The organism is Pseudomonas sp. Marseille-Q0931 (assembly GCF_940789645.1).
Classification (GTDB): domain Bacteria; phylum Pseudomonadota; class Gammaproteobacteria; order Pseudomonadales; family Pseudomonadaceae; genus Aquipseudomonas.
On the sequence record NZ_CALNWT010000001.1, the window covers coordinates 54564 to 166365 of the forward strand.

The following is a 111802-nucleotide window of genomic DNA, read 5'->3' on the forward strand; positions in this document are numbered from 1 at the left end:
CGAGCCGCAGGTGCTGGTATCGCTCACCGTACATTTCGACGCCCAGCCTGCCCGATGAAAGTTGGAATTAGTGCCTGACGGCGCACTCTACCCTCTGCAGTCCATTCAACGAGGGTAGAACCATGTCCGTTTCAGCTTTTACCTTGATCTCCAGCGGGATTCGGGCTGGCGATATTCCGGGCCAGCCGCAGCCCGATGTTCCCGATCAGCCCGGCAAACCCGTGCCACCGCAGGAGCCGGGCGAGCCGACGGTGCCGGATCAGCCGCCACCTGCGCCGGTGGCCCAGTGTCGGCCGCGGGAGGTGTTCGAACGCTGTGCCTCACCGGCAGAACGCATCGCCGGCGAGTCGCATTGAGCCGCTGCACAGATGAAGAAGCCGGGCCGTGCCCGGCTTCTTTTTGCCTGCATGGATCAGGGCGCCAGCGGTAGCTCGCGTTTGTGACGCGAGGCGTCATAGGTGCGCACGATGGTGGCGTAGGCTTCGTCGCTGACCTTCTCGCCATGCAGGAAGGCGTCGATCTCGGCGTAGGTCACGCCGTGGGCTTCCTCGTCCGGTTTGCCGGGGCGCAGTTCTTCGAGGTCGGCGGTGGGCGTTTTCTTCACCAGATGCTCCGGCGCGCCCAGATGCGCTGCGATAGCGCGCACCTGGTGCTTGACCAGGCCCGACAGCGGGGCAAGGTCACAGGCGCCGTCGCCGAACTTGGTGAAGAAGCCCATCACCGCCTCGGCGGCGTGGTCGGTGCCGATCACCAGGCCGTTGCTGGCATTGGCGATGGTGAACTGGGCGACCATGCGAATACGTGCCTTGACGTTGCCGACCACGAAGTCGCGACGGGCTTCGCTCAGCTGTTGCAAGTGGCTGACCTGTTGGGCCAGGCCATTGACGCTGTCGGCAATGTTGACGGTGCTGACCTCATCGGCGCCGATGAAGTCCAGCGAGGCCTGAGCGTCGTGTTCGTCATGTTGGGTGTTGTGCGGCAGGCGCACGGCAATGAAGCGATAGTCGGCGTCGCCAGTCTCGGCACGCAGCTCTTCGACCGAAAGCTGAGCCAGGCGCCCGGCCGTGGTCGAGTCCACGCCACCGCTGATACCCAGCACCAGCACCTTGAGGCCGGACTGCTTGAGGGTGTTCTTGATGAAGGTCTTGCGCCTTTCGATTTCGGCGCTCAGCGCAGCGTCGTCGGCGAATGGCGGTACCACGTCGAGGGCGGCGGCGATTTCGGCTTGGCGGTTGCTCATGTCTGGCTCCTCACTGGTTCACGCGAAATACGTGTTTCAGGTAATGGACGAAGTTCTCGTCGCGGCATTGGGTCTTGCCGGGGGTATCGGAAATCTTCGCCACTGGCTGACCGTTGCAGGCGATCATCTTGATCACGATGTTCATCGGCTCGACGCCGGGGATGTCGCAGGTCAGGTTGGTTCCGACCCCGAAGCTTACGTGGATTCGCCCGGAAAGTGCACGGTAGAGCCGTAGCGACTTGGGTAGGTCGAGGCCGTCGGAGAACACCAGGGTCTTGCTCTTCGGGTCGATGCCCAGTTTCTCGTAGTGGGCGATGGCTTTTTCCGCCCACACCAGCGGGTCGCCGGAGTCGTGGCGCAGGCCGTCGAACAGCTTGGCGAAGTACAGGTCGAAGTCGGCCAGGAAGGCGTCCATGGTGATGCAGTCGGTCAGGGCGATACCCAGCAGGCCACGATACTCGCGCACCCAGCAGTCCAGCGCGGCGATCTGGCTGTCGATCAGGCGCGGGCCGAGCTGCTGGTGCGCCATCAGCCACTCGTGGGCCATGGTGCCGATGGGCTTGAGGTCGAATTCACGTGCCAGATGCACGTTGCTGGTACCGACGAAGCGCCCGGGGAAATCGCGTTTGAGGATGTGCACCGCCTGCTCCTGCACGCGGTAGGAGAAACGCCGGCGGGTGCCGAAGTCGGCCAGTTGAAAACCTGCCAGTTCGCTCGACGAAGCCTCGGCCTTGAGCCAGTCGAGCTTCTCGTACAGACGCTCGGCAGCCTGCTCCAGCAGCACCTCACGGTAGCGATAGCGGTTGCGCACCTCGCTGACGATGGCCAGCAATGGCACCTCGAAGAGGATCACGTGCAGCCAGGGGCCGCGCAGGCGGATGTTCAACTGGCCGTCTTCAATGCTGGTGTGCACATAGCGCAGATTGAAGCGGAACAGGCTGAGGAAGCGAATGAAGTCCGGCTTGATGAAGGGGATGCTTTCGAGGAAGGCGAGCTGATCGACGCTCAGGCTGAGCTCGCTCAGGCGTTCGATCTGGTAGCGAATCTCGGCCAGGTAAGGCGTCAGATCCTCACTGCTGCGGCAGCGGAACTCCCATTCCACCTCGGCGTTGGGGTAGTTGTGCAGCACCGCCTGCATCATGGTCAGCTTGTAGAAATCGGTATCCAGCAGGTTTTGCACGGTGCGGTCGGCGAAGATGCTCTCGCTCATCGCAGGTTCTCCTTGGCTATGACGCTGTCCAGCTGTTCCAGGCTGGCGGCAAGTGTGATGCCGTGCTCGCCCATGGCGATACAGGCAGTTTCGGCGGTTTCGCTGGCGATGGCTCGGCAGGCCGGCAGATACACGATCACCTCGAAGCCGGCGCGGCGCAGTTGCAGTGCGGTGGTCTTGACGCAGTAGTCCAGCGCCAGACCGCCGACCAATACAAGGTCGACGCCATTTTGCCGAAGAAATTCGATCACGCCCGTGCTGCGCTTCTCGGCCAGGTCGTGGTAGCAGGCGCCGTAAGGATGCAGGTCGGGTTCCACGCCCTTCCACACGAAGAAGTCATAGTCCAGCGGCGCCGGCAGGTCGTCGAGCAGTTCGAAGCCGGGAGTGCCGGGCACGCAGTGGCTGACCCAGGTCAGGTCGGCATTGGCCAGCGGCAGCGCTTGCAGCATCTGCGCGTGGTCCGGCACCACCCAGGCGGCTTGCGGGCTATGGGCGTCCTTGCTGCCGATGCGCAACTGAGCGCGCGCTGCCAGCTGGTTCAGTGCCGGGACGATGGCGTCGCCCTCGGGGACTGGCAGCTCATTGGGGCAAAGTGGGGTGAAGCCTTTCTGGGCGTCGACGTCGAAGCTGGCGATCTTCATGGTGCGCCTCCTTACTGCGCTTGGGTGACTACATATTTCATCTGATGAAATATGTAGTCAAGCGTTTTTACCAATTCTTGCGTGAAAGAAAGCGAATTATTGGTCAAGATGAAATAAGTCCATAACGGAGGCGAATGGAAGGATGAGTGCAGTGGAAGTACTGGCCGGGGTGGATATCGTCGCCCTGCGCCTGAGCGAAGAGGGGACGTTGCAGGTGCTGCTGCTGCGTCGCCAGCGCGAGCCCTATATGGGACAGTGGGCGCTGCCAGGCGTGCTGGTCAATGGTCGTTGCGCCGATGCCAGCCTGGATGCCGCCGCCGCTCGTGCCCTGGCGGACAAGGCGCGTCTGCAACCGCATTACCTGGAACAGGTGACGACGGTGGGCAACGGCGTGCGTGATCCGCGTGGCTGGTCGCTGAGCACCTGTTACCTGGCGCTGCTGGCGCCTGACGTCGTGCCGCAGGATGAGAATCTGCAGTTCGTCGAACTGGCCGCCGTCACTTCCGCGCAGCAGGCGTTGCCATTCGATCATTCGCAACTGGTGCGTCTGGCGGCCGAGCGTCTGCGCGGCAAGTCGGTTTACAGCTCGCTGCCGCTGTATCTGCTGGCGCCGCGCTTTACCGTGACCGAAGCGCTGGCGGCATTCCAGGCTTGCCTGGGCGAGCCGGTACAGCACACCACCTTGCGTGGACGGCTGGAGCGGATGAAGACCCAGGGTTGGATCGGTGAGACCGGCGAGAAGAACTACCCGAAGATGGGGCGACCGCAAAACCTGCTGGAGCATCGCCCGCTGGCGACCGAAGTGTTCGTCTTCGACCGCAACCTGCTGGCCTAGGAGCCTTCGTTTATCCGTAGCGACCAGGGTGGGAATAATGCGGGCAAAAAAATAGGCGCCAGAGGCGCCAGGGGAGCATTTCAACCGATGCATAGGTTCTGAGCCTGCTTCGGTGAGAAAGTTCAGTCAGTGATGCAAAAATGCCACCTTTTCTGCAGGCAAAAGAAAAGGCGCCAGGGGCGCCTTAAACGATGATCGATGGAGTAAGTCGATTACTCAGAGTCGAGCGCTGCGGGAATGGTTCAGCGCCGCCCGACGAACGGTCATCACTTGCCCGGCATCAGCAGCAGGCGCTGATTGCCGTAGACCTTGTCCAGATTTTCCGATTTGAACGGGAAGCTCATGTAGCCGCCCTTGAGCCATGACTCGATGCCGTCGGCATAGTGCGGGCTGGCCGGGTTACCGGATTGGCCCGAGCTGTTGACGCCGAGTAGCGGCTCGTCAGCGGCGAAATCCACCACGATACGCATTGCCGGGATCAGGAAGGTGTTGAAATCCTCGCCCCAGGCGTAGGCCGAGACGTTCAGCGTGCTGTGATCACCGCCTGCCGGATAGGGGCCGCGATCCAGATAACCCTTCAAGGCGTTGATGCTGGTGCGCTGGCTGGCGCTCATGTAGGGGGCCATGCGCGTGGTATCGGTCACCCACTCATAGCTGTGCAGCTTGCCCCATTGCCAGTTACGCCGCTCAGTGCCCAGGCGGCTTTCCAGCAGCTCGATGCTGGCGGCCAGGCTGCGCGCGAGGATGGACGGTTTATCTTCCTGCTCGGGGGTGCGGATGTCGTTCCAGAACGGGCTGTCGGCGCGGCCGAGCAGATGGTCGGCCTGCGCCGAATAGGAGGTGTTGGCGGTTTGTACCAGCGCCTGCCACGCCGGGCTGTCTTCCGGGCCCAGCTCGTCGAGGAAGATCTGCCGCGCGCTTTCATGCAGGAAGGCGCCGTAGATGGCGGCATCGGCGGAACTGGCGGTGAGTTTGCCGTCGAAGGCGAGCAGGCGTTTCAGTGCTTCATCGGCACGTGCGCGCTGACCAGCCGGCAGCGCCGCGATGGCCTGGCGCAGCGAGTCGTGCATAGCCGGGTCGTTGAACATGGCCTGCAGCTTAACGACGAAGGGGGACGTCTGATCGTACTGCATGGCGATCATGCTGCGGCCATCGTGACGGCCGTTGCCGGCCAGTTCGGCGATGCGCTCGGCACGCTCCGGGTAGTACCAGGAACTCGACAGCTGCATGCCATAGCCTGGCGGTACGCTGCGTTCGTTGGCGGTGCCCAGCCAGCCCTGCGGCGGGTCCTGATCGTAGGGGTGCAGCATCGGGTCGGCGAAGCCGTCCCAGGCGTAGCGCTCGTCCCAGCCCGGGGAGGGCAGCAGGCCGCGACCTTCACGGCGATTAGGGTAGCGACCGGTGACCTGCCAGCCGATGTGCTGGGCGTCGGCGAAAACGATATTGAGCGGCATGGCGCGGATCTCACGCGCGGCCTCGAAGGCCTGGTCCACCGACTGCGCACGCGACAGGTCGAAGAAGGCGTCGAGGCTCTTGTCACGCTCGAACTGCGTGGTCTTCAGCGCCAGACCGTAACCACTCTGCAGCGGCAGAGGTTGCAGCATGTGCTTGCGTTCGCCGAGCACCGAGTTGAGCAGCGGGCCATTGCGGGTCTCGTACAGCGTCTCGCGGATCGGCCGCTGGCCGCGGATGAAGAAGGTTTCCTGACGTTCGGCAACCGGCAGCCACTTGCCGTCTGCTTCGTACATCAGGCGGCTGCCTTCACGTTTGATGCGTTCCAGATAAATGTCCTGATTGTCGCCCATGACCATGGTCATGCCCCAGGCCAGCTTGCCGTTATAGCCGGCCACTACTGCCGGTACGCCCGCGAGTGACACGCCAGCAGCCTGGTACTTGGGTGAACGGATCTGCACGAAATTCCACAGCGACGGCATGCTCAGCGGCAGGTGGGTGTCGTTGGCCAGCAGGCTCTTGCCGCCGCGGGTTCGTTGCGGCGCGATGGCCCAGTTGTTCGAGGCGGCGACGCCGAGCATGTGTTGCTCGGCGATCTGCGCTGCCGTGCGGGAAATCGCCTGCAGACCGGGCAACTGTCCTTTGAGGTCGAGGCCGGCGAGCTTCTCCGCCTCGGCGAAGGGCAGCGGTTCGTCCGGGTAGATCGGCAGCAACCAGGGCAGCTTGTCGGCGCCCACCTGCTGGGCCATTGTCAGCGCCGCGATTTCTTCCTGCAGATTCACCGCCAGGCCGAAATTGAGCAGGCAGAACAGCAGCACCGAGTCCTCGGGCTTCCAGTATTCGGGGCGGTAGCCGGATTCGGCCAGGTCCATCGGCAGGCGATCACGGTAGCGGAACATGTAAGCGTTGACGCCGCGCGCATAGACCTCGAAGAAACGTTTCAGACGCGGCGAGGCGTCGGCATAGAGAATTTCCGCACTCTTCCTGAGGTCCACCGCACGCATGAAACGGTCCATTTCCAGCACGCCGGGGCCGGCCATTTCCGCCAGGCGGCCCTGGGCCAGCAGGCGCATGCCGACCATCTGGCTGAGGCGGTCACCGGCATGCACATAACCCAGGGCGAACAGGGCGTCGTGGAAGGTGCTCGACTCGATCAGCGGCATGCCAAGGGCGTTGCGTCGCACCGATGCGCTCTCGGCCACGCCCTGAATGCGCTCGACGCCGCGGGTGGGCGGCACGCTATCGGCATAACGGCTGTTGAGCAGGGACTGGCAGCCGGCAAGGCCGGTCAGGGAAGCAGCGAGAGTCAGGCAGGCCAGCGTGCGCATGGCGAATTTCCTTGGTGTGCGAACAGGCGAGGCCGATCGCATAGCAACCGGCCACAAAGGCGCCAAGGTAAAGAGGCTAATGGAGCCTGGCAAGAGGCCTCAGGCGTTTGCCTGAGACCCGTTGAGCCCCTCGTCCAGCAACCAGCGCGCGGCGATGCGTGCGGCGGCCTTGTGCTGCAGTTCCAGCTCGTTGAAGCGCTTCTCGAAGCGACGTCGCTCTGCCTTGTCCAGGGCTTTCCAGGCCGCGTGGGTGGGCACGTCGGCGGTGGCTTCGTAGAGCAGGTGGAACACCTGGCAGCGGCCGTCATTGCTCAGGCTGCTGTCGTAGTTGTCGAGCAGCACCTTGATGCGAATGGCGCCTTCTATCAGCGGCACTTGCTCGTCGAGCAGGCTGCTGGCGAGGATATTCAGATCGCCACCGAGGCGCTGCTGGCGCTCCTGCTGCGCTTCGTCGCGAGCGCGCTGGTTGGCCCATACACGGCGCCAAAGGTGCCAGGCATAGGCCGCCAGCGCTGCGATCAGCAGCAGGCCGGTCAATAGCAGGATGAGGGCCATGGCATCCATGCGCGGTTCAGGCGCCGTGGCACTTCTTGAATTTTTTCTGGCTGCCGCAAGGGCATGGGTCGTTGCGGCCGACATCCTTCAGCGCGTTGCGTACCGGCTCCTGATGGGCGTGGTTGCAGTGCGGACCGTGTACATGGCCGTGATCGTGATGATCGTGGTCATGGTTGCAGTCGGGACCGTGGATGTGGGGTTGGTTGCTCATGGTGTTACTCATGCTGGTTATTCGGAGATGAAATCGCCGGGAATTATCTCTCCATTGCGCGCCATGTGCACGCTGCGACCAAACAACATGCCGGTTTTCACTTGGCCCTTGAGGCTGTAGCGAATCGGTTCGTCGGGTTTTTCCAGCGCCTTGACGATCTGCCGCACGTGGCGCCAGAGGTTGGTGCGTACCGGCACATCGAAGGTGTGATGGCCATGGGCGGGCACGGTGAACCACTCATTGGAGTGGCCTTCGGCAAGCTGGATGCCATTGAGATGAACATTGTAGTTCAGCCCGCGCACCGGCAGGCTGACGCCATTGGGATTGTCGATTCGAAAGCGCAGGCTGAACTCCTGTTCGAGCAGCCTGGCCTTGATCACATCAACTTTGATGAGTTGGACGTCCGGGTCCTTGAAGTCACCTGTCATCCAGGTGGAGCATCCTGTCAGGCCTGAAAGCAGGCCGAAAAACATCAATAGGCTGATAATTCTTATCATTTGCGCCTGAGAAAACATTTCATACCCCCATTGCAGCCCAGTGTAACAAGCAAGCGCTCGGCTGCAACGGGTGAGCAAGTATTATTTTCAGGGTGATAACGTCGCAGTTTTGTGCAGTAGGTGTTCGTGATTGCATGGATGAGAAGCCTGCAGTGTCGGGGCAAGAGAACCTGCGCCATACTGAGCGGCGTATAGGACAGGAGTGTGACCATGAGTCGCTACGAGATCGCCTTCTCCGGGCAACTGGTGCCGGGAGCCCAGCCAGAACTGGTCAAGGCCAATCTGGCCAAGCTGTTCCAGGCCGATGCCCAGCGTATCACCCAGTTGTTCTCCGGGCGCCGCATCGTGATCAAGAACAACCTCGACGCCACTGCCGCAGAGAAATACCGTACGACCCTCGAACGGGCCGGTGCGCGTGTCGAGGTCGTCGATATGGACATGCTGATCGAGGAGGTCGAACTCGCGCCTCCGCCACCAGCCGAGCCGATGCCTGCTCCGGTGGCTGCGCCAGTTGCGACCAGGCCCGGGCGGCTGCAGGTCGCGCCGCGTGATGAATACATGGCGGCGTTCAGCGAGGTGGATGCGCCGGATTTCGGCATCGCTCCGGTAGGTAGTGATCTGCAGGACGCCAGACCCGACGCCGAAGCGCCGCGGGTCGACCTGTCGCAATTCAGCCTGGCGCCGGTGGGCAGCGATATGGGGCAGGCCAAGTCCGCGATTCCGGCACCCGCGCCGGACACCTCGCATCTGAAACTGCAGGAATGACCGCTGGCGGCGCCGTGAGCTGCACAGTCAGCCACGGCGTTTCTGCGTTGAGCGCGGCTAGCCCGCCTTGCACATGGCTTGCGCCTCCTCGGGTTTGAGATTGCGCACGCTGATGAAAAACAGTTCGCAGGTTTGCTGCGTCTCCGTCACCTGCCATTTCTGGCTGCAGCTACTGAGCATTTGCGCCGCATCGCGCGTCGGTTGCTGGCCCATGCCGGCCTGCCAGCAGGCCGCGCTCAGGTCCTGCCCCATGACCTTGATCCCCGCCGCGTCGGCCGCATCCTGGCTGCCTTTGTTGTTGCTCGGATCGGCGGCGTACCAGATATAGCTGGGATGGTTGGCGCCGAGTACGGAAACCTGCCGGCCGGCGCCTGCGTCGATCTGGCCCAGACCCAGCACCGGCAGGTTTACCCCGTATTGCTGCTTGATCCAGCTGCGCACCGGGCTGCCGAAAGCGACCATCGGCAGGCTGGCATTGTCCGAACCAGCACTGAGTTCGCTGACCATGCGCTGCTGATACTTGTTGAAGTAGCCATATACGCCTTCCAGAGCGCTGCCAGCACTGGCCGGAGCGGCGATGGGGGCGATGTCGACGATGGTCTGATAGGCCGGCGTCTGCTCGGGTGCGATGCCGTTGTAGCTGAGCAAGGCGGCCCAGCGGTCGGTGGTACTCGAACGCAGGTAATCCTGGGCCTGGGTCAGTGAATAATCCGGCGGGAAGTGCAGCAGCTCGACGCTCTTGCGGTTCTCCAGTGCCATGCCCAATGGCAGGAAGAAGTACCAGTTGTACTGCCACTTGCCGTCACGATTGAGTTGAGTGGCGCCCTGATAGGCCAGGTCGCCGGCATCGAGCAATTGCAGCAGGGGTTTGCCGTACTCGGCTGGCGTGCCCGTGAAGTGGGCGTGCACGCGATCCCCGTTGCGCGTGACCTGCACGCTGGCCTGAGGGTAGCCATCACGCGTCAGGCTCTGCTGCAGGTAATGTTCCACCGTCTGTTCCAGCGTCCAGTCGCGATAGCAGATCACGCTGCAGTTGTTCGGATAGGCGAACAAACGGCTGACGCGCTGGCTTTCCCCCAGATCCAGCGTTTCCCCTTGCAGCCCACCGGGCTGGTTGGCGCAGCCAATCAGCAGGCTGGCCAGGATAAGAGCGATACCACTTTTCTTGTGCATGACTTTCTCCTTGTTGAGCGTCCCCGCAGGACGATTCAACTCAAGCAGAAAGCGCGATTAACGCCAATCAGCCGTTCAGGTAAGGCGCGCAGCACTTCTTGAACTTCTGGCCGCCCTGGCAGGGACAGGGGTCATTGCGTCCGACCTTCAGCGGCACCGTCGGGTCGAGGAAATACCAACGTCCGTCCACCTGAACGAAGGCGGAGCATTCGCGGTGACGATGTTCGCCCTGCTCGTCGTGCCAGTGGGCGACGAAGGTGACCTGCGCATGTTCGGGCTGGCCGCCGAACACTTCACTGCCTTCCACTTCCAGGCCAAGCCAGGTGCTCTGCGCACTCCAGGCAGCCATGGCCTCGCGATCGAGCGCATGCTGCTGGTGGGGCAGGGTGGTGGCCACCAGATAGTCCACCAGGCCCAATACATAGGCGCTGTAGCGCGAGCGCATCAGTAGCTCCGCGCTGGGCGCGTGAGTGCCTGCGTGATAGTGGCCGCAGCACTGACTCAGCGGGTTGCCACTGCCGCAGGGGCAATTGGGATCGAGTGGATTCATCGCTCTACCACCAGTATTTGCCGAAATTTTGTGGATTGGCCCAGAACTTTGCGTTCAACCAGTCGGGAACTTGCTTGTAATCGAGCAGATCATAGGTGAACAGATGCAGGGTCTGTCCCTCGCGCTGGAACTGCTCACTGGCCTGCATGGCCAGGGCGAACAGGTCGGTTTCCTGCCAATCCGCTGCCTTGAGGTCGAGCAACACGGCGACCCGGCTGGCGTTGAGGTTGCGAATGCCACCCAGTAGCTGCAATCCATCGCGTTTGGGTAAGTGCTCCAGACAGTCGACCAGAATCGCCAGGTCGAAACGCTGTGCGGCCAGTTCGGGCGCCAGGGGTGCAGCAGGTGCAGTGGTGACCTGACACTGCGGATGGGCGCTATGAAAGGCGCTGACTGCGGGTAGTTCGCTAGCCCCGAGCAACAGCAGTTTCTCGGGTGTGTAACGGGCAAGCAGTGCCGCAATGGCCTGCTGTGGAGTACGGGTGCTAAGGCTGGCGGTCATCGAACTTCCTCGAAAAGTCTGCAAAGACTAACGTGGTGTCGGGATCAGGCCTAGAGTGAGAGAAAATTATCCGCAGAAGCGGCTATAGCTGGCGGATTGTACAACTCCTGTCTTTACTACTATTGAGTCGGTTATGGGCCGATGAACATTGGAGACCTAAAGTATGAGTATCACAAGGAACGCAGTACCCCTGATTCTGGCTAGTACCATGCTGACCGGCTGTGCCGGCCTGCAGAAAACCGACTGGCCCACCTGCGCAGCTGTAGGCGGTGTGGGTGGTGCAGCGTTAGGGGCGATCGAAAGCTCTACCTGGGCCGGTGGTGGTGCGCTGGTGGGTGCCGGTATGGCTGCCGCGTACTGCTGGGTACATGGTGCCGAAGCTCAGCAGGTTGCCGTTGTCGAAGAAGAAGTCGTGATGGTCGAGGAAGTCGCCGTGGCCGAGCCAGCCGAAGCCGTGCGCGTCGAGCTGGACGTCAAGTTCGATTTCGACAAGTCGCAGGTCAAGCAGGAAAGCTATGGTGATATCAAAGCCCTGGCTGACTTCATGAAACAGTACCCGCAGACCAGCACCGTGGTTGAAGGTCATACCGACTCCGTGGGTAGCGATGCCTACAACCAGGGCCTGTCCGAGCGCCGCGCCAGCGCTGTTCGTGACGTTCTGGTCAACCAGTACGGTGTCGAGTCCGGGCGTGTGCAGGCGGTGGGTTATGGCGAGAGCCGCCCGGTTGCCGACAACGCCAATGCCGATGGCCGTGCGATCAACCGTCGCGTAGAGGCCGAGGTCGAAGCTCAGCCGTAAGGCGCTTGGCTGCACGAAGGCGTCAACCGCAAAGGCCCGGCCGGTTCTCCATCGGTCGGGCCTTTTCTTGTGTGTAGCCCTGGTGCCGTCTTTACTCCTGTGATGCCGGCAACATGCCGGTATCACAGGAGACACCGCCATGAGAATTGCGCTTTCGAGGGTTTTACCCTTTCTCCTGGTCAGCAGTGTTCTTTCGGGTTGTGCCACGACTTCCAGTACGGGAGACGCGCCGCTCAACCAGGGGAACTGGCCCCTGTGCAGTGCGATTGGAGCCTTGGCTGGTGGCGGCCTCGGTGCAATCGAGAGTTCGGCCTGGGCAGCAGGCGGCGCGGTAGCCGGCGCTCTGCTGGGCACCATCATCTGTTATGCGCAGGACGGTGACGAGGATGGCGATGGTGTGTTCGACCGCCGTGATCGCTGCCCCGGCACGCCTGCAGGTACAGCGGTAGGTCATAACGGCTGTCCATTGCCGCAATATCCGGCCAGTGTAGCGGCCGAGCCGGCGATGGAGCCGCAGATAGAGGATGAGGTCATCGTCCTCAGCGAGCTGGGCAACGTGCTGTTCGCCTTCGACTCGGCCGAGCTGACTGCCGATGCTCAGCGCCTGCTCGCCGAAGTCAGCACACGTCTGGCTGGCACCAGCCTGGTCGCGGTCAGGGTCGTCGGGCATACCGATAGCGTCGGCTCCGATGCCTACAACCAGGGGTTGTCCGAGCGTCGCGCACGCAGTGTTGCCGACTTTCTCATCGCCCAGGGCGTGCCCGCCGGCAAGCTCAGTAGCGAAGGGCAGGGTGAGAGCCAGCCGGTGGCAGACAACGGCAGCGATGCCGGACGTGCGCAGAATCGCCGTGTGGAGTTGCACGTTTCCCGTTGAAGCAGGGCGGCGCAGTCCGGCTCATTCGGTTTGACTGCGCCGTTTTTCGCAAGGCGATACGTCCAAGTCATGGAAAATAATCCTTCGCTCTGGTGGTCCTCGCTGCGACCGGTTAACGTGCTGCGCTATTAGAAAAACCGAGCACGAGGGCGGGGATGAAAGCACTGTTGATCATGGGCAAGGCGCTGGCCTTGGTCTTCTGGCTGGTGTTCGGGGCAGCGTTGGCCAAACGTCTGGGAACTCCATTCGAGCAATTGGTCTACCTGCTCGCGGCCTTCCTTGCGCTGCTGCATGGCGCGCAGTTGTGGCTGTTCTCCGGCCTGTTGTCCGGTCGCGCCAGTCCCTGGCTGGACCGTATACAGGTGCTGCTATTCGGCATCTTCCACCTGTATCCGCTGAAGACGGTGCAACAGCCCGCTACTGTCACTACTGCGACTATCGAGGAGGCTGCGCATGCGTAATCTCGCGTTTTTGCTTTGTCTGTGCGCCGGTACCGCGCTGGCAGATGCCCAGGTCAAGGTGCCGTCCAATACGCTGATGCGCCTGCCCGTTGCCAGCAGCAGCCTGCAGCTCGAACGGCTGGAAGTGGCGGATCAGGCGACCCTGATGATTCCGGCGACGGTGACCGAGTTACGCATCGGCGAGCTGCTGATGGGGCGCGACGCCCGCATCGGCGTGGCACCGGGCGATCAGCCGCTGCGTCTCGTCGTCGAGGACGCCGATATCGGTGCCGGCGCCTGGATCAGCGCCAAGGGCGCCGCCGGTACCTATACCCGGCCAGCGACGCCGGGGCGTGAGATCAGCCTCAAGCTGCATAAGCTGACATTCGAATCGCTGACGCTGGATGTACGCGGCGGCCAGGGCGCGCCGGGTTATGCCGGGCTCGATGGCGCGCATGGCCAGCCGGGTGGCTGCACCTGGGGCCAGGCCAGCGCGGGCTACGATGGGCAGGATGGCACCGATGGCCACGACGGCGCTGCCGGCGGCCAGGTGACGCTGGAGGTGCCGCACTATGTCGAGGTCGAGCGTATGCAGGTGCTGCTCGACGGCGGCGCCGGCGGCGCTGCTGGTTCGGCGGGGCGCCCCGGCCGCGGCGGCGCGGCCAAGGGCTGCCTGCTCTACGGCGTGGACGGCGCTGCCGATGGCAAGCCTGGCCAGCCAGGGCGCGAAGGTGCCGCAGGTAGCAGCGGCGCCGTGCAGGTGTTCCGCTTCTAAAGGTTGCTGCCTTCGTTCGCTCACTGCAGGCGAAGGCAGCCTCGCCAATCAGAATGAAGGGCGCATGGCCACCAGCGTCATCAGCGCCAGACCGATCAGCAGGTTGCTGCCCACCACCCTGCGAATCCGTCCCAGAACCTCGCCGCCGGCTGGCCAGTTTTCAGCCTCCACGGCGCGCCGCAGCTCCGGCAGTTGCAGCGCCTGAATGCGCAGGAACAGGGCGAGCATCACCAGGTACAGCCCCATCATGATGTGCACATAGCGCGGTGCGGCGTCGAAGCCGCTATAGCTCATGTGCAGCATGCCGACGCCGGTCAGGGGCAGGACCAGCACCGCCAGCCACACCCAGACGAAAAAGCGCTTGAACACGCTCAGCCACAGGCGCAGGCGCGCGGGCGGTTCCAGCGTTTCGACCGTAGCTGGGCGCAAGATCATCCAGGCGAAGAACATGCCGCCGACCCAGGCGACAGCGGCCAGCAGGTGCAGTGCGTAAAGCGGTGCGTAGGGTGTCATGTAGCGTCTCCAGTGGGCCGTTTGGCAGTTCGCGGCATTCGATTGGCATGCGAGTCTGCGCCGGATCGATTGGCGCGTTATGATAGCGGCCGCTCCGCGAATACTGAAAATTTATCCAGCCTTTTTCGTTTCAGAATCCATGCTCAGTACCGAACTCAAGACCCAGATCCAGGGCGCCTACTCGCGCTTTCTCGAGGCCAAGTCGCTCAAGCCGCGTTACGGCCAGCGCCTGATGATCGCCGAGATTGCCAAGGTGCTCGGCACCATCAGCAGCGACGACGAGGGCAAGCGCGTGGGCGACCCCGCCGTGGTGGCGGTGGAAGCGGGCACCGGTACCGGCAAGACCGTGGCCTACAGCCTGGCCACCATCCCCACCGCCAAGGCGGCGGGCAAGCGCCTGGTGATCGCCACTGCCACGGTGGCGCTGCAGGAGCAGATCGTGCACAAGGATCTGCCGGATCTGCTGCGTAACAGCGGGCTGAATTTCAGCTTCGCCCTGGCCAAGGGCCGTGGCCGTTACCTGTGCCTGTCCAAGCTCGACCATCTGCTGCAGGACGGCGCCGCGCAGAGCGCCACCGCCCAGCTGTTCGAGGAAGAAGGCTTTCGCATCGACGTCGATGAGCAGGGCCAAAAACTGTTCACTGCGATGATCGAGAAGCTCGCTGGCAACAAGTGGGACGGTGATCGCGACAGCTGGCCACAGGAGCTGGAAGACAGCCGCTGGGCGCAACTGACCACCGACCACAGCCAGTGCACCAATCGCCACTGCCCGAATTTCCAGCAATGCGCCTTCTATAAGGCACGCGAAGGCATGGGTAAGGTCGACGTGATCGTCACCAACCACGACATGGTCCTGGCTGACCTGGCCCTGGGCGGTGGCGCAGTGCTGCCCGACCCGCGCGAGACCATCTATGTGTTCGACGAAGGCCACCACCTGCCGGACAAGGCCATTGGCCATTTCGCTCATTTCACCCGCCTGCGCTCGACCGCCGACTGGCTCACGCAGATCGACAAGAACCTGACCAAGTTGCTGGCGCAGAATCCCTTGCCTGGCGATCTCGGCCGCCTGATCGAACAGGTGCCGGAGCTGGCACGCGAGCTGAAGACCCAGCAGCAGTTCATGTTCAGCGCCTGCGAAGAGGTCGCCGACTTCAAGGCCGGCGAGGACATGGAAGGGCGCGAGCGCCCGCGCCATCGTTTCGTCGGTGGGGTGGTGCCGGAACATCTGACCGAACTCGGGCTGGAGCTGAAGAAAGGCTTCTCAAAACTCAACGACCTGTTCACCAGCGTTACCGAGTTGCTCAAGGAGGCCATGGATGGCGAGGGTGCCGTGGGCATCGCCAGTCACCAGGCCGAGGAGTGGTATCCGCTGTTCGGTAGCCTGATGGCACGCGCCAAGGGCAACTGGGAGCTGTGGCTGGCCTTCACCGCTGAAGACCCGGAAGAGAGCCCGCCGATGGCGCGCTGGCTGACCCTGGCCGAGAGCGGTGCGCTGTTTGACATCGAGGTCAATGCCAGCCCGATCCTCGCCGCCGAGACCCTGCGCCGCAATTTGTGGAACGTCGCCCATGGCTGCCTGGTGACGTCCGCCACGCTGACCGCGCTGGGCACCTTCGACCGCTATCGCATGCGCGCCGGGCTGCCCAGGGTGGCGGTCACCGCCATCGTGCCGAGCCCCTTCCATCATGCCGACGCCGGCCTGCTGCACGTGCCGGATCTGAAGGCCGATCCGCGCGAGGCCGCGGTGCACACCGCGGCGATCATCCGTGACCTGCCCGGCCTCGTCGCCGGCAGCCGCGGCTCGCTGGTGCTGTTTTCCTCGCGCAAGCAGATGCAGGACGTGTTCGATGGCCTCGACCGCGACTGGCGCAAGCGCGTGTTCATCCAGGGCAACCTGTCCAAGCAGGAGACTCTGAACAAGCATAAAGCGCGTGTCGACTCGGGCGAGGAGAGCGTGCTGTTCGGTCTCGCCAGTTTCGCGGAGGGCGTCGATCTACCCGGTGCCTATTGCGAGCACGTGGTGATCGCCAAGATTCCCTTCGCTGTTCCGGACGACCCGGTGGAGGCGGCGCTGGCCGAGTGGATCGAGGCGCGCGGCGGCAACCCGTTCATGGAAATCGCCGTGCCGGATGCCTCGCTGCGCCTGGTGCAGGCCTGTGGTCGTTTGCTGCGTACCGAGGCCGACCGCGGCACCATCACTCTGCTGGACCGGCGCGTGGTTACCCAGCGCTATGGCAAGGCGATTCTCAATGCTCTGCCGCCGTTTCGCCGGCAGATCGACTGAGGCCTATTCGCCGCCCTTGTTACGCTGCTCCAGCTGATCGCCCAAACGGCCCAGCGTTGGCCGAATGCCGGCGCGGTGAGCGGCGCGGGCGATGGCGTGCGCAGCCAGCGGGGCGCTGGCCAGCAGAATCAGCAGGCCGAGAAAGGCTTCCAGGGCGAGTTCGCCGCTGCTGGCCAGGGCTACTGCGCCAAGTAGCAGCACCGCGCCGAGAACCCCGGCCTTGCTCGCCGCATGCATGCGGCTGTAACTGTCGGGCAGGCGCAGCACGCCAATCGCGCCAAGCAGGGAAATCAGTGCGCCGCTCAGTACCAGCAGCGAGGCCAGCCAGGCCTGGATCTCGTTCATGGACGTTCCTCGCGTTTTTCCGGCATCTGGCTGTGAGCGTCATCGAACAGGAAGGCGAAAGCCGCCGTGCCGAGAAACGACACCAGCGCCAGCAAAACCGCGACGTCGACGAACAGTGCCTCGCCGCGCATCAGGCACAGCAGTGCCATGGCCGCGACAGCCAGCAGGGTCAGGGCATCGATCGCCACCGCACGATCCGGGCGGCTCGGCCCGCGCAGCAGGCGATACAGACTGATCAAACCGCTCAGCGCGAGCAAGACTGCAGCCAGGGGTAGTACCCAGGCGGCGCCGGCAAGATGCAGGGTCATGGCGTTACTCCTTCTGCTTGGCCTGCGTCGAACCAGGCCAGCAGGCGACGTTCCAGCTCGATGAGAATGTCGGTCACGTCCTCGCGGCGGCGCGCATCGAGGGCGTGGATATAGAGCAGGCCCTGCTCCGGGTCGTAATCCAGGGCCAGAGTGCCGGGGGTCAGGGTCAGCAGGGTACCGAGCAGCGTCACTTTGCCCACCTCGCGTCGCGTGACCGGGTAGGCCAGTATCGCCGGCTCTACGTCGACCCGACGCGCCAGCACCAGGGTGGCGACGTGATAGGTGGCAAGGAACACCTGGGCGATGAACCACAGGCAGAAGCTGATGCCATGCTCCAGGCTGCGTGCGTAACGGCGCAGGCGCGCGACCATCAGGCCCAGCAGGCGCACCAGCAGGTAGAGCAGGGCGAAGGCCAGCAGGCCGCCGCCCAAATGGCCGGCGCCGAGGCTCCAGGCCAGTACGGCGCTGGCCAGCAGATGGATGAGAAACAACATCAGGCATCTCCTGCGCTGGCGAAAGGTTGCAGATAGGCCTGCGGATCGGCGAGCTGCGCGGCGGCCGCCACGGCGTAGTCGATTAGCGGGCCGGCGCCCAGGCCGATCAGCACGGTCATCACCGCCAGGGCGCTCATGCCCAGCCAGGCCGGACGCATGCCGGTGACCACTTGCAGCGCCTCCTCACCCTGTGGATGAGGCTTGAGGAAAGCCTCGTTCCAGATCTTGTTCATCGACAGCAGTGTGAACACGCCGGTTAGCAGGGCGATGCCGGCCGCCCACCAGGCCGCGGCATCCAGGCTGGCCTTGACCAGCAGGAACTTGGCCCAGAAACCGGACAACGGCGGGATGCCCGCCAGCGAAAGGGCCGGAATGGCGAACAGCAGCGCCAGCCAGGGCATGCGTCGGTACAGCCCGCCCATGTCGGCCAGCCGTTCGGAGCCGCAGATGCGCGCCGCCAGGCCGCCGATGAAGAACAGGTTGGCCTTCACCACGATATGGTGGATCAGGTAGAACACCGCACCGGCTAGCGCCAACGGCGTGGCCAGCGCCAGGCCGAGGATCATGTAGCCGACCTGGCTGACGATATGGAACGACAGGATGCGTCGCACCTCGGTCTGCGCCGCCGCGCCGAGCACGCCCACCAGCATGGTGGCGCAGGCGACCCACAGCAGCAGTTGATGGGGTAGGCCGTATTCCGGCCAGAGCAGGGTCACCAGGCGGATCAGCGCATACACGCCGACCTTCGTCAGCAGCCCGGCGAACATTGCTGACACGGCGGTGAGGGCTACGTGGTAGGTGGCCGGCAGCCAGCCGAACACCGGGAACAGCGCCGCCTTGATGGAGAACGACAGCAACATCAGCAGCAGCGCCGGGGTGACGCCGGGCGGCGCTTCGCCGCTGCGCATGATCACCGCCAGTTCACCCATGTTCAGCGTGCCGCTGGCGCCGTAGACCAGGCCGGCGGCGAGCAGGAAGATCAGCGTGGCGAACAGGTTGAGCGCCACGTAGGTCATGCTGCCGGCTAGTCGGCGGCTGCCACCGCCGAGGGCCATCAGGGCGAAGCAGGCGATCAGCAGCACCTCGAACCAGACATACAGGTTGAAGATGTCGGCGGTGATAAAGGCGCCGCAGATGCCGGTCAGCAGGCCCTGGATGAACAGGTGGAAGTCACGGCCGACCTTGCTGTCGTTGTCCTTGGCAACGCCATAGAGCAAGGTCACCAAGGCGACCACGGCGCTGATGGCGATCATCACAGCCGACAGCCGGTCGATCACCAGGCTGATGCCGAACGGTGCCTGCCAACCGCCGACCTGACCAGTCAGCACCACGCCCTGCGCGGCCTGCCAGACCAGCGCCAGGCCCACTACCAGCAGCAGGGCGGCACCGCTCAGGCTGAGCACACGTACAGCTAGCAGGTGGCGACGCAGGATGATCGCCAGCAGCAGGCTGCACAGCGGAACGAGGATCGGTGCAACGAGTAACGCGTGGTTCATCGGCGAGCCTCCACACCGTCGCTTTCATGCTCGCTGTCGTGCCAGTCCGGCGCCGGTTGCTCGGTGATCGAGCTGACCGAGTCGGTGGTCTTGTCGCCATGCAATTCGCGGGTGCGCTTGAGCAGCGCCAGGGCGAAGATGAACAGACTGAAGCCGATGACGATCGCCGTCAGCACCAGCGCCTGCGGTAGTGGGTTGGCGGCGTCGACCGTATTGCCGGCCTCGACGAAGGCTGGACGCTCGCCGAAGAAGCGCCCGGCGGTGAGAACGCCCAGGTTGATTGCGTTACCCAATACCACCACACCCAGCACGACGCGCTTGAGGTTGCGGTCCAGAAGCATCCACAGGCCCAGACCTGCCAGGCCTCCGGTCGTGATTGCAGCGAGCCATTCCATCAGTGGCGAACTCCCGTGAGCTTGTCGATCATGTGCAGGGCGGAGCCGAACACGGTGAGGAAAACGCCGATATCGAAGAGCAAAGGCGTGCCCAGCGGCAGCCCGCCGGGGAAGGTCCAGAGACCGGTGAGAAACGCGCTGCCGGCGATCAGCCCGAGGATGCCGGCGCCTGCCGCGCAGCCCAGGCCGATGCCGATCAGTTGCGCGGGTGCCACCGGCAGCACACGGCGAATCTGCCCGTGGCCATAGGTCAGCACCAGCAGGATCAGGCCGCAGGCCGCCACCAGTCCGCCGATGAAACCGCCGCCCGGCAGGTTGTGGCCGCGCCACAGCAGCAGCAGCGAGGCCGCCAGCATCAGCCAGGCCAGCGGGCGCAGGCCCTGGCGCAGCAGCGGCGAGGTGAAGGCATCTTCACCGCCGTGCTCGTTGCCGAAGCGTCGGCCACTGCCAAGCAGGCTGGCCGCGGCAAGGGCGGAGAGCGCGACCACGAGAATTTCACCGAGGGTATCGAAGGCACGGAAGTCCACCAGAATCACGTTGACCACGTTGTGGCCATGACCACCCGGCAGGCTGTTGGCCTGATACCACTGGGCGATTTCGCCCGGCAGCGGCAGGCTCACCGCCAGCAGCAGGGCGCCGGTCACGCTGAGGCCGAAGAGAATCGCCACGCTGGCATGCAGGCGGCGCTTCCAGGGCGCGCGGGCGCCGCTGGCCGGTACCGTGGGCATCTTGCGAAATACCAGGGCAAGGAAAATCAGGGTGAGGGTTTCCACCATCAACTGCGTCATCGCCACGTCCGGCGCGTTGACCGAGACGAACACCAGTGCCAGGCCCAGGCCACAGGCGCCGAGCGCCGCCAGCAAGGTCAGGCGACCAGGCAGGAACGCAGCCGCCACGCCACCGGCCAGTGCCAGCAGGCAGCCGGCCAACCCCAGCGGTGATATCGGGCTGTAGCTGCCTTGCAGCAACTGGGGCAGCGCCGGCAACAGGCCGACCGCGAGCAGGCCGCCTACCGCCAGCGCCAACAGCACCAGATGCTGGCGCAGCGAGCCGTGCTGGAAGCGCGCGGCGAGCAGCCCGGCGAGGTGGAAGACGCGCTTGAGCAGGCGATCCCAGATCAGGTCACCGCTGACGTTCCAGGCCGCGTTGGCGCTGTCCAGCAGCTGCCGCACGCGGTCGCGCATCACATAGAACAGTACCCCCAGCGATACGGTCAGCAAGCTGGCCAGCAGTGCCGGGGTGATCCCGCCCCACAGATAAAGGTTCACATCCACCGGGCCGCGCGCCACGGCTTGCACCGCGTTGTTCACCAGCCAGGTTTCCGGCCAGGCGTTCCAGGCGCCTAGCAGGAAGCCTCCGACGGCCAGCAGCATCGGCCCCAGCCACATCGGCAGACCGACTTCATGAGGCGCGCGCGGATAGTCGCCACGCTTGCCAAGGAAGGTCTGCAAGAACACCAGACATGCCGCGGCGAACAGCAGGGCGTTGGTAAGGATCATCACCAGGGTCACAGCCCAGCCGATATGACCCATCTCGATCAGGCCGCTGTACTTGAACTCCTTGGCGATGAAGCCGAAGAACGGCGGCAGGCCGGCGTTGGAGAACGCCGCCAACGCCACCGCTGCACCGGTCAGCGGCATGAAGCGGATTAAACCGCCGAGGCGCGCCAACTCGCGGGTGCCGGTGGCGTGATCGATGGCGCCGACCGCCATGAACAGCGCACCTTTATACAGAGAGTGCGCCACCAGATAGAGCACGAACGCTTGTAGACCGTAGCTGGTGTTGGTGCCGATCAGCATGGTCAACTGACCGAGTACGGTGACCGTGGTGTAGGCCAGCAGGCGCTTGAGATCGGTCTGGCGGAAGGCGAGGAAGGCGCCGAGCACCGCCGTTGCAGCGCCAAAGGTGATCAGCAGGGTGCCCCAGCCGATGGAGCCGCCAAGCACCGGGTTCAGGCGGGCCAGCAGGTAGATGCCGGCTTTGACCATGGTCGCCGAGTGCAAATAGGCCGACACCGGCGTCGGTGCATTCATCGCGTTGGGCAGCCACAGGTGAAAGGGCACCTGTGCCGATTTGGTGAAGCAGCCGAGTAGCACCAGGGCAATGATCGCCGGTAGCAGCACATGGCCTTCGATCTGTTCGGCGCTGAGGCTGGAAAACTGCCAGTTACCCGTGGCGCCGCCGAGCAGGATCAGGCCTGCCAGCAGCGCCAGCCCACCGCCGCCGGTAATCAGCAGGGCCTGCAGTGCCGCCCTGCGCGATACCGCTTTTTCATGCTGGAAGCTGATCAACAGGAAGGAGGCGATGCTGGTGAGTTCCCAGAACACGAACATCGCCACCAGATCGTCGGCCAGCACCAGGCCGAGCATCGCCAGCATGAACACCAGCAAGTAGGCGTGAAAGCGACCGAGATGGACATGACTGGACAGGTAGCTGCCGGCGTACAGCACGATCAGGCTGCCGATGCCGCTGATCAACAGGGCGAACAGCAATGAGAGGCCATCCAGGCGCAGGCTGAGGTTGATACCCAGGGCCGGAATCCAGCTCATGCTCTGCACGATGGCCTCGCCGCCGGCAATCAGCGGGATTTGTTGAACGAACCAGATGAAGGTCACCAGCGGTGCCAGCATTAGCAGCCAGCCCGTACGAGCGCCCAGCAGGCGCGTCAGACCGGGCGCCGCAACTGCAGCCAGGGCGATCAGGGACAGTAGGTAGAGCACTCGTTTCTCCTGTTCCGAGCGTCGAAGCCAAGGCGGCCTGATAATCACGCACTTGCCTGTGGCCGGCCTTTACCGGCTGACAGGGCTGCAGGGCGTACCGGTCATATCAGGCCGCGCTTTTTTTCAGAATAGGAAAAACCAATCGAACATCGCTATTTTATGAAGTTTCAGAACATTGCATGATAGGCGGCTGCCATCATCGGCAGCTTTGGCCAGGTAGCGAAACGGGAGAACAGCGTGCAGATTCAGGGCTATTTCGACTTGCGCTTCGAGGCGGTGAGAGACGCATTCGCCGCGCTGTTCGACGACGCGCAGGAGCGGGGCGCGGCCCTGTGCGTCAAGGTCGGTGGTGAAACCGTGATCGACCTGTGGGCCGGGGTGATGGACAAGGACGGCCAGCAGACCTGGCACAGCGATACCATTGCCAACCTGTTCTCTTGCACCAAACCCTTCGCCGCGGTCGTGGCCCTGCAGCTGGTGGGCGAGGGCAAGCTCGATCTGGATGCCCCGGTGGCGCGTTACTGGCCCGAATTCGCCGCCGCCGGCAAGGAGCGCATCAAGGTGCGCCACCTGCTCTGTCATCAGGCCGGCTTGCCGGCGCTGCGTCAGCTGCTGCCCGCCGAGGCGCTGTACGACTGGCAGACCATGACCGACGCGCTGGCGGCCGAACAGCCCTGGTGGCCGCTGGGCGAGGGCCATGGCTACGCGCCCATCACCTACGGCTGGCTGATCGGTGAGCTGATTCGCCGGGTCGAAGGACATGGCCCGGGCGACAGCATCGCCGCGCGCATCGCCAGGCCGTTGGGCCTGGATTTCCATGTCGGCCTGGACGACAGCGAATTCGACCGCGTCGCCCATATCGCCCGCGGCAAGGGCAATCTCGGCGATGCCGCCGCGCAGCGCCTGCTCAAGGTGATGATGAGCGACGCCAGCGCCATGAGCACGCGCTCGTTCACGAACCCGCCGTCGATCATGACCAGCACCAACAAGCCGGAGTGGCGGCGCATGCAGCAACCAGCCGCCAACGGTCATGGCAACGCGCGCAGCCTGGCGGGCTTCTATGCCGGCCTGCTCGACGGCAGCCTGCTCGATGCCGAGCTGCTGGGCGAAATGACTCGCGAGCACAGTGTCGGTGACGACAAGACCCTGCTGACCCGCACGCGTTTTGGTCTGGGCTGCATGCTCGATCAGACCGATGTGGCCAACGCCACTTACGGCATGGGCGCGAAAGCCTTCGGCCACCCGGGGGCGGGAGGCTCCAGTGGCTTTGCCGATCCGCAAAGGGACGTGGCATTCGGCTTCGTAACCAACAATTTAGGACCGTTCGTCTTGATGGACCCCCGAGCACAGAAACTTGCACGTCAGGTTGCGGACTGTATCTGATTGAAACGGCTACACTTGCGCCAGCCGTTCAGTACCAACCATAACGAACTGACCATTAGATTTGCGTAATCACGGGGGCTACATGCGTGCCAACAAGATTTTTGCTTTTACCTGCTGCCTGCTGATCGCGGGCTGTGCCGGCTCGGAAAAGAAGGAAGTCGCCAAGCCGGCGGCAATGCCTGCGCCCCAGGTGACCCGCGCCTGGCTCGACGAATATGAGCCGAAGCTGCGCGAAGTGGTCAAGGACAGCAAGTTCGAGTTCGAGCGTCGGGAAAATCTGTTGGTGGTGACGGCGCCGGTGCAGGGTTCCTTCAACCCGGACCGTCCGCACATGCTCCTGCCTGCCAGCCTGGGTCCGATCACCCGCGTAGCCAAGCTGCTGGAAACCGACGAAGACATCGCCGTAGTTGTTCTTGGCCATGCCGATAGCAGTGGTGACGCTGCATTGAACCGTGACCTGAGCCAGCAGCGCGCACGTGCCGTGACCTCCATCTTCCGTCTCAGCGGCCTCAAGCAGACTCGCCTGCAGGTCATGGGCCTGGGCTCCGACATGCCGCGCGCCGCCAATGACAGCGCAGCCGGTCGAGCGCTCAACCGCCGCGTGGAAATCCTCCTGACCTCGCGTGACACCATGCAGGGCCTGATCGCCAAATACAGCCAGCCGGTCAAGGCAGAGCTGAAGGATGCGCCCAAGGTAGCTGCCGCAGATCAAGGAAAAGCGGGCAAGTAAGAGTAAGCTTGCAGGCATTTCCACACTGCTAGGGCTGGCGCTGGAGACCAGACGGATTGGTTTCTGGCCCTGTCCTGAGGAACTGCCATGACCCAAACCCTGGCCGATATGCGCCGCGACTACACCCGCGACGGCCTGAGCGAAGCCCAGGCCCCGCTGGAACCCTTTGCCCTGTTTCGTCAGTGGTTCGATGACGCGGTCAAGACCGAGCAACTGCCGGTTGAACCCAACGCCATGACCCTGGCTACTGTCGATGAACAGGGCCGCCCCCATTGCCGTGTACTGCTGCTCAAGGGCCTCGATGAACGAGGCTTCACTTTCTTCAGCAACTACGACAGCGCCAAGGGCCGTCAGCTGGCGGCCCATCCTTTTGCCGCCATGACCTTCTTCTGGCCCAGCCTGGAGCGCCAGGTGCGTATCGAAGGTCGTGTTGAGCGCGTCACCGCCGCCGAATCGGATGGTTACTACCAGGTACGCCCGCTGGGCAGCCGCATCGGCGCCTGGGCTTCGCCACAGAGCAGGGTGATTCGTGATCGCGCGGAACTGGAGAATCTGCTGGCCGAGACCGAAAAACGCTTCCAGGGTCAGGCGCCAAATTGCCCGCCGCACTGGGGCGGCTATCGCCTGCTGCCCGAGCGCATCGAGTTCTGGCAGGGCAGGCCAAGCCGCCTGCATGACCGGCTCAACTATCGCTTTGAGGGCGAGGCGTGGATTCGCGAGCGGCTGGCGCCTTGATGCAAAGACCGGCGTGGTGAGCACGCCGGTCTAGTGCAGGGTCCAAAGAGCGAAGCGAACGGCTTCGACGCGTTTGTCAGGCCGCGAGGTGCAGGATATTCGGCGGCGCCTTGCCGTAACGGGTCCGTATCGTTCGGTCAGTCAGGCTCACCGATGCCAACTCAGGCATCATCGGGACTTCTGAGCAAGAGGCTGCCTGCCGGGTCAAATAGGCAGTTGGTGGGAACTTCTTCCCGATCTTTCATGTGCAGCCTCTCGCAAACCTCGTTCTCGCCTATGGCCGGCATCAGCTTTCCATGCCGCGCATAGCCGGCGGCTACACAAATCCGTTCCGTACTGAGGGCTGCCTTTTCCCAAGCCGTCTATGTGGCCCGTTTAGCAGGCGACCCTTTGCCTGATTTGCTTGTCTATAAGGTACAAGCCGCTTATGGACTAATCGATGACAGCGTTCGACTGGCAGCGCATGCTACTGGATGATTTCCCCCTGCTTTTTCTGGGAGAAGTCGCGTTTCGTGCTCTCTTCGCATTCATAGTCGTTTTCGTTTTTCTCAAAGTCAGCGGTCGCCGTGGCATTCGCCAGTTGTCGCTGTTTGAACTGGTGGTCATCCTGACGCTTGGCTCGGCTGCAGGCGATGTCTCCTTTTACGAAGACGTGCCCCTTCTGCCGGTCGCAATGGTTTTCGCCTCTCTGCTGCTGCTTTATCGCCTGACCGTCCTGGCAATGAGTCGCTGCAGGAGGTTCTCGATCTGGATGGAGGGCGAGCCGGTCACGATCATCAGAGAAGGGCTCTACGATCTGGACAGCCTGAGGCGTTTGAAGATCTCGTCTGACGAGTTCTTCATGGAGCTTCGCCAACAAGGTGTCGAGCACCTCGGTCAAGTACGGCTGGCCATTCTTGAGACCGACGGCGAAGTCAGTCTTTATTTTTACCCAGCAGAGGCCGTCAAGTTCGGGCTGTCTGTATTACCTCAAGAATACCGCCCGGCCTACGTAAGGGTGCCATCAAGCACCGTTTACGCCTGCACCCGCTGTGGCAATACCCAAGTTATCGATGCTGAGAAGCAGGCGGCCTGCCCTCGCTGTGAAAATACTCAATGGACGCTCGCATCGAGTGAGCCACGCTTGCGCTGATTGCCAATAATCCGATGTAGCTGATTTGAGTTTCTCAGTTCTGTTGGCCAAATTCCGGAGTCAGCGGCAGCTGGCCTTGGCAGGCGTGTATTGGCAAAGACGGATTACTGCTTTCCGTCCGTCGATAGTTTTCGCACACGGCCGGCTGTTTCCGGCCATTAGCGGATGATGTTTCCAGCGCCGCGCCAATCCCTCAGGATCGCGCGCTTCAGGCAGCCATTGTGGCCGGCAGCGGCCTTTCACGCGTTCTCGGCAGACGGCCCGCCACCTACCGCCGAGCATGCCAATTGCCAATAAGGCTGTGCGAAACGAGCACATAAGATACCCTTGCGCCACGAATCAACCGGGATGCTGTGAATCGAAGATGGGTTTTGAACAACTAGCCGAGCTACGTGACCGCCTGCGGGCCGAGAAAAAGCAGGTAGAGCAGGTACAGCAGGCAAAGAGCGAAGGCGCCAAGCCGCAAAAGCGCAAGCAACCGCAAAAAGCCAAGGTGCGTGAGCAGGATCCGGCCGTCGAGGCGATCTGGCGGCTGCAGAAGCATTTCCCTCTGGCCTTCCCGGTCAATCCTGCGCCGAAGGTGCCGCTGAAAGAGGGCATTCTCAAGGATGCCGAGCAGCATCTGTCGTTGCTCGGCATCAGCCTCGAGCAGCTCAAGCTGGGCATTGCCGCCTGGTGCCGCGGCGGGCGCTATTGGTCTGCGATGACCGAGAACGCGCCGCGCCTGGACCTGCAAGGCCAGCCCGTGGGCGTGGTGACGGCAGGGCAGGCGTTGCATGCCCGGCAGCAGGCCAGGCGCCAGCGTATGGAGATGCGCCGCAACCAGGCCAAGGCGAAAGCGCCGGCGGACGACCAAGCCGCTGACAGCAGCGCGCAACCAGGCGCCGAGTAACCCACCTTCTGTTACAGCCCGAGGATTGCTCGGGCTTGCCAGCGCATCGTGCCGCCCAACGGCCTACAATGGCGGCCTCATTCGCGAGGCCGCTTCCGATGCTCGAACTCGACTCCACCCTGGCGCAGCATATCGTCGACCGCGCCATGGCCATCCTGCCGTACAACATCAATGTGATGGATGCGCAGGGCATGATCATCGGCAGCGGCGACCCCAGCCGCCTGCATACCCGCCACGAGGGCGCGCAGCTGGTGCTAGCCAACCGTCGCGTGGTGGAGATCGATGCGCAGGCAGCGGCCTGCCTGCGTGGCGTCAGGCCCGGGGTTAATCTGCCCCTGCTACATGCCGAGCGCCTGATCGGCGTGCTCGGTATCACCGGCGACCCCGAGACCGTGCGGCCCTATGCCGAACTGGTGCGCATGGCCGCGGAAATGCTGGTCGAGCATCGCATCCTGCAGGCCGAGCGGCACTGGCAGCGGCATCAGCAGGAGGCCTGGTTGCGCCAGTTGCTTGATCCGCAACTGCGCCTGTCCAGTCTCGAGGTCGATGTCGAACGCCTGGGGCTGCAGCTGACCTGGCCACGGCAGATGTGCCTGCTGCAACTCGATGGTGAGGGCGATCCTCTACCGCGCCAGGCGCGTCTGCTGGCGTCCCTGGGTGGCAAGAGCGAACACCTGGTGGCGCCGCTCGGCCGCCACGAGCTGCTCTGGTGCAGGCCCTACAGCGCCACGCGCGATGATCGCGCCTGGCTGCAGCAGGCCGACGAGCGTGAGTGGGGCGTACGCTCGCTGGCGCTCAGCGATCCCCTGCATGATCTTGCCGAGCTGCGTCAGGCCAGCCTGGTGCTGCGTGACCTGCAGGCCTACGGCCAGGCGCGTTTCCCCGAGCGTCGTCTGCTGCAGCTGGACGAGTTGCGCCTGCCGACGCTGCTCTATGCCCAGCGCCACAGCTGGTTGCTGCAGGGCTGGCTGGCGCCCCTGCGCCAGGTTCTCGCGCAGGATCCGCAGGGCACGTTGCGGGCGACTTTGGAGGCCTGGTGCGCGCATGACGGCCAGGTACAGACCTGCGCCCAGGAACTGGGCATTCACCGCAATACCCTTCGCTATCGCCTGGAGCGCATCGCCGAGCTCAGTGGCCTGGATCTCAACCGGCTGGATCAGCGTCTACAGCTATCCTTGGGGCTGGGGTTGCTGGAGTCGGAAGTGGCCGCTCAACCGAACACCCGGTAATTCCCCCAGGTAGCCAGCGAAGCCAGGTGGCCTTGTGCGATTGCACAGCCTGCTGCGCCTTGCTTCGTTTGATTTGGTGCTGATGCACAAGGCGAGGGCAGGGTGGCCTGAGCCACAATGTTGCGCCTGTCGGCACTTACATTCGGGCCACGTGCCCGCCATAACAACAACGAGGAGACTGGTCATGGGCCTGGTCCTGATTCTGGTAGCACTGATCGCGTTCATCGTGCTGTCCACTACCCGTTTGAAACTGCACCCCTTCCTGGCATTGCTGGCCGCTGCACTGATCGCCGGTTTTGCCTACCAACTGCCCAGCGGCGAAATCATCAAGACGATGACTGCCGGCTTCGGCGGTATTCTCGGTTACATCGGCATCGTCATCGTGCTCGGCACCATCATCGGGGTCATCCTCGAGCGTAGCGGCGCCGCGATCACCATGGCCGAGACGGTGATTCGCCTGCTGGGCCAGCGTTTTCCCACGCTGACCATGTCGATCATCGGCTACCTGGTATCGATTCCAGTGTTCTGCGACTCCGGCTACGTCATTCTCAATTCGCTGAAAAATGCCCTGGCCGCGCGCATGAAGGTTTCCGTGGTGGCCATGAGCGTGGCCCTGGCCACCGGTCTGTACGCCACCCACACCTTCGTACCGCCGACCCCCGGCCCGATCGCTGCGGCTGGTAATCTGGGCCTGGAAACTTCCCTGGGTCTGGTGATCCTGGTTGGCCTGCTGGTGGCAGCGGTCACCGCCGTGGCCGGTATGTTCTGGGCCAATCGTTTCCTCAAGCAGAACGACCAGGAACTGCTGGAAGAGGCGCCGAGCGAGCTACTCGCCGATAACGTCGACTTCGATGCGCTGCGTGCCCGCTACGGCAAACTGCCCAGCGCCTGGCAGGCCTTCTCGCCGATTTTCGTGCCTATCGCGCTGATCTGCCTGGGCTCGATCGCGGCGTTCCCCAGTAAGCCGTTTGGCGAAGGCGCGCTGTTCGAGGTGCTGAGCTTCCTCGGTCAGCCGGTCGCTGCGCTGTTGGTCGGTCTGGTGCTGGCCTGCTCGCTGCTCAAGGGCGAGGGCAAACGTCAGCAGTTCCATGATCATGTCGCCCACGGCCTGAAAGAGGCTGCGCCGATCCTGCTGATCACCGGTGCCGGTGGCGCCTTCGGTGCCATCCTCAAGGCCACCGCCTTGACCGGTTACCTGGGTGACACCCTGTCGGCGCTGGGTATCGGCCTGTTCATGCCGTTCCTGGTGGCTGCCGCGCTGAAGAGTGCGCAGGGTTCTTCCACTGTTGCCCTGGTGACCACCTCGGCGATGGTTGCGCCGCTGCTGAGCAACCTGGGCCTCGACAGCGAGATGGGCCGCGTGCTGACCGTGATGGCCATCGGTGCCGGTGCCATGACCGTATCCCACGCCAACGACAGCTTCTTCTGGGTGGTAACCCAGTTCAGCCGCATGAAGGTGGCCACCGCTTATCGTGCACAGACCATGGCGACGCTGGTTCAGGGTATCGCCGGTATGGCTGCCGTCTGGCTGCTGAGCCTGGTTCTGCTGTAATCCGCTATACCGACAGGCGACCAGAAGGTCGCCTGCCTCCTTTCGAGGTTCCTATCATGAAAATCGTCATCGCTCCCGACTCCTTCAAGGAGAGCCTCAGCGCGCCCGATGTGGCCGCTGCCATCGCACGCGGCTGGCAGCAGGTGTTTCCCGAAGCTGAATGTCTGCTGCGGCCAATGGCCGACGGCGGCGAGGGCACGGTCGATGCGCTGTTGGCGGCCGTCGGCGGCGAGCGTCGTGAGCACGAAGTGCGCGGCCCCATGGGCGCGCCGGTCAAGGCGCATTGGGGCTGGCTGGGGCAGGGCACCGCGGTGATCGAGATGGCGGCGGCCAGCGGCCTGCATTGGGTGCCGCGCGAGCAGCGCGACGCTCGCCTGGCCTGTAGCTTTGGCACAGGTGAGCTGATCCGCGAGGCGCTGGATGCCGGTGCCACGCGCATCATTCTTGGCCTGGGCGGCAGCGCCACCAACGATGCGGGCCTAGGCCTGCTGCAGGCGCTGGGCATGCGTTTTCTCGATGCCAACGGGAAGGAGCTGGCGCCAGGCGGCGCGGCATTGGCGAATCTCGATCAGCTCGATCTGAGCCGCCTCGATGCGCGCCTGCTCAAGGTGCAGATCGAGGTCGCCGCCGATGTCGATAATCCCTTGTGCGGGCCACGCGGTGCCTCTGCCGTGTTCGGCCCGCAAAAGGGCGCAACGCCCGAGCATGTCACCCAGCTCGACACGGCGCTCGGCCGTTTCGCCCGGGTCGCCGCCGCTACGCTGGGCGAGGATCACGCCGAGTTTCCAGGTGTCGGTGCCGCAGGCGGCCTCGGCTTCGCTGCGCGTGCTTTTCTCAAGGCGAGCTTCCGCCCTGGCATCGAACTGGTAGCCGAACTGTCCGGGCTTGCTGCTGCGATGGAGAATGCGGATCTGGTGATCACCGGGGAAGGGCGCATGGATGCCCAGACCCTGCACGGCAAGACGCCCGTCGGTGTGGCACGTGTGGCGGGTGCGGCCGGGGTGCCGGTCATTGCCTTGTCCGGTAGCCTGGGCGACAACTATCAGGCGTTGTACGAGGCCGGCATCGAGGCAGCGTTCAGCCTGGCACCAGGGCCGCTTTCGCTGGAGCAGGCGATCGCCGGCGCGGCAGGCGAGCTGCAGGCGCGCGCCACGGATATCGCAAGGCTGTGGCGCCTCGCCCGCTCCTGACTGGGCGAACCTAGCTGAACTCGGTCTGTCAGACATAACAATTGTTAATGCGCAGTCGTGACAGTTGCGCGCCCCCGGCGTCTAATGGATCAAGATACCTCTGGAGGAATTGCTATGCGTAAACCTACTCTGCTCATCACCTCGCTGGCCGCGCTGCTGGCCCTTGGTGGTTGCCAGTCCAGCCTGACCGGCGACACCTACAGCCGCGACGAGGCCCGGGCGGTGCAAACGGTACGCATGGGCACCATCGAGTCGTTGCGTCCGGTCAAGATCGAAGGCACCAAAACTCCGGTCGGCGCTGGCGCCGGTGCCGTGGTTGGCGGTATTGGCGGCAGCGGCCTGGGTGGCGGGCGCGGCAGCGCGGTGATGGCCGTGGTCGGTGCCGTCGCCGGTGGCCTGCTCGGCGCGGCAGCCGAGGAAGGCTTCACTCGCACCCAGGGTGTGGAGATCACCGTGCGGGAGGACGACGGCACCATGCGCGCCTACGTGCAGGAAGTCGAGCCGAATCAGGTGTTCCGTGTCGGCGAGCGCGTGCGCATCATGACCGTCAACGGTACCAGCCGCGTCACTCACTGATCGTTGTAGACAAGCCGGAGCAGTCAAGGCTGCTCCGGCTTTTTTGTGTCCGGCTATAGTGCTGAGCGGTCGTCGGCATCCTTGCATCGACATGCGTGTAACCAAGTGTGTTTAACGATAATTCAATACATGACGTTGCCTTGATAGTTATGGATAATCGGCCGTTATGCTTGTGCCGACAACGACTTAGCTGATCCGTTGTGGTGCATGGAATATCACCGTCAGGGAGTTGCGACTCCAGTTTTTTCTAATTGGGTCGCCCGACCTGACGTGCCTGCATAAAGGGGTTTTTTCGATGGCGCTTGCGCTGATTGTCGCCTTGCCATTTCTGGGCTTGTTTCTGCCGGTGCTTGCCGAGCGGCTTGGACGCTCGGCCTGCGCCGCGGCTGCGGCTCTTGCGCCCGTGGTGGCGCTGGTGCTGCTGTTCAATCATCAGTCAGCGGTGTTCGCCGGCGAGGTGCTGCGGGTCAAGCTGGAGTGGCTGCCGCATCTGGGCCTGAATCTCAGCCTGCGCCTCGATGGCCTCGGCTTCCTGTTCGCCTTGCTGATTCTTGGCATCGGCCTGCTGGTCATCCTCTACGCCCGCTATTACTTGGCCAAGACCGAGCCGATGGGGCGTTTCTTCGCCTTTCTGCTGCTGTTCATGGGCGCCATGCTCGGTGTGGTGTTGTCGGAAAACCTGCTGCTGATGCTGATGTTCTGGGAGCTGACCAGCCTGTCGTCGTTCCTGTTGATCGGCTTCTGGGGTTCGCGTTCCGAGGCGCGCAAAGGCGCGCGCATGGCGCTGGCGATCACCGGCGGCGGTGGCCTGGCACTGCTCGCTGGCATCCTCCTGATCGGCCATATCGCCGGTAGCTTCGAGCTGTCGCAGGTACTGGCCGCCGGCTATGCCATCCGTGCGCATGAACTGTATCCGGTGGCGCTGGTGCTGGTGCTGCTGGGCGTGTTCACCAAATCGGCGCAGTTCCCGTTCCACTTCTGGCTGCCGCACGCCATGGCTGCGCCAACGCCGGTATCGGCCTATCTGCACTCGGCGACTATGGTCAAGGCCGGGGTATTCCTGCTGGCGCGTCTGTACCCGGCACTGGCCGGTTCCGAGTGGTGGTTCTACATGGTCAGCCTGACTGGCCTGGCCACGCTGCTGGTGGGCGCGTGCATGGCGCTGTTCCAGCATGACCTCAAGGGCCTGCTGGCTTATTCGACCATCAGCCACCTGGGCCTGATCACCCTGCTGTTCGGCCTGGATACCCGCCTGGCCGCGGTGGCGGCGGTGTTCCATATCATCAACCACGCTACCTTCAAGGCCTCGCTGTTCATGGCCGCCGGCATCATCGACCACGAAACCGGCAGCCGCGACATGCGGCTCATTAACGGGCTGTGGAAGCACATGCCGCATACGGCGGTGCTGGCGATGGTGGCCGCGTCGGCCATGGCCGGTGTGCCGTTGCTCAACGGCTTCCTGAGCAAGGAAATGTTCTTCACCGAAACCCTGCACCAGCACCTGCTGGGCGGTTTCAACTGGGTGATTCCCGCAGCCGCGACCCTGGCCGGCGTGTTCTCGGTAGCCTATTCGCTGCGTTTCATCCACGACGTGTTCTTCAACGGCAAGCCGGTCGACCTGCCCAAGTACCCGCCGCACGAACCGCCGCGTTACATGAAGGTACCGGTGGAGGTGCTGGTGTTCCTCTGCCTGCTGGTGGGCGTGGTGCCGGCCTACACGGTGGCGCCGCTGCTGGCCGCCGCTGCCGCTTCGACGCTAGGCGGCGAATTGCCCGAGTACAGCCTGGCCATTTGGCACGGCTTCAATCTGCCACTGATGATGAGCTTCATCGCCCTGTTCGGCGGGATTCTCGTTTATGCCTGTCGCAAGCCGCTGTTCCGTTGGTATGAAGGTTTACCGAATCTGGATGCCAAGGACGCGTTCGATCAGGTGGTGCGTTACTCGACCCGCCTGGCTGTGCGCATCACCAAATTGCTGGAAAGTGGTTCGCTGCAGCGCTACCTGGCCTGGATGCTTGGCAGTGCCCTGACCTTGGTGGTAATCGCGCTGTCGCCGCTCGAGCAGTTGACCGGTAGTGTGCCAATGACGCCAATCGATCCGCTGACAACCATTGGCATGCTGATTCTGATGGTGACTGCGGTACTCACCGTGGTTTTCCACCGCCGCCGCCTCGTGGCTCTGATGATCCTCAGCGCTGCTGGTCTGATGGTGGCGCTGGCCTTCGCCCGCTTCTCCGCCCCGGACCTGGCGCTGACCCAGCTGTCGGTGGAGGTGGTGACCATCATCTTGCTGATACTTATCCTGTACTTCATGAACGACCGCACCCCGGCCGAGTCCAGCAGCCTGCGTGGCCTGCGTGATCTGGTCCTGGCGCTGGGCAGCGGCACCATGGTGGCGATGCTCACCTACGCGGTGCTGACCCGTCCTTACCAGAGCATTTCCTCGTTCTTCCTCGAGAACAGCGTCTCCGGGGGCGGCGGTACCAACGTGGTCAACGTGATCCTGGTGGACTTCCGCGGCTTCGATACGCTGGGTGAGATCACCGTGCTGGCGATTGCTGCCATCGGGATCTATGCACTGTTGCATGGCCTGCACCTGCCGCATCCGACCCACGACAAGAACGGTCGTCCGTGGTCGACCGATGCGCATCCGATGATCCTCGACAACCTGGCGCGGGCCATGCTGCCGATGGCGCTGCTGATTTCGGCGTTCATCTTCCTGCGCGGGCATAACCTGCCGGGCGGCGGCTTCATCGCTGGCCTGATCACCTCGGTGGCGTTGATCCTGCAGTACATCTCCCACGGTGTGACCTGGACCCAGGAGCGCCTGAAGTTCAGCTATCACGCCACCGCCGGCTGGGGCGTGCTGATCGCCGGGCTGACCGGCCTGGGCAGCTGGGCGTTCGGCTCGCCGTTCCTGACCTCGGCGTTCGGTCATTTCCATGTTCCGCTGATCGGCGAAATCGAGCTGGCGACCGCGATCCTTTTCGATCTCGGGGTATTCCTGGCGGTCGTCGGCGCGACCCTGCTGATCCTTTCCAATATCGGCCATGTCAGTCAGGACGAGTCGTGCAAGGAGGTCATCTGATATGGAGGCAGTATTCGCAATTACCCTCGGGGTGTTGGCTGCCAGCGGCGTCTACCTGCTGCTGCGGGCGCGTATTTTTCCGGTGGTGATGGGGCTGACCCTGATCTCCTATGCGGTCAACCTGTTCATCTTCGCCATGGGCCGGCTCGGCACGGGCGTGCCGGCGGTGATCGGCAAGAGCGCCGAGTATGGTGATCCGTTGCCACAGGCACTGGTACTGACTGCCATCGTCATTGGCTTCGCCATGACTGCGTTCGTCGTGGTGCTGGCCCTACGTGGCATGGGTGAGCTGAAAACCGATCACGTCGATGGCGAGGAGCCGCGCGCATGAGTCACGCCATCATCCTCCCCATTCTGCTGCCGATGTTTTTCGGCGCGTTGTTGCTGGTCGGCCACGGCTGGTCGCGTGAGGTGAAGCGGGGTGTTTCCCTGATCGGCTGCCTGGCGCTGCTGCCGGTGTGTCTGTATCTGGTGCTGTTGGCCGGTGCGGGGCAGTTGCAGGTTTATGCCTTGGGTAACTGGGTCGCGCCGTTCGGCATCATGCTGCTGCTCGACCGCTTCAACGCTGCGCTGCTGTTGCTTACCTCAGTGCTCGCCTGCTTCGCACTGATCTATGCCTGCCGTGGTGATGATGAGCGTGGGCCGAACTTCCATGCGCTGTTCCAGTTTCAACTGCTGGGCATCAATGGTGCGTTCCTAACCGCTGACCTGTTCAACCTGTTCGTGTTCTTCGAGATTCTGCTGATCTCGTCGTATGCACTGCTGCTGCATGGCAACCGTGCCAATCAGGTCAAGGCTGGCGTGCATTACGTGGTACTCAACCTGCTGGGCTCGTCGTTCTTCCTGATCGGCGTCAGTCTGTTGTACGGCCTGACCGGCACCCTGAACATGCCGGACCTGGCAGCGCGCGTAGCCAGCGCCGATGTCGCCGATGCACCGCTGATCAAGGCAGCGGCCTACCTGCTGCTGATCGTTTTCGGCCTCAAGGCTGCCGTGCTGCCGCTGTGTTTCTGGCTGCCACGCGCCTATGCCGCTGCGCCTGCTTCGGTGGCGGCGTTGTTCGCGATCATGACCAAGGTTGGCTTCTACGCCATCGTCCGCGTGTTCACCCTAGTGTTTGGCGAACAGGCCGGGCCGCTGGCCCATCTCGGCCATGAGTTGCTCTGGTGGCTGGCGTTGCCGACCATCGCCTTTGGCGTCATTGGTGCCCTGGGTGCACGTCAGCTGCAGGCGCTGCTGGCTTATCTGGTGGTGGTTTCGGTGGGCACTCTGTTGGCCGGCTTCGCCATGGGTAACGTAGCCGCATTGAGTGCTGCGCTTTATTACATGGTGCATAGCACACTGATCAGCGGTGCGCTGTTCCTGCTCGCCGGCCTGGTGGTCGCCCAGCGTGACAGCGCAGACGGTGATCTGCAGCAGGAGCGTGTGCTGCGTCAGCCGCTGTTGCTAGGCTGCATGTTCTTCTTCGCATCCATCTCCATCGCCGGGCTGCCGCCATTCTCTGGATTCCTCGGCAAAATGTTGCTGCTGCGCGCGGCCGAGCCGGGTTGGCAGGCCTGGAGCCTATGGCCGGTGGTGCTGATTGGCGGTCTGTTGACCCTGGTGGCGCTTAGCCGCGCCGGTACCAGCCTGTTCTGGCTGGGCCATGGCGCGGACGCTTCACCGTCCAAGGCCGAACCGGCGGATCGCATCAGCCTGTTGGCGGCGCTGGGCCTGTTGCTGGCCAGCCCGCTGCTGCTGATCGCGGCCAAGCCGATCCTGGCGTACCTGGAGGCGGCAGCGGCGCAATTGCTCGATCTGCAACCTTATCTGTCGATCATTGCCGGAGGTGCGGCATGAGGCGTTTCTTCCCCCACCCGCGGATGATGCTGGTGCTGGCGGTGCTCTGGCTGCTGCTGGTCAACACCCTCAACCTGGGGCATATCCTGCTCGGGCTGTTTCTGGGGTGGTCGATCGTGCACCTGTGCGGCGACTTCCTACTGACCGTGCCGAGGGTGCGCAAGCCCATCGGGCTGCTGATGTTCATCGGCAAGGTGTTCTACGACATCGTGGTGGCCAACCTGCAGGTTGTTAAGCTGGTGCTCGGCCCAAAGTCGCGCCTTGAGCCGGCATTCGTCGAGGTACCGGTGGAGATAGAAGACGAGTTCGTCCTGTCGACCCTGGCCTGCATCATTTCGCTGACGCCTGGCACCGTTTCCGCGGGACTCAGCTCCGACCACAAGACACTGCTGCTGCACGGGCTCGACGTGCCGGATCGCGACGAGCTGATCGCCGAGGTCAAGAGTCGCTACGAGAAGCCGCTGCTGGAGATTTTCGAATGCTCGAGAACGTAGTCTTTCTGTGCATGGGCATCCTCACGCTGGCCATGCTGCTCAATGTCGCGCGTCTGGTCGAAGGACCGAGCGTGGTGGATCGCGTTCTGGCCCTGGATACCCTGTACATCAACGCGCTAGCGCTGATCGTGCTGTTCGGTATCTGGCTGGCGTCGGATCTGTTCTTCGAGGCCGCACTGCTGATCGCAGTGATGGGCTTCGTCGGCACGGTCGCGGTGGGTAAACACCTGCTGCACGGCGATATCATCGATTAAGGGGAAATGACCATGCCGTTCTGGCTGGAACTGTTGATTTGCGCCTGCCTGATCCTGGGCAGCCTGTTCGCCCTGGTCGGTGCCATCGGGCTGTATCGCCTGCCGGATTTCTTTACCCGTCTGCATGGTCCGACCAAGGCCACCACGCTGGGAGTCGGCGGTACGCTGATCGCCTCGATGTTGTTCTTCGCTCACCACACCGGCAGCCTCAGCCTGCACGAGCTGTTGATCACGCTGTTTTTGTTCCTCACCGCTCCGGTCAGCGCACACATCCTGTCCAAGGCGGCAATGCAGAAGAAACTCGAACTGTTCGAGCGGACCCGTGGCCAGCCGTGGGACGATGATCACTGATCCACTGTCAGGCATTTCTCGCGCCTGGCTGTAACTGTCGCCAGGCAACTGCCCGCTCTAGACTGCGCTCTTGAATCAAACGCCGTTGCGTCAGGGGAGTCAGGAGCATGAGCGAGCTGGTCATCCGTCAGGCCGGTGCCGAGGATATCGAGGCGCTCTGCGCGCTGATTCTCGAACACGGGCTCAACCCCTGGAATCATCTGCCCGAAGTCGAGGTTCGCCAGCATCTGCAGGGTATTGCGACGAGCGCGACGCTGGCCGTGTTGGCCGAGGAGCAGGGGCGATTGCTGGGGTTCGTCAGCTATCGCCTGACCGAGGATTTCGCTGCTCACCAACCCGCTGCGCGTGCCGGGCAGCTGCACGGCTATATCTGTGAGGCGGTGGTGCATCGCGATTGCACCGGTCGCGGGCTGGGTGCTCAGCTGCTCACGGCGGCAGTGCAGGATCTCTGGCGACTGGGTGCACGCGATGTCTATATCGATCGCCACGAAGAAAATGCTGCTTCGGCGGGGATGATGCGCAAGGCCGGTTTCGCAGAGTTGCTGACCTATGCCGACCCGGCCCGGCGCCCCAATGGTTCGGGGCGCACGACGCTGTGTTGTATCCGCCGTGATGACGATTGACGGCGCGGCGGCTGCTTCAGGATCGCGAATGAATTCGCGCCTACAGAGGGCGCCCGGTGTTGCGGCACGCGCCTGACCGGTGGGAGCGGATTTATCTGCGAAAAAGGCGGGCACATTTACCCGAATCGCGAATAAATTCGCTCCTACAGAAAAGCTGCGTGTTGGCTGCGGACTGGTAGGAGCGGATTTATCCGCGAAGAAGGCTGGCACGCCCGCCAGCTTGGCGAATCAGGGGCCTGGAAGCCGGCCCCTGTGCGTGCAGGGGTTAGCGATTCAACCCAAGCATGTCCTTGGCCACCGCTTCCGCCACACGGATGCCGTCAACCCCGGCTGAAAGAATGCCGCCGGCGTAGCCCGCGCCTTCGCCGGCCGGGTACAGGCCCTTGAGGTTCAGGCTCTGCAGGTCGTCGCCACGGGTGATGCGCACCGGCGAGGAGGTGCGCGTTTCGATGCCAGTGAGCACCGCATCGGCCAGATCGAAGCCCTTGATCTGTTTGCCGAACGCCGGCAGCGCCTCGCGGATGGCTTCGATGGCGAAGTCCGGTAGCGATGGCGCCAGATCACCCAGTTTCACCCCCGGCTTGTAGGAAGGCTGCACTTCGCCGAGTGCTGTGGACGGCGTGCCCTTGATGAAGTCGCCGACCAGTTGCCCGGGCGCCTCGTAGTTGCGTCCGCCGAGTACATAGGCATGCGACTCCAGACGCTCCTGCAGTTCCACGCCGGCCAGCGGGCCGCCCGGATAATCCTGCTCGGGGGTGATGCCGACGACGATACCAGCGTTGGCGTTGCGCTCGTTGCGCGAGTACTGGCTCATGCCGTTGGTGACCACGCGCTCCGGTTCGGAGGTGGCGGCGACCACGGTGCCGCCCGGGCACATGCAGAAGCTGTAGACCGAGCGGCCGTTGCTGGCGTGGTGCACCAGCTTGTAGTCGGCGGCGCCGAGTTTCGGGTGCCCGGCGTACTTGCCCAGGCGCGCGCGGTCGATCAGCGATTGCGGATGCTCGATGCGGAAACCCACCGAGAAGGGCTTGGCTTCCAGGTACACGCCGCGGGCATGGAGCATGCGGAAGGTGTCGCGCGAGCTGTGGCCGAGGGCCAGCACCACATGGCGGCTATTGAGCTGCTCGCCGTTTTCCAGCACCACGCCGGTAAGCTGGCCGTCTTCCATCAGCAGGTCGCTGACGCGCTGCTGGAAGCGTACTTCGCCACCGAGGGCCTTGATCTCCTCGCGCATGGTGGCGACTACGCCGGTGAGGCGGAAGGTGCCGATGTGTGGCTTGCTGACGTAGAGGATCTCGTCCGGCGCGCCGGCCTTGACGAACTCTTCCAGTACCTTGCGCCCGTGGTGGTTCGGGTCCTTGATTTGGCTGTACAGCTTGCCGTCGGAGAAGGTGCCGGCGCCGCCCTCGCCGAACTGCACGTTGGAGGTCGGGTCGAGCACGTTCTTGCGCCACAGCCCCCAGGTGTCCTTGGTGCGCTGGCGCACTTCCTTGCCGCGCTCCAGCACGATGGGGCGCAGGCCGGCCTGCGCCAGGATCAGCGCGGCGAAGATGCCGCAGGGGCCGAAACCGACCACGATCGGGCGCTCGTCCAGCGGCGTCTCGGCCTTGCCCACCGGTTTGTAGGCAATATCCGGCGCCGGGCCTACATGCTTGTCGCCGCTCAGGCGCGCCAGCAGCGCCGCTTCGTCTTTCACTTCGCAATCGATGGTGTAGATGAACGGCATATCGCCGTACTTCTTGCGCGCATCGTAGCTGCGCTTGAACACGCTGAAATTCAGCAGGTCCGCGTCGGCGATACCCAGGCGCTGGACGATGGCCGGGCGCAAGGCCTCGTCGGCATGGTCTAGGGGAAGTTTCAGTTCAGTCAGACGAAGCATGGCGGTGTCCTGGTTGGCCGGTGGTGATCCGGCAAGGTGAAGAAGGGCGGCGATTGTACGGGATTCGCAGGGCGAAAGGGCGCTGCGTCAGTGGCTGTCCCGGTTCAGATTAGGCCAACCAGGCGCGGGCTGAACCGACGCGCGGTACTCAGCGTCTTTTCAGTGCGCGGCCGCGCGCGAACATCAGGGCGGCGCCGGCCAGGGTTGCCACAGCGGCATAGAGAATCACCGCCTGCGGGCCAAGGCCTTCGATGATCAGCCCGCCGAGTACCGCCCCTGCGGCAATGGCCACCTGAAAGGTCGAGGACAGCAGCGCGCCCGCGCTTTCGGCGTGGTCGGCAGCTGCCCGCGCATTCCAGACCGAGATCGATACCGGGAAGGCGCCGAAGGCGAAGCCCCACAGCGCGGTCGCCACGAGCGCGACATTCACTTCGGCACCGAATAGCACCAATGCAAGCGCCACTAGGGTGATCAGGAACGAGCAACTGGCCACCGCCCACGCCGGGCTGCGCGCGGCGACGATGCCTCCGATCAGGTTGCCGAAAAAACCGCAGACACCGAAAGCCAGCAGGGTCAAAGAGACGGTGGCGACGTCTAGACGCGGCACCTCTTCGAGAAAGGGGCGGATAAAGGTCAGCGCGGCGAAGTGCCCGGAAATGACCAGCAAACCGGTGACCAGGCCGATGACCACCGCGCGACGCGACAATGCGGCCTTGAACGAAGCCAGCCCCGGTGCAGCGGCCGCCGGCAGTCTGGGCAAAGTCAGCATCTGGATCGCCAGCGCCACCACGCCAATGCCGGATGCAGCGAGGAAGGTCATGCGCCAGCCCCACAGATCACCCAGGAAGGCACCTAGCGGAGCGGCGAATACCGTGGCGAAGGAAATGCCCATGAGGATGATCGAGATGGCTTTCGGCACCTTGTCGGGCGGCACCAGGCGCAGGGCCAATGCGGTCATCATGGCCCAGAAGCTGCCAAGGGCGAAGCCCAGCATGCCGCGTGCAATCAGCAGGACGGTGACGGTCTCGGCGTAGGCCGAAAGGACGCTGGAAAGCACCAGCACCACCATCAAGCCCCAGACGATCTTCTGGCGATCCAGTTGGCCGGAACCCAGCACCACGAGTGGGCCGGCAAATGCAGCGACCACCGCCGTAGCGGTAATGGCCTGGCCCACGACACCGTTGGAGGCGCCCAACTCGGTCGCCATCGGCGTGAGCAGGCTGATCGGCAGGAACTCCGCGGTCACCAGCCCGAAGGCGCCAAAGGCGAGCGACACGACGGCCCACCATGCGGCGGGCGGGGAGTCGGACTGGTCAGAGGCCGTTGAGGCGGGATGAGGCATGGAGAAAACCTTGGTGTTCGTCTCGCGCCAGGGCTCGGATGAGCGGCCCCGACGCGAGTGCCACTGCGGGTGTCAGACGGGAAAGGTGTTGCACCCATAGTTCGGCGGGGCCATTTGTCCGGCTTGCCGATGCTGTGCATCGGTATCGCGAGGTTCAGTTGCGCAGGGCACCGAAGTGCGCGCAGCCGCGCAGCACCTGGCCATCGAGACGCAGTTCGGCACTGAGGTGATTGACCGCGCCGCTCATGCCGTCGACGCAACGCTGCGGGGCGACCCACAGATCGAGGCGCTGGCCGTTGGCCTCGCTGCTGAAGTTGAGGCGGCCGTCCGGCATCTGTTCTTCCAGGTAGGGCAGGGCCAGCGGCTCGTGGTCGGGGCGGTTGAGGACCAGACCTTTGCTGCCGACTTCCAGTTGCCAGAACGGTTCGTTGCCACTGGCGCGCAGGGCCAGGCGCTTGAAGTTGAGGTCGTCACAGCCGTGCCCTTCACCTTGCAGGCGATAGATCTGGCTGACCTCGAAGCGACCGTCGTTGCCTTTGCCCTGGCTGCCACCCAGATGACCGCCGAGATCGGCGAACAGGCTGGCCTGGCCATCGCTGCCGAGTCGCGTCACTTCCCGCTCGATACCGGTACCGTCGCCATCTACAAGTACGAAGCGGCGCTGCTCCTGACAGGGCATGAAAACCAGCTGGCCATTGTCGAGCTGTACCTGACCCTGCAGGCGGGTGGCCGGAGGCGGCCCTTCCGGTTTGCCGGTGTAGACCTGGCAGGCGGCCAGAAGCGGGAGTAGGGCGACGCTGGTGAGCAGGGAGCGGGTGATGGACATGGGTCTCTCCAAATACGAGCGGCCACCATAGCCACAGCGCGCCCCTGGCTCAAGCCGTTTGCTTTGACTGAGCCTGGCGAGTGCGGCCTAATTCGCCCGTCCGGTCCGATCGAGCAGCCTCTGCAATGCCCAGCCCCCTCATGCGTCCCAGTACTCTTCATCTGCCACAGGGCGACTGGGCCACGGTCCTCGACTGCCTGTGCGATCACTTTCCCGCCATCGATCGCGCCACCTGGTTGCAGCGTATGGCGCGCGGTCGGGTGCTGGATGCCGGTGGTGCACCCATCGATGCCACGCACCCCTATCAGGTTGGGCTCAAGGTGCGCTATTTCCGTGAGGTGGCGAACGAGACGCCGATCCCCTTCGTCGAACAGGTGCTATGGCAGGACGAGCACCTGTTGGTCGCCGACAAGCCACATTTTCTGCCGGTAATGCCGGCAGGCGAATATGTCGAGCAGACCCTGCTGGCGCGCCTGATCAAGCGCACCGGCAATCCAGACCTGGTCCCGATCCATCGCATCGACAGGCTCACCGCCGGCCTGGTGTTGTTCTCGGTCAACCCGGCCAGTCGCGGCCAGTACCAGGCGCTGTTTCGCCAGCGTGCGGTGGAAAAGCGCTACGAGGCCATAGCCCCGGCGTTGCCGCAGTTGCAGTTTCCCTACCTGCACCGTTCGCGCATGGTCGATGGCGAGCCTTTCTTTCGCATGCAGGAAGTCGCGGGCGAGGCCAATAGCGAAACCCGAATCGAGGTGCTGGAGCGGCGCGGTGGCCTATGGCGTTACGGCCTGTCGCCAGTGACGGGGCGCAAGCATCAGCTGCGCGTGCACCTGGCCGGTCTCGGCGCGCCGATCGTCGGTGATGATTTCTACCCCGAGCTGCACGACAGCCGCGGCCAGCCGGACGACTATGACAAGCCACTCAAGCTGCTGGCGCATGGTCTGCGTTTCGTTGATCCAGTCAGCGGCCACCTGCGCGAGTTCGAGAGCGAACTGCAGTTGCAGTGGTAGCCCTTGTGCGCACGGCGCACCCTACGGCTGTGGGAGGGGCTTCAGCCGCGAGCTTTTTCCTTGCCACATAGCCAGGCGTGCAAAAAAAAGCCCGCACATGGCGGGCTAAGCGTGGCACTTGCACCAGAGCTTGAATAAGGGTTCGGCGAGGAACATCACCAGAAACAGCCGCAGCACCTGTAGGGCGGTGACCAGCGCCACCGACAGTTGCAACGCTTCGGCGGTCAGGCAGAGCTCGGTGATACCGCCGGGCATCATGCCCAGCATCAGCGACAGATGATCTTCGCCGGCCAGCCAGCCGAGCATCTCGCCGAGACCCGCAGCGGCGAGCATGGCCAGCAGGGTGAACACCAGCACGCGGGCGAGAAAACCCGGCGCGCTGCGGAAGAAGGCGCGGTCGAAGTGGCAGCCCAAGGCGCTGCCGATCAGCCACTGGCCGAGTTGGCCCATGCCCTGCGGCATACCCAGATGCAGGTCGAAGCTGGCGCTGGCCACGGCGCAGGCGATCAGCGGGCCGAGCATCCAGGGGTTGGGTTGTTTCAGGCGCCCCCACAGCGCTGCCAGCACGGCGCCGGCGGCGAGCAGGCCGATCAGCCAGATCCAGTCCACCGCTGCGCGCGGCGGTGCGCTGGCTTCGGGCAGGCCCCAGGTGAACAGCGCCGGAATCAGCAGCACCACCAGCAGCAGGCGCAGGCTGTGTGCCGCCGCCACGCGCGCGGGCTGCGCATCGTGGCGCAGGGCCAGGTTGACCATCTCGCTGGCGCCGCCAGGCATGCTGGCGAAAAAGGCGGTCGCGCGGTCGACGCCGGCGCGGCGCAGGATGGCGATACCGATCAGGCTGAGCAGGAGCGTGCCGAAGGCACCCATGAAGATGACCGGCAGATGGCTCAGCACCTGTTCCAGCACCTCGCTGGTGAAGTGCAGGCCGATACCGCTGGCCACCAGCCACTGGCCGGCCTTGCGCCCGCCCGGCAGTTCACTGAAGGGGCGGTCGGCCAGGCAGCGCACGGCGATCACCGCCAGCAGGGATCCGACCATCCACGGCAAAGGCCAGCCGGCGAGGCTGGCCAGGTAGCCGCCGACCACTCCGGCCAGCGGCGTCACCCAGAGATCACGCGGCAGCGGCATCGGCCCCGGCCTTGATCTGCTTGCGGCGGCGTATCCAGCGAATGCCCGGCAGGGCCAGCATCAGCACCACCAGTGCCCACAGCACCAGAGTGATCGGGCTGCCCCAGAGGATGCCCAGGTCACCGGCGGAAATCGACAGCGCGCGGCGCAGGTTGTCTTCCATCAGCTCGCCGAGCACGAAACCGAGGATCAGCGCCGACAGCGGGAAATCGAGCTTGCGCAGGATGTAGCCGAACACGCCGAGCACGATCATCAGTACCAGGTCGAAGGTGGTGCTGTGCACCGCATAGACGCCGACCATGCTGACCACGGTGATCGCCGGTACCAACACCCAGTTCGGCACGCTGAGCATGCGCGAGAACAGGCCGACCATCGGGATGTTCATCACCAGCAGGATGACGTTGCCGATGAACAGCGAGGCGATCAGGCCCCAGACCACGTCCGGTTGCTGTTCGAACAGCAACGGGCCGGGGGTGATGTTGTACAGCGTCAGCGCGCCGATCATCACCGCCGTGGTACCCGAACCCGGTACGCCGAGGGTCAGCATGGGGATCAGCGAGCCGCAGGCCGAGGCGTTGTTGGCCGCTTCCGGAGCGGCCAGGCCGCGCAGGTCGCCGTCACCGAAGCGGCCCTTGTTGCCGGCCAGGCGCTTCTCGGTCATGTAGGTCATGGCGCTGGCAATGGTTGCGCCGGCACCGGGCAGGGTGCCGATGACGAAGCCAGCCAGGGCGCTGCGGATCATGGTCCAGAAGCTCAGGCAGAACTCCTTGAAGTTGAACAGCAGGCGGCCGCTGGCCTTCACCGCTTTCTGGCCGCCGTGGGTCTTTTCCAGCATCAGGAGAATTTCGCTGACGCTGAAGAAGCCGATCACCACGATGACGAACTGGATGCCATCGGACAGGCTGACGCTGTCGAAGGTGAAGCGATACACCCCGGTGGTCGAATCCACCCCCACCGTGGCCAGGGCCAGGCCGATCAGCGCAGCCATCAGGGTCTTGACCGGCTTGTCGCCGACCATGCCGCCGAGGCAGGCGATGGCGAACACCATCAGCACGAAATATTCGGCAGGGCCGAAGGCCACCGCCCATTTCGCCAGCAGCGGGGCGAACAGCACCACGCCGCAGGTGGCGATGATGCTGCCGATGAAGGAGCTGACGGCGGACAGCGACAGGGCGATGCCGGCCTTGCCCTGACGGGCCAGCGGGTAGCCGTCGAGGGTGGTCATGATGGCCGCGGCGTCGCCCGGCACGTTGAGCAGGATGGCGGAGATACGGCCGCCGTACTCGCAGCCCAGGTACACGGCAGCGAGCAGAATCAGTGCGGTTTCCGGCGGCAGGCCGAGGGCGAACGCCAGCGGCAGCAGCAGCGCCACGCCGTTGATAGGGCCGAGGCCCGGCAGCAGGCCGACCACGGTGCCGACGAAGGCGCCGAACAGCGCCACCAGCAGGTTGGTCGGTCGGGTCGCGACGTCGAAGCCCTGCATGAGGAAGTTAAGGGTTTCCATTTCAGCTCTCCACGAAGGCTTCAAGCAGGCCGAGCGGCAGGGGCACGTCCAGCAGCAGATCGAACAATACGTACAGCAGCACACCCATCAGCACCGCGCTGATGGCGCAGGGCAGCAGGCGACCGGTGAACAGCAGGCCAAGGGCGAAGGTGGCCAGGGCGGTGCTGATGACGAAGCCCAGCGGCTCGAAGGTCAGCGCATAGGCCAGCAGAACCACCACGCACAGTGCGCTGCGCAGCGCAGCTGGAATGTCCAGGCGCTGCTCGAGCATGCCGGGCTTGTAGATCAGCCACAGGCTACCGCTGCCCATCAGCGCCAAAAGCAGCAGTGGGTAGGCGCGCGGGCCGACCGGGTCGTAGGCAAAGGGCGCCTGGAAACCCCAGGCAATGACAGCGAGCCAGGCGCACAGCAGCAGCCAGATCGCGGAGAACAGGCGAACGTACATGGAGATTTACCTCAGGAGCGCCGGCCACTGGATGGTGGCCGAGCGCGGATTACGCAGGAGTGTTACTGGACCAGGCCGAACTCGCCGGCCAGCGCCTTGTATTCCTGCACTTGCTTGAGGACGAAGGCGTTGAGCTCGTCGCCGGTGAGCGACAGGGGGAACAGGTCACGTTGCTCACGCAGCGCAGCGAAGTCGTCACGAGCCAGCATCTGCTCGAACTGCTGCTGCCACCAGGCGAACTGCTCGTCGCTGACCTGCGGGCCCATGTAGAAACCACGGATTACCGGCCAGCTGATGTCGAAACCCTGTTCCTTGGCGGTGGGGATATCGGCCAGCTTGCCCGGCAGGCGCTCGTCGGACAGTACGGCGAGGATGCGCACCTTGCCGGCGGCCAGTTGCGGGGTGACTTCGCCGAGGCCGCTGGAGGTGACCTGTACGTGGCCGCCGAGCATGGCAGTGAGGGTTTCGCCGCCGCCTTCGAAGGCCACGTAGCGCAGCGACTGCGGGTCGATACCGGCAGCGCGGGCGATCAGCGCGGTCTGCATCCAGTCCTGACCGCCAATGGTCGCGCCAGCGCCGAAGACCACGCTGGTCGGGTCCTTCTTCAGAGCCTCGACCAACTCGTTGAGGTTCTTCCAAGGGGCATCTTCACGCACGGTGATGGCGCCGTAGTCGGTGCCGATGGCGGCCAGCCAGCGCACGGCGTTCTCGTCGTAGCGGCCGAATTTGCCCTGGGCCAGGTTGAGCAGCGAGCCGGAGGAGAAGGCGGTGATGGTGCCCGGGTCCTTGGCGCGCTGGGCGACCACGGCGTTGTAGGCCACGGCGCCGACGCCGCCGGGCATGTAGGTGACGCGCATCGGCGCCTTGAGCAGGCCGGTATCCTTCAGGCCGCTCTGGGCCAGCTTGCAGGTCAGGTCGAAGCCGCCACCGGGTTTGGCCGGGGCGATGCATTCGGGGCGCTTGGGTTCGGCAGCCAGCAGTTGGCCGGCAAAGGCCAGGCAGGCGGTTGCCAGCGCGGCGCGGGTCAGGACGGATTTCATGACGGTGATTCCTCGCGAGTCTTGTTGTTGTTTACCAGATTGGCAGCGTGTAGCCGACGATGACGCGGTTCTCGTCCGCATCGCGGGCGAAGTCGGAGCGGAAACTGGCGTTGCGTACACGTACGTAAAGGTCCTTGAGCGGGCCGCTCTGCACCACGTACTTGAATTCGATATCGCGCTCCCATTCGCCGCCACGCTCGTCGGAGCCGGCGATGCGCGCGTCGTCACCGCGGATGTAGCGGGTCATGAAGGTCAGGCCGGGAACGCCGATGCCGGCGAAGTTGTAGTCGTAGCGAGCCTGCCAGGAACGTTCGTCGGCGTTGGCGAAATCGTTGATCTGCACGAAGTTGATCAGGAACGGATCGCTGCCGTCGATGTAGGCGAAGCCGGTGTCGCCGCTCATGTCCTGGAAGCCCAGGCCAACCTTGTGGTTGCCCAGGCCGTAGCTGACCATGGCGTTGATGGCGCGGTTATCGACCTTGCCGGCCTTGGCGGCGCCGCTGTCGCTGCTGTAGATCAGGCGCAGGTCGCTGCTCAGGGTGCCGGCACCAACCTTGTGGCTGCTCAGCAGGCCGAGAAAATGCTGGCGATAGATGTCGTCCAGATCGGCGAAATAGTAACGGCCGGTGAAACCGGGCGCGAATTTGTAGTCGACACCGGCCAGGTCAAGGTGGTCAGCGCTGACGCCACCGGCAAAGCGGCGGTTCTTGCTGTTGAGCACCATGTCTTCTTCGTTGGTGGAGGCGCGGTCGATGACCTTGTCCAGGCGGCCGCCGGTGAAGGTCAGGCCTTCGAGTTCGGAAGAGGTCAGCAGGCCGCCCTCGAACACCTGCGGCAGCAGGCGGCTGTCGCTGGCCTTGACCACCGGCAGTTCCGGCACGTGGGAGCCGTAGCGCAGTTCGGTGGCGGAGACCTTGACCTTGGCGGTCAGGCCCATGCGGCTAAACTCGTCGGCGGAGCGCCCGTCGTCGTGAACGGGCAACAGGTCGGTGCCGGTGCGGCCGCGACCCGAATCGAGCTTGATACCGAGCAGGCCCATGGCGTCGAGGCCGAAGCCCACGGTGCCTTCGGTGTAGCCCGATTGCAGGTCGAGGCGAAAACCCTGACCCCATTCTTCGCGCTTGTTCTGGCCGGAGCCTTCGCGGAAGTCACGGTTGAGGTAGATATTGGTGGCAGTGAGGCTGGCGGTGCTGTCTTCGATGAAGGCGGCGTTGGCGAGGGGGGCAGCACCGGTGGCGGCGATTGCCAGGCAGAGCAGGCGGACAGGCGGCAGGGCCTGGCGTGAGGCTGCGAGCATCATGTGGTCTCCATTTTTGTTCTTGTCGCCACCTGGCACCACTGCCAGGTCGCTTGAGCAGGTGGATCGAGCCACCTTTGATCGATGCTATGAGGGCAAGCTTTCGCTAGGCTTTCATGGTGAAAAGTTTTTCAGCGTTACCAGCGCAGGGCTGCGCGGATACCGTTTCGTTTGCCGCTTTGGCATTTGAGCAATTCACAGCAGGCGTAGCGGCGCTAAACTGCGCGCCTTTAACGATGCTGCAGTTGGAGGTAGCGGTGCGGATTCTGCTGGTCGAAGACCATCCGCAATTGGCGGAAAGCGTGGCCCAGGCGCTGAAAGGCGCCGGCTGGACGGTGGACGTGCTGCACGATGGCGTCACGGCTGATCTAGCGCTTTCCAGCGAGGATTATGCGCTGGCGATTCTCGATATCGGCCTGCCACGCCTGGACGGTTTCGCCGTGCTGGCGCGTCTGCGCGACCGTGGCCAGACCCTGCCGGTGCTGATGCTGACTGCACGTGGCGAGGTCAAGGACCGCGTGCACGGGCTTAACCTCGGCGCCGATGACTACCTGGCCAAGCCCTTCGAGCTGACCGAGCTGGAAGCGCGGGTCAAAGCGTTGCTGCGGCGCAGCGTGCTCGGCGGCGAGCAATTGCAGCGCTGTGGCGATCTGGTCTACGACCTCGGCGCTCGCCGTTTCAGCCTCGGTGGCGAGGCCCTTAGCCTCACCGCCCGTGAGCAGGCGGTGCTGGAGGCGATGATCGCCAGGCCTGGCCGGGTGATGAGCAAGGAGCAACTGGCGGCGCAGGTGTTCGGCCTGGACGAGGACGCCAGCCCGGATGCCATCGAGATCTACATTCATCGCCTGCGCAAGAAACTCGAAGGCAGCGCCGTGCGTATCGTCACCTTCCGCGGTCTCGGCTACTTGCTGGAGGCGGTCGAGGCATGAACCGTGGTGTCAGCCTGCGCGGGCGTCTGCTGCGGCGTCTGGCACTGCTGCTGTCGCTGATCCTGCTATTGAGCAGCTTCAGTGCCTACTGGAGTGCCCGCCGTGCAGCGGATACGGCCTATGACCGCACGCTGCTGGCGTCGGCGCGGGCCGTGGCCGATGGACTGTATACCGAGGATGGCCGGCTGCGCGCGAATATCCCTTACGTAGCGCTGGATACCTTCGCTTACGACAGCGCCGGGCGTATCTACTACCAGGTGCTCGATCTGCAGGGCAATCAGGTTTCCGGTTACGAGGACCTGCCGCCCTCGCCGCCGGGTACGCCGCGCACCGATGACTATCCGGCACTGGCGCATTTCTACGATGCCCAGTACCGCAATCAGGGTGTCCGCGTGGTCAGTCTGCTGCAGCCGGTCAGCGAGCCACAGCTCAATGGCATTGCTGAAATCCGCGTGGCGGAAACCCAGGGCGCGCGTGAGCGCATGGCCCGTGAGCTGCTGATCGGCACCCTATGGCGCATGGGTCTGCTTTCGGTCAGCGCATTGTTGCTGGTGTGGTTGGCGGTGAACCTGGCCTTGCGCCCGCTGGAAGCGCTGCGCCGGGAAGTGGCCGAACGGGCCAGCGATGACCTGCAGCCGCTGCCGGACGGGGGGCTGCCACGTGAGGTGCTGCCGCTGGTGGAAACGCTCAACCAGTTCAACGAGCGCTTGCAGGGGTTGTTCGAGCGTCAGTCGCAGTTCATTGCCGACGCGGCCCACGAGTTGCGTACGCCGCTGGCGGCGCTCAAGGCGCGCATTGCCCTGGGCTTGCGTGCCGAGCAACCCGAGGAGTGGCGCAGCACGCTGGAACAGACGGCGCAGCAGGGGGACCGCCTCACCTTGCTGGCCAACCAGCTGCTGTCGCTGGCGCGTATCGAGAGCGGTGCGCGGGCCATTACCGAGGGCGGCGCGCAGCGCATCGATCTCAGTCAGCTGGCGCGTGAGCTGGGCCTGGCCATGGCGCCCCTAGCTCACGCTCGTGGCGTTGCGCTGGCGCTGGAGGCTGAGCAGCCGGTGTGGATCGATGGCGAGCCAACGCTGCTCAATGAGCTGTTGAGCAATTTGTTGGATAACGCGCTGGCGCATACACCGGCCGGTGGCAATCTGATCATCCGCGCCTTGTCGCCAGCCGTGCTGGAGGTCGAGGATGACGGCCCGGGCATTCCCGAAGCCGAGCACGAGAAGGTTTTCGAGCGCTTCTATAGGCGCAGCAATCTGGGCAATGGTGCGGGCCTTGGCTTGGCCATCGTCGGTGAGATCTGCCGCGCCCATCAGGCCAGAATCAGCCTGCATCAGGCGCAGCCGCACGGCCTGCGGGTGCGCGTCGAATTTCCGCTGTCAGTGAGTGAGGCTTAGCGGCTGCTGAATCTCCATCAGGTACTGGGAAACCTTGCCGCTGTCGCGCAATTGCTTAAGGCCGAGGTTGAAGCGCTGCATCAGCTCGACATTGCCAGGCACGTTGCGCGATAGCAGCAGATACATGCTGGCGCTGTGCAGCGGCTTGGGGTGAAAGCTCAGGCGCTGGCGCTCGGTGGCAGTGAACTTTCGGTGCAGCAGGTCGAAGCCTACCACCTTGTCGACCGGAAACAGATCGATGCGCCCGGCGAGCAATTGACGTAGACCCTGTTCATCGCTGGTCAGGCGCACCACCTGGAGTTCACCGGCCGCTTCGGCGCGGCGAAAGGCGTCGCCGTGATCATAGCCACGTGTCACGGCGATGCGCAGGCCGCGCAGATCCTTGATGTTGCGCCAGTCGAAGGCGAAATCCTTGCGATAAAACAGGTGATAGCCGCTTTCGATTACCGCGTCGCTGATGAGAAAGTGCTCTGCGCGCTCAGGGCTGTAGAACCAGACGGCGCTGCCTGGGCGCAGGCCCTGCTCAGCAATTTTCAGAGAGCGCGCCCAAGGATGAAACTCCCAATGCACGTCGATGCCCTGCAGCGCGAATGCCTCGGCGATGATGCGTGACGCGACACCCTGGTGGGGCAGGCTTTCGCCCTGATAGGGTGGCCATTCGCCGTTGGTAAGGCGCACTTGCTCGGCAGCCTGGACGCTGCCGCACAACAGGACGAGCAGGACAAATGCATAACGCATGGCTCTACTTCCTCAGGCGATCGACTTGAGTGTAGAGGCATTTTGTCACCTACATCCCTGTAGATCACCCTTCGGGCCGTCGCGCAGCGACGTCAAAAATTGTTCCCGACAATTTTTTGCCATCCAGGGCGAGATGCATTTATTGCAGCATGCTCATTGCTGCTTCCATCGCAGCCGACATGTCTTCGTCGGCCTGCATATCGACCTGCGGGTCCAGGCCGAGCTTGGCGAACGCCGGCACTTTGCTCCAGTCGAGCTGGGTGTAGGGGTGCTCGCTGCCCAGGTAGCTCTGCAGGGTGGCGACCTGGACGATGTCGACGTAGTCGACCTTGGCCGAGTTGCGGCTGAAGTCCAGATATTGGCTGGGCACGACGGCGATGGGCTCTGGGAACTCCCAGGTACGCAGGATCTTGTCGCCGATGATCGGATGGATCTGCTCGATCACGTGGTTGAGGCTGATGGAGTCGGCCAGCAGCTCGTTGTGTTCTTCGGCATAGGTGAGAATCGGCAGCACGCCGATCTGGTGCACCAGGCCGGCGAGAGTGGCCTGGTCCGGCATCAGGCGCGTGTAGTGGCGGCACAGCACATGGCAGATACCGGCAATTTCGGTGCTCTTGTTCCACACTTCGCGCATCTTGCGGTCGACGACGTCGCTGGTGGCCTGGAACATCTGCTCCATGGCCAGGCCCGTGGCCAGGTTGCAGGTGTAGTTGATGCCCAGGCGGCTGACTGCCATCTGCAGGTCGGTGATCTCCTTGCTGCTGCGCAGCAGTGGGCTGTTGACCACCTTGATGATGCGCGCGGTGAGGGCAGCATCGTTGCCGATCACCTTGCTGATCTGTGGGATGCCCACGTTGGGGTCTTCCGCGGCTTCGCGAACCTTCAGCGCCACTTCGGGCAGGGTGGGCAGCACCAGCTCATCGTTCTCGATGGCATGGATCAGTTCCTGTTGGACTTTTTCAGCAAGCTTGCTCATTAAAGGCTCTCTATAGGCGGCCCGATGCGGCGGCGCCAGGACGTTAATCAGCGCTGGATTTCCTTGTCGGCATCCAGCTGGTAAGGCAGATCGAGCAGGGTCAGCGCCGGGCCATCACTGCTGCCGAGATGAATGCGACCGTCGTTCACGGCGTCTTCCTGAAGCACGGCGAGCAGTTCGATGGCATCCCCGGCCTGGGCCGCGAGCACCACTTCGCCGACGCTGGAGCCATGCACCGGGGAGAACAATTCATCGCCGACGGCCGGTAGTGCTTCGGCGACCAGGCGCAGGCGCTGCAGGCGGCGCTTGAGTTTGCCCAGGTACTGCATGCGCGCGACGATCTCCTGCCCGGTGTAGCAGCCCTTCTTGAAACTCACGCCGCCCAGGGCCTGCAGGTTGATCATCTGTGGGATGAACAGCTCACGCGTGGCGCCGAACACCTGGCCTACACCCGCGCGTACCTGAGCCAGCAGCCAGTCGTTCAGAGGTGCTTGCGGCAGCAGGGCGGCGAGGCGGTCTCGCAATTGCTCCGCCTCGGTGGCCGGAGCCCACAGCTCGGCACGACCATCGCTCAGGCGTACGGCAATCAACTGCCCCGCGCTGGTGATGGCGTCGCTGGCAGCTCCCAGTTGCAGGCCAAGTTCGCTGAGCACGGCGTCGCCGCCGGCCAGGCCAAAACGGACCCAGGCGGCGCTTTCATCGCCGAGCTTGGATTTGGAGAACACCGCATATTTCTGCAGGTCGGCCTGTTGCGACTCGATCAGCTCGCGGGCCATGGCCAGCAGGTAGCCGTCGTCCACCGGGACGATGCGAAAGCTCGACAGCATGCGGCCCTTGGGCGTGCAGCGAGCGCCGAGGCTCGATTGGCTGGCACTCAGGTAATTGAGGTTGCAGGTCACTTGGCCCTGCAGGAACTTGGCCGCGTCCGCGCCGCGCACGGCGAGCAGGCCTTCGTGATCGAGGAGGGTGAAGTAAGCGCTATCGGCCATGATCGGAATCGGTTTGGCTGGGAAAGACGACATGATAAGAGCGGCTACAGGCAGCAGGCTACAGGCGGCAGGCAAAAAGCGGAAAAGCGCCGGGTGTATCTGGTCATTGAGCCGGATACTGCCAGCAGCTGCTGTTATACTGCCGCCTCGTTCGAGGAGTCCGTTGCATGGTTGAGCAAAATGAACTGAATCGCTTGTTCTGGCATAGCCGTCGTGGCATGCTGGAGCTGGACGTACTGCTGGTGCCTTTCGTCCAGGAGGTATACCCGAACCTGGATGCCGAGAACCAGGCGCGCTACCGCAAGTTGCTGGAGTGCGAGGATCAGGACATGTTCGGCTGGTTCATGCAGCGCGGCGAGCCCGAAGATGCCGACCTGCGCCACATCGTGCGCATGATCCTGGATCGTGTCCAACCCAAGTGACGCCTTCGAGTGCCGCTGGCAGCCATCGCGCTGGCTGCTGAGGCTCTACCTGTCGGTACTGGCGCTGGCCCTGCTGGCGCCTTGGCTGGCCGACATTCCCCTCTGGTCGAAATTGCTTTCACCTCTGCCGTGCCTGGCGCACGCAGCCTGGGTGCTGCCGCGGCACGTTCTGCTGACGGCACCGCAGGCCATTACCGGTTTGCGTCGTGATGCGCTCGGCTGGCATCTCTACAGCGCTGCCAGCGGCTGGCAGGCGGTGCAGCTGCGTCCTGACAGCCTGGCGTTGCCGCTGGCGGTCGTGCTGCGCTATCGCGTGCCGGGCCAGCGCTTCAGTCGTGGGCTGTGTATCGCGCATGACGCGCTGGCGCCCGAGTTGCATCGGCGCCTGCGCTTGCGCTTGAAGTTCAGTCGGCGACGCTGGGCTGAGCCTGGGGCGTCGGCACCAGAATAGTGTCGCGGGCCTCGGTTTGTTGCTCGGGGTAATCGAGGGTGTAGTGCAGGCCGCGACTTTCATGGCGCTGCATGGCCGAGCGGATCATCAGTTCGGCGACCAGCGCGAGGTTGCGCAGCTCGATCAGGTCACGACTGACCTTGTAGTTCGAGTAGAACTCATCGATCTCGTCCAGCAGCAGGCGCACGCGATGCTGCGCGCGCTGCAGGCGCTTGTTGGTCCGTACGATGCCAACGTAGTCCCACATGAAGCGGCGCAACTCGTCCCAGTTGTGGGCGATGATCACGTCCTCGTCCGAGTCGGTCACCTGGCTGGCGTCCCAGCAGGGCAGGTTGGCGGGCATGCCGATGGCGCCGAGTTGTCGGACGATATCCGCGCAGGCCGAACGGGCGTAGACGAAGCATTCGAGCAGCGAATTGCTGGCCATGCGGTTGGCGCCATGCAGTCCGGTGAAGCTGGTCTCGCCGATGGCGTACAGCCCCGGCACGTCGGTGTGGCCATGCCGGTCGACCACCACGCCGCCACAGGTGTAATGCGCGGCCGGCACCACCGGGATGGCCTGTTTGGTGATGTCGATGCCAAAGCCCAGGCAGCGTTCGTAGACGGTGGGGAAGTGGCTCTTGATGAACTCCGCCGGCTTGTGACTGATATCCAGGTAGACGCAGTCGATCCCCAGGCGCTTCATTTCATGGTCGATGGCGCGGGCGACGATATCGCGCGGCGCCAGTTCGGCGCGTTCGTCGAAGCGCTGCATGAAGCGTTCGCCATTGGGCAGCTTGAGCAGGCCGCCTTCGCCGCGCACGGCTTCGGTGACCAGGAAGCTCTTGGCCTGCGGGTGATACAGGCACGTCGGGTGGAACTGGTTGAATTCCAGGTTGCCTACGCGGCAGCCGGCACGCCAGGCCATGGCAATGCCGTCGCCACAGGCGCCGTCCGGGTTGCTGGTATAGAGGTAGACTTTGGCAGCGCCGCCGGTGGCGAGCACCACGAAGCGCGCGCTGAAGGTGTCCACTTCGCCGCACGCGCGATCGAGCACGTACGCGCCCAGGCAGCGGTCGCCATCCAGGCCGAGCTTGCGCTCGGTGATCAGGTCGACGGCAACGCGCTGTTCCAGCAGCTCGATGTTCGGGCGCTGGCGTGCCTGTTTCAGCAACGTATTGAAGATCGCCGCGCCAGTGGCGTCGGCCGCGTGAATGATGCGCCGATGGCTGTGGCCACCCTCGCGGGTCAGGTGAAACTCGAAGCCGCCATCCTCGCGCGCCGTTTCATCGTCACGGGTAAAAGGGACGCCTTGATCGATCAGCCACTGGATGGCTTCGCGACTGTGTTCTACCGTGAAGCGCACGGCGTCTTCGCGGCACAGGCCGGCGCCGGCGTCTAGGGTGTCGGCGACGTGGGATTCGACCGTGTCAGTGTCGTCCAGTACGGCTGCCACGCCACCTTGCGCCCAGTAGGTCGAGCCATTGGCCAGGCTGCCTTTGCTCAAGACCGCGATGCGTAAGTGAGATGGCAGGGTGAGGGCGAGGGTCAAGCCGGCAGCGCCGCTGCCGATGACCAGAACGTCGTGCTGGAAGTGGTGGCTCATGTCCGAGTTCCGCGTGAAAGCGAGCCCTAGTATATAGAGAGGGGCATCGGCACAATAGCCAGCCAGAGCCACATCATTATCCGCTGCGTGTCGGGCCTGCTTAGTTGAAGCAATCTCGGACGGTGATTTACGTCCGAATGAAGGCTAGAAGGGCGAGCGAAACGAGTACTGCTCGTTTCTACTCGAAACTCGCTTCCTTCTGTCTTCACCTTGCAGTGCTCTAGCTCGCGAATATTGAGGCAGCTCTTATGTCCGACCTCAATGCTTTGGGAACTTTTTTAGTCTTTAAGGTTCCATAGAGGGTCGCCCATATAAGGGAGAGCGCTTGCGCGTGCCTGCATCTGAAGTCAGCGGAGGGTGTGGAAATGAGCGGCGATAAGATTATTTGCGCCAGCGGAGACGTTTCGCTGTCGCCATTCCAGCCAGAGAAAAGAAAACTCTGCGGGAAGCTTGCTTGGAGGGGAGAACTTTTGCGTAAGGCCCGAGTCTATCTTGGCAAGTTGATTTGCTTACGGGTGCAAGCCTCCTTCAAGCGTAACGAGGAGAGTGCATGCTAACCCAGGAAGATGATCAGCAGCTGGTCGAGCGAGTGCAGCGTGGTGACAAGCGTGCCTTCGATCTGTTGGTGCTGAAGTATCAGCACAAGATCCTCGGTTTGATCGTGCGATTCGTGCACGACACCCACGAGGCTCAGGATGTCGCTCAAGAGGCGTTCGTAAAAGCCTATCGAGCGCTTGGAAACTTTCGCGGTGACAGCGCGTTCTATACATGGCTGTACCGCATCGCCATCAACACGGCGAAGAATTATCTGGTATCCCGCGGTCGGCGGCCGCCAGATAGTGATGTCAGTAGCGATGACGCGGAGTTCTACGACGGCGACCACGCCCTCAAGGACATCGAGTCACCGGAACGGGCATTGCTGCGCGACGAGATCGAGGCCACCGTGCATCGAACCATCGCACAGCTGCCGGATGACCTGCGTACGGCATTGACCCTGCGTGAGTTCGAAGGCTTGAGTTACGAGGACATTGCCAGCGTCATGCAGTGTCCGGTGGGTACGGTACGTTCACGGATTTTCCGTGCTCGTGAGGCAATTGATAAGTCCCTGCAACCTTTGTTGCAGGAAGCCTAAGGCAGCGGCGACAGCCAAGAGAGGTACGCCATGAGTCGTGAAACCCTGCAGGAATCGCTGTCCGCGGTGATGGATAACGAAGCGGACGAACTGGAACTGCGGCGAGTGCTCGCAGCCAGCGAAGATGGTGAACTACGTGGTACCTGGTCGCGTTACCAGGTCGCCCGTGCAGCCATGCACCGTGAGTTGCTGGTACCGCAGCTGGACATCGCATCGGCGGTTTCCGCTGCATTGGCCGACGAAGCCATTCCGGCGCGTAAGGCGCCGATCTGGCGCAGCATCGGGCGAGTAGCCGTGGCGGCATCGGTGACCGTTGCTGTGCTGGCTGGGGTGCGCTTTTACAATCAGGATGACCTGACGGGCGCTCAACTGGCCCAACAGGATGCTTCTCCGGTACTCTCGGTACCGCAGGTGCAAGGTCCTGCGCTGCTCGCTGGCTACAACAGCAGCGAAGAGGCCGGCGAACCTGCCCAGGCCGGTACCGCCAGCTGGCACGAGCAGCGCCTGCCGAACTATCTGCGTCAACACGCACAGGAAGCGGTGATGGGTACCGGTGAAACCGCTCTGCCTTATGCTCGTGCTGCGAGTCTGGAAAACCGCTAAGCGCCTAAGTAAGGAGTCACATGCGCGCTATTCCCCTCTGCCTGCTCGGTGGTCTGCTGGCATTGCCGGTGCAGGCCGCCGAGGTACAGGACTTGCTCGGACGCCTTGCTGCGGCAGAGCGTGAGCAAAGCTTTCAGGGTACGTTCATCTACGAACGTAATGGTAGTTTCTCCACTCACGCCGTATGGCATCGAGTGGAGGAGGGGGGGCAAGTTCGCGAGCGCCTTCTGCAACTCGACGGCCCTGCGCAGGAAGTGCTCAAGGTCGATGGTCAGGCTCAGTGCGTCACCGGCGCACTGGCTGACCAGGTTAGCGAAGGGCAGGCCTGGCCTGCCCGTCAGCTGGATGCCGAGCAATTGAGCAACTGGTATGACATTCGTGTCGCCGGCCAGTCGCGCATTGCCAACCGTGCAGCGGATGTTCTGGTGCTGGAGCCCAAGGATCAGCACCGTTACGGCTTCGAGCTGTACCTCGACCGTGAAACCGGTCTGCCACTCAAGTCCCTGTTGCTTAACGAGCGTGGCCAGCTTCTGGAGCGCTTCCAGTTCGCCCAGTTGGACACTTCCGTGCCGGTGGAAAATGCCCTGCAGCCGAGTTCGGGTTGTCGGCCGGTGAGTTTCCGTGCTTCCGACAGCATGGCCGAGGGAAGCTGGCGTTCGGACTGGTTGCCACCGGGCTTTACCCTGACTACTGCGCAGTTGCGTCGTGATCCGGCCTCCGCTGATGCTGTCGCCTACCTGTTGTATGGCGATGGCTTGGCGCGTTTCTCGGTTTTCCTCGAGCGCCTCAATGGTGATGTGGTGGAAGACGCGCGCAGCCAGCTGGGCCCGACCGTTGCGGTATCGCGACGGATGAGCACGGATGCCGGTGACGTGATGGTTACCGTGGTCGGTGAGATTCCTTTAGGAACCGCCGAACGTATCGCTCTGTCCATGCGCGCCGGAGTGCCTGAACAGGCGAGCCAATGATTGAAGAGCAGGGGCGTGTAGTGGCGCTCGAGCCCGGCGCTGTCTGGGTCGAGACGCTGCGCAAGAGTACCTGCTCGAGTTGTTCGGCCAGTGCGGCCTGTGGCCAGGGGTTGATGGATCGCCTGGGTGTCGGCCGGCAACGTGGATATGTGCGTGCTCTCAGTCAAATGCCGCTGGCGATTGGCGACACCGTGATCATTGGTGTGCGCGAAGATCTGCTGGTGCGCAGTTCTCTTCTGGTTTATCTGCTTCCACTTCTGGGCTTGTTCGCCGCTGCGCTGTTGGCGGACGGCCTGGGCCTGTCCGAGCCTCTGGTGATTCTTGTCGGCCTGATCGGCCTGTCCGCCAGTTGGCTGTTGGTTCGCTGGCGCGCTGCTCGCGTTGCCGGGGACCCTTTATTGCAACCCGTTGTCCTGCGAACGCTGCTGGTGCCTGTGCCAGCGGCGGGTTGAGTGTGTTCGAGTTTTACATGGGGAGTCGTAGTTCGATGAGAAAACTCAAGTCCTTTGCGCCGCTGCTGGCGGTTGCCTTGCTCTGGGGGCAGAGCTTGTTGGCTCAGGCCAGCCTGCCTGACTTTACCGATCTGGTCGAGGAAGCTTCGCCTGCGGTGGTCAACATCAGTACTCGGCAGAAAATGCCGGAACGTGGCGTTGCCGGTCAGCCGGGGCTGCCTGATCTCGAAGGTTTGCCGCCGATGTTCCGCGAGTTCTTCGAGCGCAGCATCCCGCAGGTGCCGCGCAACCCTGGCGGTCGCCAGCGTGAGGCTCAGTCGCTGGGCTCCGGTTTCATCATTTCGCCGGACGGCTACATCATGACCAACAATCATGTGGTCGCCGATGCCGACGAGATCATCGTGCGTTTGTCCGATCGCAGCGAGCTCGAAGCCAAGCTGATTGGCGCCGATCCGCGCAGCGACGTCGCGTTGCTCAAGGTCGAAGGCAAGGATCTGCCTGTGGTGCGCCTGGGCAAGGCCGACGACCTGAAGGTCGGTGAGTGGGTGCTGGCCATCGGTTCGCCGTTCGGTTTCGACCATTCGGTAACGGCCGGTATCGTCAGCGCCAAGGGCCGCAACCTGCCGAGCGACAGTTACGTACCGTTCATCCAGACCGACGTGGCGATCAACCCGGGCAACTCCGGCGGTCCGCTGTTTAACCTGCAGGGCGAGGTGGTGGGTATCAACTCGCAGATTTTCACCCGCTCCGGCGGCTTCATGGGTCTGTCCTTCGCCATACCGATGGAAGTGGCCATGCAGGTCTCCGATCAGCTCAAGGCTGACGGCAAGGTCACGCGCGGCTGGCTCGGCGTGGTTATTCAGGAAGTCAATAAGGATCTGGCCGAATCCTTCGGTCTGGAAAAACCGGCCGGCGCGCTGGTCGCCCAGGTGCTCGAAGACGGCCCGGCAGACAAGGGTGGCCTGCAGGTGGGCGACGTGATTCTCAGCCTCAACGGCAAGGCGATCATTATGTCGGCCGACCTGCCGCATCTGGTCGGCGGGCTGAAGCCGGGCGAGAAGGCCGAGCTGGACGTGGTACGTGATGGTTCGCGCAAAAAGCTCAACGTCACGGTCGGTACGCTGCCGGAAGAAGGGCAGGAGCTGGCCTCGTCGGGTTCGGCGCAGGGTGGCGAGCGCAGCAACAATCGTCTGGGCGTGACCGTCGTCGAGCTGACTGCCGAGCAGAAGAAAGGCCTCGACCTCAAGGGCGGCGTAGTGGTCAGGGAGGTGCTCAACGGCCCGGCGGCCATGATCGGCCTGCGCCCGGGTGACGTGATCACGCACCTGAACAACCAGGCCATCGACTCCACCAGCACCTTCACCCAGGTGGCCCAGGAGCTGCCGAAGAATCGTTCGGTGTCCATGCGTGTGCTGCGCCAGGGGCGTGCCAGCTTCATTACCTTCAAGCTGGCCGAGTAATCCGGGCAATGCTTAAGAAGGGCGCTTTCGAGCGCCCTTCTTCGTGTCTGCACCGGTGTTGTGCAGACGTGACGCGGTCGCGCGGGATCAGGTACAATCCGCGGCTATTTTCGGCAAGCGTCTTGCCTGTGCCTTCTTCGAGTGTTGATCCGTGAGTGACCTGAGTCATATCCGCAATTTTTCCATCATCGCCCACATCGACCACGGCAAGTCGACCCTGGCTGACCGTTTCATCCAGCTGTGCGGCGGCCTCACCGCGCGTGAAATGGAGGCTCAGGTTCTGGACTCCATGGATCTGGAGCGTGAGCGCGGCATCACCATCAAGGCCCATAGCGTCACGCTTCATTACAAGGCGCAGGACGGCAAGATCTACCAGCTGAACTTCATCGATACGCCCGGCCATGTCGACTTCACTTATGAAGTCAGCCGCTCGCTGGCCGCGTGCGAGGGCGCGCTGCTGGTGGTCGATGCCGGCCAGGGCGTCGAGGCGCAGTCGGTCGCCAACTGCTACACCGCCATCGAGCAGGGCCTGGAAGTGATGCCCGTGCTAAACAAGATGGACCTGCCCCAGGCCGATCCGGATCGCGTCAAGGACGAGATCGAGAAGATCATCGGCATCGACGCCAGCGAGGCCGTGGCCTGCAGTGCCAAGAGCGGCATGGGCGTGGACGAGGTGCTCGAACGCCTGGTGCAGACCATCCCTGCGCCGGAAGGCGAGATCGATGCTCCGCTGCAGGCGCTGATCATCGATTCCTGGTTCGACAATTACCTTGGCGTGGTCTCGCTGGTGCGCGTGCGCCAGGGCCGCGTCAAGAAAGGCGACAAGATTCTGGTCAAGTCCACCGGCAAGGTGCACCTGGTCGACAGCGTCGGTGTCTTCACCCCGAAACACACCGCCACCGCTGATCTCAAGGCCGGTGAAGTGGGCTTCATCATCGCCAGCATCAAGGACATTCACGGCGCGCCGGTCGGCGACACCCTGACCCTGTCCTCGACCCCCGAGGTCGCAGTGCTGCCGGGCTTCAAGAAGATCCAGCCGCAGGTATACGCCGGCCTGTTCCCGGTCAGCTCCGACGATTTTGAGGACTTCCGCGATGCCCTGCAGAAGCTCACCCTCAACGACTCGTCGCTGCAGTACGCGCCGGAAAGCTCCGACGCCCTGGGCTTCGGCTTCCGTTGCGGCTTCCTCGGCATGCTGCACATGGAGATCATCCAGGAGCGCCTGGAGCGCGAGTACGACCTGGACCTGATCACCACGGCGCCGAGCGTGATCTATGAGCTTGAACTCAAGACCGGTGAAACCATCACCGTCGACAACCCGTCCAAGCTGCCGGACGTCTCGACGGTCGCCGACTTCCGCGAGCCGATCGTCACCGCGACTATTCTGGTGCCGCAGGAGCACCTGGGTAACGTCATCACGCTGTGCATCGAGAAGCGTGGCGTGCAGCGCGACATGCAATTCCTCGGTTCGCAGGTTCAGGTTCGCTACGACCTGCCGATGAATGAGGTGGTGCTGGACTTCTTCGATCGTCTGAAGTCGACCAGCCGGGGTTATGCGTCGCTGGACTATCATTTCGACCGCTACCAGTCTGCCAACCTGGTCAAGCTGGACGTGCTGATCAACGGCGATAAGGTCGATGCCCTGGCCTTGATCGTTCACCGCGACAACGCGGCTTACAAGGGCCGTGCGTTGACCGAGAAGATGAAGGAACTGATTCCTCGGCAGATGTTCGACGTGGCGATCCAGGCAGCCATTGGTGGTCAGATCATCGCGCGGACCACTGTCAAGGCGCTCAGAAAGAACGTATTGGCCAAATGTTACGGTGGCGACGTGAGCCGTAAGAAGAAGCTGCTCGAGAAGCAGAAGGCCGGTAAGAAACGCATGAAGCAGGTCGGTAACGTGGAGATCCCACAGGAAGCCTTCCTCGCTGTGCTCAGGTTGGATAGCTAAGGCTCTATGTCGATCAATTTCCCGCTCCTGTTGGTTATCGCGGTCGCCGTTTGCGGCTTCCTGGCCCTGGTCGATCTGATTCTGCTGGCTCCGCGCCGCCGTGCGGCGATTGCGGCGTACCAGGGGCGGGTCGACGATCCTGACGACAGGGTGCTGGAACGCCTGAGCAAGGAGCCCTTGCTGGTCGAGTACGGCAAATCCTTCTTCCCGGTGCTGGCCATCGTGCTGGTGCTGCGCTCGTTTCTGGTCGAACCGTTCCAGATTCCTTCGGGGTCGATGAAACCGACCCTGGAAGTGGGCGATTTCATCCTGGTCAACAAGTTCGCCTACGGCATTCGCCTGCCGGTGATCGACGAGAAGATCATCGAGGTGGACAACCCGCAGCGCGGCGATGTGATGGTGTTCCGCTATCCCAGCGACCCGACCATCAACTACATCAAGCGCGTCGTAGGGTTGCCGGGCGACCAGATCGAGTACACCCAGGGCAAGCGACTGCTGGTCAATGGTGAGCCGGTGGCCGAGAAGCTGATCGGTGAGGAGCCGGGCAGCCTGGGCGGTGCAATGCTCTATGAAGAGCGTCTGGGCCAGATCGAGCACACCATCCGCAAGGAAATGACCCGCATGCGCCGTGAGCCCGGCGGCCAATGGGTAGTGCCGCAAGGGCACTACTTCATGATGGGCGACAACCGTGACAACTCCAACGACAGCCGCTACTGGCGTGATCGTCATATCCCGCAGGAGCTGTGGGGCATGGTCCCGGACGACCATATCGTCGGCAAGGCCTTCGCCATCTGGATGAGCTGGCCTGAGCCCAAGACCGGAAATCTGCCCAACTTCTCCCGAGTCGGCCTGATTCATTGAGCACTGGCGCGCTGTTCAATACAGCGTCACAGGCTATAAAGAGTTTAGCCGTCAGGCTTTCCAACAAGACCGTCTATTGGGGACATACATGACTTTCGCGCGCTCGCAGCAGGGGCTTTCCATTCTGGGTTGGCTGGTGGTTCTGGCCGTGGTGGCATTCTTTGCCAGCACGGCGTTCAAGGTGCTGCCGCATTACATGGACTATATGTCCATGGAGAAGATCATCACCTCGGTGGAAACCGACAAGGCGGCGGACGTGCGCACCGTCGGTGAGTTTTATAATCATGTGAGCAAGGGCATGCAGGTCAACAACATTCGTGACCTGAACATGCGCGACGCTCTGCAGGTCAAGGTGGAGAACAACGAGTTCCAGGTCCACCTCAAGTATGAAAAACGCGAGCCGCTGATCGAGAACCTCGATCTGGTGGTGAATTTCGACAAAGAATTTCGTGTACGGATGCCGTGAGTCCCAATCTGTCCCGCCTCGAGCGCAAGCTCGGCTATAGCTTCAAGGATCAGGACCTGATGGTTCTGGCCCTGACCCATCGCAGTTTCGCCGGCCGCAACAATGAGCGGCTGGAATTTCTCGGTGATGCCATTCTCAATTTCGTAGCCGGTGAGGCGCTGTTCGAGCGCTTCCCGCAGGCCCGCGAAGGCCAGCTGTCGCGCCTGCGCGCTCGCCTAGTCAAGGGCGAAACGCTGGCCGTGCTGGCCCGCGGTTTCGAACTGGGCGAATACCTGCGCCTGGGTTCCGGTGAGCTGAAGAGCGGCGGTTTCCGCCGTGAGTCGATCCTGGCCGATGCCCTGGAGGCGCTGATCGGCGCCATCTATCTGGACGCCGGCATGGAAGCGGCGCGCGAGCGCGTGCTGGACTGGCTGACCGGTGAGCTGGACGGCCTGACGCTGGTCGACACCAACAAGGATCCGAAAACGCGCCTGCAGGAATTTTTGCAATCGCGTGCCTGCGAACTGCCTCGTTACGAGGTGGTGGACGTTCAGGGCGAGCCGCACTGCCGTACCTTCATGGTCGAGTGCCAGGTGGCCCTGCTCAATGAAAAGACCCTGGGCCAGGGCGGCAGCCGGCGTATCGCCGAGCAGGTCGCTGCGGCTGCGGCGCTGATCGCCCTCGGGGTGGAGAATGGCAATGACTGATGCACCTATGACCCGCTGCGGCTACGTCGCCATCGTCGGCCGGCCCAATGTGGGCAAGTCGACGCTGCTCAACCACATCCTCGGGCAAAAGCTGGCGATCACCTCGCGCAAGCCGCAGACCACCCGCCACAACATGCTCGGGATCAAGACCGAGGGTGAGGTACAGGCCGTCTACGTCGATACGCCCGGTCTGCACAAGCACAATGACAAGGCGCTCAACCGCTACATGAACCGCAGTGCGTCCACCGCGCTGAAGGACGTCGATGTGGTGGTGTTCGTGGTCGACCGCATGCGCTGGACCGACGAGGATCAGCTGGTGCTGGAGAAGGTGCAGCACGTCAAATGCCCGATCCTGCTGGCGGTGAACAAGGCCGACCGGCTGGAAGACAAGAGCGAGTTGCTGCCGCATCTGAACTGGCTGGCCGAGCAACTGCCGCAGGCCGAGATCGTGCCGATTTCCGCGCTGCAGGGACAGAACCTCGACACTCTGGAGAAGCTGGTGGGCGAGCGTCTGCCGGAGTCCGAACACTTCTACCCGGAAGACCAGATCACCGACCGCTCCAGCCGCTTCCTGGCTGCCGAGCTGATCCGCGAGAAGATCATGCGTCAGCTCGGCGCCGAGCTGCCGTACCAGATCACCGTGGAGATCGAGGAGTTCAAGCAGGAGGGTCGCATTCTGCATATCCACGGCCTGATCCTGGTGGAGCGCGACGGGCAGAAGAAGATCATCATTGGCGACAAGGGCGAGCGCATCAAGCGCATCGGCGCGGATGCGCGCAAGGACATGGAAACCATGTTCGATTCCAAGGTGATGCTCAACCTCTGGGTCAAGGTCAAAGGCGGCTGGTCCGACGACGAGCGTGCCCTGCGCTCGCTGGGCTACCTGGATTGAGCAACAGGCTGCAAGCCATAAGCTGCAAGCCACAAGCCGCTCTTGCTTGAGGCTTGAAACATGCAGCTTGCCGCTTATGTCCTGCATAGCCGTCCGTACAAGGAAAGCAGCGCTCTGGTGGATTTCTTCACCGCGCAGGGCCGTATTCGCGCAGTGCTGCGCGCAGCGCGCGGCAAGGTTGGCAGCATTGCCCGGCCTTTCGCGCCACTGGAGCTGGAGCTGCGCGGGCGCGGCGAGCTGAAGAGCGTCGGCCGTCTGGAAAGCGCCGGCATCCCGCTGCTGCTAACCGGCGAGGCGCTGTTTTCGGGGCTCTACCTCAACGAGCTGCTGATCCGCCTGCTGCCGGCCGAAGATCCGCACCCCGTGATGCTCGAACACTACGGCCTGACTCTGCAGGCGCTGGCTGCCGGCCGGCCGCTGGAGCCATTGCTGCGCGCATTCGAATGGCGCCTGCTGGACGAGCTGGGCTATGGTTTCGCCCTGGATCGCGACCAGCACGACCAGGCTATCGACCCCACCGCGCTGTATCGCTGGCAGCAGGACATCGGCCTGGTGCCGGTGGTACAACTGCAGCCCGGTGTATTTCAGGGCCGTGAGCTGCTGGCCATGGCCGAAGCCGACTGGCAGACACCGGGCGCGCTGGCTGCGGCCAAGCGCCTGATGCGCCAGGCGCTGGCACCTCATCTCGGTGGCAGGCCATTGGTCAGCCGCGAACTTTTCATGACGCTCAAGGAGTCCAAGCGTGACTGAGGCCAATCGTATTCTGCTCGGCGTGAACATCGACCACGTCGCCACCCTGCGCCAGGCTCGCGGTACGCGCTACCCGGACCCGGTCAAGGCCGCGCTGGACGCCGAGGAGGCCGGTGCCGACGGCATCACCGTGCACCTGCGCGAAGATCGTCGGCACATCCAGGATCGCGACGTTCGCGTGCTGGCTGACGTGCTGCAGACGCGAATGAACTTCGAGATGGGCGTCACCGACTTCATGCTCGGCTTCGCCGAGCAGATTCGCCCGGCGCATGTCTGCCTGGTACCGGAAACCCGCCAGGAACTGACCACCGAAGGTGGTCTGGATGTCGCCGGACAGGAAGCGCGCATTGCCGCGGCGGTCGAGCGCCTGACGCTGGCCGGTTGCGAGGTGTCGCTGTTCATCGACGCTGAGGAGCGGCAGATCGAGGCCGCCATGCGCGTCGGCGCGCCGGCCATCGAACTGCACACCGGGCGTTACGCCGATGCTCATACGGCAGAGGAGGCGGCGCAAGAACTGTCGCGTATTCGCGATGGTGTGATCTGCGGCCTCAACCACGGGCTGATCGTCAATGCCGGTCACGGCCTGCATTACCACAACGCCGAGGCCGTGGCCGCGATTCCCGGCATCAACGAACTGAACATTGGCCACGCCATCGTCGCCCATGCCTTGTTCGTTGGCTTCAAGCAGGCGGTCGCAGAGATGAAGGCGCTGATCGTGGCGGCGGCCGATCGCGGCTGACTGCCTTTCCAGAGCATTCGCGGACAAGTCCGCTCCCACGGCAGCGCAGTGCAAGCAGGCTTTGTGGGAGCGGACTTGTCCGCGAACAGCGCACACCTAAACGCATTGCGCAGGAGCGCCTTGTGCCGCGAAGCCGGCCCTCAAGCCTGGCCGGCAAAGGCTCGGATCATCTGTGTGGCAAGCGCCTCGATGGCGTCGTTGCTCTGATGACCACGAATCAACTTGATGTGGTACTCACCCAGCGCGGGCAGGCCTTGTTCCGCGCCGAGCCGACGTAACGGTGGCTTGACCAGGCTGCGCGGGAAGGGCGCGATGGCCAGGTCGGCGGTCATGGCCGCCTCCTGCCCCGCACACTGTTCGCAGGAGTAGGCGATGCGGTAGGCCACCCCTTGACGATCCAGTGCGTCGATCGCCGTCCTTCGCCAGGCGCAGCCGGGGTTAGCCAGCGCCAGTGGTAGCGGCGAGCGTTGTATGGCCAGGCCGCCATCGCGTCCGGCCCAGACCAGTTCTTCGGAATAGATCACCTCGCCGCGCGCGTCGTCCAGGCCGTCATTGCCGGCGTTGATCAGAGTCAGATCCAGTTCGCCGGCATCCAGCTTGGCCACCAGATCCACGCTGCGGCCCACATTCACTTCGACCTCCACGGCTGGATGGCTGCGGGCGAACAGGGTCAGCACGCCGGGCAGTACCCGGTCGCCGATATCGTTCGGCGTGCCAAAGCGCACGCGGCCGGTCAGCGTCGGGGTGAGAAAGCGCGCCACTGCTTCCTCGTTGAGCTTGAGCAGGCGCCTGGCGTAGCCCAGCAGTACCTCGCCCTCGGCGGTGAGTTGCACGCGCCTGGCTTCGCGGATGAACAGGCGCTGGCCGAGTGTCTCCTCGAGGCGCTTGATCTGCAGGCTGACGGCCGCCGTGCTGCGAAACACCTGGGCGGCGGTGCGGGTAAAGCTGCCGCTATCGGCGATGGCGACGAAGGTGCGCAGTACGTCGCTTTCCAGAAGCGGCAGAGAAACAGAGGCTGGCGCGTTCATGATCGTTAAATATTTCTTAATTGCCTATTTGATATTTGTCGTTTTTTTGAACGATAGGCGCGTTTCATCCTGATCGCAAGCCGGGAACAGCCGGCGGCGAAACGGAGGAAAAGACATGAACGGTTCGAGCAAGCACGATAAGCCACGCCCGCCCATGCCCGAGTTCTATATGCCGGCCATGTGGCCGCTGGATCTGCAGAACGCCATCGTCGACTGGGTGGGCGCCTGGCTCTGGCGCTGGCGGATGCGCCGCCTGCTGGCACAGGACATAGAAGGACGGATTCGCCTGGGCAGTGCCCGTGGCGTGGTGGAGCAGGGGGCGCGTGAGCCGCTGCGCTCGATCGCACAGCGGCGGGCGTGCTGGTTGCGGGGGTAGGGCGGGTGCAACCCGCCGATAGAGATCTAGGGGTTGCACCCGCCCCACTAGAGCCGCTATTTCTAAGGCTTGCGCGCGACCAGCACCGCTCGGGTCGGTGCCGGCAGGCCTTCGACGGTGCGGCTGTGGTCGGCCGGGTCGAGAAACTCGGGCAGCGACTGGAAGCGCATCCACTCGGTGGCGCGCTGTTCGTCCACAGAGGTGATGCTGACGTCGACGCAGCGCACGTCCTCGAAACCGGCGCGGCGCAGCCAGCGCTCCAGCGCCGGCACCGAGGGCAGGAACCAGACGTTGCGCATCTGCGCGTAGCGGTCCTCGGGCACCAGCACTTGCTCGGCATCGCCTTCGACCACCAGGGTTTCCAGCACCAGTTCACCGCCTTTGACCAGCGCATCCTTGAGGTCGAGCAAATGGTCGATGGGGGAGCGGCGGTGGTAAAGCACGCCCATGGAAAACACCGTATCGAAGCCCTGCAGCTTGGCCGGCAGCTCCTCGAAAGCCAGTGGCAGGTGCCATGCCGGTTGATGCGGCAGATAGCGCTTCATCGCCAGGAACTGGCAGAGGAACAGCCAGTTGGGGTCGATACCGACCACGCTGTCGGCACCCGCCCCGAGCATGCGCCACATGTAGTAGCCATTGCCGCAGCCGACGTCGAGGATGCGCTTGCCGGCCAGATCCAGATGCGGTGCGACGCGCTGCCACTTCCAGTCCGAGCGCCATTCGGTGTCGATATGCACGCCGAACAATTCGAATGGACCCTTGCGCCAGGGAATCAGCCCCTGCAGGGCCGTTTTCAACTGCGCACACGTGGCCTCGTCGCAGGCGCCGCCGAAGGCGAAGTGCTGAGCCAGTTCCACCTCACTCACCGGCAGTTCCGGCAGCGCTTGTACGGCGCCGTACCAGCGCGCCAGATCGCCGTGACCGATGGCCAGCTTGGCATCGAGCTGGCCGGGCAGATCGGCCGCCCAATCCTGCAAAGGGGTGCCGGCCAGTTGCGCCTGCAAAGCGTCGAGGTCCAGATCACGCATCATGGCAGGGCCACCAGCGAGGCGAAGTTCAGGCACTGGAACCAGGGCAGCACCTTGCTGAAGCCAGCGGCCAGCAGGCGTTCGCGATGCTGCTCGAGGCTGTCGGGCAACATCACCTTCTCGATGGCGCTGCGCTTCTGGGCGATTTCCAGTTCGCTGTAGCCGTTGGCGCGCTTGAAGGCGACATGCAGTTCGGTGAGCAGGTCGTGCTCGGCGGCGTCCTCGAAACGCAGCTTCTCCGAGAGGATCAGCGCGCCGCCCGGCAGCAGGGCCTGGCGGATGCGCTTGAGCAATTCCAGGCGGCGCTCCGGCGGGATGAACTGCAAGGTGAAGTTCAGCGTGACCAGCGAGGCCGGTTGCAGCTCCAAAGCCAGAATGTCGGCCTCGATCACCTCTACCGGCAGCAATTCCTGGAACATGGCGTCCTGCGCGTGCAGGTATTCGCTGCAGCGCGCGACCATGGCCGGGGAGTTGTCCACCGCGATCACCTTGCAGCCATCGACGCGCACATGGCGGCGCAGCGCCTGGGTCACTGCGCCGAGCGATGCGCCCAGGTCGTACAGGGTGGTGTGCGGCTGGGCAAACTGGCCGGCGAGCACACCGATGTTCTCGACGATGGTCGGGTAGCCTGGCACCGAGCGCTTGATCATGTCGGGGAAGACCCGCACCACATCCTCGTTGAAGACGAAGTCGGGCACCGCGGACAGGGGCTGGGAAAATAGACGATCGGGTTCTTGGCTCACGGCAGTCGTAACGGGTAGCTGAAAAGGCCGGCATCTTAGCAAAAAGACGGCCGCAAGCCCCCAGGCTACGAGCTGTATGTGTAGGGCAATCCTTTTACCTCCTAAGGGCTTTATTCGCGATGAAATCGCGAATAAAGCGGAGCGCCGTCCGTTCGCTCCGACACCTTTATGCGATTGCCCTGGCTGCCTCAGGCGCTATGGCGCTCGAACGCCGAAGCGGTGATGCCCCACTGGCCGAGCCAGTAGGTGAGGATGATGGCGTAAGGCGCGGCGTCGAAGCTGGCGACGAAGCGGTCGATGCCGATCAGGCTGTCGGACAGCACGAACAGTGCCGCACCGCTGGCGGCGAGCCAGGTGGAGCGTGGCTGCAGGTCAGGATGGCCAATGCGGGCCAGCGCACGCCAGAGCATCAGGCTGATCGCCGTGGCGTAGCAGGCCACTGGAATCAGCAGCTCGCCCAGTCCGCTGCTGGCCAGCACGGCGAACATCGCACCGCCGGCAATCAGTGCCAGCAGCAGGGCGGGCAAGGCGGGCTGGCGGCTGTCGGAACAATAGGCGCGCAGGTAGGCCAGGTGGCCGATCAGGAAGGCGCCAAGGCCAAACACGAACAGATCGCCAGGCCAGTCCAGCAGGAGGTCGCCGGCCAGGGAAAACAGCAGACCAATGGTGATCCAGCGGCGGTAGGTGCCGGCCGGCGCCTGGCGCAACCACAAGAGTAGGGCGATCACCGGTATGCCCTTGCTCAGCAGGCTGAGCTGAGTGTCGTCGGTGACCCGGCCGTAGAGAAATAGCGCGGCGCCCAGCAGGCCGAGCAGCAACCATTGCATGACATGACTCCCTTCATTATTGGAATGCGCGACTATGCCCAGTGGTCGAATGGCTGCCAACGCGAGAGATGCCAAATCGGGGGGCGGATCGTGCCGCCACTCGACGCCGCCAGCGGTATTGGGCAACGTATGCCTTCGTTCAGGAGAAGCGCATGTCGATATCGCCACCGGTCAGCGAACTGATCGAACGCCTATACCGCGAGGAGTCGCGCCGAGTGTTGGCGACCCTGATTCGTCTGCTCGGCGATTTCGACCTGGCCGAGGAGGCGCTGCACGAGGCGTTTCGCAGCGCGGTCGAGCAGTGGCCGAACGGCGGTTTGCCGGACAATCCACGCGCCTGGCTGGTCTCTGCCGGGCGTTTCAAGGCCATCGACAGCCTGCGTCGGCAGCGCCGCTTTCAGCCGCTGGATGAACAGGTCGAATTGCCTGACGAGAATGGCGCCTGCGAGGGCGAGCTGCTTGAAGATGATCGCCTGCGCCTGATCTTCACCTGCTGCCACCCGGCGCTGGCCAGTGATGCCCAGGTGGCCCTGACCCTACGCGAGGTGTGCGACCTCTCCACCGAGGAGATCGCCCGCGCCTTTCTCTCCAGCCCTGCGACCCTGGCCCAGCGCATCGTGCGGGCCAAGGCGAAGATTCGCGATGCGCGTATCCCTTACGAGGTGCCGGGGCGCAGCGAGCTGCCCGAGCGCCTGGATGCGGTGTTGCGGGTGATCTACCTGGTGTTCAACGAGGGCTACTTCGCCAGCTCCGGTGATTCGCTGACCCGCAGCCAGCTGTCCGACGAGGCGATTCGCCTGGGCCGTCTGCTGCTGGAGCTACTGCCCGAACCGGAAGTACAGGGGCTGCTGGCGCTGATGCTGCTGCACGAGTCGCGACGCGCTGCGCGCAGCGGCGTCGATGGTGCGGTGATTCTGCTGGAAGCTCAGGATCGCAGTCTGTGGAATCGCGAGCTGATCGCCGAAGGCGAGGCGCTGGTGTTGCAGGCGCTGCAATCGCGGCGTTTCGGCCCCTATAGCCTGCAGGCGGCGATTGCCGCGGTGCATGCCGAGGCGGCCAGTCTGGAAGAAACCGATTGGGCGCAAATCGTCGGTCTATATGACGAATTGCTGCGACTGAATCCATCACCGGTGATCGAACTCAATCGTGCCGTGGCGCTGGCCATGCGCGATGGCGAGGAGGCGGGGTTGGTGGAAATCGACCGACTGCTGGCTGCGGGCGAACTGCAGGGTTACCACCTGGCTCATGCTGCGCGGGCCGATCTGCTGCGCCGGTTGGGCCGCCGAGAGCAGGCGATTGTAGCCTACCGTCAGGCCCTGGCGCTGGCGCAACAGGGGCCGGATCGGCAGTTTTTGCAAAAAAGGCTGGATGAGCTGGGCGGGTAACGCTTTGGTCGTAGCCCGGATTGCATCCGGGCTACTTCGAGGGACTGTAAGTACGGGGCGCTGCGCAGCGCCCCCTAGGGTTAGCCCGCGACCAATACGCGAATCGCTTCCAGACGCAGGGCGGCCTTGTCGAACATCGCCAGGCTCTGCTCACGCTGCTCGCGCAGGGCCTCGATCTCGCTGTCGCGTACGCTCGGGTTGACCGCGCGCAGGGCGACCAGGCGGGCCAATTCCTCGTCCAGTTCGGCGATCAGGCGACGCTTGGCCTCACTCACGCGCTCGACATGGCGCGGCATGACCTTGGCTTCGGCGTCATTGATCTGCTTGGCCAGCACATCGCGCTGGGCCTGGATGAACTTGTTGGCGCTGGCACGCGGCACGCTTTCAAGCTGGTCGTTGAGCGTCTCGAAGCCGACCTTGGGCGCCAGGTCGTTGCCGTTGGCGTCGAGCAGACAGCGCAGCGCAGCCGGCGGCAGGAAGCGGCCGAGTTGCAGCTTGCGCGGGCCGACCACTTCGCTGACGTAGAGCAGCTCCAGCAGCACGGTGCCGGGCTTGAGCGCCTTGTTCTTGATCAGCGCCACGGCGGTGTTGCCCATCGAGCCGGACAGCACCAGGTCCATGCCGCCCTGCACCATGGGGTGTTCCCAGGTGAGGAACTGCATGTCCTCGCGGGCCAGCGCCTGCTCGCGGTCGTAGGTGACGGTCACCGCCTCGTCATCGCCCAGGGGGAAGCTGGCATCGAGCATCTTCTCGCTGGGGCGCAGGATCAGGGCGTTGTCGGAGTGGTCTTCGCTGTCGATGCCGAAGGCGTTGAACAGCTCTTCCATGTAGATCGGCAGGGTGAACTGGTCGTCCTGTTCGAGGATCGCCTCGACCAGCGCCTCGCCTTCGCCGGCGCCGCCGGAGTTCAGCTCCAGCAGGCGGTCGCGACCGCTGTGCAGTTCGCCTTCGAGGCGAATGCGTTCGGCGGTGGCTTCGTCCACCAGTTGCTGCCACTGGCCGTCGTCGGCGTTCTCCAGCATCGGCAGCAGGCGTGGGCCGAACTGATGTTGCAGGGCGTTGCCGGTGGGGCAGGTGGCGAGGAAGGCATTGAGCGCCTGGTGGTACCACTGGAACAGGCGCTCCTGCGGACTGTTCTCCAGATACGGCACGTGCAGCTGAATGCGGTGTTTCTGGCCGATACGGTCGAGACGGCCGATGCGCTGCTCAAGCAGGTCCGGGTGGGCCGGCAGGTCGAACAGCACCAGATGATGCGCGAACTGGAAGTTGCGGCCCTCGGAGCCGATTTCCGAGCAGATCAGCACCTGAGCGCCGAATTCTTCATCGGCGAAGTAGGCCGCCGCACGGTCGCGCTCGAGGATGCTCATGCCTTCATGGAACACCGTGGCCGGGATGCCGGAGCGCACGCGCAGGGCGTCTTCCAGGTCCAGCGCGGTTTCGGCGTGGGCGCAGATCACCAGCACCTTGAATTTCTTCAGCATCTTCAGGGTGTCGATCAGCCACTCGACGCGCGGGTCGATGCGCCACCAGCGTTGCTCGTCGTCGACTTCTTCCTGCGCCTGATAGCTGACTTCCGGGTACAGCTCGGCGTGCTCGCCGACCGGCAGCTCCAGGTATTCGTCCGGGCTCGGCAGCGGGTAGGGGTGCAGCTCGCGTTCGGGGAAGCCCTGTACGGCGGCGCGGGTGTTACGGAACAGCAGGCGGCCGGTGCCGTGTCGATCGAGCAGTTCGCGTACCAGGCGAGCGCGCGCTTGTTCGTCGCCGCCATCGATGGCGTCGAGCAGCTCACGGCCTTCATCGCCAAGGAAGCCGCCGATGGCATCGCGCGCTTGGGCGCTGAGCTTGCCCTGGTCGAGCAGCTCCTGCACGGCTTCGGCGACCGGGCGGTACTGGCTGCTTTCGGCGCGGAAGGCTTGCAGGTCATGGAAACGGGCCGGGTCGAGCAGGCGCAGGCGGGCGAAGTGGCTGTCCTGGCCGAGCTGTTCCGGGGTGGCGGTGAGCAGCAGCACGCCGGGGATGACCTCGGCCAGTTGCTCGACCAGCGAATATTCGGCGCTGGCCTGTTCCGGGTGCCAGACCAGGTGATGGGCTTCGTCGACCACCAGCAGGTCCCAGCCGGCAGCGAACAGCGCGTCCTGGGCTTTCTCGTCGTCCTTCAGCCACTCCAGGGCGACCAGCGCCAGCTGGCAATCCTCGAAGGGGTTGCTGGCGTCGCTCTCCATGAAGCGCTCGGCGTCGAACAGCGCGACGTCGAGGTTGAAGCGCCGGCGCATCTCCACCAGCCACTGGTGCTGCAGGTTTTCCGGGACCAGGATCAGCACGCGGCTGGCACGACCGGAAAGCAACTGGCGATGGATTACCAGGCCGGCTTCGATGGTCTTGCCCAGGCCCACTTCGTCGGCCAGCAGCACGCGCGGGGCGATGCGGTCGGCCACTTCGCGGGCGATGTGCAACTGGTGGGCGATTGGTTGGGCGCGCGCGCCACCCAGGCCCCACAGCGACGACTGCAGCAGGCGGCTGTTGTGCTCCAGGCTGTGGTAGCGCAGGGCGAACCAGGACAGCGGGTCGATCTGGCCGGCGAACAGGCGGTCGCTGGCCAGGCGGAACTGGATGAAGTTCGACAGCTGGGTTTCCGGCAGGGTGACCGGCTGATGCTGGGCATTGAGGCCGTGGTAGACCAGCAGGCCGTCGATGTCCTCGACTTCCTGTACGGTAAGCTTCCAGCCCTCGAAATGGGTGATCTCGTCACCCGGGGCGAAGCGCACACGGGTCAGCGGAGCATTGCGCGTGGCGTATTGACGGGTTTCGCCGGTGGCCGGGTAGAGCACGGTGAGCAGGCGGCCTTCCTCGGCGAGGATGGTTCCCAGACCCAATTCCGCTTCGCTGTCACTGATCCAGCGTTGCCCCGGTTGATACTGCGCCATGCCTGTCTCCCGCGTGAAAAAGCCGGCTATGGTAACGGATGCCGAACCATGGCTAAAGCGGTCGTGGCACTATCGTCGCATCCGTTAGTCGAAAGTGTAGTGAGCACGCCCTCAAGTAGCGTTTCGCGGGGCCGACAGCCTGACCAAAGGAGGTGCTGTTGCATGCTGCCACCGATTCCCCAAGGCCTGGTGCCGGTCACGGCCACGCAGGACGTGATCAAGCCCAAGCCCGAGATTCCTCCGGTGACCCCGGTCGAGCAGAGCGCCAGGGAAAGTGCGCTGAGCCTGGATAAGCGGCACCCGCAGGAAACTGAGGAGTTGCTGCGTGATGAACAGCGCCGCCGCCAGCGGCGTGGCTACACCCCGGAACAGTTGGCCGAGGCCGAGCCGGAAGAAGTGGAGCAGGCCCTTGGTGACTTACCTCGACAGGGACTGTGGGTGGATGTTGAAGTCTGAGACACTCTTTTCATTCTCTTTCATGTAGATCGTCATGCTGTTCGCTGATCCCTTGCCTGCCATCGCCGATGCCGAGCTGGACTACCTCCCCAGCTGGATGGACGCTGCTGTGGCTGACAGCTGGTTAGACGCGCTGGTCGAGCAAACGCCCTGGCAGCAGCCGGAACTGTTCATTCACGGGCGCTACCACCGCACGCCACGGCTCACCGCCTGGTACGGCGATACCGAGGCGCGCTATCGCTATTCCGGCAAGTTGCACGAGCCTATGCCCTGGACGCCGTTGCTTGACGAGATTCGTCAACGTGTCGTGAGGCAAGTCGGTCAGCCGCTCAATGCCGTGCTGCTCAACTACTACCGTGACGGCCAGGACTCCATGGGCTGGCACAGCGATGCCGAGCCGGAGCTGGGCCGTGATCCGCTGATCGCCTCGCTCAACCTGGGCGGCAGCCGGCGCTTCGACCTGCGCCGTGTTGGCAGCACGCGCATCGAACACTCGTTGACGCTGGAGCACGCCTCGCTACTGGTCATGCGCGGCCCGACCCAGCATCATTGGCAACATCAAGTGGCGAAGACGCGCCAAGCCTGCGCGCCACGCCTGAATCTGACCTTTCGCCTGATCCGGTTTCCGCTATGAGCAATGACGACAAGCTGATCGACTTCGCCGCCGAGCGCGACAAGCGTATCCACGACCTCAACGACAAGCGCCTCAACGAGATGCGCCAGGTCTTCGAGCAGGTGTTGCCGCTGGGCAAGGCCAGGAAGAAGTCCAAGAGCAAGCCCAAGAAACGCTGAAAGCGCTCCGATCTTCCCGCTGCGCCCTCCGTTGTGCAGCGTTTCCCGCCTCGAACCCCCTCGATTTCTTGACCTGGGTCAGTATTCCCTCAAGCCCGGTCACGCCTGCTCCTGAGCCATTGATCCAGGTCAATTTTCCCGCCGCCAGCGCTGATAACTTGAAGCCATCCCAGACAGACAGGCACAACAGGAGGCAGCCATGTTCGTCGATACAGTGGTTCTCGCCGGGGTCGGCACCGTACTTCTGATGGTCGCGTTCTTCGGGGGTGTTGGTTACTTCATCTGGAAGGATGCGCACAAGCGCAAGCCGAGCTGATCCTTCCAGTTCACAGGGCACGCAAGGCAATTCGGGCGACTTCGGTCGCCCTTTTTTTTGCTCGCGTTCTGGCGGGCTGAACGAATTGAACCTCTGGACAGATATAGTTAGCTAGCTAATAATTTAGTTTCGCATGGAGGCGGAACCCAATCGCTACAGCTATGTTCAGAGCTGAGATTTCTTCAGGTAGCCATCGTGCGTGACTCCTTGCTGGTGTTCCTTGCACCAAGCCCGCAAGCCGTTCAATTCGCCATCAAGACCCTTCTCGGCGGTGGTCTGGCGCTGTGGTGCGCGCTGCGTTTCGGCCTGGAGCAACCGCAGTGGGCGCTGATGACTGCATTCATCGTTGCCCAGCCGCTGTCCGGCATGGTGGTGCAGAAGGGCCTGGCGCGACTGCTCGGAACGCTGGTTGGCACCTTCATGGCCGTGGTGATGATGGGGCTTTTCGCCCAGGCGCCACTGCTGTTCGTGCTGGCCTTCGCCCTGTGGCTGGCGCTGTGCACGGCGGCCTCGACCATGTTGCGCAGCGCCTGGTCGTACTCCTTCGTGCTGGCCGGCTACACCGTCGCGATCATCGCCTTGCCGGCCATCGGCAAGCCACATGTGGTGTTCGACGAGGCCATCGCCCGCTGCACGGAAATCTGCCTGGGTATCATCTGCGCGACCCTTAGCAGCGCCTTGCTCTGGCCGCAGCGGGTCGAGCGGCAGCTGGCGCAGCAGGCACGTAACGCCTGGCAGGCCGGGGTGACAGCTTCGCGACAGGCGCTGGCCGGTGAGGCCGACTCGCGGCAGGGGTTGCTGGAGGTGCTGGCGCGTATTGTCGCCGTGGATGCCCAGCGTGAACATGCCTGGTTCGAGGGCGCGCGCGGTCGCCAGCGTGCCGTGGCGTTGCGGGTGCTGAGCCGCGATCTGCTCGGCATGTTGCGCCTGGCCCGCGGAGTCGCACGGCAGTGGCGACAGCTGGGCAGCGCCGAGGCGCAGGCCGTTGCGCCCTGGTTGCAGGTGGTAGACGAGCGCCTGCAGCAGGCGCAACCGACAGGTTTGCCGGAGTTGGTCGAGCAGCTGCGCCAGGCCGTGCAGGACGAAGAACTGAGCAGTGGCCAGCAACTTTGTCTCGAGCGGCTGATGGTGCTGCTGCTGCGCGTCGAGGACGCTAGCCGTGCCTTGCTCGCAGTCGAGGAGGGCAGGGCGCCGGCCGATGCGCCGCGCGCTCTGTCCTGGCATTACGACTGGCAGAGCGCGCTGGTGTATGGCTCGCGTAGCGCGCTGACCTTCCTGACCCTGGCGGCCTTTTGGCTGGCCACTGGCTGGACCCACGCCATCAGCGCTTTGCTCCTGGCTTGCGTGGTGTGCAGTTTGTTCGCCCGGCTCGAAGCCGCGCCGCAGATCGGCATGATGTTTCTGCGCGGCATCCTCTACGCGTTGCCGGTGGCGTTTTTCGTCGGGCAGATTCTCATGCCGCAGATCGACGGTTTCGTGATGCTTTGCATGGTCTTGGGCGTGCCGCTGTTCTTCGGCGTGCTGGGCATGGCCAAGCCGGCGACGGCGGCGACCTCGACCTCGTTCTGCCTGCACTTCATCGTTCTGTGCCTGCCGGCGCCGGGTGTCGGCTATGACGTCGCCTATTTCCTCAATGAGGTGCCGGGGATGCTCATGGGTGTCGGTTGTGCGGTGATGGCCTTCAAGCTGGTGGTGCTGCGCAATCCGGTCTGGCATGGGCGGCGCCTGATGCAGGCGATCCTGGCCGATCTCGGACGCCTCACTCGTCGCGACCTGGGCCGCGCCGAAAACTGGTTCGGCGGGCGCATGGCCGACCGTCTGCTGCAGCTGGCGCGGCACTATCCGGCGCGGCCGGACCAGGCGCGCAGCCGCTGGGACGATGGCGTCGCCGGTCTCGACCTGGGCGACGAGCTGCTGCACCTGCGCAAGTGCCTGGTCAATGCAGATGCCGGTTTGGCACGGTCGCAGCAGCGCTTCCTGGAGCGCCTCGATGACGCGCTGGAGCGTGGTCCCGCACCGGGCCGTGAAGACGATCTGAACGCGCCGGTGGCTGAACTGCAGGAAGCCCTGCGCGCCTGCACGCCGAGCATCGACAAGCGTCTGGCCGAAGCGGCGTTGTTACAGCTGCAGAACGGCTGGCGCCACTGGTGCCAGCTCAGAGGAGAGGCTAATGGGTTTACATGAATGGTCGCTGGGCGGCGTGTTACTGAGCCCAATGGCGATCTACGCGGTATTGGCGCTGCTGCTGACCGGCGTGTTGCGCCTGGGCCTGCAGCGCGTCGGGCTGTCGCGCTGGATCTGGCACGAAGCCCTGTTCGATTGTGCCCTGTATGTCTGCGTGCTGGCGGCCGTGATGGCCGTCCTGGCGATTTGAAAGCTTGCCAGCACCTGCTGCGCGCCGGCCCTGCGGCGTTAAAAACAGGGTCGGCAAGCCGCTTGCGGCTAACGCACTTCAGTGCGGCCCCGAAGGGGCGAGCGCAGCGAGTAATGCTCATTTACAAACTCGTAAACTCCGCTTCCTCGCCTGTTTTTGCCTTGCATGGCTCTAGCTCGCAAGATGCTGAACAAGCTTTGCGGAGACATTGAAGGAGTGCGACATGCGTTCGACCATCCGCGTCGGCATCACCCTGGCCATGGTAGTGGCGGCGATCTTTGCTGGCTCCTGGATCTGGCAGCACTACATGTATTCGCCCTGGACCCGCGACGCCCGCGTGCGCACCGATGTGGTGACCATCGCTCCGGACGTGTCCGGCTGGGTACTCGAGCTCAAGGTGCGCGACAACCAGCAGGTCAAGGCGGGCGATCTGCTGATGAGCATCGACCGCGATCGCTATCAGGCGGCGGTGGATAAAGCCAAGGCGGTGGTGGACATTCGCCGCCAGCAGTTGAGCCTGCGCGAGCACGAGGCTTCGCGTCGCTCTCGGCTGGGCGCCCAGGCGATCAGCGCCGAGCTGCTGGAGAACGCGCAGATCAATGCCGAGATGGCGCGTGGCGAGTACCGTCAGGCGCAGGCCGATCTGCGTGTGGCCGAGCTGAACCTGGCGCGCAGCGAAGTGCATGCCCCGCGCGACGGGCAGATCACCAACCTGGTGCTGGCCCAGGGCAACTATGTGAATGCTGGGCAGGCGGTGATGGCGCTGGTCGATACCCAGTCGTTCTACGTGCAGGCCTATTTCGAGGAAACCAAGCTGCCGCGCATACAGGTTGGCGCACCGGTGGAGGTCTGGCTGATGGGCGGGGACCAGCAGATTCGCGGCGAGGTGGAAAGCATCAGCCGTGGCATCACCGACCGCAATGTCAGCCCGGACGGGCAACTGCTGGCCGATGTCGAGCCGACCTTCAACTGGGTTCGCCTGGCGCAGCGCATTCCGGTGCGCATCAAGATCGATCAGGTGCCCGAGGGCATGCTGCTAAGCGCCGGCATGACCGCCAGCGTGCGGGTGGAATAGGGCTGTTTCGTAGTTGTAGGAGTGGCTTCAGCCGCGAGCGCTTCAAGCGTAATCGCGGCTGAAGCCGCTCCCACGGTCGCTGTTCGCATGAGGATTATCGTGTTTGCTCTTCTGTCGTTTATGGGGGATCAAACTGGACGATGTGCCCAAGGGATTGCTTGAGCGACGACATGACTCCAGCATGCGGAAGAAGTAGGGCTTGTAGGAGCGGCTTCAGCCGCGATCCTTTTGGAGGCTGTCGCGGCTGAAGCCCCTCCCACATTTGGACGTCAGTCGCGCTCGATGCTGGCCGGCGTACGGCGCATCAGCACCTTGCCATGGCGCACGGACACCAGTGCATGGCCCTGGCTGCGCACCATCTCGTAGTCGTCCGGCGCCGAGAGGATCAGCAGGTTGGCCGGGCGGCCCACTTCCAGACCGTAACGCTCACCCAGTGCCAGGGCACGCGCCGAGTTGTCGGTGATCAGATCCAGGCTGCGCTTGAGGTCTTCATAGCCAAGCATATGACAGATGTGCAGGCCAGCTTCGAGGATGCGCAGGATGTTGCCGTTGCCCAGCGGGTACCAGGGATCGACGATGGAGTCCTGGCCGAAGCAGACGTTCATCCCGGCGCGGTCGATTTCCGCCACGCGGGTCAGGCCGCGGCGTTTCGGGTAGGTGTCGAAGCGGCCCTGCAGGTGGATGCTCTCGGTGGGGCAGGAGATGAAGCTGATGCCGCTCATCTTCAGCAGGCGGAACAGCTTGGAGCAGTAGGCGTTGTCGTAGGAGCCCATGGCCGTGGTGTGGCTGGCGGTGACGCGTGCGCCCATGCCGCGCACGCGAGCTTCTTCGGCCAGCACTTCGAGAAAGCGCGACTGCGGGTCGTCGGTCTCGTCGCAGTGCACGTCCACCAGGCAGCCGGTGCGTTCGGCCAGGTCCATCAGGAACTTGATCGACGACACGCCCTGGTCACGGGTGTTCTCGAAATGCGGGATGCCGCCAACCACGTCGGCGCCCAGTTCGATGGCCTGTTCCATCAGCGCGCGACCGTTTGCGTAGGACTCGATGCCCTCCTGCGGGAAGGCGACGATCTGCAGGTCGATCAGGTGGCGGGTTTCCTCGCGTACTTCGAGCATTGCCTTGAGCGCGGCTAGGGTCGGGTCGGTGACGTCGACGTGGGTGCGCACGTGCTGGATGCCGTGGTCGACCAGCATGTCGATGGTTTTCTTGGCGCGGGTCTTGGTGTCTTCATGGGTGACCAGCGCCTTGCGCTCGGCCCAGCGCTCGATGCCTTCGAACAGCGTGCCGCTCATGTTCCACGCCGGCTCGCCGGCGGTGAGGGTAGCGTCGAGGTGGATGTGCGGCTCGACGAAGGGCGGCACGACCAGGTTACCGGCAGCGTCGAGGTCGCCGTCGGCGATGGGATGCAGTGCGTGCTGGGCGTCGATGGCGGCGATGCGCTCGCCGTCCAGGGTGATGCGGTGCAAGCCGTCGCGGCCGCGCAGGCGGGCATTGTGGATGATCATCAGGTTTCCTCTCAGGCAGGCGACGACAGGCGCCGGATCAACAGCGCGACGCTGATGTTCAGACGGTCGTGCGGGTCTTCGAACGAGCAGCCGGTCAGCGCTTCGATGCGCTGTAGACGGTAGCTCAGGGTATTGCGGTGAACGTTCAGGCGTTGCGCGGCCAGGGCCAGATTGCCGTTCTCGGCGAACCAGGCCTCCAGCGTCGGCATCAGCACCGGTTGGTGGCGCGAATCGTCGCCGATCAGCGGGCCGACCACGCGTTCGACGAAGCGATCGAGCAGGCTGCGATCGCGAATTGCGCCGAGCAGCTCCAGCACGCCCAATTCATTGAAACTGCACAGCCCCAGGCGCTCGGGGAAACGCTGTGCCACGGCCAGAGCCTGGCGTGCTTCACCCAGGCCCTGGGCGAAACGCGGTGCGTCGCAGCCGGCACTGCCCAGGCCGAGGAACAGGCGTAGCGGGCCGAGCTGCGGGCGCAGTTCGGCGAGCAGCGCGGTCATGGCCTGGCGGTTGCGCGCTTCGGTGTGGGTATCGGGGCAGGGCAGCAGGGCTATCCAGTGGCGGCCCTGGCTGACCAGCGGCAGCGCGTTGCCGAGTTCGCCGAGGCTCTGCTCCAGGCGCCGTTGCAACAGTTGCTGGCGGCTCTGCAGCTGGCGCTCGGCGTCTTCGTCGGGCAGGTCGCCGAACAGTTGCTCGCTACCGTCGAGGCGCAGGAGCGCTACCTGGCGCGGCACATGCAGCGCCAGGCCAAGGCTGTCGCCGCGTTGCAGCAGGATGTCGAGTGACTGGTAATCGCCGTCGAGCACCTGCTCCAGCACGTGCTGGCGCGAGCGGCCGAGTTGTTGTGCGTGAACCAGTGCGGTGCCGATGGCCTGGGTGACCACCACCATCTTCAGCGCGTAGGGCTGCTCGATCAGTGGCAGGTTAAGGCGCTCTGCTTCGGCGATGACGCTGGGCGGGATCGCCTGGATGAACTCGGCGCCGGTGAGGATGACAAGGCCGGCGACCACGCGCTCATGGCCTTCGCGTACCAGGCGCAGCAGGTTGGCTTCGTCACGCGGGTGGTTGATGCCGGTGACGAAGATCAGCTCGCCGCCCATCACCCAGTCGGCGATACCTTCGTTCTCGGCCACGTAGGGCCAGCGCACGGCATTGTCGCGTCCGGCCTGGCCGGCACGCAGGCGCATGCTGTCCAGGCCGGGCAGGGCGAGTATGTCGGCGACGGTCAGACTCACGCGCCGGCGACCTGCTGGCGGCCGGCCAGGGCCTTGTTCAGCTCGAACAGCACGACATAGGCAGCAGCTGCCACGGCGATGCCTACCAGCGGCGCGACCCAGGGCGAGAAATAGGCGCTGAGTGCACCGATCAGGTAGGCGCCCAGGCCGACCCAGTTGAATGCCGGCAGGCTCGCATCGGCCAGTTTCGGGTAGCGCGCGCGGTGGCCGTAAAAATAGTCGGCCATGATCACCCCGCCAATCGGTGGGATGACCGAGCCGAGCAGGATCAGGAAGGGAATCAGCATCTCGTACATGCCGCCGATGGCCAGCAGCGTGCCGATGCCAGCGCCGACCAGGGTCACGGTCTTGCGCTTGCCGGTGCGCAGCAGGTTGCAGCCGGCGGCGGCGAAGTTGTAGATGGTGTTGTCCTGGGTCGTCCACAGGTTGAGAAAGAGCATGACCACGGCGGCCATGGACAGCCCCTGCAGCACCAGCACTTCGACCACATCGGGTTGCTGGTAGACGATGGCGCCATAGGCCCCGGCGATGATCATCAGGCCGTTGCCGATGAAGAAGCCGAGCAGGCTGGCTAGCACCGCAACGCGGCCGCTCTTGGCGAAACGCGTCCAGTTGGTGGCCTGGGTGGCGCCGCTGACGAAGGTGCCGAACACCAGGGTGATGGCCACGCTCAGGCTCATGCTCTCCCTGGGCTCGACCGCCAGCAGGCCGGCGAGGCCGCCGATATCGCGGGTGGCGATCCACAGCGAGGCGACCAGTAGCACCAGCATGGCCGGTACGGCGACGCGCGAGAGCAGGTCCAGGCCCTTGTAGCCGACGAAGGCGGTGAGACAGAAGCCGAAGCCGAACAGCACCATCAGCGGGATGGTCAGGCCTTCGGGCAGGCCGAGAATCTTCACCAGGACGATGGCGACGGTCGCCGTACCCCAGGCGTACCAGCCGATCTGGGTGAAGCCCAGGAGCACGTCGGACAGCTTGCTGCCCACCTCGCCGAAGCAGAAACGGCCCATCAGCACGGAGTTCAAGCCGCTGCGGCAGGCGATCAGGCCCAGCACGGCAGCGTACAGGCCGAGCAGCAGGTTGCCGATCACCGCAGCCCAGAGCAGGGTGGTGAAGTCGAAAGCCATGCCGATCTTGCCGCCGGCGAACATGGTGGCGGTGAAGAAGGTGAAACCGAATAGCAGGATGGCGGTGGAGAACAGTCCCTTGCGCGCGCCGTTGGGCACCTCGCTCAGGGGGTAATCGCTATCGGGGGTGGCACTGCTCATGGGCCTGGCTCCGGTTGAGGTGATGAAGCCTTGGCGATAGCAGGGGACGTGCCAGAACGCAGCGCAGCAGTCTGTTTGGCAAGGTGGTCAAAGGGTTTTGTGCGAATCGCACAAAGAAACGCACTTATGCAGTGCCAGGTCGCTCAAGGTTTGTGATTTTAGAACAAAACTGGTGCGCGCTGCAGCGGTCGCGCACCAGCTTGCAGCGCCTCAGTTGACGGTGACTTGCGGCATGGCCGGCATGGTCACGGTCTGCTCGGCGCTAGGGGCGAGCACTTCCGCTTCGCCGTCGACCACCTGCTTGCCGTCCTGGTTGTACACGCGGGTGGCGATGCGCACGCGGTTCTTCGGCAGTTTTTCCAGCACTTCCAGCTTCACGGTCAGGGTGTCGCCGAGTTTCACCGGGCGGGTGAACTTGAGCTGCTGGCCAAGGTAGATGGTGCCCGGGCCGGGCAGGTTGCAGGCGATGGCGGCGCTGATCAGGGCGCCGGTGAACATGCCGTGGGCGATACGCTCCTTGAACATGGTCTCGGCGGCGAACGCGGCGTCCAGGTGCACCGGGTTGTTGTCGCCGGAAACGGCGGCGAACAGTTGCACGTCGCGCTCTTCGACCTGCTTCTCGAAGCTCGCCTGCTGGCCGACTTCGAGGGCCTCGTAGGGGATATTGGTTACCTGGGTCATGGACACTCCTTGCTTGGGCTTCGACCATGGCTCAGCGCCTGCTGCAGCCAATCGATCAAATGGGCGGTGACCTCGTCGCGATTGCTCTCGTTGAGCAGCTCGTGACGGGCCTCGGGATAAATCTTCAGTTGCACGTCGCGCACGCCGGCCTCGCGCAGGGCGCCGGCGAGATCTTCCAGACGCTTGCCGTCGCTGACCGGGTCGCGTGAGCCGCCGATCACCAGCAGCGGCAGGCCGGCATCGATCTGCGCCAGGTTCGCTTTTGGGGTGATGTATTGCAGGCCGCCGAGCAGGTCGCACCACAACTGCGTGGTGCAGACGAAACCGCATAGCGGGTCGGTCACGTATTTGTCCACTTCCGCCGCGTCACGGCTGAGCCAGTCGAAGGCCGTGCGGTTGGGCTTGAAGGCCTTGTTGAACGAGCCGAAGGAGAGGAAATCAATGACCCGGCTGCGGCCTTTCGGCCCCAGGCGCCAGCGCTCGAAGCCGGCGATCAGGCGGGCGGCTTTGTACAGCGCAACGGGCTGGTAGTTGGAGCCGGACAGCACGGCGCCCTGCAGGCTGCAGCTATGCCCCATCAGATAGGCCATGCCGATATAGCTGCCCATGCTGTGGCCGAAGAGGAGGATCGGCGCCTGCGGGTAGCGCTGGCGGATATGGTGATTGAGCGAGGCCAGGTCGCCGACCACCTTGTCCCAGCCGCCTTCGTCGGCGTAGTGGCCTAGCACGCCTTGCGCGGCGCTCTGGCCGTGGCCGCGCTGGTCCAGCGCATAGAGGTCGAAGCCGGCGGCCACCAGGCTTTCGGCCAGGCGTGCGTAGCGCAGGCTGTGTTCGGCCATGCCGTGGGACAGCATGACCACCGCCCGCGGCGGCTGATCACCGTGCCAGTGGTTGACGTGCAGGTGCAGACCGTCCTGAGTGGCCAGGGGGAAGACGTAGTGGCGCATGGCGAATCCTTGTGCCGGAGATTGGCGGCATTGTGCACCTTGCCCAGCATCAGGCAAAGCGTCGCGGTCTTTCTCGATGCCGCAAAGATCGGTTACGAATCGCTACATTTAATGCGAAATTCAGCCCATCAATGACGCCTTCGAGCTATTTGCGGCTCGGCTCTAAACTGCTACTTTCCGGGCAGTCAGATCACTTCAGGGGAAGAGGACAAGAACAATGCAACCTGATTTCTGGAACGACAAACGCGCCCCTGGCGTGCCCAACGATATCGACCTGTCCAGCTACAAGTCGGTAATCGAGGTGTTTGAGCGCTCGTGCAAGCGCTTCGCCGACCGTCCGGCCTTCAGCAATCTCGGCGTCACGCTGAGCTATGCCGAGCTGGATCGCCTCTCCGCGGCCTTCGCCGCCTACCTGCAGAAGCAAACCGACCTCAAGCCGGGCGACCGCATCGCCGTGCAGATGCCCAACGTGCTGCAGTATCCGGTCGCGGTGTTCGGCGCCATGCGCGCCGGGCTGATCGTGGTCAACACCAACCCGCTGTACACCGCTCGCGAGATGCGCCACCAGTTCAAGGATGCCGGGGTGCGTGCGCTGGTGTACCTGAACATGTTCGGCAAGCTGGTCCAGGAAGTTCTGCCCGATACCGAGATTGAGTACCTGATCGAGGCGAAGATGGGCGACCTGCTGCCGAGCCTCAAGGGCTGGCTGGTCAATACCGTGGTGAAGAAGGTCAAGAAGATGGTGCCCGACTACCATCTGCCGCAGGCCATCCCGTTCAAGCAGGTGCTCAAGCAGGGGCAGGGCCAGGCGCTGACGCCGGTCAGTGCCAGCCATGACGATATCGCCGTGCTGCAGTACACCGGCGGCACCACCGGCGTGGCCAAGGGTGCCATGCTCACCCACGGCAACCTGGTGGCCAACATGCTGCAGGTCGACGCCTGCCTGTCGCAGCTCGGGCCGGACGGCACGCCGCTGATGAAGCAGGGCCAGGAGATCATGATCGCGCCGCTGCCGCTGTATCACATCTATGCCTTCACCGCGAACTGCATGTGCATGATGGTCAACGGCAACCACAACGTGCTGATCACCAACCCGCGCGACATTCCCGGCTTCATCAAGGAGCTGGGCAAGTGGAAGTTCTCCGCGCTGCTGGGCCTCAATACCCTGTTCGTCGCGCTGATGGATCATCCGGATTTCAAAAACCTCGACTTCTCCAGCCTCAAGGTCACCAACTCCGGCGGTACCGCGCTGGTCAAGGCGACTGCCGAGCGTTGGCAGCAGATGACCGGCTGCACCGTGGTGGAAGGCTACGGCCTGACCGAGACCTCGCCAGTGGCCAGCACCAACCCATACGGCGACAGGGCGCGCCTGGGCACGGTCGGCATTCCGGTGCCGGGCACGGCGTTCAAGGTGATCGATGACGACGGCAACCAGCTGCCGGCCGGCGAACGTGGCGAGCTGTGCATCAAGGGTCCGCAGGTGATGAAGGGCTACTGGCAGCGTGAGGAAGCCACCGCCGAGGTGCTCGATGCCGAAGGCTGGTTCAAGACCGGCGACATTGCGGTGATCGATCCGGATGGTTTCGTGCGCATCGTCGATCGCAAGAAGGACATGATCATCGTCTCGGGTTTCAACGTGTACCCCAACGAGATCGAGGACGTGGTCATGGCGCACCCGAAAGTCGCCAGCTGCGCGGCTATCGGCGTGCCGGACGAGAAATCCGGCGAAGTGGTCAAGCTGTTCGTGGTGCCGCGCGATGGCGGTGTGACTGTCGAAGAGCTCAAGGCCTACTGCAAGGAGAACTTCACCGGCTACAAGGTGCCCAAGCACATCGTGTTCAAGGACTCGCTGCCGATGACCCCGGTCGGCAAGATCCTGCGCCGCGAACTGCGCGACATCGCCTGACCCAGAAGCCCCTTCCCGCTGCAGGGAAGGGGCTTTCCCGCCCCCGCTGCCACTGGCAGCCCGATTGTTGTGATTTAGTAACCGCCAGTGCCTGTTGCATGCTCTACCGCACTGCATCGGTCACACTTACGCGCTAGGCTGCAAACGCTGCAATATGCGAGCTAGAGGCTTTTCGCGGGCTATCGGCAGAAAAGATAGGTCGTGACTTTTCCGAGTTTTATAGTCACTTTTGCGACTGTTCTGGCCAGGTTTGATGCTGGTGAGCCTCTGGCAAAGCTGCTACTCTCGGCGCGCTTCCGGGCCGTGGGCCAGCGGGATAGCGAGCTAAATACACAACAAACAACCGCCGTCGCGCGGTGAAGATCAGCTGTTGCTTAGGAGTGGGCTTCCATGACCGAAAACTTCTGGCAGGACAAGTATCCCGTTGGGGTTGCTGCCGAAATCAATCCCGACCAGTACCCGAATATCCTCGCGGTACTGCAGGAGTCCTGCCAACGCTTCGCCGACAAGCCTGCTTTCAGCAACCTGGGCAAGACGCTCACCTACGGCGAGCTCTACAAGCTCTCCGGTGACTTCGCCGCCTACCTGCAGAAACACACCGATCTCAAGCCCGGCGACCGCATCGCCGTGCAGTTGCCCAACGTTCTGCAGTACCCCATCGTCGTCTTCGGTGCCATGCGTGCCGGTCTGGTGGTGGTCAACACCAACCCGCTGTATACCGCGCGGGAGATGGAGCACCAGTTCAACGACTCCGGCGCCAAGGCGCTGATCTGCCTGGCCAACATGGCCCACCTGGCCGAGCAGGTCGTACCCAAGACCGGCGTGAAGACGGTGATCGTCACCGAAGTCGGCGACATGCTGCCGACCTTCAAGCGTCTGCTGGTCAATGCCGTGATCAAGCACGTGAAGAAAATGGTGCCGGTCTACCACCTGCCGCAGGCCGTCAAACTCAACGACGCCCTGGCCAAGGGCCGCGGCCAGAGCTTCAGCGAAGCCAACCCGAGCAACGCCGATATCGCCGTGCTGCAATACACCGGCGGCACCACCGGCGTGGCCAAGGGCGCTATGCTTACCCATCGCAACCTGGTCGCCAACATGCTGCAGGTCAAGGAGCTGATGGGCGCCAACCTCAATGAAGGTTGCGAGGTGCTGATCGCGCCGCTGCCGCTCTATCACATCTATGCCTTCACCTTTCACTGCATGGCGATGATGCTGATCGGCGGCCACAACATCCTGCTGACCAACCCGCGCGACCTGCCCTCGGTGGTCAAGGATCTGGGCAAATACCGCTTCACCGGTTTCGTCGGTCTCAACACCCTGTTCGTTGCCCTGTGCAACAACGAGGACTTCCGCAAGCTGGACTTCTCCAGTCTGAAACTCACCGTCTCCGGCGGCATGGCCCTGCAACTGGCCACGGCCGAGCGCTGGAAGGAAGTCACCGGCTGCGCCATCTGCGAAGGCTTCGGCATGACCGAGACCAGCCCGGTGGCCACGGTCAACCCGTTCAGCGCCATCCAGCTTGGCACCATCGGCATCCCGGTGCCCTCGACGCAGTGCAAGATCGTCAATGACGACGGGCAGGAGCTTCCCATCGGCGAGATCGGCGAGCTGTGTGTGAAAGGCCCGCAGGTGATGAAGGGCTACTGGCAGCGCCAGGAAGCCACCGATGAAATCCTCGATGCCGAAGGCTGGCTGAAAACCGGCGACATCGGCCTGATCCAGGAAGACGGCTACCTGCGTATCGTCGATCGCAAGAAGGACATGATTCTGGTGTCCGGCTTCAACGTCTACCCGAACGAGCTGGAAGACGTGCTGGCGACGCTGCCGGGCGTGCTGCAGTGCGCCGCCATCGGCGTGCCGGACGAAAAATCCGGCGAGGCGATCAAGGTGTTCGTGGTGGTCAAGCCCGGCGAGAGCGTGACCAAGGAGCAGGTGATGGAGCATATGCGCGCCAACCTCACCGGCTACAAGGTGCCCAAGGCCGTCGAGTTCCGCGACGTGCTGCCGACCACCAACGTCGGCAAGATCCTGCGCCGCGAACTGCGCGACGAAGAGCTGAAAAAGCTGGGCAAGAAGTGATAGGTGCCCGCTGAAACGAAAACCCGCTGCGGCGGGTTTTTTGTTGCCTGAAAATATAGCGGTGAGGCGGAACGCCGCAGGCGGCGCGCTAATTTGCCGCTAACGGCTCCCATCTACAGTTATTTTATTGATTCTGGATATTCATTCTGTTGCGCAGATCGCTGGTCATACCAGTTTTTGCGTTTCTCTGTTCTTTTGCTGTCGTGCTATTGGCAATATGCCAGCTCTATAACATCAAAGCGCCGGTAAAGGTGTACTGCCAATGATCTTCTCGCTGCGTCTGCGTTCCAAAGTGCTGTTGCTGGCTTTGGGGCCTATCTGCCTGTTGACCCTGTTACTCAGCACTATCGCGTTCGTCGTTCTCGGCAATCTGGCCAATCAGCAGGAGGCCCAGACCCGGGCCAAGCTGGTGGCCGACCGCAAGGCGGAGATCAAGCAGTACGTCGAGCTGGCGCTGAACGCGTTTGCGCCGCTGTACCAGGCGTCCGCCGATGGCGACATGAATGCGCGCGCCCAGGCCGTCGAGGTGCTGAAGCGCTTGTCATACGGCGCGGATGGTTATTTCTGGGGGTATGACAGCGACGTCCGCCGCGTGCTGCAGGGCAACACCAACGATCGCATCGGCGAGGACTTCAGCGGTTACCGCGACCCCAACGGTGTCTACGCCATTCGTGAGCTGGTGCGAGCTGGCACCGACAGCAGCCATTACGTCGACTACAGCTTCGTTCTCGGCGATAGCAAGGTGCTGGTGCCCAAGGTCGGCTACTCGCACTATCTGCCGAAGTGGAAGATGGTCTTTGGTACCTCGGTCAATCTCGACGGCGTGGAGCGCGACGTCCAGGCCGCGCGTGCACAGTTCCAGGAGAGCGTCGACCGCCTGCTGATGGTCATGGCCGGCTCTGCCGTTGGCCTGTTGCTGGTGCTGGCCCTGTTGTCCCTGCCGCTGGCGGCGTCGATCACCAAGCCGGTGCAGCTGATCAAGAGCAAGCTCGATGACATGGCCGCTGGAGAGGGGGATCTGACCCAGCGCCTTCCGGTCACCAGCCAGGATGAGTTGGGGGAGCTGGCGACATCATTCAATGCCTTCGTCGCCAAGATTCATGCGCTAGTGCAGCAGGTGTCGGTGACCACCGACCAGCTCTTCGGCCTGGTCGGCGGCGTGTCCAGCCAGGCCCAGCGCTCCGAACAGGCCATGGCCGGGCAGCGTCACGAGACCGAGCAGGTCGCCACCGCCATCAACGAGATGTCCGCTGCGGCTCATGAGGTAGCGCAGAGCGCCCAGCGCGCCGCCGAGGCTGCGCGCGAGACGGATCAGCAGGGGCAGGAGGCCAAGCGGGTGGTCGACGACAGCATCGCCCACATTCATGATCTGGTCGGTGAAGTGCGCAGCAGCAGTGAGTCGCTGGACAGTCTGCGTCGCGACGTACAGGGCATCGTCAGCGTGCTGGAGGTGATCCGCGCGATCGCCGACCAAACCAACCTCCTGGCTCTCAATGCCGCCATCGAGGCGGCGCGCGCGGGGGAGGCGGGGCGCGGTTTCGCCGTAGTGGCCGATGAAGTGCGCGCGCTGGCCAGCCGCACCCAGCAGAGCACGGGCGAGATTCAGGGCATGATCGACCGTCTGCAGAATGCCACTGGCGAGGCGGTCGCGGCGATGCAGCGCGCCAGCCAGATGGGTGACAGTACCCGTGAGCAGGCCGGCCATGCCGGTGAGGCGCTGGACAGCATCGCGGTGCTGATCGGCACCATCAACTCGATGAACGCGCAGATCGCCAGCGCCGCCGAGGAGCAGACGGCAGTGGCTGAAGAGATCAACCGCAGCGTGCATCAGATCGCCGTCGCGGTGGACGAAGTCGCCAGCGACGCGGCGCAGGGTGCGCAGGCCGCTCGCGCCCTCGACGGCCTGGGCGGTCGCCTGCAGAGTCTGGTCGGTCAGTTCCGCGTCTGAGTATCGAGCGCATCAGTCCGTCGCGACGCCCAGGGTGCGGCGTTCGTGAGCGGGGCTGAAGCGCACCGCCATGGCCATCAGCAGCACGGTTGCCAGCGCCATCAGCTGCCAGCTCAGGCTCAGGTCTGCGCTGTAGCGGCGCAGCACGCCCGCCAGCAACGGCGCGCACGCTGCAATCAGATAACCGCCACCCTGGACGAAGGCCAGCAGCTCGCCCGTCTGCTGCGGGTCTTCCAGGTGATCCTGGGCGACGACCAGCGAAAGCGGGAACAGACCGCCAATGCCGACACCCAGCAGCAGGGCGACGAGCACCACCAGCGTCTGCGGTGCCAGCTGCAGGACGATCAAACCGGCAAGAAGCGACACCAGCACCAGCGCCAGCAAGGGGCGTCGATCCGGGAATCGAGACAGCAGGCTGGAGAGCAGCAGGCCGGCGACTACCTCGCACAGTGTCAGCGCGGCCAGCAACAGGCCACTGGCCTGGGCGCTCCAGCCCAGCGCCGTGTAGTAAGGCGGCAGCCAGGCCAGCACCAGGGTGTAGCCGGCCGTACCAATGCCGAAGAAGCTCATCAGCAGCCAGGCTCTGGGCCAGCGCCAAGGCGCGAGCGGCGGCGTGGCGCTGGCGACGGTTGCCGGTCTGGCCGGCGCCGCACGACGCCATATCGCCGCGCCGAGCAGGGCCGGCAGTGCCCAGCCCGCCAGGGCCCATGACCATCCCGCCCACTGCGCCAGCCATGGGGTGAACGCCGCACCGAAAGCGGCGCCGGCCATGATTGCGCAGCTGTAGAAACCGATCAGGCGACCACTGTCCGCGGCGAAGCGCGACTTGATCAGGCCAGGCAGCAGCGCCTGAACGAAGGCGATGCCGGCACCGGCGAGCAAGGCGCTGATGATCAGCGTGTTGCCGTCGGGCAGCAGGCCACGCAGCAGGCAGGCGAAGGCGATCAGCAGGGTGCCGAGGAAAATGCCGGCGCTGTCGCCAAGACGTCGACGCAGCGGGCCGGAGGCCAGCGCCCCCAGCCCCATGATGACCACGGGCACGCTGGTCAGCAGGCTGGCACCGACAGAATCCAGGCCGGTATCGAGCTGGATGCGATCTAGCAGCGGGCCGATGGCCGCCAGCACCGGGCGTAGGTTCAGGCCGAGCAGGATGATCGCGATCAGCAATAGATTCTCGCGCTTCACTGCTGGGCCTCCTGCGCGCTGCGCCAGGCCACCAGCAGCACGCCGGCGACGATGCACAGCGCGGCCAGCAGCATGCTCAGGCTGCCCTGTTCACCGAGCAGGCCGATGGCGATGGCCGCGCCAGTGATCGCCGCCACCGAACCGATCTGGCTGAGAAAAACGGTGCCGGCCAGGTTCTGCAGGATGAAGAAGAGCGCATAGACCGCCGCGAACAACAACATCTGTGCCGCCAGCAGGCCAACCGCCTTGGCACTGCCCAGATGCGGCGCGAAGTCGACGCCGAGCAGGGCGGTGGGAATGAGCAGCAATGCGCCGCCCAACAGCATGCCGGGCGCCAGCGACAGCGGGCTGGCGCCGCTCGGCCAGTAGCGGGCGCGGTAGATGTTGCCCAGTGCCAGGAACACCGGCACGCTGAGCGCGCCCAGCACCCACAGCGTCGGGCTGTCGCCGCTGTTGAGCTTGCCCAGCGCCAGCAGCAGGCTGCCGGCCAGGCCGATGCAGATGCCCAGCAGGCGGATGCGGCTCAACCCTTCCATGCGCAGGGCTAGAGCCAACAGGTAGGTGATCAGCGGCGGGAAGGCCAGGCACATCGAGGCGAAGCCGGCGCCGACATGGCCGATGGAGCTGAACAGCAGGGCGTTGGGCACCGCGATGCTGAGCAAGCCGGAGGCCAGGTAGTAGCGTTGCTGCGGCAGGCTCATGCCGGGCCGTTCCCCCCGCAGCCAGGTGAACGCCAATAGCAGCAGACCACCACCGAGCAGGCTCCAAAGCAGAAAGGCCATCGGCTGCCATCCGCTGCCGCTGGCCAGCTTGACCAGGTTGCTGGTCAAGCCCATCAACGTACCAATGGTGAACAGCAGCGAAACGGCCAGAAATGGCCGATATTGGGTGCCCGACATGCACGTGCCTCCTTGGGGTGAATACGCTACGATGGCAACATTCTTTTTGAAAAGTATCTTGATGGCAAGATAAATCGAGGACGATATGCAAGACCGCGCACAACTGGCCGCCGAACAGTGGCGACGCCAACGACCCGATTTGGATGGTTTCGCCATGGCCGTGCTCGGTCGCCTGGGCGAACTCAGTCAGGTGATCAGCCGCGACCATCTGCTGCCGTTCTTCGCCGAACACGGGCTGCAGGCCGGCGAGTTCGACCTGCTCGCTACCCTGCGGCGCTCGGGTGAGCCTTATGCGTTGATGCCTACCGCGCTGTACGAGAGCGCGATGATTTCCTCGGGCGGCATGACCAGTCGCATCGACCGTCTGGAAAAGGCCGGGCTGATCGAACGGCGCAAACACCCCAGCGACCGCCGTGGCGTGCTGGTGGCGCTGACTCCGGCCGGGTTCGAATTGATCGACGGTATGCTCGCCGCCCATGTGGCCAACCTGCAGCGTGTGCTCTCAGGATTGACCGCCGACGAGCAACGGGCGTTGCATGAATTGACCGGCAAGTTGCTGGCGGGGTTGGCGCAGCCGAGCGCTGATTGATTGCCGATGGCTGCCACCCAGGGTGTGCGAGCCATCAGCCGGGCGCAGGGAGGGCGCCGATATCCTTATGAAAAAGAGTGCAATCCTTTTTGCGGCGACGCTGGCATTGAGCGCTCTATGGCTGAATGTGGGGTTCTATGAAACCTACTTCGCCGAAGACAATCGCACGGTCTTCTTCATCAAGAAGTACCCGACGTTGCAGGTTCGATTCGAGAACATCTTCCTGTCGGATCGAGATGACAAACCCCTTGCACATCTCAGTGAAGAAGAGCGCGGCGTGGTGATCGCTTACTGCAAGTACCGACTGGGTATCGAGACCGAACTGAAGACTCAGGATGAGCTGGAGGCTTGCAAGGGGATGTAGGCAGTGGGGGTACGCATGGCGATCCCCAGCTTGCTGGGTCGGCGGATCGAGCTGTCGATGACTCCACGCTCCAGCGTGGGAACGGATATTCCCCGGCGCATGTATGCGCGAATCCCGCGCCTGGCCCATTCCCCGCAGCAGCCAGACTCATGAGGGCTCTCGCGCTACAGCCTGACGCCCAGACCATGACCTTCGTAGATAGACGAGTAGCGGGTGGGCTCGTGCCTCGGCCTTTCGCCTTTCGCCTTTCGCCGGGCGACTCGGTAAAGCATCTTGCTGGGAGTGGAATAAAAGTCTACTGTAGACAAAATATTCCATTTACTGCGTTTGGTCGTGCATGCCGCTCGGCCTGCCGCGCCGATGCCGACCAGATCGGATAGCCGTCTTCTCATTCCCACGCCAGAGGTTCCAGATGTCGTTCGACGATTCCCGTTCGCAGCAGCTCTTCGCCGCGATCAGCGAGGCGCATGTCGCGCTGCGCCCGCAGGTGGCGGTCACTGCACTGACCCACAGTGCCGCGCTGTCCGCGATGACGGGGTGCGAGGTCTACCTCAAGTGCGAGCACCTGCAGCACACGGGGTCGTTCAAGTTTCGCGGCGCCAGCAACAAGATCCGCCTGCTTCCCGCCGAGCAACGCGAGCGTGGCGTGATAACCGCATCGTCCGGCAACCACGGCCAGGCGCTCGCTCTGGCGGGCAGGATGCTCGGCGTGCCGGTAACGGTGTACACGGCGGCGACCGCTTCGCCCGTCAAGCTCGATGCGATTCGCGCCCAGGGCGCAGAGGTGGTGACGCTGGCGACGGATCCGCTCAGCGTCGAGCTGGAAGCCGCGCGCCAGGCCAAGCTTCAGGGCAAGCCATTCGTTTCGCCCTACAACGACGCCCAGGTCATCGCGGGCCAGGGCACCATCGGCATGGAATTGCATGAACAGGCCGAGCACCTGGACGCAGTGTTCGTCGCCGTGGGTGGCGGCGGCATGATTTCCGGCATCGGCACCGTACTCAAGCGCCTGAGCCCGGCAACCCAGATCATCGGCTGCTGGCCTGCCGTTGCCCCGACGCTGCAGAAATCCCTGGAGGCCGGGGCGATCATCGACATGCAGGAGGGCGATACCCTGTCCGACGGCACCGCTGGCGGCGTCGAGCCCGACAGCATCACCTTTCCCCTGTGCCAGCAGCTTCTGGATCGCACCGTGCTGGTTTCCGAGGTGCAGATCAGAGAGGCCATGCGCGATGTCGCGGCAACCGAGCGCTGGATCATCGAGGGAGCGGCCGGCGTTGCCGTAGCGGCGATGAAGAAACTCGCGCCGGCCTATCAGGGCAAGCGGGTCGGGGTGGTGATCTGCGGGCGCAACATCACCCTGGAGAAATTCCTCGGGGCCTTGGCGTGAGGATCATCGAGCGGGGCCAGATCGTCGCCGGTATCGACCTCGACCTGGCCGTGCAGCGAATCGAAGCAGGCTTCATCGCCTTCTCGGCCGGCAAGGTGCAAGTGCCGCCGGTGCAGATGTTCGCCTTCGCCGCTGCGAACGGTGACTGCTGCGTGAAGTCCGCCTTCATCGAGGGCAGCGAAACCTTCACCGTCAAGGTGTCCACCGGTTTCTACGGCAACCCCGACAAGGGCCTGCCGAGCAACGACGGCCTGATGCTGGTGCTGTCGGCCAGCGATGGTCGGCCGCTGGCGCTGTTGCAGGATCAAGGCTGGCTCACCGGCATGCGCACGGCCCTGGCGGGGCGCATCGCGGCGTGGCTTCTCGCCCCGCGCGAGGTGCATGCCATCGGCATTCTCGGCACCGGCATGCAGGCGCGACTGCAGCTCGAACAATTGCGGGCGGTAAGCGCGTGCCGTCGGGTCATCGTCTGGGGCCGTAGCGATGCGGAACTGGCCTCCTACAGCGACTTCGCCACCAGGCTCGGATTCGATGTCCAGGCAACGCGGGATGTGAAGACGATGGCCGAAGGGGCGAACCTGATCGTCTGCACGACGCCGTCGCGCGAGGCGCTGATCGCCCGCGACTGGATCAGGCCGGGCACGCACATCACCGCCGTCGGCGCCGACGCGCCCGGCAAGCAGGAACTCGACCCGTTGCTGGTCGCGCGGGCCGATCGCATCATCGTGGATTCAATCGCTCAATGCCGGCAGTACGGCGAGGTGTCCCATGCCCTGAGGGCGGGATTGATCGACGAGACGCAACTGGGGGAAATCGGCGCCTTGCTCGCCGGCCGCATCACCGGGCGTAGCCGCGAGGATGAAATCACCCTGGTCGACCTCACGGGCGTTGCCGTGCAGGACGCGCAGATCGCCCAGTGCGCGTTGCAGGCGCTGGGCTGACTCGGCTGCGGCCAGGGTCAGCCCGCGCGCAGGGCCTTCAGGTATTTGTAGACCGTCGCCCGGCCCATGTTCAGCACGTTGGCGATGTAGTCCGCCGCGCTGCGCCCTTCGAAGGCGCCCTCCTTGTACAGCGCTTCGATCAGGTCTTTCTTGTGCTGCTGGCTGAGGGCGCCGAGGGCCAACTGCCTGTCGCGCAGCCAGCTGTGCAGAAAGGTGTTGATGCGCTCCTGCCAGTCATCGCGAAAGAGGGCGTCCGGCTGGGGAATGATGCGGCTCATCTGGAAGAAGGCGTCGAGCGCTTCACGGGCCTGGTCGAGCACCGACAGATTGAGGTTGATGCACATCAGCGCCTCGGGCTTGCCCTTGGCGTTGCGCAGCACGCTGCTGATCGAGCGGATCTTCTGGCCGTTCCAGTTGAGCTTCTCGTAGGGGCCGAGGGTGGACGCCGAGGCGAACTCGCCCGCGATGTCCTCGAGCGCCGAGTCATCGCCGAGGCTGCGCTTGGAGAGGTTGTTGGCCAGGTGCACGATCCTCTGGCTGGCCAGGTCGTGGATGACGACCTCGGCGTGAGGAAACAGCAGTGTGGCGATGCTGTCGGCAATGGCTTTGTAGTTGTCGAACTGGGTCATGGGCAGGGCTTCGATGGCCGATCCAGGGCATCCATGGCAGGCATGGAGGGCATGTGCGTAAGACTGACCGGGCGATCATACCAGTTTGATCGCCTGGCCAAGCCCGGCCTGCCACCGGCTTCACCGTTGCCGTCTGGCAGGCCTGAGGCAGCTCTACATCCTGTGATGCTCAATCAGGAAATCCACAAACACCCGCACCCGCGCCGGCATGGCCGAGCCGCCGACGAATACCGCATGAATCGGTTCCCGGTCACCGGGGTTGAAGGCTTGCAGCAGCGGCACCAGATCGCCGCGCTGGATGTCCTCGGCTACGGTGAACTCGCCGATGCGCGCGATGCCGGCGCCAACACGGGCGAACTGCGCCAGCGCCTCGCCACTGCTGCATTCGATATTGCCGCAGACCTTGAGCGAGAACGCCTGGCCATCGCGGACAAAGGGCCAGTTGGGTTCGGCACGGCGGAAGTTGAAGCGCAGGCAGTTGTGCTGCAGCAGGTCTTCCGGCTGCTGCGGCGTGCCATGGCGTTGCAGGTAATCGGGGGAGGCCACCACCACCTGGCCGGTATCGCCCACCTTGCGTGCGGTCAACGGGCTGTCCGGCAGATGGCCGAAGCGCACGGCCACGTCCGCCTGGCCGCCGAGAATGTCGACCACTTCGTCGCCCAGGCTGAGGTCAACGGTGATGTTGGGGTAACGCGCGCTGAACGCCGCCACCAGCGGCACGATGGTCATCCGGCCATGGCCGAGCGCAGCGCTGACGCGCAAGCGCCCCCGTGGCACGCCCTGATCGGCAATGGCTTCTTCGACCTCCGCCATATCGGCAAGGATGCGCCGTGCACCACGCAGGTACGCCTCGCCCTCGGCGGTGAAGGTGATCGCGCGGGTGGTGCGCAGCAGCAGGCGCGTGCCAAGGCGCTGCTCGGTACGCGCGATGATCCGGCTGACCGCCGAGGGCGTCAGCCCCAGTGCACGTGCGGCGGCCGACAGGCTGCCTTGCTCCGCCACAGTGGCGAACACCACCATGTCACCTGATCGGCCGCCTATGTCCATTTGTGCTCCGTAAGCAAAGGTGTTTGCCAGAAATGCCATCTACCGCCGCCAAGGTTTGGATCCTAGCATTCGCGGCATAGATGAGGAGACTTCCCATGCGTATCAATCCACCACTCGTTGCACTCGCCATCGGTGCCTTTGGCATCGGTGTCACCGAGTTCGCCCCCATGGGCATGTTGCCGGGCATCGCCAGCGATCTCGGCGTTTCCATTCCCGCTGCCGGCCTGTTGGTCAGCGCCTACGCTCTCGGCGTGCTGCTCGGCGCGCCATTGATGACCCTGACCACCGGCAAGATTCCCCGGCGCTACCTGCTGATCGGGCTGATGGCAATCTTCACCCTGGGTAACCTGATGTCGGCCCTGGCGACTGACTACTACAGCCTGCTGATCGCCCGGGTAGTGACCTCGCTCAACCACGGCGCCTTCTTCGGCGTCGGCTCCATTGTCGCCGCCAGCGTGGTCGCGCCAGACAAACGTGCAGGGGCGGTGGCGGCGATGTTCATGGGCCTGACCCTGGCGACCATCGGCGGCGTACCGCTGGCGGCCTGGTTCGGTGAAGTGTTTGGCTGGCGCACGGCGTTCTGGGGCATCACCGGCCTCGGTGTGCTGGCCATGCTCGCGCTGTGGTTTGCGCTGCCCAACGTGCCGCTGCCGAAGAGCGACGGCGTGCTGGCGGAAATCCGCGTGCTGGGCCGTGGCCCGGTGCTGGCGGCACTGGCCCTGACCGTGATCGGTTCCAGCGCGATGTTTACCGTGTTCACCTATATCGCGCCGATCCTCAGCAGCGAGACCCAGGCCTCCACCGCCTTCATCACCGCCATGCTGGTGCTGTACGGCATCGGCCTGACGTTGGGCAATGTGTGGGGTGGCAAGGCAGCGGATCGTTCCGTCGACCGCACTCTGATCGTTTCGCTCAGTGCGCTGATCCTGGTATTGCTGGCCTTCACCGTGCTGATGCGCTGGCCACTGCCGGCGGCCGTGGCCATCCTGATCTGGGGCATCGCTAGCTTCGCCATCGTGCCGCCGCTGCAGATGCGCGTGATGGAAGCGGCCAAGGCCGCGCCCAACCTGGCCTCGGCGGTGAATATCGGCGCCTTCAACCTCGGTAACGCCATTGGCGCGGCACTGGGCGGAGCGGTGATCAAGGCGGGGCTGGGCTACCCGGCGATTTCCCTGGCCGGCGCAGCGATGGCCGGGCTGGGGCTGCTGATGGTGCTGGGTTTTGCCTGGCGTTCCAGGGCTGTGACGGCTGCGGTGGCCTGAGAGGGAACAACTGGGAAGGGGTGGACTGAACGGCTCCACCCCCTTCCGGTTTACGCCTTCGCAGCAGGGCTCAAGCGAAAGCTGACACCCATGCGGTTGAACGCGTTCATGGCTGCGATAGCTGCCGTAAGGTCGACCAGGTCTTTCGGGGTGAATGCTGACGATGCCGCGGCATAAGCCTCGTCGGAAACATGCGTTTCACCAACCAGAGTCACTTCTTCCGTCCAGGCCAAGGCGGAACGTTCCTGCTCGGAAAACAGATGCGCGGCCTCATGCCAGACCGGCACCAGAACGAGCTTTTCTACCGACATACCTCCCTTGATCAGATCTCGCGAATGGATATCGATGCAGTGCGCGCATCCATTGATTTGCGATGCCCGCAAGAACACGAGATGTATGAGCTGAGGCGGCAGATTCGTTCCGGTGGTGACGTAATGGTGCAGCCCGCCCAGCGCTTTTGCTGCACCGGGTGAAGCCTCAAACCAATCAAGACGAGTCATAGAGCAGTACCCTTTGTGGATGGGGGATCAGTAAGGTCTGCCCAATTAAGACAATTAAGAGGATCAAGGTATTGATCCAATTAAAGGCTTAATGAGTGGTCCACTTTGCGGCGTGGCCGTTGTGGCTTTTGATGCCCTTGGCTCATGGCTGCTCAGCTCTGTGAACGGAATACGATGGCTCCCACGCTCCGGCGTGGGAGTAAGCCCGTGACGCTCTGCGTCACAGCGCAGCACGCAACTGCCGTGGTAGACGCTGGAGCGTCGAGGGCTGCATGCCCACGCGGAGCGTGGGAATGATCAAAAGAGAAGTCGCCGGGTTAGCAGATGCTAACGTGCTCCTGTATCGCGCTTAGGAGCGATCAACAGGCCCAACTGAGCAAGTACGGCTAGGCGCAGGCATGGCGCCATTGCCTAGGCTAGCGCTTACCGTATTCCTGGAATTTCTGCATCGTGTCTGTTCGATCACCGTCCTCTGCTTACACCCAGCGTTTCGATGCTGTGCTCGCTTATATCGATGCCAACCTCGATGGTGATCTGTCGGTCAAGGCGTTGAGTCAGGTGGCGAGCTTTTCGCCATTTCACTTCCATCGGCAATTCGGCGCGTTCGTTGGCGTACCGGTTTCACGCTATGTGCAACTGATGCGACTGCGGCGCGCTGCCCATGGGTTGGTGGCCCGAGCGGAAGTCTCGGTATTGGATGCTGCATTCCATGCTGGGTTTGAAAGCCCTGAGGCGTTCAGCCGGGCATTCAGGCGAGCGTTTGGCATGCCGCCCAGCGAATTCAGAAAGGCCCCCAATTGGCAGGTGTGGAATACGGTATTCGCCATCCCTCACTTTTCAAGGACTGTCGCCATGCACGTACAAATCGTCGACTTCTCACCCGTTCGCGTCGCCGCATTGGAGCACTGCGGCCCACCTGAGCGGGTCGTTGAAAGCGTCAACACCTTCATCCAATGGCGCAAGCAAAGCGGGCAATCGCCGGTAGCATCGAGCCGCTCCTTCGGCATTCCATACGGCAACCCCGATACCACGCCAGCCGAGGAGTTTCGCTTCGCCATTTGTGGCGAGATTCGAGAGGCCGTGGCGGCAAACGAATTCAACATTCGCGAACTGACCATACCGGGCGGGCGTTATGCCGTGGTTCGGCATACGGGCTCCACGGATCATATCGGCGAAACGATTTATCCAATCTATCGCGATTGGCTGCCGAGCAGCGGCGAGGAGCTACGCGACCAGCCGTTGTTCTTTGAATACCTGAGCGTTTACCCCGAGACGCCCAAGGATCAATGGCAAACGGATATCTATGTGCCGTTGCGTTAGAAACGAACGTAAAGCTCACCAGGGCGTCGGCCACTCAGACGCAGCGTTGTAGGGCGTACTCGCGAAGCAGTACGCCTTTTGTTCTGGCAGGTGGACCGTTCGCCGGCGCTACGAGCGGCCGGCGTCCCGGTCCACCTTGCGTGCTGAGTAGTTACAGCCGCAATTCCGTGCGCAATGCCTGATGCCCACCGCCTAGCGGCGAACACAAGCGTTGGTGGATGCGGCTGAGAAAACCCAGCTCGAAGGCATGGCGCTGTGCGCCCGGCGGGTACAACTGCCGCTCCAGTAACAGGTTGGCCCAAAGCCAGCCGCTGTTGGCGTCGTCCAGCCAGGCCTGCGCGGTCTGCACACCGTGGCCGAAGCTTGCCTGGCAATCTGCATTCCAGCCAAATTCAGCAGACGGTTGCCCATCATGGCTGGGCAGGTGGGTGAGATAGCGTTGCAGCTCAATCATGCTCGGCCCTCCCGGCTGCCTGGGCGATGGCCCGGCGGTAGAGCACGATCAACTCGCTGAGCAGCGCATGGGTGGTGCTTGCCAACTCCGGCTCGGGCATGCGCCGCAGCAGTTTGGTCAGTAATGCCGCGCGATATTCGGCCGCTGCCTGCAACGGGCACTCGTCGGCCACATGGCTGTGCAAGGGATTACGTGGTGTAGGGAAGGGGATAACGACGGATTCAGGCTTGGTCATGCAGCACCTCCAAAACGGAAGTCGACACAACAGCCAGCAGCCCAGGGCGGAGCCCTTGGGTAAAAGGGGGATAGTGCATTTTCCTTATGCTCCTCGGACGATTTAAGGAGCCGCCATCCAGCCTTCCTACGGGCGTGGGTGGCGGACCGTGCAAGGGTAGGAAACCGGCGTCCGAGGGAACCGGCCAGGCCGAAGCCTGCCTCACACGGCCCGCCATAAATGCACGAGAAAACAGCAGGCACAAAAAAAGCGCCTGCTCTCGACTATGGCGCTACCGCGCCCGGACAAAACGGGTTCCTACACCCGGTCACGGGATTGACCGTGACGGGGCGGACTGTAGCGCGGGTGGGGGGAGAGGGCAAGGTTGGGGATTGGTCGCTCTCGGCTAACAGCGGTCGTTCAGCAACATCAATAGCGTGGTCTGTCCCCGATTGGTATTCGGCGAGGTTGATTAGGGGCGGCACTATGCCATACTCGGACACCCCAGTCTGGCTTCAGTTGTAATTTCAGGGACGTCCAATGATAAGTTCACTCTCCTTAAGAAATTTCAAATCAATTCAAAAAGAAACTGCTCTTCAATTTCAAAACCTTTCATTAATTTGCGGATCAAATAGCTCCGGGAAAAGCTCCATTATCCAAGCGCTTCTAATGCTGAGCCAAACATTCGCTTCGCGATATTTGCGGCGCTCTGTATCTCTTAATGGACGTTTAGTGCGGCTTGGATCTTTTCACGATATATTCAATCATGTGTCAGCTGATGACGAAAAAAATAAAGACCGCAGCATAGACATTAAAATAAGCATGGAAATGCAGCCTGAGATCACATTTGCTGGAATAAAAAAACTGAGCATCGCCTTAACGTTCAGTGCTCAGCACGAAAGCAACCGAAAATTTGATAGTGAGTTTCATCCCGAGATCATAAGTGGGAAAATAAAAGTTGAGCGAATCGATACCGAATCCATAGTCGAGCAAATAGAGTTTTCCTCATTTGAATCCGGGAAGTCGAACAGTGATCTGTTTTATGTGAGTTCCCTAGAGTCTGTAAGCAAGCATTTGATCTCCAAAGAGTATCCAGACTACAAAATTGAGGGTGTGTCTAAGTATGACTTGGTTCCGCATAACTTGCATCTCGTATACGATCTTACAAAAAAATTAAGTCAAAGTGTAGTGCCCTTTCTGATTGGTACGCCAAACTATTTAAAGACGGTTGATGATGATATCATTGAAAAACTCAGCGGTCTTGAAATACCTAAGCCTATTCTTTACAAGCTTCGTTCCCTGATTGAAGCTGAAAATGAAGAGCTTGTCCGTAACTTTGTTCTGCCTGACGAAATCCTTGAAATTCTAAAAAGCGATAAAGAACGGCTAGATGCTAATCATGTTCGTAATATTTTGGCTCGTCAGTCGATTGCACTTAGTCACGATAGGTTTGATAAATTATTCGAGCCTGAAGCTATTGCGGTTGTAGACTGGAGAAGGACTATTGCGGAGCTCAATGATAAAGAAAAGAAAGCTTTGTCTGATGTACTAATTCGGAATCGTGAAGAAATCCAAGGGACATGGTACATCAACATGAAGAGGGTTCGTGCTAAGGCCATCTATGATTTAAGTGCTCTAGGTCAGTTGGAAATATTTTTGTCATATTTTTTCCCGAGAAACCTGAAGTACTTGGGGCCATTGCGATATGAGCCTCAGGCTATGTACCAAGCCTTCGATCTATCGGAGCCAAAGACAGTTGGGCTCAAGGGCGAAAATACCGCGGCAGTACTCCATCTAAATAGTTCTCTTAAATTGTCCTATCCGTTCGTAATGGAGAAGGAAAACGGTGGTTTAGAGTTTGGCACTAGAGAAGGTACGTTAAGCGCAGCTTGTACTGAGTGGCTATCTTATATGGGGGTGATTACGGACTTTCAAACATTTGACAAAGGTAAGCTTGGTTACGAACTACAAGTCAAAACCAATGAAAGTGATAAGATGCAAGATCTTACTCATGTTGGTGTCGGGGTGAGTCAAATATTGCCGATTGTTGTGATGGCTCTTTTGTCTGAGGCTGATGATATACTTATTTTCGAGCAGCCGGAGCTTCATTTGCACCCAAAAGTTCAATCCCGACTTACAGATTTTTTTCTAGCGCTATCGAATGATAGGCAATTAATCATTGAAACTCACAGTGAGTATTTGATCAACAGGTTGCGGCTTCGAATCGTTCAGAGTCGGAATGACGGAATTAAAGACGCATCTACAATTTTGTTTGTCAACAAAGGCAAAGAGGGGTCGCAATTCCAAAAGGTCGATATTACTCCGTTTGGGTCGATCGTAAACTGGCCGAGCGAATTTTTCGACCAAACAGATACAGAGGTCGAAAATATTCTTCTGGAAGCAGTTAACAAAAAGAGAGAAGGTGCAGCTATAAAAGAAGTGGGGCGAGACGAATGCAAATCGTAGTAAGTTGCGACTACCTTGTTGCGCCGGCGTTTTGCGAGCCTTCCCATATAGTAGACAAAGTGAGTGATTTGGTTAATATAAAAAGAGAAATTGACGGAGGGGGTGTTCGGGCGACTATTGAAAGTAATGCTTTGCTCAAGCTTTCGGAGATTGGATATTATCCATGTAGTGCATTGTTCAAAAGAAATATATCGGCTAGTTTTGCAGAGCTATTCTCAATTAAGGATGTCACTAAGGTCGTTTATCACCTCGCTTCGATGACTTTGGATGATGACAATTTTTTCCCAGAGTGTGTTGCTTACTGGAATAGAAAAGAAATAGCTCCTGATATAAAAGGCTGTAGTCACGAGCGGGGTGAGGCTATAATTGATTTGGTGGAAAGCATATTTTTGGCGAACCATTTTCATGGGAAGTCGCTATCAATTCTGCATCATCCCCTAGAATTAGGGCATAAATCTGTGACATTTACTGGTGAGTTGACTAATAGTATCCCAGAGACCCCGCCACCATTACCGGTTACACTTGAAGATAATATTTCTTTATTCTCTGACTACTCGGAGTTCTTGTCGCAGTTTGACGCCGCTGCTGCTTACAATGCTGCCAAAAATTCTGAAGAAATCAAGGATGCCTTGATCTTGGGCGCTGTAGCTTTAGCTCGAGGTTGCGGCAAAGCTGGCATCGAAAACTTTGAGTTTAGCAATAAATTTATCGAGAGTCTTAGTTTGCATCAGTGTGCTCCAACACAGCGATTTTCAAACACGGCATTTGATGTGATCTGTCATGTGATTGCAGGGGTTGAGAAGTATCCACACAAACCATTTTATTCAGATCTAGACAAGAAAATCCAAAAAACTAGAGATGGCAAACTTGCTTGGCGCACTCATGTGACAACAGGTAATCCTGCGTTAAGGTTCATGTATTGGGTTGGTGGTGATGGACTCACGCTGGCGAATATAGGAAATAAAAAAGATTTAGAGATTTTATAAAGCAAGGTTGACCATGTGCCCGAGTTCGTAATTTGCTCGGGTTTTTATTTTTAAAATTCATTTGACTGAAGTGATTTTCCTCTATCTGCTTTGGTGGCGTGCTGGTCATTTCTGTATCACTATATTCCAAGGGGACAATCACGTCACGCTAAGCAGTTTCCTCACGCATCCTCCAAGGCTGGGAAGATATATACTCGTCGCATCTCAATGGTGCTGACGAAAGTCGGTAGATTATTTAAATTAGCTGCCGGCTTGTGGTGCTCTGTTTTTTCTTACCATTTACTCTTGGCTGTTTTTCTTCGACGACGACCAGAAGGATTGCTTTCTCTCCCCTAGGCAGTCGTTTATAGCTGACCTTTCACGTAGTGACTGACCGCTTCTGGCCGATTCTGTTGAAAAGTCGGTTTCTGCGAAAGCTGCCTGTCAGCAGCTCAGGAAACGCTCGATTTCGGCGTTGCTACTTGAAAACCAAGGCATCTCCCGCCTTCTGAACGAACCAGATTTCATCATCGCTCACGTTCTTTCATGGGCAAAAATCGCGACGGGACTTTTTCAACAGAATCGGCCGAAACCCGCTGCTCCCTTACGCCTTAATCTTGCGCTCTTCCGCTGCGCCATAGCCTGCCCGCCATAAGCCGTAATCTGCGACAATCCCGCCTTTGCCCTGATTGCCCCGATCCAGATGACTGACCTCGCCACGCTGCAGAAGAACCTCGACCACGTCATGATCGCCGAGCGCCATCGCTTGCGCAGGCAGTTGCATGAGCTGCAGAAGCATCCCGACGAGGCCAAGCTGGCGCAGTGGCTGGAGCGTTTTCAAGCGTCCAGCGACAAGGTCGCGGCGCGGCGCAGCAGCATCCCGGTGATGCGCTATGACGATGCGCTGCCGATTGCCGCCAAGCGCGACGAGATCAAGGCCGCGCTGGAGAAGAGCCAGGTGGTGGTGATCGCCGGTGAGACCGGTTCGGGCAAGACCACGCAGTTGCCGAAGATCTGCCTGGAGATCGGTCGGGGCGTGCATGGGCTGATCGGCCATACCCAGCCGCGCCGGCTGGCAGCGCGCAGTGTTGCGACTCGGGTAGCGGAAGAGATCGGCACGCCGCTGGGCGAGCTGGTCGGCTATCAGGTGCGCTTCGAGGATCAGAGCAAGGACGGCACGCTGATCAAGCTGATGACCGACGGCATCCTGCTCGCCGAGACCCAGCACGACCGCTTTCTGGAAAAGTACGACACCATCATCGTCGACGAGGCGCACGAGCGCAGCCTCAATATCGACTTCCTGCTCGGCTACCTGAAGACCCTGCTGCCGCGTCGCCCGGATCTGAAGCTGATCATCACGTCGGCGACCATCGATCTGGAGCGGTTCAGCAAGCATTTCAACGACGCACCGATCATCGAGGTCTCCGGGCGTACCTACCCGGTGGAAACCTGGTATCGCCCGCTGGCAGCGGAGGTGGACGAGGAGGGCGAGCGTCTGCTCGATGACCTGTCCATCGACCAGGGCATTCTCGCCGCGCTGGACGAGATCACCGAGCACGAGCGCAGCGTGGGCAAGCGCCCTGGCGATGTGCTGGTGTTCCTGCCTGGCGAGCGCGAGATTCGTGAGGCCGCCGAGGTGCTGCGCAAGGCCAACCTGCGCCTGACCGAAGTGCTGCCGCTGTATGCGCGGCTGACGCCCGCCGAGCAGCAGAAGATTTTCGCGCCCATGGCCGGGCGCAAGATCGTGCTGGCCACCAACGTCGCCGAAACCTCGCTGACCGTGCCGGGCATCCGCTACGTGATCGACAGCGGCACCGCGCGCATCAGCCGCTACAGCTACCGCGCCAAGGTGCAGCGCCTGCCCATCGAGCCGGTGTCGCAGGCCAGCGCCAACCAGCGCAAGGGACGTTGCGGCCGGGTCGAGCCGGGTATCTGCATTCGTTTGTACAGCGAGGAGGATTTTCTCGGTCGCCCGGAATTTACCGACCCGGAGATTCTGCGCACCAACCTGGCGGCGGTGATCCTGCAGATGCTGCACCTGCGCCTGGGCAGCATCGAGGACTTCCCCTTTATCGAGCCGCCAGACGGCAAGGCCATCAGCGACGGCTTCAACCTGTTGCAGGAGCTGTCGGCGGTCAACCGCGAAAGCCAGCTCACGCCCATCGGCCGGCAACTGGCACGCCTGCCCATCGACCCGCGCCTGGGGCGCATGGTGCTGGAAGGTGCCAAGCAGGGCAGCCTGGAGGAAATCCTTATCGTCGCCGCCGCGCTGTCGGTGCAAGACCCGCGTGAGCGACCGATGGATCGCCAGCAGGCCGCCGACCAGGCACACGCGCAGTGGAAGGATGTGGACTCGGACTTCGCCGCGCTGATCAACCTGTGGCGCGGCTTCGAGGAGAAACGCCAGGAGCTGGGCAGCAACCCGCTGCGTACTTGGTGCAAGAAGAACTTCCTCAACTACATGCGCCTGCGCGAGTGGCGCGATGCGCACCGACAATTGGTGCTGATTGCCCGTGAGCTGCAGTTGCAGAGTGGGCGTGGTCGCGAAGCTGCCGCTGCGGCGAGCAATCGCGGTCAAGACCGCTCCCACAAGATTGCCCCCACCACCGATACCAAGGTCAACGTGATCCTGCGCGAGCAGGCCGAGGCCAGCGAGGCGGCGGTGCGGGCGAAGAACTACGCCGCCGTGCACAAGGCGATTCTTGCCGGCCTGCTCAGCCAGATCGGCCAGAAGACCGAAGACGGCGACTACCTCGGCGCGCGCCAGCGGCGTTTCTGGATTCACCCCTCCAGCGTGATCGGGCGCAAGAAGCCCAACTGGGTGATGGCCGCCGAGCTGGTGGAAACCACCAAGCTGTTCGCCCGTATGGTGGCGAAGATCGAGCCGGACTGGATTGAACCGCTGGCGGCGCATCTGGTGAAGAAGAACCATCTGGAACCGCATTGGGAGAAGAAGCGCGGCCAGGTTGTGGCGTACGAGCAGGTCACCCTGTACGGCATGATCATCGTCGGCCGCCGCCCGGTGCATTACGGCCCCATCGATCCGCCCGTGGCGCGCGAGATGTTCATTCGCGAGGGGCTGGTGCGTGGCGAGATCAACAGCCGCGCACGCTGCCTGAGCGCCAACCGCCAGTTATTGGAACGCCTCGACGAGCTGGAGGCCAAGTCGCGCCGCCGCGACATTCTCGCCGACGAGGAAACCCTGTTCGGCTACTACGAGGCGCGCATTCCGCAGGACATCTACCAGGCCGCCAGTTTCGAGAGCTGGTACAAGAAGGGCAGCGCCGCCGACCCGCAGCTGCTGATCATGCGCGAGGAGGACGCCCTGGCCCGCGATGCCAAGGAAGTCACCGCCGCGCAGTACCCGGACACCTTGCGTATCGGCGAGTTGCAACTGCCGCTGTCCTACCACTTCGAGCCCAACCACCCGCGTGATGGCGTGACCCTGCGCGTGCCGGCGCCGCTGTTGCCGCAACTGCAGCCCGAGCGCCTCGAATGGCTGGTGCCGGGGCTGCTGGAAGCCAAGTGCATCGCCCTGGTGCGCGGCCTGCCCAAGGCGCTGCGCAAGAACTTCGTGCCAGTGCCGGACTTCGTCGGCGCGGCGCTGGGCAAGCTGGTGTTCGGCCAGGGTTCGCTGCCGCAGGCACTGGGCCAGGAACTGCTGCGCATGACCGGCGCGCGGGTATCCGACGATGCCTGGGCGGAAGCGGCTGAAAGCATCGAAAACCACCTGAAGATGAATATCGAGGTGGTGGATGCGCGCGGCAAGTTCCTTGGTGAAGGCCGCGACCTGGCCGAGCTGACCGCACGTTTCGCCGAGGCCAGCCAGGCTGCGTTGGCCATCCCGCAGCAGAGCGACAAGCCGAAAGCGGTGGAGGCCAAGGCCTTCGCCGAGGTGGCCGAGAAGGCCCAGCAGAAGATTGCCGGGCTTTCCATGACGGTCTACCCGGCCTTGGTGGAGGAAGCGGGCGTGGTCAAGGAAGGGCGCTTCCCGACCCAGGCCGAGGCCGACTTCCAGCACCGCCGAGCGTTGCAACGCCTGCTGCTGCAGCAACTGGCCGAGCAGGCCAAGTTCCTGCGCGGCAAGCTGCCGGGGCTGACCGAGTTGGGCCTGCTGTATCGCGACATCGGCCGTGTCGAGGCGTTGGTCGAGGACATTCTGCTGGCCAGCCTGGATGCCTGCATCCTCGAAGGTGAGGCCACGCTGCCGCGCGACGGTGCGGCCTTGGCGCAACTGGCCGGGCGCAAGCGTGGCGACTGGACGGCGCATGCTGAGCGCATCGCCCGCCTGGTGCTGGAGATTCTCAAGCTCAACCACGGCTTGCAGAAGCGCTTCAAGGGCAAGATCGATCTGGCCCAGGCCATGGCGCTCAACGACATCAAGCAGCAGTTGGCCAATCTGGTCTATGCCGGCTTCGTGCGCGAGACTCCGGGCGAGTGGCTGAAGGAGATTCCGCGCTATCTCAAGGCCATCGAACAGCGCCTGGACAAGGTCGGCGCGCAGGTACAGCGCGACCGAGTATGGGCGGGCGAGCTCACCGGCTACTGGGAACAGTACCAGGCGCGTGCTGCCAAACATGCCCAGGAAGGCAAGCGCGACCCGCAGCTGACCCTGTATCGCTGGATGCTGGAGGAATACCGCGTGTCGCTGTTCGCCCAGCAACTGGGCACCAAGATGGCGGTATCGGACAAGCGCCTGAGCAAGCAGTGGACGCTGGTTGAAGCGTGATCGGCGTGGCCTGGTTTTCATTGCCCGGGCCGACGCGGCAAGGTAGGGCGCCTGGCGTCCGATTCGAAGTGGGTTCCACTGTGAAGGTTGAAGTGAGACATGAGCGCAAAAGATGAAAGCGCTGGGCTGAGCCGCAGTGGCTGCCTGGGGCTGTTTGTGGTGGGGCTGCTGTTTGTAATTTCGTTGGTTGCCGGTTTTATCTACTTCGTCACCCGCCCGCAGGGTGGCGAGATTGAAGCGGGTGAGCGCGCGGCCATCGCCGCCTGCTGGGAACGCACCAAGGGCGCCGACAGTGAGCGTGCCTTCACCGTGGAAAGTTGTCAGGAAATGGAAAAGCAGTTCCTGCGTAAGTTCGGCGAAAAACCATGAGTGTGTTCAGCCGCCTGACGCTCAAACACTATGTGCTGGGCTTCTTTGCCGTGGTGTTGGCGGCCATCGTGTTGATCTGGTGGCTCAGCGGCGCGGCCTACCTGCGGGCCTATGCCGAGCAGACGGTGATCTTCGGTCAGGGCGAGTTGAAGCTGCCGCCTGAACTGGCTGGCCCCGGGCCGATTCGCGTGGTGCACTTCTGGG

At 63.1% G+C, this 111802-nt stretch carries 110 protein-coding genes and 1 pseudogene (2 of these 111 only partly in view); 65 read left to right on the plus strand and 46 right to left on the minus strand.

The genetic code is table 11. From position 1 onward, the window contains the following. On the plus strand, positions 1-58 hold the final stretch of the coding sequence (locus P3C50_RS00285; protein ID WP_275544450.1) for a hypothetical protein. 506 nt of this gene lie to the left of the window's left edge; the window shows 58 of its 564 coding nt (coding positions 507-564); its start codon lies off the left edge, out of view; its stop codon occupies positions 56-58. Between the two features lie 64 nt (positions 59-122). Further along, positions 123-356, plus strand: a complete 234-nt coding sequence (locus P3C50_RS00290) for a hypothetical protein (RefSeq protein ID WP_275545350.1) — start codon at positions 123-125, stop codon at positions 354-356. A 56-nt stretch (positions 357-412) separates the two neighbouring features. Here P3C50_RS00290 and nadE read toward each other — a convergent pair whose 3' ends face one another. Genes nadE through P3C50_RS00305 form a run of 3 tightly spaced genes read right to left on the minus strand, consistent with a single transcriptional unit; the run spans position 413 to position 3091 of the window. Beyond that, the gene (gene nadE / locus P3C50_RS00295) at positions 413-1240 is read right to left on the minus strand and encodes an ammonia-dependent NAD(+) synthetase (RefSeq protein ID WP_275544451.1); all 828 of its coding nucleotides are present in this window, start codon (positions 1238-1240) and stop codon (positions 413-415) included. Between the two features lie 10 nt (positions 1241-1250). Beyond that, the gene (pncB, locus tag P3C50_RS00300) at positions 1251-2450 is read right to left on the minus strand and encodes a nicotinate phosphoribosyltransferase (RefSeq protein WP_275544452.1); all 1200 of its coding nucleotides are present in this window, start codon (positions 2448-2450) and stop codon (positions 1251-1253) included. Beyond that, positions 2447-3091: a nicotinamidase gene (locus P3C50_RS00305; RefSeq protein ID WP_275544453.1), complete on the minus strand. Its 645-nt coding sequence runs from the start codon at positions 3089-3091 to the stop codon at positions 2447-2449. The genes pncB and P3C50_RS00305 overlap by 4 nt, the downstream gene beginning before the upstream one ends. Positions 3092-3233: 142 nt before the next feature. Here P3C50_RS00305 and P3C50_RS00310 point away from each other — a divergent pair, with 142 nt between their 5' ends. Continuing rightward, positions 3234-3926: an NUDIX domain-containing protein gene (locus P3C50_RS00310; RefSeq protein ID WP_275544454.1), complete on the plus strand. Its 693-nt coding sequence runs from the start codon at positions 3234-3236 to the stop codon at positions 3924-3926. Between the two features lie 266 nt (positions 3927-4192). On the opposite strand, the gene P3C50_RS00315 is transcribed toward P3C50_RS00310, so the two are convergent. The 4 genes from P3C50_RS00315 to P3C50_RS00330 form a co-directional block, all read right to left on the minus strand. Then, a complete protein-coding gene (locus tag P3C50_RS00315; RefSeq protein ID WP_275544455.1) occupies positions 4193-6706 on the minus strand; it encodes a penicillin acylase family protein in 2514 nt (837 codons plus the stop codon). A 99-nt stretch (positions 6707-6805) separates the two neighbouring features. After that, positions 6806-7270, minus strand: a complete 465-nt coding sequence (locus P3C50_RS00320; protein ID WP_197855266.1) for a DUF2489 domain-containing protein — start codon at positions 7268-7270, stop codon at positions 6806-6808. A gap of 7 nt (positions 7271-7277) precedes the next feature. After that, the gene (locus tag P3C50_RS00325) at positions 7278-7472 is read right to left on the minus strand and encodes an SEC-C metal-binding domain-containing protein (protein WP_197855267.1); all 195 of its coding nucleotides are present in this window, start codon (positions 7470-7472) and stop codon (positions 7278-7280) included. Between the two features lie 17 nt (positions 7473-7489). Beyond that, positions 7490-7987, minus strand: coding sequence for an LEA type 2 family protein (locus P3C50_RS00330; protein ID WP_197855268.1), 498 nt, complete (start codon positions 7985-7987; stop codon positions 7490-7492). A 192-nt stretch (positions 7988-8179) separates the two neighbouring features. Here P3C50_RS00330 and P3C50_RS00335 point away from each other — a divergent pair, with 192 nt between their 5' ends. Then, positions 8180-8734 (plus strand): hypothetical protein, encoded by a 555-nt coding sequence (locus P3C50_RS00335; RefSeq protein WP_275544456.1) that lies wholly within the window; start codon positions 8180-8182, stop codon positions 8732-8734. Positions 8735-8791: 57 nt separating this feature from the next. Here the strand turns inward: P3C50_RS00335 and P3C50_RS00340 are convergent, their stop codons facing one another. The 3 genes from P3C50_RS00340 to P3C50_RS00350 form a co-directional block, all read right to left on the minus strand. Then, positions 8792-9907, minus strand: a complete 1116-nt coding sequence (locus tag P3C50_RS00340) for a hypothetical protein (RefSeq protein ID WP_275544457.1) — start codon at positions 9905-9907, stop codon at positions 8792-8794. A 67-nt stretch (positions 9908-9974) separates the two neighbouring features. Next, a complete protein-coding gene (locus P3C50_RS00345; RefSeq protein WP_275544458.1) occupies positions 9975-10457 on the minus strand; it encodes a YchJ family protein in 483 nt (160 codons plus the stop codon). 4 nt (positions 10458-10461) lie between these two features. Next, positions 10462-10959, minus strand: a complete 498-nt coding sequence (locus tag P3C50_RS00350; protein ID WP_197855272.1) for a DUF6231 family protein — start codon at positions 10957-10959, stop codon at positions 10462-10464. 445 nt (positions 10960-11404) lie between these two features. On the opposite strand from P3C50_RS00350, the pseudogene P3C50_RS00355 reads away from it, so the two are divergent. The 4 genes and pseudogenes from P3C50_RS00355 to P3C50_RS00370 all read left to right on the plus strand — a co-directional run. Then, positions 11405-11758 (plus strand): annotated as a pseudogene (locus P3C50_RS00355) (OmpA family protein); the annotation flags it as partial. 139 nt (positions 11759-11897) lie between these two features. Beyond that, the gene (locus P3C50_RS00360; RefSeq protein WP_275544459.1) at positions 11898-12632 is read left to right on the plus strand and encodes an OmpA family protein; all 735 of its coding nucleotides are present in this window, start codon (positions 11898-11900) and stop codon (positions 12630-12632) included. A 155-nt stretch (positions 12633-12787) separates the two neighbouring features. Continuing rightward, complete coding sequence (locus P3C50_RS00365) at positions 12788-13093, plus strand: DUF1145 domain-containing protein (RefSeq protein ID WP_275544460.1); 306 nt, start codon at positions 12788-12790, stop codon at positions 13091-13093. Continuing rightward, positions 13086-13847: a collagen-like protein gene (locus P3C50_RS00370; RefSeq protein ID WP_275544461.1), complete on the plus strand. Its 762-nt coding sequence runs from the start codon at positions 13086-13088 to the stop codon at positions 13845-13847. Before P3C50_RS00365 ends, P3C50_RS00370 begins: the two co-directional genes overlap by 8 nt. A gap of 48 nt (positions 13848-13895) precedes the next feature. On the opposite strand, the gene P3C50_RS00375 is transcribed toward P3C50_RS00370, so the two are convergent. Further along, positions 13896-14360: a CopD family protein gene (locus P3C50_RS00375; protein ID WP_275544462.1), complete on the minus strand. Its 465-nt coding sequence runs from the start codon at positions 14358-14360 to the stop codon at positions 13896-13898. Positions 14361-14499: 139 nt separating this feature from the next. On the opposite strand from P3C50_RS00375, the gene dinG reads away from it, so the two are divergent. Next, positions 14500-16644, plus strand: a complete 2145-nt coding sequence (dinG, locus tag P3C50_RS00380) for an ATP-dependent DNA helicase DinG (RefSeq protein ID WP_275544463.1) — start codon at positions 14500-14502, stop codon at positions 16642-16644. Positions 16645-16647: 3 nt separating this feature from the next. Here the strand turns inward: dinG and mnhG are convergent, their stop codons facing one another. From mnhG to mbhE, 6 genes are read right to left on the minus strand one after another with little or no spacing between them, the layout of a single operon-like run. After that, the gene (mnhG, locus tag P3C50_RS00385; protein WP_275544464.1) at positions 16648-16989 is read right to left on the minus strand and encodes a monovalent cation/H(+) antiporter subunit G; all 342 of its coding nucleotides are present in this window, start codon (positions 16987-16989) and stop codon (positions 16648-16650) included. After that, complete coding sequence (locus tag P3C50_RS00390; protein WP_275544465.1) at positions 16986-17297, minus strand: monovalent cation/H+ antiporter complex subunit F; 312 nt, start codon at positions 17295-17297, stop codon at positions 16986-16988. Before P3C50_RS00390 ends, mnhG begins: the two co-directional genes overlap by 4 nt. Next, entirely contained in the window at positions 17294-17791 is a 498-nt protein-coding gene (locus P3C50_RS00395) for a Na+/H+ antiporter subunit E (protein ID WP_275544466.1), read from the minus strand. Before P3C50_RS00395 ends, P3C50_RS00390 begins: the two co-directional genes overlap by 4 nt. After that, a complete protein-coding gene (locus P3C50_RS00400) occupies positions 17791-19287 on the minus strand; it encodes a proton-conducting transporter membrane subunit (RefSeq protein ID WP_275544467.1) in 1497 nt (498 codons plus the stop codon). Before P3C50_RS00400 ends, P3C50_RS00395 begins: the two co-directional genes overlap by 1 nt. Further along, complete coding sequence (locus P3C50_RS00405) at positions 19284-19682, minus strand: sodium:proton antiporter (protein WP_197855281.1); 399 nt, start codon at positions 19680-19682, stop codon at positions 19284-19286. Before P3C50_RS00405 ends, P3C50_RS00400 begins: the two co-directional genes overlap by 4 nt. Further along, positions 19682-22402 carry a hydrogen gas-evolving membrane-bound hydrogenase subunit E gene (mbhE, locus tag P3C50_RS00410; RefSeq protein ID WP_275544468.1) on the minus strand — a complete coding sequence of 907 codons (2721 nt, stop codon included), beginning with the start codon at positions 22400-22402 and terminating at the stop codon, positions 19682-19684. The genes P3C50_RS00405 and mbhE overlap by 1 nt, the downstream gene beginning before the upstream one ends. 237 nt (positions 22403-22639) lie before the next feature. Between mbhE and P3C50_RS00415 the strand changes: the two genes are divergently transcribed. From P3C50_RS00415 to P3C50_RS00490, 16 genes are all read left to right on the plus strand, one after another. Continuing rightward, complete coding sequence (locus tag P3C50_RS00415; protein ID WP_275544469.1) at positions 22640-23785, plus strand: serine hydrolase domain-containing protein; 1146 nt, start codon at positions 22640-22642, stop codon at positions 23783-23785. Between the two features lie 82 nt (positions 23786-23867). Beyond that, the gene (locus P3C50_RS00420) at positions 23868-24515 is read left to right on the plus strand and encodes an OmpA family protein (RefSeq protein WP_275544470.1); all 648 of its coding nucleotides are present in this window, start codon (positions 23868-23870) and stop codon (positions 24513-24515) included. A gap of 87 nt (positions 24516-24602) precedes the next feature. After that, positions 24603-25250 (plus strand): pyridoxamine 5'-phosphate oxidase, encoded by a 648-nt coding sequence (gene pdxH / locus P3C50_RS00425; protein ID WP_275544471.1) that lies wholly within the window; start codon positions 24603-24605, stop codon positions 25248-25250. A gap of 439 nt (positions 25251-25689) precedes the next feature. Next, positions 25690-26382: a DUF421 domain-containing protein gene (locus tag P3C50_RS00430; protein WP_275544472.1), complete on the plus strand. Its 693-nt coding sequence runs from the start codon at positions 25690-25692 to the stop codon at positions 26380-26382. Between the two features lie 364 nt (positions 26383-26746). Continuing rightward, the gene (locus P3C50_RS00435; RefSeq protein WP_275544473.1) at positions 26747-27274 is read left to right on the plus strand and encodes a ProQ/FinO family protein; all 528 of its coding nucleotides are present in this window, start codon (positions 26747-26749) and stop codon (positions 27272-27274) included. Between the two features lie 98 nt (positions 27275-27372). After that, on the plus strand, positions 27373-28503 hold the full coding sequence (locus P3C50_RS00440; RefSeq protein ID WP_275544474.1) for a sugar diacid recognition domain-containing protein: 1131 nt from the start codon (positions 27373-27375) through the stop codon (positions 28501-28503). A 184-nt stretch (positions 28504-28687) separates the two neighbouring features. Then, complete coding sequence (locus tag P3C50_RS00445; RefSeq protein ID WP_275544475.1) at positions 28688-30055, plus strand: GntP family permease; 1368 nt, start codon at positions 28688-28690, stop codon at positions 30053-30055. A 56-nt stretch (positions 30056-30111) separates the two neighbouring features. Continuing rightward, entirely contained in the window at positions 30112-31245 is a 1134-nt protein-coding gene (locus P3C50_RS00450) for a glycerate kinase (RefSeq protein WP_275544476.1), read from the plus strand. Positions 31246-31359: 114 nt separating this feature from the next. Beyond that, positions 31360-31821, plus strand: a complete 462-nt coding sequence (locus tag P3C50_RS00455) for a hypothetical protein (RefSeq protein WP_197855291.1) — start codon at positions 31360-31362, stop codon at positions 31819-31821. 295 nt (positions 31822-32116) lie between these two features. Further along, a complete protein-coding gene (locus tag P3C50_RS00460) occupies positions 32117-34909 on the plus strand; it encodes a monovalent cation/H+ antiporter subunit A (protein ID WP_275544477.1) in 2793 nt (930 codons plus the stop codon). 1 nt (position 34910) lies between these two features. Further along, positions 34911-35240, plus strand: coding sequence for a Na+/H+ antiporter subunit C (locus P3C50_RS00465; protein WP_099522068.1), 330 nt, complete (start codon positions 34911-34913; stop codon positions 35238-35240). After that, a complete protein-coding gene (locus tag P3C50_RS00470; RefSeq protein ID WP_275544478.1) occupies positions 35237-36748 on the plus strand; it encodes a monovalent cation/H+ antiporter subunit D in 1512 nt (503 codons plus the stop codon). The genes P3C50_RS00465 and P3C50_RS00470 overlap by 4 nt, the downstream gene beginning before the upstream one ends. Beyond that, the gene (locus P3C50_RS00475; RefSeq protein WP_275544479.1) at positions 36745-37242 is read left to right on the plus strand and encodes a Na+/H+ antiporter subunit E; all 498 of its coding nucleotides are present in this window, start codon (positions 36745-36747) and stop codon (positions 37240-37242) included. Before P3C50_RS00470 ends, P3C50_RS00475 begins: the two co-directional genes overlap by 4 nt. Further along, positions 37227-37496, plus strand: coding sequence for a K+/H+ antiporter subunit F (locus tag P3C50_RS00480; RefSeq protein ID WP_013714638.1), 270 nt, complete (start codon positions 37227-37229; stop codon positions 37494-37496). Before P3C50_RS00475 ends, P3C50_RS00480 begins: the two co-directional genes overlap by 16 nt. Before the next feature lie 12 nt (positions 37497-37508). Next, positions 37509-37847 (plus strand): Na+/H+ antiporter subunit G, encoded by a 339-nt coding sequence (locus P3C50_RS00485; protein WP_197855296.1) that lies wholly within the window; start codon positions 37509-37511, stop codon positions 37845-37847. 107 nt (positions 37848-37954) lie between these two features. Beyond that, positions 37955-38470: a GNAT family N-acetyltransferase gene (locus P3C50_RS00490; protein WP_275544480.1), complete on the plus strand. Its 516-nt coding sequence runs from the start codon at positions 37955-37957 to the stop codon at positions 38468-38470. Between the two features lie 265 nt (positions 38471-38735). Here the strand turns inward: P3C50_RS00490 and P3C50_RS00495 are convergent, their stop codons facing one another. The 3 genes from P3C50_RS00495 to P3C50_RS00505 form a co-directional block, all read right to left on the minus strand. Next, positions 38736-40349: an NAD(P)/FAD-dependent oxidoreductase gene (locus P3C50_RS00495; RefSeq protein ID WP_275544481.1), complete on the minus strand. Its 1614-nt coding sequence runs from the start codon at positions 40347-40349 to the stop codon at positions 38736-38738. A 148-nt stretch (positions 40350-40497) separates the two neighbouring features. Then, positions 40498-41625: an MFS transporter gene (locus tag P3C50_RS00500; protein WP_275544482.1), complete on the minus strand. Its 1128-nt coding sequence runs from the start codon at positions 41623-41625 to the stop codon at positions 40498-40500. Positions 41626-41845: 220 nt separating this feature from the next. Next, positions 41846-42517 carry a COG3650 family protein gene (locus tag P3C50_RS00505; RefSeq protein WP_275544483.1) on the minus strand — a complete coding sequence of 224 codons (672 nt, stop codon included), beginning with the start codon at positions 42515-42517 and terminating at the stop codon, positions 41846-41848. A 125-nt stretch (positions 42518-42642) separates the two neighbouring features. Between P3C50_RS00505 and P3C50_RS00510 the strand changes: the two genes are divergently transcribed. Then, positions 42643-43524: an RluA family pseudouridine synthase gene (locus P3C50_RS00510; protein WP_275544484.1), complete on the plus strand. Its 882-nt coding sequence runs from the start codon at positions 42643-42645 to the stop codon at positions 43522-43524. A gap of 105 nt (positions 43525-43629) precedes the next feature. Here the strand turns inward: P3C50_RS00510 and P3C50_RS00515 are convergent, their stop codons facing one another. From P3C50_RS00515 to P3C50_RS00535, 5 genes are all read right to left on the minus strand, one after another. Beyond that, complete coding sequence (locus tag P3C50_RS00515) at positions 43630-44652, minus strand: AbrB family transcriptional regulator (RefSeq protein WP_275544485.1); 1023 nt, start codon at positions 44650-44652, stop codon at positions 43630-43632. Further along, on the minus strand, positions 44636-46156 hold the full coding sequence (locus P3C50_RS00520; protein ID WP_197856053.1) for a tripartite tricarboxylate transporter permease: 1521 nt from the start codon (positions 46154-46156) through the stop codon (positions 44636-44638). The genes P3C50_RS00515 and P3C50_RS00520 overlap by 17 nt, the downstream gene beginning before the upstream one ends. Before the next feature lies 1 nt (position 46157). After that, complete coding sequence (locus tag P3C50_RS00525) at positions 46158-46601, minus strand: tripartite tricarboxylate transporter TctB family protein (protein ID WP_275544486.1); 444 nt, start codon at positions 46599-46601, stop codon at positions 46158-46160. Positions 46602-46663: 62 nt separating this feature from the next. Then, positions 46664-47641: a Bug family tripartite tricarboxylate transporter substrate binding protein gene (locus P3C50_RS00530; protein WP_197856051.1), complete on the minus strand. Its 978-nt coding sequence runs from the start codon at positions 47639-47641 to the stop codon at positions 46664-46666. A gap of 31 nt (positions 47642-47672) precedes the next feature. Then, positions 47673-48938, minus strand: a complete 1266-nt coding sequence (locus P3C50_RS00535) for an OprD family porin (RefSeq protein ID WP_275545318.1) — start codon at positions 48936-48938, stop codon at positions 47673-47675. A 257-nt stretch (positions 48939-49195) separates the two neighbouring features. Between P3C50_RS00535 and P3C50_RS00540 the strand changes: the two genes are divergently transcribed. Further along, positions 49196-49867: a response regulator gene (locus tag P3C50_RS00540; protein WP_197856049.1), complete on the plus strand. Its 672-nt coding sequence runs from the start codon at positions 49196-49198 to the stop codon at positions 49865-49867. After that, positions 49864-51261: a sensor histidine kinase gene (locus tag P3C50_RS00545; protein ID WP_275544487.1), complete on the plus strand. Its 1398-nt coding sequence runs from the start codon at positions 49864-49866 to the stop codon at positions 51259-51261. The genes P3C50_RS00540 and P3C50_RS00545 overlap by 4 nt, the downstream gene beginning before the upstream one ends. Here P3C50_RS00545 and P3C50_RS00550 read toward each other — a convergent pair. From P3C50_RS00550 to P3C50_RS00560, 3 genes are all read right to left on the minus strand, one after another. Then, on the minus strand, positions 51244-51999 hold the full coding sequence (locus P3C50_RS00550) for a substrate-binding periplasmic protein (protein WP_275544488.1): 756 nt from the start codon (positions 51997-51999) through the stop codon (positions 51244-51246). The two genes, P3C50_RS00545 and P3C50_RS00550, sit on opposite strands and share 18 nt — an antisense overlap. Positions 52000-52138: 139 nt before the next feature. Next, a complete protein-coding gene (locus tag P3C50_RS00555) occupies positions 52139-52975 on the minus strand; it encodes an HDOD domain-containing protein (protein WP_197856046.1) in 837 nt (278 codons plus the stop codon). A 47-nt stretch (positions 52976-53022) separates the two neighbouring features. Beyond that, on the minus strand, positions 53023-53964 hold the full coding sequence (locus P3C50_RS00560; RefSeq protein ID WP_275545319.1) for a YgfZ/GcvT domain-containing protein: 942 nt from the start codon (positions 53962-53964) through the stop codon (positions 53023-53025). Positions 53965-54131: 167 nt separating this feature from the next. Between P3C50_RS00560 and P3C50_RS00565 the strand changes: the two genes are divergently transcribed. Next, positions 54132-54386 carry a succinate dehydrogenase assembly factor 2 gene (locus P3C50_RS00565; RefSeq protein WP_197856045.1) on the plus strand — a complete coding sequence of 85 codons (255 nt, stop codon included), beginning with the start codon at positions 54132-54134 and terminating at the stop codon, positions 54384-54386. After that, positions 54370-54837, plus strand: coding sequence for a protein YgfX (locus P3C50_RS00570; protein ID WP_275544489.1), 468 nt, complete (start codon positions 54370-54372; stop codon positions 54835-54837). Before P3C50_RS00565 ends, P3C50_RS00570 begins: the two co-directional genes overlap by 17 nt. Here P3C50_RS00570 and nadB read toward each other — a convergent pair. After that, entirely contained in the window at positions 54791-56422 is a 1632-nt protein-coding gene (gene nadB, locus P3C50_RS00575; RefSeq protein WP_275544490.1) for an L-aspartate oxidase, read from the minus strand. The two genes, P3C50_RS00570 and nadB, sit on opposite strands and share 47 nt — an antisense overlap. A gap of 550 nt (positions 56423-56972) precedes the next feature. Here nadB and rpoE point away from each other — a divergent pair. The 12 genes from rpoE to pdxJ all read left to right on the plus strand — a co-directional run bounded on the left by rpoE (position 56973) and on the right by pdxJ (position 67382). Beyond that, positions 56973-57554, plus strand: a complete 582-nt coding sequence (rpoE, locus tag P3C50_RS00580; protein WP_003245473.1) for an RNA polymerase sigma factor RpoE — start codon at positions 56973-56975, stop codon at positions 57552-57554. Positions 57555-57584: 30 nt separating this feature from the next. Continuing rightward, a complete protein-coding gene (locus P3C50_RS00585; protein WP_197856042.1) occupies positions 57585-58157 on the plus strand; it encodes a sigma-E factor negative regulatory protein in 573 nt (190 codons plus the stop codon). A gap of 20 nt (positions 58158-58177) precedes the next feature. Further along, positions 58178-59125, plus strand: coding sequence for a MucB/RseB C-terminal domain-containing protein (locus P3C50_RS00590; protein WP_197856041.1), 948 nt, complete (start codon positions 58178-58180; stop codon positions 59123-59125). Continuing rightward, a complete protein-coding gene (locus tag P3C50_RS00595; RefSeq protein WP_275544491.1) occupies positions 59122-59577 on the plus strand; it encodes a SoxR reducing system RseC family protein in 456 nt (151 codons plus the stop codon). The genes P3C50_RS00590 and P3C50_RS00595 overlap by 4 nt, the downstream gene beginning before the upstream one ends. A 35-nt stretch (positions 59578-59612) precedes the next feature. Then, positions 59613-61037: a DegQ family serine endoprotease gene (locus tag P3C50_RS00600; RefSeq protein ID WP_275544492.1), complete on the plus strand. Its 1425-nt coding sequence runs from the start codon at positions 59613-59615 to the stop codon at positions 61035-61037. Between the two features lie 151 nt (positions 61038-61188). Next, positions 61189-62988 carry a translation elongation factor 4 gene (gene lepA / locus P3C50_RS00605; protein ID WP_197856038.1) on the plus strand — a complete coding sequence of 600 codons (1800 nt, stop codon included), beginning with the start codon at positions 61189-61191 and terminating at the stop codon, positions 62986-62988. Positions 62989-62994: 6 nt separating this feature from the next. Beyond that, on the plus strand, positions 62995-63849 hold the full coding sequence (gene lepB / locus P3C50_RS00610) for a signal peptidase I (protein ID WP_275544493.1): 855 nt from the start codon (positions 62995-62997) through the stop codon (positions 63847-63849). Between the two features lie 88 nt (positions 63850-63937). Beyond that, positions 63938-64315, plus strand: a complete 378-nt coding sequence (locus P3C50_RS00615; protein ID WP_275544494.1) for a DUF4845 domain-containing protein — start codon at positions 63938-63940, stop codon at positions 64313-64315. Then, positions 64312-65001 carry a ribonuclease III gene (gene rnc, locus P3C50_RS00620; RefSeq protein ID WP_013714666.1) on the plus strand — a complete coding sequence of 230 codons (690 nt, stop codon included), beginning with the start codon at positions 64312-64314 and terminating at the stop codon, positions 64999-65001. The genes P3C50_RS00615 and rnc overlap by 4 nt, the downstream gene beginning before the upstream one ends. Continuing rightward, entirely contained in the window at positions 64988-65893 is a 906-nt protein-coding gene (gene era, locus P3C50_RS00625; protein WP_197856035.1) for a GTPase Era, read from the plus strand. The genes rnc and era overlap by 14 nt, the downstream gene beginning before the upstream one ends. 60 nt (positions 65894-65953) lie before the next feature. Beyond that, positions 65954-66643, plus strand: a complete 690-nt coding sequence (gene recO, locus P3C50_RS00630) for a DNA repair protein RecO (protein ID WP_197856034.1) — start codon at positions 65954-65956, stop codon at positions 66641-66643. Continuing rightward, the gene (gene pdxJ / locus P3C50_RS00635) at positions 66636-67382 is read left to right on the plus strand and encodes a pyridoxine 5'-phosphate synthase (RefSeq protein ID WP_197856033.1); all 747 of its coding nucleotides are present in this window, start codon (positions 66636-66638) and stop codon (positions 67380-67382) included. The genes recO and pdxJ overlap by 8 nt, the downstream gene beginning before the upstream one ends. Positions 67383-67522: 140 nt before the next feature. Here pdxJ and P3C50_RS00640 read toward each other — a convergent pair whose 3' ends face one another. Continuing rightward, on the minus strand, positions 67523-68410 hold the full coding sequence (locus P3C50_RS00640; RefSeq protein ID WP_275544495.1) for a LysR substrate-binding domain-containing protein: 888 nt from the start codon (positions 68408-68410) through the stop codon (positions 67523-67525). A 115-nt stretch (positions 68411-68525) separates the two neighbouring features. On the opposite strand from P3C50_RS00640, the gene P3C50_RS00645 reads away from it, so the two are divergent. Beyond that, positions 68526-68786, plus strand: a complete 261-nt coding sequence (locus tag P3C50_RS00645; protein WP_197856031.1) for a hypothetical protein — start codon at positions 68526-68528, stop codon at positions 68784-68786. 62 nt (positions 68787-68848) lie between these two features. Here the strand turns inward: P3C50_RS00645 and cmoB are convergent, their stop codons facing one another. The 3 genes from cmoB to P3C50_RS00660 all read right to left on the minus strand — a co-directional run bounded on the left by cmoB (position 68849) and on the right by P3C50_RS00660 (position 71384). Continuing rightward, positions 68849-69817 (minus strand): tRNA 5-methoxyuridine(34)/uridine 5-oxyacetic acid(34) synthase CmoB, encoded by a 969-nt coding sequence (cmoB, locus tag P3C50_RS00650; RefSeq protein WP_275544496.1) that lies wholly within the window; start codon positions 69815-69817, stop codon positions 68849-68851. Then, positions 69814-70557: a carboxy-S-adenosyl-L-methionine synthase CmoA gene (cmoA, locus tag P3C50_RS00655; RefSeq protein WP_275544497.1), complete on the minus strand. Its 744-nt coding sequence runs from the start codon at positions 70555-70557 to the stop codon at positions 69814-69816. The genes cmoB and cmoA overlap by 4 nt, the downstream gene beginning before the upstream one ends. A 188-nt stretch (positions 70558-70745) precedes the next feature. Beyond that, positions 70746-71384: a lysoplasmalogenase gene (locus P3C50_RS00660; protein ID WP_275544498.1), complete on the minus strand. Its 639-nt coding sequence runs from the start codon at positions 71382-71384 to the stop codon at positions 70746-70748. Between the two features lie 152 nt (positions 71385-71536). On the opposite strand from P3C50_RS00660, the gene P3C50_RS00665 reads away from it, so the two are divergent. Then, positions 71537-72769 carry an RNA polymerase sigma factor gene (locus P3C50_RS00665; RefSeq protein ID WP_275544499.1) on the plus strand — a complete coding sequence of 411 codons (1233 nt, stop codon included), beginning with the start codon at positions 71537-71539 and terminating at the stop codon, positions 72767-72769. Between the two features lie 80 nt (positions 72770-72849). Here P3C50_RS00665 and rapA read toward each other — a convergent pair whose 3' ends face one another. Continuing rightward, a complete protein-coding gene (rapA, locus tag P3C50_RS00670) occupies positions 72850-75693 on the minus strand; it encodes an RNA polymerase-associated protein RapA (RefSeq protein ID WP_275544500.1) in 2844 nt (947 codons plus the stop codon). Between the two features lie 162 nt (positions 75694-75855). Between rapA and P3C50_RS00675 the strand changes: the two genes are divergently transcribed. From P3C50_RS00675 to P3C50_RS00700, 7 genes are all read left to right on the plus strand, one after another. Beyond that, positions 75856-76149 (plus strand): aspartate-semialdehyde dehydrogenase, encoded by a 294-nt coding sequence (locus tag P3C50_RS00675; RefSeq protein ID WP_275544501.1) that lies wholly within the window; start codon positions 75856-75858, stop codon positions 76147-76149. Between the two features lie 34 nt (positions 76150-76183). Continuing rightward, positions 76184-76783, plus strand: a complete 600-nt coding sequence (locus tag P3C50_RS00680) for an alpha-ketoglutarate-dependent dioxygenase AlkB family protein (protein ID WP_275544502.1) — start codon at positions 76184-76186, stop codon at positions 76781-76783. Beyond that, on the plus strand, positions 76780-76941 hold the full coding sequence (locus P3C50_RS00685) for a hypothetical protein (RefSeq protein WP_197856023.1): 162 nt from the start codon (positions 76780-76782) through the stop codon (positions 76939-76941). Before P3C50_RS00680 ends, P3C50_RS00685 begins: the two co-directional genes overlap by 4 nt. Before the next feature lie 199 nt (positions 76942-77140). Further along, positions 77141-77257: a cytochrome c oxidase subunit CcoM gene (ccoM, locus tag P3C50_RS24145; protein WP_283088575.1), complete on the plus strand. Its 117-nt coding sequence runs from the start codon at positions 77141-77143 to the stop codon at positions 77255-77257. Between the two features lie 195 nt (positions 77258-77452). Then, positions 77453-79441, plus strand: coding sequence for an FUSC family protein (locus tag P3C50_RS00690; protein ID WP_275544503.1), 1989 nt, complete (start codon positions 77453-77455; stop codon positions 79439-79441). Then, entirely contained in the window at positions 79428-79631 is a 204-nt protein-coding gene (locus P3C50_RS00695) for a DUF1656 domain-containing protein (protein WP_275544504.1), read from the plus strand. Before P3C50_RS00690 ends, P3C50_RS00695 begins: the two co-directional genes overlap by 14 nt. A 223-nt stretch (positions 79632-79854) precedes the next feature. Next, positions 79855-80706, plus strand: a complete 852-nt coding sequence (locus P3C50_RS00700; protein ID WP_275544505.1) for an HlyD family secretion protein — start codon at positions 79855-79857, stop codon at positions 80704-80706. 269 nt (positions 80707-80975) lie between these two features. Here the strand turns inward: P3C50_RS00700 and codA are convergent, their stop codons facing one another. The 5 genes from codA to P3C50_RS00725 form a co-directional block, all read right to left on the minus strand. After that, a complete protein-coding gene (codA, locus tag P3C50_RS00705; RefSeq protein WP_275544506.1) occupies positions 80976-82211 on the minus strand; it encodes a cytosine deaminase in 1236 nt (411 codons plus the stop codon). 11 nt (positions 82212-82222) lie between these two features. Continuing rightward, positions 82223-83446, minus strand: coding sequence for a PucR family transcriptional regulator (locus tag P3C50_RS00710; RefSeq protein ID WP_275544507.1), 1224 nt, complete (start codon positions 83444-83446; stop codon positions 82223-82225). Further along, the gene (gene codB / locus P3C50_RS00715; RefSeq protein WP_275544508.1) at positions 83443-84714 is read right to left on the minus strand and encodes a cytosine permease; all 1272 of its coding nucleotides are present in this window, start codon (positions 84712-84714) and stop codon (positions 83443-83445) included. Before codB ends, P3C50_RS00710 begins: the two co-directional genes overlap by 4 nt. A 210-nt stretch (positions 84715-84924) precedes the next feature. Next, complete coding sequence (locus tag P3C50_RS00720; protein WP_275544509.1) at positions 84925-85395, minus strand: MaoC family dehydratase; 471 nt, start codon at positions 85393-85395, stop codon at positions 84925-84927. After that, positions 85392-86342 carry an alpha/beta hydrolase gene (locus P3C50_RS00725; RefSeq protein WP_275544510.1) on the minus strand — a complete coding sequence of 317 codons (951 nt, stop codon included), beginning with the start codon at positions 86340-86342 and terminating at the stop codon, positions 85392-85394. The genes P3C50_RS00720 and P3C50_RS00725 overlap by 4 nt, the downstream gene beginning before the upstream one ends. 217 nt (positions 86343-86559) lie before the next feature. Here P3C50_RS00725 and fadD2 point away from each other — a divergent pair, with 217 nt between their 5' ends. From fadD2 to P3C50_RS00740, 3 genes are all read left to right on the plus strand, one after another. Continuing rightward, entirely contained in the window at positions 86560-88248 is a 1689-nt protein-coding gene (gene fadD2 / locus P3C50_RS00730) for a long-chain-fatty-acid--CoA ligase FadD2 (protein WP_275544511.1), read from the plus strand. 390 nt (positions 88249-88638) lie between these two features. After that, positions 88639-90327, plus strand: a complete 1689-nt coding sequence (gene fadD1, locus P3C50_RS00735) for a long-chain-fatty-acid--CoA ligase FadD1 (protein ID WP_275544512.1) — start codon at positions 88639-88641, stop codon at positions 90325-90327. Between the two features lie 262 nt (positions 90328-90589). Further along, positions 90590-92275 carry a methyl-accepting chemotaxis protein gene (locus P3C50_RS00740; protein WP_275544513.1) on the plus strand — a complete coding sequence of 562 codons (1686 nt, stop codon included), beginning with the start codon at positions 90590-90592 and terminating at the stop codon, positions 92273-92275. Between the two features lie 12 nt (positions 92276-92287). Here the strand turns inward: P3C50_RS00740 and P3C50_RS00745 are convergent, their stop codons facing one another. Beyond that, the gene (locus P3C50_RS00745) at positions 92288-93460 is read right to left on the minus strand and encodes a cyanate transporter (protein ID WP_275544514.1); all 1173 of its coding nucleotides are present in this window, start codon (positions 93458-93460) and stop codon (positions 92288-92290) included. Beyond that, on the minus strand, positions 93457-94359 hold the full coding sequence (locus tag P3C50_RS00750) for a DMT family transporter (protein WP_275544515.1): 903 nt from the start codon (positions 94357-94359) through the stop codon (positions 93457-93459). The genes P3C50_RS00745 and P3C50_RS00750 overlap by 4 nt, the downstream gene beginning before the upstream one ends. Positions 94360-94444: 85 nt before the next feature. Here P3C50_RS00750 and P3C50_RS00755 point away from each other — a divergent pair, with 85 nt between their 5' ends. The 4 genes from P3C50_RS00755 (at position 94445) to P3C50_RS00770 (ending at position 97643) form a co-directional block, all read left to right on the plus strand. Further along, complete coding sequence (locus P3C50_RS00755; RefSeq protein WP_275544516.1) at positions 94445-94948, plus strand: MarR family winged helix-turn-helix transcriptional regulator; 504 nt, start codon at positions 94445-94447, stop codon at positions 94946-94948. A 67-nt stretch (positions 94949-95015) separates the two neighbouring features. Next, the gene (locus P3C50_RS00760) at positions 95016-95312 is read left to right on the plus strand and encodes a hypothetical protein (protein ID WP_275544517.1); all 297 of its coding nucleotides are present in this window, start codon (positions 95016-95018) and stop codon (positions 95310-95312) included. 412 nt (positions 95313-95724) lie between these two features. Further along, entirely contained in the window at positions 95725-96702 is a 978-nt protein-coding gene (locus tag P3C50_RS00765) for a threonine/serine dehydratase (RefSeq protein WP_275544518.1), read from the plus strand. After that, a complete protein-coding gene (locus P3C50_RS00770; RefSeq protein WP_275544519.1) occupies positions 96699-97643 on the plus strand; it encodes an ornithine cyclodeaminase family protein in 945 nt (314 codons plus the stop codon). Before P3C50_RS00765 ends, P3C50_RS00770 begins: the two co-directional genes overlap by 4 nt. Before the next feature lie 17 nt (positions 97644-97660). On the opposite strand, the gene P3C50_RS00775 is transcribed toward P3C50_RS00770, so the two are convergent. Beyond that, a complete protein-coding gene (locus P3C50_RS00775) occupies positions 97661-98272 on the minus strand; it encodes a helix-turn-helix transcriptional regulator (protein WP_115297914.1) in 612 nt (203 codons plus the stop codon). A 153-nt stretch (positions 98273-98425) separates the two neighbouring features. Next, on the minus strand, positions 98426-99319 hold the full coding sequence (locus P3C50_RS00780) for a LysR family transcriptional regulator (RefSeq protein WP_275544520.1): 894 nt from the start codon (positions 99317-99319) through the stop codon (positions 98426-98428). Between the two features lie 95 nt (positions 99320-99414). Here P3C50_RS00780 and P3C50_RS00785 point away from each other — a divergent pair, with 95 nt between their 5' ends. Continuing rightward, positions 99415-100581: an MFS transporter gene (locus P3C50_RS00785; protein ID WP_275544521.1), complete on the plus strand. Its 1167-nt coding sequence runs from the start codon at positions 99415-99417 to the stop codon at positions 100579-100581. A 50-nt stretch (positions 100582-100631) separates the two neighbouring features. Here P3C50_RS00785 and P3C50_RS00790 read toward each other — a convergent pair whose 3' ends face one another. Next, complete coding sequence (locus P3C50_RS00790; RefSeq protein ID WP_115291992.1) at positions 100632-101081, minus strand: carboxymuconolactone decarboxylase family protein; 450 nt, start codon at positions 101079-101081, stop codon at positions 100632-100634. A gap of 450 nt (positions 101082-101531) precedes the next feature. Here P3C50_RS00790 and P3C50_RS00795 point away from each other — a divergent pair, with 450 nt between their 5' ends. Continuing rightward, positions 101532-102401 (plus strand): AraC family transcriptional regulator, encoded by an 870-nt coding sequence (locus P3C50_RS00795; protein WP_183895804.1) that lies wholly within the window; start codon positions 101532-101534, stop codon positions 102399-102401. Positions 102402-102552: 151 nt separating this feature from the next. Here the strand turns inward: P3C50_RS00795 and P3C50_RS00800 are convergent, their stop codons facing one another. Then, positions 102553-102855 (minus strand): LasR-specific antiactivator QslA, encoded by a 303-nt coding sequence (locus P3C50_RS00800; protein ID WP_143498117.1) that lies wholly within the window; start codon positions 102853-102855, stop codon positions 102553-102555. Further along, on the minus strand, positions 102848-103090 hold the full coding sequence (locus P3C50_RS00805) for a hypothetical protein (RefSeq protein WP_275544522.1): 243 nt from the start codon (positions 103088-103090) through the stop codon (positions 102848-102850). The genes P3C50_RS00800 and P3C50_RS00805 overlap by 8 nt, the downstream gene beginning before the upstream one ends. Before the next feature lie 519 nt (positions 103091-103609). Between P3C50_RS00805 and P3C50_RS00810 the strand changes: the two genes are divergently transcribed. From P3C50_RS00810 to P3C50_RS00830, 5 genes are all read left to right on the plus strand, one after another. Continuing rightward, a complete protein-coding gene (locus P3C50_RS00810) occupies positions 103610-105535 on the plus strand; it encodes a DUF3696 domain-containing protein (protein ID WP_275544523.1) in 1926 nt (641 codons plus the stop codon). Next, positions 105523-106521: a hypothetical protein gene (locus tag P3C50_RS00815; RefSeq protein ID WP_275544524.1), complete on the plus strand. Its 999-nt coding sequence runs from the start codon at positions 105523-105525 to the stop codon at positions 106519-106521. Before P3C50_RS00810 ends, P3C50_RS00815 begins: the two co-directional genes overlap by 13 nt. 682 nt (positions 106522-107203) lie before the next feature. Continuing rightward, on the plus strand, positions 107204-111229 hold the full coding sequence (gene hrpA, locus P3C50_RS00820; RefSeq protein WP_275544525.1) for an ATP-dependent RNA helicase HrpA: 4026 nt from the start codon (positions 107204-107206) through the stop codon (positions 111227-111229). A gap of 99 nt (positions 111230-111328) precedes the next feature. Then, entirely contained in the window at positions 111329-111598 is a 270-nt protein-coding gene (locus tag P3C50_RS00825; protein ID WP_275544526.1) for a hypothetical protein, read from the plus strand. Next, positions 111595-111802 carry the 5' end (the start) of a DUF6436 domain-containing protein gene (locus P3C50_RS00830; RefSeq protein WP_275544527.1) on the plus strand. Its footprint extends 368 nt past the window's final position, so only the first 208 of its 576 coding nucleotides appear in the window; the start codon lies at positions 111595-111597; its stop codon lies beyond the right edge, outside the window. Before P3C50_RS00825 ends, P3C50_RS00830 begins: the two co-directional genes overlap by 4 nt.

What these genes read in the sequence shown, in the direction of transcription:
- P3C50_RS00290 (WP_275545350.1), top strand. Translation starts at nt 123, where the DNA reads ATGTCCGTTTCAGCTTTTACCTTGATCTCCAGCGGGATTCGGGCTGGC.
- nadE (WP_275544451.1), bottom strand. Translation starts at nt 1,240, where the DNA reads ATGAGCAACCGCCAAGCCGAAATCGCCGCCGCCCTCGACGTGGTACCG.
- pncB (WP_275544452.1), bottom strand. Translation starts at nt 2,450, where the DNA reads ATGAGCGAGAGCATCTTCGCCGACCGCACCGTGCAAAACCTGCTGGAT.
- P3C50_RS00305 (WP_275544453.1), bottom strand. Translation starts at nt 3,091, where the DNA reads ATGAAGATCGCCAGCTTCGACGTCGACGCCCAGAAAGGCTTCACCCCA.
- P3C50_RS00310 (WP_275544454.1), top strand. Translation starts at nt 3,234, where the DNA reads ATGAGTGCAGTGGAAGTACTGGCCGGGGTGGATATCGTCGCCCTGCGC.
- P3C50_RS00315 (WP_275544455.1), bottom strand. Translation starts at nt 6,706, where the DNA reads ATGCGCACGCTGGCCTGCCTGACTCTCGCTGCTTCCCTGACCGGCCTT.
- P3C50_RS00320 (WP_197855266.1), bottom strand. Translation starts at nt 7,270, where the DNA reads ATGGATGCCATGGCCCTCATCCTGCTATTGACCGGCCTGCTGCTGATC.
- P3C50_RS00325 (WP_197855267.1), bottom strand. Translation starts at nt 7,472, where the DNA reads ATGAGCAACCAACCCCACATCCACGGTCCCGACTGCAACCATGACCAC.
- P3C50_RS00330 (WP_197855268.1), bottom strand. Translation starts at nt 7,987, where the DNA reads ATGTTTTCTCAGGCGCAAATGATAAGAATTATCAGCCTATTGATGTTT.
- P3C50_RS00335 (WP_275544456.1), top strand. Translation starts at nt 8,180, where the DNA reads ATGAGTCGCTACGAGATCGCCTTCTCCGGGCAACTGGTGCCGGGAGCC.
- P3C50_RS00340 (WP_275544457.1), bottom strand. Translation starts at nt 9,907, where the DNA reads ATGCACAAGAAAAGTGGTATCGCTCTTATCCTGGCCAGCCTGCTGATT.
- P3C50_RS00345 (WP_275544458.1), bottom strand. Translation starts at nt 10,457, where the DNA reads ATGAATCCACTCGATCCCAATTGCCCCTGCGGCAGTGGCAACCCGCTG.
- P3C50_RS00350 (WP_197855272.1), bottom strand. Translation starts at nt 10,959, where the DNA reads ATGACCGCCAGCCTTAGCACCCGTACTCCACAGCAGGCCATTGCGGCA.
- P3C50_RS00360 (WP_275544459.1), top strand. Translation starts at nt 11,898, where the DNA reads ATGAGAATTGCGCTTTCGAGGGTTTTACCCTTTCTCCTGGTCAGCAGT.
- P3C50_RS00365 (WP_275544460.1), top strand. Translation starts at nt 12,788, where the DNA reads ATGAAAGCACTGTTGATCATGGGCAAGGCGCTGGCCTTGGTCTTCTGG.
- P3C50_RS00370 (WP_275544461.1), top strand. Translation starts at nt 13,086, where the DNA reads ATGCGTAATCTCGCGTTTTTGCTTTGTCTGTGCGCCGGTACCGCGCTG.
- P3C50_RS00375 (WP_275544462.1), bottom strand. Translation starts at nt 14,360, where the DNA reads ATGACACCCTACGCACCGCTTTACGCACTGCACCTGCTGGCCGCTGTC.
- dinG (WP_275544463.1), top strand. Translation starts at nt 14,500, where the DNA reads ATGCTCAGTACCGAACTCAAGACCCAGATCCAGGGCGCCTACTCGCGC.
- mnhG (WP_275544464.1), bottom strand. Translation starts at nt 16,989, where the DNA reads ATGAACGAGATCCAGGCCTGGCTGGCCTCGCTGCTGGTACTGAGCGGC.
- P3C50_RS00390 (WP_275544465.1), bottom strand. Translation starts at nt 17,297, where the DNA reads ATGACCCTGCATCTTGCCGGCGCCGCCTGGGTACTACCCCTGGCTGCA.
- P3C50_RS00395 (WP_275544466.1), bottom strand. Translation starts at nt 17,791, where the DNA reads ATGTTGTTTCTCATCCATCTGCTGGCCAGCGCCGTACTGGCCTGGAGC.
- P3C50_RS00400 (WP_275544467.1), bottom strand. Translation starts at nt 19,287, where the DNA reads ATGAACCACGCGTTACTCGTTGCACCGATCCTCGTTCCGCTGTGCAGC.
- P3C50_RS00405 (WP_197855281.1), bottom strand. Translation starts at nt 19,682, where the DNA reads ATGGAATGGCTCGCTGCAATCACGACCGGAGGCCTGGCAGGTCTGGGC.
- P3C50_RS00420 (WP_275544470.1), top strand. Translation starts at nt 23,868, where the DNA reads ATGCGTGCCAACAAGATTTTTGCTTTTACCTGCTGCCTGCTGATCGCG.
- pdxH (WP_275544471.1), top strand. Translation starts at nt 24,603, where the DNA reads ATGACCCAAACCCTGGCCGATATGCGCCGCGACTACACCCGCGACGGC.
- P3C50_RS00430 (WP_275544472.1), top strand. Translation starts at nt 25,690, where the DNA reads ATGACAGCGTTCGACTGGCAGCGCATGCTACTGGATGATTTCCCCCTG.
- P3C50_RS00435 (WP_275544473.1), top strand. Translation starts at nt 26,747, where the DNA reads ATGGGTTTTGAACAACTAGCCGAGCTACGTGACCGCCTGCGGGCCGAG.
- P3C50_RS00440 (WP_275544474.1), top strand. Translation starts at nt 27,373, where the DNA reads ATGCTCGAACTCGACTCCACCCTGGCGCAGCATATCGTCGACCGCGCC.
- P3C50_RS00445 (WP_275544475.1), top strand. Translation starts at nt 28,688, where the DNA reads ATGGGCCTGGTCCTGATTCTGGTAGCACTGATCGCGTTCATCGTGCTG.
- P3C50_RS00450 (WP_275544476.1), top strand. Translation starts at nt 30,112, where the DNA reads ATGAAAATCGTCATCGCTCCCGACTCCTTCAAGGAGAGCCTCAGCGCG.
- P3C50_RS00455 (WP_197855291.1), top strand. Translation starts at nt 31,360, where the DNA reads ATGCGTAAACCTACTCTGCTCATCACCTCGCTGGCCGCGCTGCTGGCC.
- P3C50_RS00460 (WP_275544477.1), top strand. Translation starts at nt 32,117, where the DNA reads ATGGCGCTTGCGCTGATTGTCGCCTTGCCATTTCTGGGCTTGTTTCTG.
- P3C50_RS00465 (WP_099522068.1), top strand. Translation starts at nt 34,911, where the DNA reads ATGGAGGCAGTATTCGCAATTACCCTCGGGGTGTTGGCTGCCAGCGGC.
- P3C50_RS00470 (WP_275544478.1), top strand. Translation starts at nt 35,237, where the DNA reads ATGAGTCACGCCATCATCCTCCCCATTCTGCTGCCGATGTTTTTCGGC.
- P3C50_RS00475 (WP_275544479.1), top strand. Translation starts at nt 36,745, where the DNA reads ATGAGGCGTTTCTTCCCCCACCCGCGGATGATGCTGGTGCTGGCGGTG.
- P3C50_RS00480 (WP_013714638.1), top strand. Translation starts at nt 37,227, where the DNA reads ATGCTCGAGAACGTAGTCTTTCTGTGCATGGGCATCCTCACGCTGGCC.
- P3C50_RS00485 (WP_197855296.1), top strand. Translation starts at nt 37,509, where the DNA reads ATGCCGTTCTGGCTGGAACTGTTGATTTGCGCCTGCCTGATCCTGGGC.
- P3C50_RS00490 (WP_275544480.1), top strand. Translation starts at nt 37,955, where the DNA reads ATGAGCGAGCTGGTCATCCGTCAGGCCGGTGCCGAGGATATCGAGGCG.
- P3C50_RS00495 (WP_275544481.1), bottom strand. Translation starts at nt 40,349, where the DNA reads ATGCTTCGTCTGACTGAACTGAAACTTCCCCTAGACCATGCCGACGAG.
- P3C50_RS00505 (WP_275544483.1), bottom strand. Translation starts at nt 42,517, where the DNA reads ATGTCCATCACCCGCTCCCTGCTCACCAGCGTCGCCCTACTCCCGCTT.
- P3C50_RS00510 (WP_275544484.1), top strand. Translation starts at nt 42,643, where the DNA reads ATGCCCAGCCCCCTCATGCGTCCCAGTACTCTTCATCTGCCACAGGGC.
- P3C50_RS00515 (WP_275544485.1), bottom strand. Translation starts at nt 44,652, where the DNA reads ATGCCGCTGCCGCGTGATCTCTGGGTGACGCCGCTGGCCGGAGTGGTC.
- P3C50_RS00520 (WP_197856053.1), bottom strand. Translation starts at nt 46,156, where the DNA reads ATGGAAACCCTTAACTTCCTCATGCAGGGCTTCGACGTCGCGACCCGA.
- P3C50_RS00525 (WP_275544486.1), bottom strand. Translation starts at nt 46,601, where the DNA reads ATGTACGTTCGCCTGTTCTCCGCGATCTGGCTGCTGCTGTGCGCCTGG.
- P3C50_RS00530 (WP_197856051.1), bottom strand. Translation starts at nt 47,641, where the DNA reads ATGAAATCCGTCCTGACCCGCGCCGCGCTGGCAACCGCCTGCCTGGCC.
- P3C50_RS00535 (WP_275545318.1), bottom strand. Translation starts at nt 48,938, where the DNA reads ATGCTCGCAGCCTCACGCCAGGCCCTGCCGCCTGTCCGCCTGCTCTGC.
- P3C50_RS00545 (WP_275544487.1), top strand. Translation starts at nt 49,864, where the DNA reads ATGAACCGTGGTGTCAGCCTGCGCGGGCGTCTGCTGCGGCGTCTGGCA.
- P3C50_RS00550 (WP_275544488.1), bottom strand. Translation starts at nt 51,999, where the DNA reads ATGCGTTATGCATTTGTCCTGCTCGTCCTGTTGTGCGGCAGCGTCCAG.
- P3C50_RS00555 (WP_197856046.1), bottom strand. Translation starts at nt 52,975, where the DNA reads ATGAGCAAGCTTGCTGAAAAAGTCCAACAGGAACTGATCCATGCCATC.
- P3C50_RS00560 (WP_275545319.1), bottom strand. Translation starts at nt 53,964, where the DNA reads ATGGCCGATAGCGCTTACTTCACCCTCCTCGATCACGAAGGCCTGCTC.
- P3C50_RS00565 (WP_197856045.1), top strand. Translation starts at nt 54,132, where the DNA reads ATGGTTGAGCAAAATGAACTGAATCGCTTGTTCTGGCATAGCCGTCGT.
- nadB (WP_275544490.1), bottom strand. Translation starts at nt 56,422, where the DNA reads ATGAGCCACCACTTCCAGCACGACGTTCTGGTCATCGGCAGCGGCGCT.
- rpoE (WP_003245473.1), top strand. Translation starts at nt 56,973, where the DNA reads ATGCTAACCCAGGAAGATGATCAGCAGCTGGTCGAGCGAGTGCAGCGT.
- P3C50_RS00585 (WP_197856042.1), top strand. Translation starts at nt 57,585, where the DNA reads ATGAGTCGTGAAACCCTGCAGGAATCGCTGTCCGCGGTGATGGATAAC.
- P3C50_RS00590 (WP_197856041.1), top strand. Translation starts at nt 58,178, where the DNA reads ATGCGCGCTATTCCCCTCTGCCTGCTCGGTGGTCTGCTGGCATTGCCG.
- P3C50_RS00595 (WP_275544491.1), top strand. Translation starts at nt 59,122, where the DNA reads ATGATTGAAGAGCAGGGGCGTGTAGTGGCGCTCGAGCCCGGCGCTGTC.
- P3C50_RS00600 (WP_275544492.1), top strand. Translation starts at nt 59,613, where the DNA reads ATGAGAAAACTCAAGTCCTTTGCGCCGCTGCTGGCGGTTGCCTTGCTC.
- lepB (WP_275544493.1), top strand. Translation starts at nt 62,995, where the DNA reads ATGTCGATCAATTTCCCGCTCCTGTTGGTTATCGCGGTCGCCGTTTGC.
- P3C50_RS00615 (WP_275544494.1), top strand. Translation starts at nt 63,938, where the DNA reads ATGACTTTCGCGCGCTCGCAGCAGGGGCTTTCCATTCTGGGTTGGCTG.
- era (WP_197856035.1), top strand. Translation starts at nt 64,988, where the DNA reads ATGGCAATGACTGATGCACCTATGACCCGCTGCGGCTACGTCGCCATC.
- recO (WP_197856034.1), top strand. Translation starts at nt 65,954, where the DNA reads ATGCAGCTTGCCGCTTATGTCCTGCATAGCCGTCCGTACAAGGAAAGC.
- P3C50_RS00640 (WP_275544495.1), bottom strand. Translation starts at nt 68,410, where the DNA reads ATGAACGCGCCAGCCTCTGTTTCTCTGCCGCTTCTGGAAAGCGACGTA.
- P3C50_RS00645 (WP_197856031.1), top strand. Translation starts at nt 68,526, where the DNA reads ATGAACGGTTCGAGCAAGCACGATAAGCCACGCCCGCCCATGCCCGAG.
- cmoB (WP_275544496.1), bottom strand. Translation starts at nt 69,817, where the DNA reads ATGATGCGTGATCTGGACCTCGACGCTTTGCAGGCGCAACTGGCCGGC.
- P3C50_RS00660 (WP_275544498.1), bottom strand. Translation starts at nt 71,384, where the DNA reads ATGCAATGGTTGCTGCTCGGCCTGCTGGGCGCCGCGCTATTTCTCTAC.
- P3C50_RS00665 (WP_275544499.1), top strand. Translation starts at nt 71,537, where the DNA reads ATGTCGATATCGCCACCGGTCAGCGAACTGATCGAACGCCTATACCGC.
- rapA (WP_275544500.1), bottom strand. Translation starts at nt 75,693, where the DNA reads ATGGCGCAGTATCAACCGGGGCAACGCTGGATCAGTGACAGCGAAGCG.
- P3C50_RS00675 (WP_275544501.1), top strand. Translation starts at nt 75,856, where the DNA reads ATGCTGCCACCGATTCCCCAAGGCCTGGTGCCGGTCACGGCCACGCAG.
- P3C50_RS00680 (WP_275544502.1), top strand. Translation starts at nt 76,184, where the DNA reads ATGCTGTTCGCTGATCCCTTGCCTGCCATCGCCGATGCCGAGCTGGAC.
- P3C50_RS00685 (WP_197856023.1), top strand. Translation starts at nt 76,780, where the DNA reads ATGAGCAATGACGACAAGCTGATCGACTTCGCCGCCGAGCGCGACAAG.
- ccoM (WP_283088575.1), top strand. Translation starts at nt 77,141, where the DNA reads ATGTTCGTCGATACAGTGGTTCTCGCCGGGGTCGGCACCGTACTTCTG.
- P3C50_RS00695 (WP_275544504.1), top strand. Translation starts at nt 79,428, where the DNA reads ATGGGTTTACATGAATGGTCGCTGGGCGGCGTGTTACTGAGCCCAATG.
- P3C50_RS00700 (WP_275544505.1), top strand. Translation starts at nt 79,855, where the DNA reads ATGCGTTCGACCATCCGCGTCGGCATCACCCTGGCCATGGTAGTGGCG.
- codA (WP_275544506.1), bottom strand. Translation starts at nt 82,211, where the DNA reads ATGATCATCCACAATGCCCGCCTGCGCGGCCGCGACGGCTTGCACCGC.
- codB (WP_275544508.1), bottom strand. Translation starts at nt 84,714, where the DNA reads ATGAGCAGTGCCACCCCCGATAGCGATTACCCCCTGAGCGAGGTGCCC.
- P3C50_RS00720 (WP_275544509.1), bottom strand. Translation starts at nt 85,395, where the DNA reads ATGACCCAGGTAACCAATATCCCCTACGAGGCCCTCGAAGTCGGCCAG.
- P3C50_RS00725 (WP_275544510.1), bottom strand. Translation starts at nt 86,342, where the DNA reads ATGCGCCACTACGTCTTCCCCCTGGCCACTCAGGACGGTCTGCACCTG.
- fadD2 (WP_275544511.1), top strand. Translation starts at nt 86,560, where the DNA reads ATGCAACCTGATTTCTGGAACGACAAACGCGCCCCTGGCGTGCCCAAC.
- fadD1 (WP_275544512.1), top strand. Translation starts at nt 88,639, where the DNA reads ATGACCGAAAACTTCTGGCAGGACAAGTATCCCGTTGGGGTTGCTGCC.
- P3C50_RS00740 (WP_275544513.1), top strand. Translation starts at nt 90,590, where the DNA reads ATGATCTTCTCGCTGCGTCTGCGTTCCAAAGTGCTGTTGCTGGCTTTG.
- P3C50_RS00750 (WP_275544515.1), bottom strand. Translation starts at nt 94,359, where the DNA reads ATGTCGGGCACCCAATATCGGCCATTTCTGGCCGTTTCGCTGCTGTTC.
- P3C50_RS00755 (WP_275544516.1), top strand. Translation starts at nt 94,445, where the DNA reads ATGCAAGACCGCGCACAACTGGCCGCCGAACAGTGGCGACGCCAACGA.
- P3C50_RS00760 (WP_275544517.1), top strand. Translation starts at nt 95,016, where the DNA reads ATGAAAAAGAGTGCAATCCTTTTTGCGGCGACGCTGGCATTGAGCGCT.
- P3C50_RS00765 (WP_275544518.1), top strand. Translation starts at nt 95,725, where the DNA reads ATGTCGTTCGACGATTCCCGTTCGCAGCAGCTCTTCGCCGCGATCAGC.
- P3C50_RS00775 (WP_115297914.1), bottom strand. Translation starts at nt 98,272, where the DNA reads ATGACCCAGTTCGACAACTACAAAGCCATTGCCGACAGCATCGCCACA.
- P3C50_RS00780 (WP_275544520.1), bottom strand. Translation starts at nt 99,319, where the DNA reads ATGGACATAGGCGGCCGATCAGGTGACATGGTGGTGTTCGCCACTGTG.
- P3C50_RS00785 (WP_275544521.1), top strand. Translation starts at nt 99,415, where the DNA reads ATGCGTATCAATCCACCACTCGTTGCACTCGCCATCGGTGCCTTTGGC.
- P3C50_RS00790 (WP_115291992.1), bottom strand. Translation starts at nt 101,081, where the DNA reads ATGACTCGTCTTGATTGGTTTGAGGCTTCACCCGGTGCAGCAAAAGCG.
- P3C50_RS00800 (WP_143498117.1), bottom strand. Translation starts at nt 102,855, where the DNA reads ATGATTGAGCTGCAACGCTATCTCACCCACCTGCCCAGCCATGATGGG.
- P3C50_RS00805 (WP_275544522.1), bottom strand. Translation starts at nt 103,090, where the DNA reads ATGACCAAGCCTGAATCCGTCGTTATCCCCTTCCCTACACCACGTAAT.
- P3C50_RS00810 (WP_275544523.1), top strand. Translation starts at nt 103,610, where the DNA reads ATGATAAGTTCACTCTCCTTAAGAAATTTCAAATCAATTCAAAAAGAA.
- P3C50_RS00815 (WP_275544524.1), top strand. Translation starts at nt 105,523, where the DNA reads ATGCAAATCGTAGTAAGTTGCGACTACCTTGTTGCGCCGGCGTTTTGC.
- hrpA (WP_275544525.1), top strand. Translation starts at nt 107,204, where the DNA reads ATGACTGACCTCGCCACGCTGCAGAAGAACCTCGACCACGTCATGATC.
- P3C50_RS00825 (WP_275544526.1), top strand. Translation starts at nt 111,329, where the DNA reads ATGAGCGCAAAAGATGAAAGCGCTGGGCTGAGCCGCAGTGGCTGCCTG.